Annotated in this window: 122 protein-coding genes and 2 other annotated features (2 of these 124 running past the window's edge); of the genes, 87 read left to right on the top strand and 35 right to left on the bottom strand. The window is 40.6% G+C overall.

The annotated features are described in order from the left end of the window. On the bottom strand, positions 1-383 hold the beginning of the coding sequence (locus ACQKFG_RS01735) for an FtsW/RodA/SpoVE family cell cycle protein (protein ID WP_427555720.1). 811 nt of this gene lie to the left of the window's left edge; the window shows 383 of its 1,194 coding nt (coding positions 1-383); its start codon is at positions 381-383; the stop codon falls past the left edge of the window. Positions 384-1,150: 767 nt separating this feature from the next. On the opposite strand from ACQKFG_RS01735, the gene ACQKFG_RS01730 reads away from it, so the two are divergent. The 4 genes from ACQKFG_RS01730 (at position 1,151) to ACQKFG_RS01715 (ending at position 6,150) form a co-directional block, all read left to right on the top strand. Next, positions 1,151-2,710 carry an aldehyde dehydrogenase family protein gene (locus ACQKFG_RS01730; RefSeq protein ID WP_427555717.1) on the top strand — a complete coding sequence of 520 codons (1,560 nt, stop codon included), beginning with the start codon at positions 1,151-1,153 and terminating at the stop codon, positions 2,708-2,710. Positions 2,711-2,968: 258 nt separating this feature from the next. Further along, a complete protein-coding gene (locus tag ACQKFG_RS01725) occupies positions 2,969-3,751 on the top strand; it encodes a TerC family protein (protein WP_192203824.1) in 783 nt (260 codons plus the stop codon). Positions 3,752-4,105: 354 nt separating this feature from the next. Further along, positions 4,106-4,849 (top strand): RNA polymerase sigma factor SigI, encoded by a 744-nt coding sequence (gene sigI / locus ACQKFG_RS01720; protein WP_192203825.1) that lies wholly within the window; start codon positions 4,106-4,108, stop codon positions 4,847-4,849. Beyond that, entirely contained in the window at positions 4,846-6,150 is a 1,305-nt protein-coding gene (locus ACQKFG_RS01715) for an anti-sigma factor domain-containing protein (RefSeq protein ID WP_427555713.1), read from the top strand. The genes sigI and ACQKFG_RS01715 overlap by 4 nt, the downstream gene beginning before the upstream one ends. 56 nt (positions 6,151-6,206) lie before the next feature. Here the strand turns inward: ACQKFG_RS01715 and ACQKFG_RS01710 are convergent, their stop codons facing one another. Beyond that, positions 6,207-6,398 (bottom strand): alpha/beta-type small acid-soluble spore protein, encoded by a 192-nt coding sequence (locus ACQKFG_RS01710; RefSeq protein WP_034314196.1) that lies wholly within the window; start codon positions 6,396-6,398, stop codon positions 6,207-6,209. Positions 6,399-6,641: 243 nt separating this feature from the next. Between ACQKFG_RS01710 and ACQKFG_RS01705 the strand changes: the two genes are divergently transcribed. The 14 genes from ACQKFG_RS01705 to ACQKFG_RS01640 all read left to right on the top strand — a co-directional run bounded on the left by ACQKFG_RS01705 (position 6,642) and on the right by ACQKFG_RS01640 (position 20,479). Next, positions 6,642-7,994, top strand: a complete 1,353-nt coding sequence (locus ACQKFG_RS01705; RefSeq protein WP_427555710.1) for a TrkH family potassium uptake protein — start codon at positions 6,642-6,644, stop codon at positions 7,992-7,994. A 199-nt stretch (positions 7,995-8,193) separates the two neighbouring features. Then, positions 8,194-9,516 carry an ATP-binding protein gene (locus tag ACQKFG_RS01700; protein ID WP_427555707.1) on the top strand — a complete coding sequence of 441 codons (1,323 nt, stop codon included), beginning with the start codon at positions 8,194-8,196 and terminating at the stop codon, positions 9,514-9,516. Positions 9,517-9,620: 104 nt separating this feature from the next. Next, positions 9,621-10,850: an acyl-CoA dehydrogenase family protein gene (locus ACQKFG_RS01695; RefSeq protein WP_192203829.1), complete on the top strand. Its 1,230-nt coding sequence runs from the start codon at positions 9,621-9,623 to the stop codon at positions 10,848-10,850. Continuing rightward, positions 10,847-11,620, top strand: a complete 774-nt coding sequence (locus ACQKFG_RS01690) for an SDR family oxidoreductase (protein WP_349729577.1) — start codon at positions 10,847-10,849, stop codon at positions 11,618-11,620. The genes ACQKFG_RS01695 and ACQKFG_RS01690 overlap by 4 nt, the downstream gene beginning before the upstream one ends. A 37-nt stretch (positions 11,621-11,657) precedes the next feature. Beyond that, positions 11,658-13,268, top strand: a complete 1,611-nt coding sequence (locus tag ACQKFG_RS01685) for a long-chain-fatty-acid--CoA ligase (RefSeq protein ID WP_427556721.1) — start codon at positions 11,658-11,660, stop codon at positions 13,266-13,268. A gap of 72 nt (positions 13,269-13,340) precedes the next feature. Next, the gene (locus ACQKFG_RS01680; RefSeq protein ID WP_427555702.1) at positions 13,341-13,904 is read left to right on the top strand and encodes a TetR/AcrR family transcriptional regulator; all 564 of its coding nucleotides are present in this window, start codon (positions 13,341-13,343) and stop codon (positions 13,902-13,904) included. A 43-nt stretch (positions 13,905-13,947) separates the two neighbouring features. Beyond that, positions 13,948-14,832: a 3-hydroxyacyl-CoA dehydrogenase family protein gene (locus ACQKFG_RS01675; protein ID WP_427555699.1), complete on the top strand. Its 885-nt coding sequence runs from the start codon at positions 13,948-13,950 to the stop codon at positions 14,830-14,832. Next, the gene (locus ACQKFG_RS01670; RefSeq protein ID WP_192203834.1) at positions 14,832-15,611 is read left to right on the top strand and encodes an enoyl-CoA hydratase; all 780 of its coding nucleotides are present in this window, start codon (positions 14,832-14,834) and stop codon (positions 15,609-15,611) included. The genes ACQKFG_RS01675 and ACQKFG_RS01670 overlap by 1 nt, the downstream gene beginning before the upstream one ends. 15 nt (positions 15,612-15,626) lie before the next feature. Continuing rightward, complete coding sequence (locus ACQKFG_RS01665; protein WP_427555696.1) at positions 15,627-16,028, top strand: acyl-CoA thioesterase; 402 nt, start codon at positions 15,627-15,629, stop codon at positions 16,026-16,028. 30 nt (positions 16,029-16,058) lie between these two features. Further along, positions 16,059-17,120 carry a phosphotransferase family protein gene (locus ACQKFG_RS01660; protein ID WP_427555693.1) on the top strand — a complete coding sequence of 354 codons (1,062 nt, stop codon included), beginning with the start codon at positions 16,059-16,061 and terminating at the stop codon, positions 17,118-17,120. A 4-nt stretch (positions 17,121-17,124) separates the two neighbouring features. After that, positions 17,125-17,883: a 2-phosphosulfolactate phosphatase gene (locus ACQKFG_RS01655; protein WP_349729580.1), complete on the top strand. Its 759-nt coding sequence runs from the start codon at positions 17,125-17,127 to the stop codon at positions 17,881-17,883. 28 nt (positions 17,884-17,911) lie between these two features. Further along, positions 17,912-18,688 (top strand): SDR family NAD(P)-dependent oxidoreductase, encoded by a 777-nt coding sequence (locus ACQKFG_RS01650; protein WP_427555689.1) that lies wholly within the window; start codon positions 17,912-17,914, stop codon positions 18,686-18,688. 17 nt (positions 18,689-18,705) lie between these two features. Beyond that, complete coding sequence (locus tag ACQKFG_RS01645; protein WP_427555686.1) at positions 18,706-19,485, top strand: enoyl-CoA hydratase/isomerase family protein; 780 nt, start codon at positions 18,706-18,708, stop codon at positions 19,483-19,485. A gap of 16 nt (positions 19,486-19,501) precedes the next feature. After that, entirely contained in the window at positions 19,502-20,479 is a 978-nt protein-coding gene (locus tag ACQKFG_RS01640; RefSeq protein WP_427555683.1) for a quinone oxidoreductase family protein, read from the top strand. 75 nt (positions 20,480-20,554) lie between these two features. Here the strand turns inward: ACQKFG_RS01640 and ACQKFG_RS01635 are convergent, their stop codons facing one another. Beyond that, on the bottom strand, positions 20,555-20,890 hold the full coding sequence (locus tag ACQKFG_RS01635; protein ID WP_192203842.1) for a DUF3905 domain-containing protein: 336 nt from the start codon (positions 20,888-20,890) through the stop codon (positions 20,555-20,557). A 121-nt stretch (positions 20,891-21,011) separates the two neighbouring features. Between ACQKFG_RS01635 and ACQKFG_RS01630 the strand changes: the two genes are divergently transcribed. Together ACQKFG_RS01630 and ACQKFG_RS01625 are read left to right on the top strand one after the other, a co-directional pair. Continuing rightward, positions 21,012-21,170, top strand: a complete 159-nt coding sequence (locus ACQKFG_RS01630) for a hypothetical protein (RefSeq protein WP_192208350.1) — start codon at positions 21,012-21,014, stop codon at positions 21,168-21,170. Next, the gene (locus ACQKFG_RS01625; RefSeq protein ID WP_192203844.1) at positions 21,170-21,316 is read left to right on the top strand and encodes a hypothetical protein; all 147 of its coding nucleotides are present in this window, start codon (positions 21,170-21,172) and stop codon (positions 21,314-21,316) included. Before ACQKFG_RS01630 ends, ACQKFG_RS01625 begins: the two co-directional genes overlap by 1 nt. A 37-nt stretch (positions 21,317-21,353) precedes the next feature. Here ACQKFG_RS01625 and ACQKFG_RS01620 read toward each other — a convergent pair whose 3' ends face one another. Beyond that, a complete protein-coding gene (locus ACQKFG_RS01620; RefSeq protein ID WP_349729688.1) occupies positions 21,354-23,114 on the bottom strand; it encodes a B12-binding domain-containing radical SAM protein in 1,761 nt (586 codons plus the stop codon). A 202-nt stretch (positions 23,115-23,316) separates the two neighbouring features. Further along, positions 23,317-24,342 carry an acyltransferase family protein gene (locus tag ACQKFG_RS01615; protein WP_427555678.1) on the bottom strand — a complete coding sequence of 342 codons (1,026 nt, stop codon included), beginning with the start codon at positions 24,340-24,342 and terminating at the stop codon, positions 23,317-23,319. A gap of 276 nt (positions 24,343-24,618) precedes the next feature. Between ACQKFG_RS01615 and ACQKFG_RS01610 the strand changes: the two genes are divergently transcribed. From ACQKFG_RS01610 to ACQKFG_RS01600, 3 genes are all read left to right on the top strand, one after another. Next, positions 24,619-26,778 (top strand): PAS domain S-box protein, encoded by a 2,160-nt coding sequence (locus ACQKFG_RS01610; protein ID WP_427555675.1) that lies wholly within the window; start codon positions 24,619-24,621, stop codon positions 26,776-26,778. Between the two features lie 138 nt (positions 26,779-26,916). Then, complete coding sequence (locus ACQKFG_RS01605) at positions 26,917-27,087, top strand: hypothetical protein (protein WP_427555672.1); 171 nt, start codon at positions 26,917-26,919, stop codon at positions 27,085-27,087. 122 nt (positions 27,088-27,209) lie between these two features. Then, on the top strand, positions 27,210-27,452 hold the full coding sequence (locus tag ACQKFG_RS01600; RefSeq protein WP_192203849.1) for an aspartyl-phosphate phosphatase Spo0E family protein: 243 nt from the start codon (positions 27,210-27,212) through the stop codon (positions 27,450-27,452). Positions 27,453-27,762: 310 nt separating this feature from the next. On the opposite strand, the gene ACQKFG_RS01595 is transcribed toward ACQKFG_RS01600, so the two are convergent. From ACQKFG_RS01595 to ACQKFG_RS01585, 3 genes are all read right to left on the bottom strand, one after another. Continuing rightward, a complete protein-coding gene (locus ACQKFG_RS01595) occupies positions 27,763-28,494 on the bottom strand; it encodes a ZIP family metal transporter (protein ID WP_427555669.1) in 732 nt (243 codons plus the stop codon). A gap of 116 nt (positions 28,495-28,610) precedes the next feature. Beyond that, a complete protein-coding gene (locus ACQKFG_RS01590; protein WP_349729586.1) occupies positions 28,611-29,834 on the bottom strand; it encodes an MFS transporter in 1,224 nt (407 codons plus the stop codon). Between the two features lie 142 nt (positions 29,835-29,976). Beyond that, the gene (locus ACQKFG_RS01585; protein WP_427555666.1) at positions 29,977-31,473 is read right to left on the bottom strand and encodes an ATP-binding protein; all 1,497 of its coding nucleotides are present in this window, start codon (positions 31,471-31,473) and stop codon (positions 29,977-29,979) included. Between the two features lie 155 nt (positions 31,474-31,628). On the opposite strand from ACQKFG_RS01585, the gene ACQKFG_RS01580 reads away from it, so the two are divergent. The 3 genes from ACQKFG_RS01580 to ACQKFG_RS01570 all read left to right on the top strand — a co-directional run bounded on the left by ACQKFG_RS01580 (position 31,629) and on the right by ACQKFG_RS01570 (position 35,256). Next, a complete protein-coding gene (locus ACQKFG_RS01580) occupies positions 31,629-32,066 on the top strand; it encodes a MarR family winged helix-turn-helix transcriptional regulator (protein WP_192203855.1) in 438 nt (145 codons plus the stop codon). A 211-nt stretch (positions 32,067-32,277) separates the two neighbouring features. Further along, positions 32,278-33,972: a M3 family oligoendopeptidase gene (locus ACQKFG_RS01575; protein ID WP_192203856.1), complete on the top strand. Its 1,695-nt coding sequence runs from the start codon at positions 32,278-32,280 to the stop codon at positions 33,970-33,972. Between the two features lie 243 nt (positions 33,973-34,215). After that, a complete protein-coding gene (locus tag ACQKFG_RS01570) occupies positions 34,216-35,256 on the top strand; it encodes a YkvI family membrane protein (protein WP_342615324.1) in 1,041 nt (346 codons plus the stop codon). Between the two features lie 41 nt (positions 35,257-35,297). Here ACQKFG_RS01570 and ACQKFG_RS01565 read toward each other — a convergent pair whose 3' ends face one another. Beyond that, positions 35,298-35,924: a hypothetical protein gene (locus ACQKFG_RS01565; RefSeq protein ID WP_427555661.1), complete on the bottom strand. Its 627-nt coding sequence runs from the start codon at positions 35,922-35,924 to the stop codon at positions 35,298-35,300. A gap of 199 nt (positions 35,925-36,123) precedes the next feature. Then, entirely contained in the window at positions 36,124-36,300 is a 177-nt protein-coding gene (locus tag ACQKFG_RS01560) for a YkvS family protein (protein WP_064505160.1), read from the bottom strand. A 452-nt stretch (positions 36,301-36,752) separates the two neighbouring features. Here ACQKFG_RS01560 and ACQKFG_RS01555 point away from each other — a divergent pair, with 452 nt between their 5' ends. Continuing rightward, the gene (locus ACQKFG_RS01555; RefSeq protein WP_192203862.1) at positions 36,753-36,947 is read left to right on the top strand and encodes a hypothetical protein; all 195 of its coding nucleotides are present in this window, start codon (positions 36,753-36,755) and stop codon (positions 36,945-36,947) included. Between the two features lie 48 nt (positions 36,948-36,995). On the opposite strand, the gene ACQKFG_RS01550 is transcribed toward ACQKFG_RS01555, so the two are convergent. Together ACQKFG_RS01550 and ACQKFG_RS01545 are read right to left on the bottom strand one after the other, a co-directional pair. Continuing rightward, positions 36,996-37,484 (bottom strand): sigma-70 family RNA polymerase sigma factor, encoded by a 489-nt coding sequence (locus tag ACQKFG_RS01550; RefSeq protein WP_427555658.1) that lies wholly within the window; start codon positions 37,482-37,484, stop codon positions 36,996-36,998. A gap of 425 nt (positions 37,485-37,909) precedes the next feature. Next, entirely contained in the window at positions 37,910-38,728 is an 819-nt protein-coding gene (locus tag ACQKFG_RS01545; protein WP_192203866.1) for a thermonuclease family protein, read from the bottom strand. Positions 38,729-38,915: 187 nt separating this feature from the next. Here ACQKFG_RS01545 and ACQKFG_RS01540 point away from each other — a divergent pair, with 187 nt between their 5' ends. The 7 genes from ACQKFG_RS01540 (at position 38,916) to ACQKFG_RS01510 (ending at position 44,959) form a co-directional block, all read left to right on the top strand. Continuing rightward, complete coding sequence (locus ACQKFG_RS01540) at positions 38,916-39,545, top strand: ABC transporter ATP-binding protein (RefSeq protein WP_342615806.1); 630 nt, start codon at positions 38,916-38,918, stop codon at positions 39,543-39,545. Next, positions 39,545-40,330, top strand: coding sequence for an ABC transporter permease (locus ACQKFG_RS01535; RefSeq protein ID WP_192203868.1), 786 nt, complete (start codon positions 39,545-39,547; stop codon positions 40,328-40,330). Before ACQKFG_RS01540 ends, ACQKFG_RS01535 begins: the two co-directional genes overlap by 1 nt. Positions 40,331-40,542: 212 nt before the next feature. Beyond that, positions 40,543-40,809, top strand: a complete 267-nt coding sequence (locus ACQKFG_RS01530) for a phosphocarrier protein HPr (protein WP_076366836.1) — start codon at positions 40,543-40,545, stop codon at positions 40,807-40,809. Then, positions 40,809-42,527 (top strand): phosphoenolpyruvate--protein phosphotransferase, encoded by a 1,719-nt coding sequence (ptsP, locus tag ACQKFG_RS01525; protein ID WP_349729590.1) that lies wholly within the window; start codon positions 40,809-40,811, stop codon positions 42,525-42,527. The genes ACQKFG_RS01530 and ptsP overlap by 1 nt, the downstream gene beginning before the upstream one ends. A 307-nt stretch (positions 42,528-42,834) precedes the next feature. Continuing rightward, entirely contained in the window at positions 42,835-43,620 is a 786-nt protein-coding gene (locus ACQKFG_RS01520; protein WP_349729591.1) for an SDR family oxidoreductase, read from the top strand. 38 nt (positions 43,621-43,658) lie between these two features. After that, positions 43,659-44,528 carry an NAD(P)-dependent oxidoreductase gene (locus ACQKFG_RS01515; protein WP_192203873.1) on the top strand — a complete coding sequence of 290 codons (870 nt, stop codon included), beginning with the start codon at positions 43,659-43,661 and terminating at the stop codon, positions 44,526-44,528. Between the two features lie 65 nt (positions 44,529-44,593). Continuing rightward, a complete protein-coding gene (locus ACQKFG_RS01510) occupies positions 44,594-44,959 on the top strand; it encodes a hypothetical protein (RefSeq protein WP_034314117.1) in 366 nt (121 codons plus the stop codon). A 99-nt stretch (positions 44,960-45,058) separates the two neighbouring features. Here ACQKFG_RS01510 and ACQKFG_RS01505 read toward each other — a convergent pair whose 3' ends face one another. Continuing rightward, positions 45,059-46,207: an aminotransferase A gene (locus ACQKFG_RS01505; RefSeq protein WP_427555652.1), complete on the bottom strand. Its 1,149-nt coding sequence runs from the start codon at positions 46,205-46,207 to the stop codon at positions 45,059-45,061. Between the two features lie 144 nt (positions 46,208-46,351). Between ACQKFG_RS01505 and corA the strand changes: the two genes are divergently transcribed. Both corA and ACQKFG_RS01495 read left to right on the top strand, forming a co-directional pair. Further along, positions 46,352-47,335 carry a magnesium/cobalt transporter CorA gene (corA, locus tag ACQKFG_RS01500; protein WP_192203877.1) on the top strand — a complete coding sequence of 328 codons (984 nt, stop codon included), beginning with the start codon at positions 46,352-46,354 and terminating at the stop codon, positions 47,333-47,335. A gap of 527 nt (positions 47,336-47,862) precedes the next feature. Then, entirely contained in the window at positions 47,863-48,768 is a 906-nt protein-coding gene (locus ACQKFG_RS01495; protein ID WP_192203879.1) for a chemotaxis protein, read from the top strand. A gap of 55 nt (positions 48,769-48,823) precedes the next feature. Here the strand turns inward: ACQKFG_RS01495 and ACQKFG_RS01490 are convergent, their stop codons facing one another. Together ACQKFG_RS01490 and ACQKFG_RS01485 are read right to left on the bottom strand one after the other, a co-directional pair. Beyond that, complete coding sequence (locus tag ACQKFG_RS01490) at positions 48,824-49,330, bottom strand: YkyB family protein (protein WP_192203880.1); 507 nt, start codon at positions 49,328-49,330, stop codon at positions 48,824-48,826. Positions 49,331-49,622: 292 nt separating this feature from the next. After that, on the bottom strand, positions 49,623-49,976 hold the full coding sequence (locus ACQKFG_RS01485; protein WP_192203882.1) for a hypothetical protein: 354 nt from the start codon (positions 49,974-49,976) through the stop codon (positions 49,623-49,625). Between the two features lie 116 nt (positions 49,977-50,092). Between ACQKFG_RS01485 and ACQKFG_RS01480 the strand changes: the two genes are divergently transcribed. Next, positions 50,093-50,473 carry a fluoride efflux transporter FluC gene (locus tag ACQKFG_RS01480; protein ID WP_427555647.1) on the top strand — a complete coding sequence of 127 codons (381 nt, stop codon included), beginning with the start codon at positions 50,093-50,095 and terminating at the stop codon, positions 50,471-50,473. Continuing rightward, positions 50,470-50,832: a fluoride efflux transporter CrcB gene (crcB, locus tag ACQKFG_RS01475; RefSeq protein ID WP_192203886.1), complete on the top strand. Its 363-nt coding sequence runs from the start codon at positions 50,470-50,472 to the stop codon at positions 50,830-50,832. The genes ACQKFG_RS01480 and crcB overlap by 4 nt, the downstream gene beginning before the upstream one ends. Before the next feature lie 164 nt (positions 50,833-50,996). Here the strand turns inward: crcB and ACQKFG_RS01470 are convergent, their stop codons facing one another. After that, positions 50,997-51,860, bottom strand: coding sequence for a metallophosphoesterase (locus ACQKFG_RS01470; protein WP_192203888.1), 864 nt, complete (start codon positions 51,858-51,860; stop codon positions 50,997-50,999). Positions 51,861-52,023: 163 nt separating this feature from the next. Between ACQKFG_RS01470 and ACQKFG_RS01465 the strand changes: the two genes are divergently transcribed. The 4 genes from ACQKFG_RS01465 (at position 52,024) to ACQKFG_RS01450 (ending at position 56,236) form a co-directional block, all read left to right on the top strand. Next, positions 52,024-53,880 (top strand): SLC13 family permease, encoded by a 1,857-nt coding sequence (locus tag ACQKFG_RS01465; RefSeq protein ID WP_228467348.1) that lies wholly within the window; start codon positions 52,024-52,026, stop codon positions 53,878-53,880. 189 nt (positions 53,881-54,069) lie between these two features. Further along, positions 54,070-55,275 carry an EAL domain-containing protein gene (locus ACQKFG_RS01460; RefSeq protein ID WP_192203892.1) on the top strand — a complete coding sequence of 402 codons (1,206 nt, stop codon included), beginning with the start codon at positions 54,070-54,072 and terminating at the stop codon, positions 55,273-55,275. A 74-nt stretch (positions 55,276-55,349) separates the two neighbouring features. Further along, positions 55,350-55,577, top strand: coding sequence for a hypothetical protein (locus ACQKFG_RS01455; protein ID WP_192203894.1), 228 nt, complete (start codon positions 55,350-55,352; stop codon positions 55,575-55,577). Between the two features lie 173 nt (positions 55,578-55,750). Next, positions 55,751-56,236 carry a DUF3993 domain-containing protein gene (locus tag ACQKFG_RS01450; protein WP_192203897.1) on the top strand — a complete coding sequence of 162 codons (486 nt, stop codon included), beginning with the start codon at positions 55,751-55,753 and terminating at the stop codon, positions 56,234-56,236. Between the two features lie 79 nt (positions 56,237-56,315). On the opposite strand, the gene ACQKFG_RS01445 is transcribed toward ACQKFG_RS01450, so the two are convergent. Together ACQKFG_RS01445 and ACQKFG_RS01440 are read right to left on the bottom strand one after the other, a co-directional pair. Further along, positions 56,316-56,549 carry a glutaredoxin family protein gene (locus tag ACQKFG_RS01445; protein ID WP_076366808.1) on the bottom strand — a complete coding sequence of 78 codons (234 nt, stop codon included), beginning with the start codon at positions 56,547-56,549 and terminating at the stop codon, positions 56,316-56,318. Positions 56,550-56,643: 94 nt separating this feature from the next. After that, positions 56,644-57,603: an MBL fold metallo-hydrolase gene (locus tag ACQKFG_RS01440; protein ID WP_427555639.1), complete on the bottom strand. Its 960-nt coding sequence runs from the start codon at positions 57,601-57,603 to the stop codon at positions 56,644-56,646. A 184-nt stretch (positions 57,604-57,787) separates the two neighbouring features. On the opposite strand from ACQKFG_RS01440, the gene ACQKFG_RS01435 reads away from it, so the two are divergent. The 4 genes from ACQKFG_RS01435 to ACQKFG_RS01420 all read left to right on the top strand — a co-directional run bounded on the left by ACQKFG_RS01435 (position 57,788) and on the right by ACQKFG_RS01420 (position 60,464). Continuing rightward, a complete protein-coding gene (locus tag ACQKFG_RS01435) occupies positions 57,788-58,027 on the top strand; it encodes a YkuJ family protein (protein WP_034314086.1) in 240 nt (79 codons plus the stop codon). A 95-nt stretch (positions 58,028-58,122) separates the two neighbouring features. Continuing rightward, complete coding sequence (locus ACQKFG_RS01430; protein ID WP_192203901.1) at positions 58,123-58,269, top strand: hypothetical protein; 147 nt, start codon at positions 58,123-58,125, stop codon at positions 58,267-58,269. Between the two features lie 122 nt (positions 58,270-58,391). Next, positions 58,392-58,832 (top strand): cyclic-di-AMP-binding protein CbpB, encoded by a 441-nt coding sequence (cbpB, locus tag ACQKFG_RS01425; RefSeq protein ID WP_192203903.1) that lies wholly within the window; start codon positions 58,392-58,394, stop codon positions 58,830-58,832. Positions 58,833-58,949: 117 nt separating this feature from the next. Continuing rightward, complete coding sequence (locus tag ACQKFG_RS01420; protein WP_192203905.1) at positions 58,950-60,464, top strand: MDR family MFS transporter; 1,515 nt, start codon at positions 58,950-58,952, stop codon at positions 60,462-60,464. 18 nt (positions 60,465-60,482) lie between these two features. Here ACQKFG_RS01420 and ACQKFG_RS01415 read toward each other — a convergent pair whose 3' ends face one another. Beyond that, positions 60,483-60,815: a TSUP family transporter gene (locus ACQKFG_RS01415; RefSeq protein ID WP_427555634.1), complete on the bottom strand. Its 333-nt coding sequence runs from the start codon at positions 60,813-60,815 to the stop codon at positions 60,483-60,485. 113 nt (positions 60,816-60,928) lie between these two features. On the opposite strand from ACQKFG_RS01415, the gene ACQKFG_RS01410 reads away from it, so the two are divergent. The 4 genes from ACQKFG_RS01410 to ACQKFG_RS01395 all read left to right on the top strand — a co-directional run bounded on the left by ACQKFG_RS01410 (position 60,929) and on the right by ACQKFG_RS01395 (position 64,569). Further along, positions 60,929-61,813, top strand: coding sequence for a LysR family transcriptional regulator (locus ACQKFG_RS01410; RefSeq protein WP_349729599.1), 885 nt, complete (start codon positions 60,929-60,931; stop codon positions 61,811-61,813). A gap of 124 nt (positions 61,814-61,937) precedes the next feature. After that, a complete protein-coding gene (dapD, locus tag ACQKFG_RS01405) occupies positions 61,938-62,648 on the top strand; it encodes a 2,3,4,5-tetrahydropyridine-2,6-dicarboxylate N-acetyltransferase (RefSeq protein WP_369618928.1) in 711 nt (236 codons plus the stop codon). 68 nt (positions 62,649-62,716) lie between these two features. Further along, positions 62,717-63,847 carry an N-acetyldiaminopimelate deacetylase gene (locus ACQKFG_RS01400; protein ID WP_370662525.1) on the top strand — a complete coding sequence of 377 codons (1,131 nt, stop codon included), beginning with the start codon at positions 62,717-62,719 and terminating at the stop codon, positions 63,845-63,847. Positions 63,848-63,909: 62 nt separating this feature from the next. Beyond that, the gene (locus tag ACQKFG_RS01395) at positions 63,910-64,569 is read left to right on the top strand and encodes a potassium channel family protein (protein WP_192203910.1); all 660 of its coding nucleotides are present in this window, start codon (positions 63,910-63,912) and stop codon (positions 64,567-64,569) included. A gap of 79 nt (positions 64,570-64,648) precedes the next feature. On the opposite strand, the gene rnjA is transcribed toward ACQKFG_RS01395, so the two are convergent. Together rnjA and ACQKFG_RS01385 are read right to left on the bottom strand one after the other, a co-directional pair. Beyond that, positions 64,649-66,319: a ribonuclease J1 gene (gene rnjA, locus ACQKFG_RS01390; RefSeq protein ID WP_034314071.1), complete on the bottom strand. Its 1,671-nt coding sequence runs from the start codon at positions 66,317-66,319 to the stop codon at positions 64,649-64,651. A gap of 3 nt (positions 66,320-66,322) precedes the next feature. Further along, positions 66,323-66,532 carry a DNA-dependent RNA polymerase subunit epsilon gene (locus ACQKFG_RS01385; RefSeq protein ID WP_034314070.1) on the bottom strand — a complete coding sequence of 70 codons (210 nt, stop codon included), beginning with the start codon at positions 66,530-66,532 and terminating at the stop codon, positions 66,323-66,325. Positions 66,533-67,414: 882 nt separating this feature from the next. Between ACQKFG_RS01385 and ACQKFG_RS01380 the strand changes: the two genes are divergently transcribed. Beyond that, on the top strand, positions 67,415-68,182 hold the full coding sequence (locus tag ACQKFG_RS01380; RefSeq protein WP_427555628.1) for a Cof-type HAD-IIB family hydrolase: 768 nt from the start codon (positions 67,415-67,417) through the stop codon (positions 68,180-68,182). 48 nt (positions 68,183-68,230) lie between these two features. Here ACQKFG_RS01380 and def read toward each other — a convergent pair whose 3' ends face one another. Next, positions 68,231-68,785 carry a peptide deformylase gene (gene def, locus ACQKFG_RS01375; RefSeq protein ID WP_192203912.1) on the bottom strand — a complete coding sequence of 185 codons (555 nt, stop codon included), beginning with the start codon at positions 68,783-68,785 and terminating at the stop codon, positions 68,231-68,233. 236 nt (positions 68,786-69,021) lie between these two features. Next, positions 69,022-69,192 (bottom strand): YjcZ family sporulation protein, encoded by a 171-nt coding sequence (locus ACQKFG_RS01370; protein ID WP_192203913.1) that lies wholly within the window; start codon positions 69,190-69,192, stop codon positions 69,022-69,024. A 212-nt stretch (positions 69,193-69,404) separates the two neighbouring features. On the opposite strand from ACQKFG_RS01370, the gene ACQKFG_RS01365 reads away from it, so the two are divergent. The 6 genes from ACQKFG_RS01365 (at position 69,405) to ACQKFG_RS01340 (ending at position 77,104) form a co-directional block, all read left to right on the top strand. Next, positions 69,405-70,067 carry a YkyA family protein gene (locus ACQKFG_RS01365; RefSeq protein WP_192203914.1) on the top strand — a complete coding sequence of 221 codons (663 nt, stop codon included), beginning with the start codon at positions 69,405-69,407 and terminating at the stop codon, positions 70,065-70,067. 644 nt (positions 70,068-70,711) lie between these two features. Then, positions 70,712-71,827 carry a pyruvate dehydrogenase (acetyl-transferring) E1 component subunit alpha gene (gene pdhA, locus ACQKFG_RS01360; RefSeq protein WP_192203915.1) on the top strand — a complete coding sequence of 372 codons (1,116 nt, stop codon included), beginning with the start codon at positions 70,712-70,714 and terminating at the stop codon, positions 71,825-71,827. Between the two features lie 3 nt (positions 71,828-71,830). After that, a complete protein-coding gene (locus tag ACQKFG_RS01355; RefSeq protein ID WP_076366780.1) occupies positions 71,831-72,808 on the top strand; it encodes an alpha-ketoacid dehydrogenase subunit beta in 978 nt (325 codons plus the stop codon). Positions 72,809-72,928: 120 nt separating this feature from the next. Further along, on the top strand, positions 72,929-74,287 hold the full coding sequence (locus ACQKFG_RS01350; protein ID WP_192203916.1) for a dihydrolipoamide acetyltransferase family protein: 1,359 nt from the start codon (positions 72,929-72,931) through the stop codon (positions 74,285-74,287). Positions 74,288-74,290: 3 nt separating this feature from the next. Further along, complete coding sequence (gene lpdA / locus ACQKFG_RS01345; protein WP_192203917.1) at positions 74,291-75,703, top strand: dihydrolipoyl dehydrogenase; 1,413 nt, start codon at positions 74,291-74,293, stop codon at positions 75,701-75,703. 573 nt (positions 75,704-76,276) lie between these two features. After that, entirely contained in the window at positions 76,277-77,104 is an 828-nt protein-coding gene (locus ACQKFG_RS01340) for a polysaccharide deacetylase family protein (RefSeq protein ID WP_427555621.1), read from the top strand. Positions 77,105-77,130: 26 nt separating this feature from the next. Here the strand turns inward: ACQKFG_RS01340 and ACQKFG_RS01335 are convergent, their stop codons facing one another. After that, positions 77,131-77,565 (bottom strand): DUF1885 family protein, encoded by a 435-nt coding sequence (locus tag ACQKFG_RS01335; protein ID WP_192203919.1) that lies wholly within the window; start codon positions 77,563-77,565, stop codon positions 77,131-77,133. A 336-nt stretch (positions 77,566-77,901) separates the two neighbouring features. Here ACQKFG_RS01335 and ACQKFG_RS01330 point away from each other — a divergent pair, with 336 nt between their 5' ends. Beyond that, entirely contained in the window at positions 77,902-78,027 is a 126-nt protein-coding gene (locus tag ACQKFG_RS01330; RefSeq protein WP_072272684.1) for a GapA-binding peptide SR1P, read from the top strand. A gap of 177 nt (positions 78,028-78,204) precedes the next feature. On the opposite strand, the gene ACQKFG_RS01325 is transcribed toward ACQKFG_RS01330, so the two are convergent. Beyond that, positions 78,205-79,662 (bottom strand): aminotransferase class I/II-fold pyridoxal phosphate-dependent enzyme, encoded by a 1,458-nt coding sequence (locus ACQKFG_RS01325; RefSeq protein WP_342615332.1) that lies wholly within the window; start codon positions 79,660-79,662, stop codon positions 78,205-78,207. Between the two features lie 413 nt (positions 79,663-80,075). Here ACQKFG_RS01325 and ACQKFG_RS01320 point away from each other — a divergent pair, with 413 nt between their 5' ends. The 9 genes from ACQKFG_RS01320 to trpA all read left to right on the top strand — a co-directional run bounded on the left by ACQKFG_RS01320 (position 80,076) and on the right by trpA (position 88,535). Beyond that, positions 80,076-81,035: an NAD(P)H-dependent flavin oxidoreductase gene (locus tag ACQKFG_RS01320; protein WP_192203921.1), complete on the top strand. Its 960-nt coding sequence runs from the start codon at positions 80,076-80,078 to the stop codon at positions 81,033-81,035. A 57-nt stretch (positions 81,036-81,092) separates the two neighbouring features. Then, the gene (locus tag ACQKFG_RS01315) at positions 81,093-81,368 is read left to right on the top strand and encodes a UPF0223 family protein (protein ID WP_098371129.1); all 276 of its coding nucleotides are present in this window, start codon (positions 81,093-81,095) and stop codon (positions 81,366-81,368) included. A 66-nt stretch (positions 81,369-81,434) separates the two neighbouring features. Then, positions 81,435-81,665, top strand: a binding site (T-box leader). A gap of 35 nt (positions 81,666-81,700) precedes the next feature. Further along, positions 81,701-81,938, top strand: a binding site (T-box leader). A gap of 168 nt (positions 81,939-82,106) precedes the next feature. Further along, positions 82,107-83,501 carry an anthranilate synthase component I gene (gene trpE / locus ACQKFG_RS01310; protein ID WP_427555614.1) on the top strand — a complete coding sequence of 465 codons (1,395 nt, stop codon included), beginning with the start codon at positions 82,107-82,109 and terminating at the stop codon, positions 83,499-83,501. Further along, positions 83,498-84,103 (top strand): anthranilate synthase component II, encoded by a 606-nt coding sequence (locus ACQKFG_RS01305; RefSeq protein ID WP_192203923.1) that lies wholly within the window; start codon positions 83,498-83,500, stop codon positions 84,101-84,103. Before trpE ends, ACQKFG_RS01305 begins: the two co-directional genes overlap by 4 nt. A 26-nt stretch (positions 84,104-84,129) precedes the next feature. Beyond that, complete coding sequence (trpD, locus tag ACQKFG_RS01300; RefSeq protein WP_192203924.1) at positions 84,130-85,152, top strand: anthranilate phosphoribosyltransferase; 1,023 nt, start codon at positions 84,130-84,132, stop codon at positions 85,150-85,152. Beyond that, a complete protein-coding gene (gene trpC, locus ACQKFG_RS01295) occupies positions 85,152-85,928 on the top strand; it encodes an indole-3-glycerol phosphate synthase TrpC (protein ID WP_349729603.1) in 777 nt (258 codons plus the stop codon). Before trpD ends, trpC begins: the two co-directional genes overlap by 1 nt. A 10-nt stretch (positions 85,929-85,938) precedes the next feature. After that, the gene (locus tag ACQKFG_RS01290) at positions 85,939-86,553 is read left to right on the top strand and encodes a phosphoribosylanthranilate isomerase (RefSeq protein ID WP_369618930.1); all 615 of its coding nucleotides are present in this window, start codon (positions 85,939-85,941) and stop codon (positions 86,551-86,553) included. A gap of 4 nt (positions 86,554-86,557) precedes the next feature. After that, positions 86,558-87,763, top strand: coding sequence for a tryptophan synthase subunit beta (gene trpB / locus ACQKFG_RS01285; protein WP_260284163.1), 1,206 nt, complete (start codon positions 86,558-86,560; stop codon positions 87,761-87,763). Next, positions 87,756-88,535 carry a tryptophan synthase subunit alpha gene (gene trpA / locus ACQKFG_RS01280; RefSeq protein ID WP_192203928.1) on the top strand — a complete coding sequence of 260 codons (780 nt, stop codon included), beginning with the start codon at positions 87,756-87,758 and terminating at the stop codon, positions 88,533-88,535. The genes trpB and trpA overlap by 8 nt, the downstream gene beginning before the upstream one ends. A gap of 89 nt (positions 88,536-88,624) precedes the next feature. Here trpA and ACQKFG_RS01275 read toward each other — a convergent pair whose 3' ends face one another. Then, positions 88,625-89,245: a YktB family protein gene (locus ACQKFG_RS01275; RefSeq protein ID WP_342615334.1), complete on the bottom strand. Its 621-nt coding sequence runs from the start codon at positions 89,243-89,245 to the stop codon at positions 88,625-88,627. A gap of 194 nt (positions 89,246-89,439) precedes the next feature. Here ACQKFG_RS01275 and ACQKFG_RS01270 point away from each other — a divergent pair, with 194 nt between their 5' ends. Together ACQKFG_RS01270 and ACQKFG_RS01265 are read left to right on the top strand one after the other, a co-directional pair. Next, complete coding sequence (locus ACQKFG_RS01270; RefSeq protein ID WP_034314018.1) at positions 89,440-89,637, top strand: hypothetical protein; 198 nt, start codon at positions 89,440-89,442, stop codon at positions 89,635-89,637. 410 nt (positions 89,638-90,047) lie between these two features. Beyond that, positions 90,048-90,851: an inositol monophosphatase family protein gene (locus ACQKFG_RS01265; protein ID WP_192203930.1), complete on the top strand. Its 804-nt coding sequence runs from the start codon at positions 90,048-90,050 to the stop codon at positions 90,849-90,851. Positions 90,852-90,961: 110 nt separating this feature from the next. On the opposite strand, the gene ACQKFG_RS01260 is transcribed toward ACQKFG_RS01265, so the two are convergent. Continuing rightward, complete coding sequence (locus ACQKFG_RS01260) at positions 90,962-91,144, bottom strand: YlaF family protein (protein ID WP_034314013.1); 183 nt, start codon at positions 91,142-91,144, stop codon at positions 90,962-90,964. A 124-nt stretch (positions 91,145-91,268) separates the two neighbouring features. Between ACQKFG_RS01260 and typA the strand changes: the two genes are divergently transcribed. From typA to ACQKFG_RS01245, 3 genes are read left to right on the top strand one after another with little or no spacing between them, the layout of a single operon-like run. After that, positions 91,269-93,116 (top strand): translational GTPase TypA, encoded by a 1,848-nt coding sequence (typA, locus tag ACQKFG_RS01255; protein ID WP_192203931.1) that lies wholly within the window; start codon positions 91,269-91,271, stop codon positions 93,114-93,116. Positions 93,117-93,138: 22 nt separating this feature from the next. Continuing rightward, on the top strand, positions 93,139-93,447 hold the full coding sequence (locus ACQKFG_RS01250; protein WP_192203932.1) for a YlaH-like family protein: 309 nt from the start codon (positions 93,139-93,141) through the stop codon (positions 93,445-93,447). Positions 93,448-93,451: 4 nt separating this feature from the next. Then, positions 93,452-93,736: a hypothetical protein gene (locus ACQKFG_RS01245; RefSeq protein ID WP_063231969.1), complete on the top strand. Its 285-nt coding sequence runs from the start codon at positions 93,452-93,454 to the stop codon at positions 93,734-93,736. Between the two features lie 39 nt (positions 93,737-93,775). Here ACQKFG_RS01245 and ACQKFG_RS01240 read toward each other — a convergent pair whose 3' ends face one another. From ACQKFG_RS01240 to ACQKFG_RS01230, 3 genes are all read right to left on the bottom strand, one after another. Continuing rightward, the gene (locus ACQKFG_RS01240; RefSeq protein ID WP_369618932.1) at positions 93,776-94,207 is read right to left on the bottom strand and encodes a hypothetical protein; all 432 of its coding nucleotides are present in this window, start codon (positions 94,205-94,207) and stop codon (positions 93,776-93,778) included. Next, positions 94,191-94,391: a YlaI family protein gene (locus ACQKFG_RS01235; RefSeq protein WP_072272690.1), complete on the bottom strand. Its 201-nt coding sequence runs from the start codon at positions 94,389-94,391 to the stop codon at positions 94,191-94,193. The genes ACQKFG_RS01240 and ACQKFG_RS01235 overlap by 17 nt, the downstream gene beginning before the upstream one ends. Positions 94,392-94,550: 159 nt before the next feature. After that, positions 94,551-95,150 (bottom strand): YhcN/YlaJ family sporulation lipoprotein, encoded by a 600-nt coding sequence (locus ACQKFG_RS01230; RefSeq protein WP_228467351.1) that lies wholly within the window; start codon positions 95,148-95,150, stop codon positions 94,551-94,553. Positions 95,151-95,417: 267 nt separating this feature from the next. On the opposite strand from ACQKFG_RS01230, the gene ACQKFG_RS01225 reads away from it, so the two are divergent. Then, positions 95,418-96,749, top strand: coding sequence for a PhoH family protein (locus ACQKFG_RS01225; protein ID WP_192203934.1), 1,332 nt, complete (start codon positions 95,418-95,420; stop codon positions 96,747-96,749). A gap of 64 nt (positions 96,750-96,813) precedes the next feature. On the opposite strand, the gene ACQKFG_RS01220 is transcribed toward ACQKFG_RS01225, so the two are convergent. Continuing rightward, positions 96,814-97,317 (bottom strand): peptidyl-prolyl cis-trans isomerase, encoded by a 504-nt coding sequence (locus ACQKFG_RS01220; protein ID WP_427555602.1) that lies wholly within the window; start codon positions 97,315-97,317, stop codon positions 96,814-96,816. A gap of 221 nt (positions 97,318-97,538) precedes the next feature. Between ACQKFG_RS01220 and ACQKFG_RS01215 the strand changes: the two genes are divergently transcribed. Both ACQKFG_RS01215 and pyc read left to right on the top strand, forming a co-directional pair. Beyond that, positions 97,539-97,820, top strand: a complete 282-nt coding sequence (locus ACQKFG_RS01215; protein WP_098371113.1) for a YlaN family protein — start codon at positions 97,539-97,541, stop codon at positions 97,818-97,820. 634 nt (positions 97,821-98,454) lie between these two features. Further along, a complete protein-coding gene (gene pyc / locus ACQKFG_RS01210) occupies positions 98,455-101,892 on the top strand; it encodes a pyruvate carboxylase (protein ID WP_427555599.1) in 3,438 nt (1,145 codons plus the stop codon). 190 nt (positions 101,893-102,082) lie between these two features. On the opposite strand, the gene ACQKFG_RS01205 is transcribed toward pyc, so the two are convergent. After that, positions 102,083-103,069, bottom strand: a complete 987-nt coding sequence (locus ACQKFG_RS01205; protein ID WP_192203936.1) for a COX15/CtaA family protein — start codon at positions 103,067-103,069, stop codon at positions 102,083-102,085. A 600-nt stretch (positions 103,070-103,669) separates the two neighbouring features. Here ACQKFG_RS01205 and cyoE point away from each other — a divergent pair. The 7 genes from cyoE to ACQKFG_RS01170 all read left to right on the top strand — a co-directional run bounded on the left by cyoE (position 103,670) and on the right by ACQKFG_RS01170 (position 110,534). Next, positions 103,670-104,608: a heme o synthase gene (gene cyoE / locus ACQKFG_RS01200; protein WP_034313989.1), complete on the top strand. Its 939-nt coding sequence runs from the start codon at positions 103,670-103,672 to the stop codon at positions 104,606-104,608. 254 nt (positions 104,609-104,862) lie between these two features. Then, complete coding sequence (coxB, locus tag ACQKFG_RS01195) at positions 104,863-105,945, top strand: cytochrome c oxidase subunit II (protein WP_427555595.1); 1,083 nt, start codon at positions 104,863-104,865, stop codon at positions 105,943-105,945. A 24-nt stretch (positions 105,946-105,969) separates the two neighbouring features. Further along, positions 105,970-107,841 (top strand): cytochrome c oxidase subunit I, encoded by a 1,872-nt coding sequence (ctaD, locus tag ACQKFG_RS01190; protein WP_427555592.1) that lies wholly within the window; start codon positions 105,970-105,972, stop codon positions 107,839-107,841. Further along, on the top strand, positions 107,841-108,470 hold the full coding sequence (locus ACQKFG_RS01185; RefSeq protein WP_098371107.1) for a cytochrome (ubi)quinol oxidase subunit III: 630 nt from the start codon (positions 107,841-107,843) through the stop codon (positions 108,468-108,470). Before ctaD ends, ACQKFG_RS01185 begins: the two co-directional genes overlap by 1 nt. Before the next feature lie 3 nt (positions 108,471-108,473). Continuing rightward, the gene (gene ctaF, locus ACQKFG_RS01180) at positions 108,474-108,809 is read left to right on the top strand and encodes a cytochrome c oxidase subunit IVB (RefSeq protein ID WP_048684534.1); all 336 of its coding nucleotides are present in this window, start codon (positions 108,474-108,476) and stop codon (positions 108,807-108,809) included. Between the two features lie 151 nt (positions 108,810-108,960). Beyond that, positions 108,961-109,863, top strand: a complete 903-nt coding sequence (ctaG, locus tag ACQKFG_RS01175; protein WP_192203941.1) for a cytochrome c oxidase assembly factor CtaG — start codon at positions 108,961-108,963, stop codon at positions 109,861-109,863. A gap of 209 nt (positions 109,864-110,072) precedes the next feature. Continuing rightward, positions 110,073-110,534 carry a DUF420 domain-containing protein gene (locus ACQKFG_RS01170; RefSeq protein WP_179891037.1) on the top strand — a complete coding sequence of 154 codons (462 nt, stop codon included), beginning with the start codon at positions 110,073-110,075 and terminating at the stop codon, positions 110,532-110,534. 112 nt (positions 110,535-110,646) lie between these two features. On the opposite strand, the gene ACQKFG_RS01165 is transcribed toward ACQKFG_RS01170, so the two are convergent. Then, positions 110,647-111,009, bottom strand: a complete 363-nt coding sequence (locus tag ACQKFG_RS01165) for a YugN family protein (RefSeq protein WP_076366720.1) — start codon at positions 111,007-111,009, stop codon at positions 110,647-110,649. Between the two features lie 345 nt (positions 111,010-111,354). On the opposite strand from ACQKFG_RS01165, the gene ACQKFG_RS01160 reads away from it, so the two are divergent. After that, the gene (locus ACQKFG_RS01160; protein WP_427555587.1) at positions 111,355-112,389 is read left to right on the top strand and encodes a CAP domain-containing protein; all 1,035 of its coding nucleotides are present in this window, start codon (positions 111,355-111,357) and stop codon (positions 112,387-112,389) included. A 119-nt stretch (positions 112,390-112,508) separates the two neighbouring features. On the opposite strand, the gene ACQKFG_RS01155 is transcribed toward ACQKFG_RS01160, so the two are convergent. Further along, positions 112,509-112,646 carry a hypothetical protein gene (locus tag ACQKFG_RS01155; RefSeq protein WP_427555584.1) on the bottom strand — a complete coding sequence of 46 codons (138 nt, stop codon included), beginning with the start codon at positions 112,644-112,646 and terminating at the stop codon, positions 112,509-112,511. A gap of 59 nt (positions 112,647-112,705) precedes the next feature. Here ACQKFG_RS01155 and ACQKFG_RS01150 point away from each other — a divergent pair, with 59 nt between their 5' ends. From ACQKFG_RS01150 to ACQKFG_RS01135, 4 genes are read left to right on the top strand one after another with little or no spacing between them, the layout of a single operon-like run. Then, entirely contained in the window at positions 112,706-113,137 is a 432-nt protein-coding gene (locus ACQKFG_RS01150) for a YlbD family protein (protein WP_228467353.1), read from the top strand. Positions 113,138-113,149: 12 nt separating this feature from the next. Next, positions 113,150-113,392 carry a YlbE-like family protein gene (locus ACQKFG_RS01145; RefSeq protein WP_192203944.1) on the top strand — a complete coding sequence of 81 codons (243 nt, stop codon included), beginning with the start codon at positions 113,150-113,152 and terminating at the stop codon, positions 113,390-113,392. 60 nt (positions 113,393-113,452) lie between these two features. Next, positions 113,453-113,878, top strand: a complete 426-nt coding sequence (locus tag ACQKFG_RS01140) for a hypothetical protein (protein WP_427555579.1) — start codon at positions 113,453-113,455, stop codon at positions 113,876-113,878. A 60-nt stretch (positions 113,879-113,938) separates the two neighbouring features. After that, entirely contained in the window at positions 113,939-114,388 is a 450-nt protein-coding gene (locus ACQKFG_RS01135; RefSeq protein ID WP_192208196.1) for a YlbF family regulator, read from the top strand. 141 nt (positions 114,389-114,529) lie between these two features. Here ACQKFG_RS01135 and ACQKFG_RS01130 read toward each other — a convergent pair whose 3' ends face one another. Beyond that, positions 114,530-114,610 carry the end of a hypothetical protein gene (locus tag ACQKFG_RS01130; protein WP_192203946.1) on the bottom strand. Its footprint extends 240 nt past the window's final position, so only the last 81 of its 321 coding nucleotides appear in the window; its start codon lies off the right edge, out of view — the gene reads right to left on this strand; its stop codon occupies positions 114,530-114,532.

The following is a 114,610-nucleotide window of genomic DNA, read 5'->3' as shown; positions in this document are numbered from 1 at the left end:
GCCAGATAAATGATCATCGCCAATTTGGAAAATTCCGCGGGTTGAATCGATTTTGTCCCTAACTTGAACCAGCTTGTGGCATTTCCAGCTGTATGGCCGAAGAAAAATAGCATCAAAAGGATACCGGCCATTCCAAACATCATAGACATCAAGAACATTTTGTTTTTGTACATCTTATAAGGAAGAATCATCGTGACGATCATTGCCAGGAATGAAATGAGAAAGGCCGTTTTTTGTTTCTCAAAAAAGAAATCCATGGGCTGACCGTATCGAGCAACAGCAGTAATCATGCTCGAACTGTAAATCATGACTAAACCAAACAAACAGAGTAATACGACAGCGATGAAAATAGGGAAGTCGTATGCTTTAATTATTCTTTTCACTTGTGCGCTCACCTCAAATATGTATGCGCGAAAAAATCGCCTTCTTATATAGTAACGGAAAATCGGTTATATAGATAATAATTTATATTAGATAATATGAATTTATCCTCCATTACCCAATATTAAACACTAAAACCGATAAACTAGTCTCCCGGATTTCCTTTTTGCTTAAGGCCGAATTTGGATTCCTATATATTACCTTCGATGGCAAACGTGAATACTCCTTTTAAAATCAGAAAATTTTTACTATATATTCCATTTCACCGGTGCTATAGAGATTCCTATTCAAGGTTATTGATGACTGGGATGCAGTTCATGGGTTTCACCAAATGAGTTGTAAAACGTGATGTGATGTCGCGGATACTGTAAACGAATTTGTTAAAGGAATTACTCATCTTAAGAGGTATACTTATATTAGCCCCGATTATATTGCAGGGAACAAACAGTGGTTTTATGGAGAGAGGGTTACGGTTGTTAACTTGGTTCCAATCGATTATATTATACAGGCTGCTGCGTCTCTGGCATTATATTAAGAGGGTTCAAGAAAAACCTCGTATGTTCAGTGAAGTTTATGAACTATTTAAGAAAAGTAGTCAGGTGCTCTTATCAAACCATCCTGGGAAATCAAGGCGTGGAATTGAAGCAGCACTTCAGCCGAGAAGTTTTGCTGCATTTCATTGAAGGTATTACTCCTGGGTAGATTTTTATTCAAGGATAAAAATGATATGGAGTACCAATATAAATAAAGTAAAGCAAGGGGAGTAGTTATGGAAGAAATACATGACAAGTTGGAAGTGTTTTCTCCGGCAACAGGTGAGAAGATTTCGGAAATCGTCCCAACGCCATTGAAGTCGATTCCTCATATATATAAGAAATCAAGACATGCGTTCCAATCATGGTCGAACCTTCCCATCAAGGAACGGCTGCACTATTTAAAACGGCTTCGTTTATTGATGGTTGAAAAAATGGATGAAATAGCTGAAGTCGTTTCAAAAGATACGGGAAAAGTGAAAATTGAAGCGCTGGTTGCCGACATCATGCCAACGATTGATGCAATCAAGCATATCGAGAAACATGCCGTGAAGACCCTTTCCGGACAGAAGGTCACCACTCCACTCATGTTAATTGGTAAAAAATCTTATATTCATTATATGCCCCGTGGAACGATTCTCGTCATTTCACCATGGAATTATCCGCTGCAGCTTTCCATGGTACCCATTCTTAATGCTTTAGCAGCGGGAAATACAGTCATCGCCAAGCCATCAGAGGTAACTCCTTTAGTTGGAGTGTGCATCGAAAATCTGTTTCTTGAAGCTGGTTTCCCAGAAGGGACTATACAGTTTGCCCATGGAGGGAAAGAATTGGGTTCGGCATTAACTGAGCAAAAACCAGATTATATATTTTTTACTGGATCTGTAAGGACTGGAAAAATGATTGGTGAGGTCGCAGCAAGACACCTGATCCCTACGACTCTGGAGCTTGGCGGTAAAGATCCGATGATCGTTCTGCGTGATGCTAACTTGGAGCGGGCTGTGAACGGGGCTCTATGGGGAGCTTTCACAAATAGTGGGCAGGTGTGCATGAGTGTTGAAAGGGTTTATGTGGAACGTCCTGTTTATAAGGAGTTCCTCATGCTTCTTAAAGAAAAAACGAAGTCCATGAGGCAGGGAGTGCAATTGAACGATGATATCGGTTCAATGACTTTCCCGGCACAAGTTGATATTGTGGCTGGACACCTGGAGGATGCACTGAATAAGGGGGCCGTTCTTGAAACCGGTACACCTCCGAAAGAGTGGGAAATGGGACAGACCCATTTCATTCCGCCGACAATTCTGTCCAATGTCGATCATTCCATGAAAATCATGAAAGAAGAAACGTTCGGTCCTGTGTTGCCTGTTATACCTTTCGATACGGAGGAAGAAGCGATCTCCCTGGCAAATGAAAGTGAATATGGACTAAATTCCAGCGTTTGGACGATGGATAGGGAAAAAGCAAGCAGGATTGCGACACGGTTAGTAACCGGGGCGGTGACGATCAATGATGTGCTGATAACGGTTGCTAATCATCATTTACCATTTGGCGGTGCCAAACAAAGTGGGGTTGGCCGCTATCATGGCGAGCATGGATTGAAGATTTTCTGCCATGAAAAAGCGATCATGATCGATAAAGGTAAAAACAATACAGAAATACAATGGTATCCATATGAAGGGAAATACACGAGTTTTTTATCGCTGTTTCAGAACTACTTTTCTGCCAAACCTAACTGGATTCGTTTCGGCAAAGAATATTTGCGATTGATTAAATTATCAAAAGGGAATCGAAAATGAAATCCATTTATAAAAAAGATTGTTATTTTCATAACTCGCGCGTATACTATTAATATACTTAATAACTGATTTTCCTTTCAAAGGGGAGTAGCGTTAGGGTTCGCCCTAAAACAAAGTCGTCATTACGTGGATGTTGAACATTCATCGGCTTTGTTGACATGTTTTCATGTTCAGCAAGACCTTTGCCTATATGGCAGAGGTCTTTTTATTTTGCCAATGCCAATAGGAAGGAAATACTAACTATTGGAGGTTGAATGGATGGAAGCATCAATATTATTGGAATATGGCTGGGTCCTTCTTATCTTGGTTGGATTGGAAGGGATACTTGCTGCGGATAATGCAGTCGTCATGGCTGTCATGGTTAAGCATTTGCCAAAAGAACAACAGCGAAAAGCCTTGTTTTATGGTCTGATGGGAGCTTTTGTTTTCCGCTTTGCAAGTTTATTCCTTATTTCCTTTCTTGTCGATGTGTGGCAGGTTCAAGCAATCGGTGCGATTTATTTACTTTTCATTGCTTTTCAGAACATTTATAAAAAATACGCTGGTAAAGGTGAGAAGGAAATCACGAAACCCAAAAAGCAATCGGGCTTCTGGATGACCGTGGTAAAGGTTGAAGCGGCAGATATAGCTTTCGCAATCGATTCCATGTTGGCTGCCGTCGCACTGGCTGTTACACTTCCTGCAACAGGCTGGATGAAAGTCGGCGGTATTGACGGAGGGCAATTCGCTGTCATGTTCCTCGGAGGTTTGATCGGATTGGTCATTATGCGATTTGCAGCAACTGCATTCGTGAAGTTGCTTCATCAGCGTCCTTCACTTGAAATGGCGGCATTTTTGATTGTGGGTTGGGTTGGAGTGAAATTGGCGGTACACACACTCGCACACCCTTCACTGGCTGTCATCGATCATCATTTCCCTGAATCAACTCTTTGGAAATCGATTTTCTGGACTGTATTGATTGGAATTGCAGCAGGTGCATGGATCATCTCAAGCAAAAAAGAAAAAAAAGAAAAAGAAGAGGAAAAAATACAGGGAGCTTAAAAAAACAGGCGTGTTGGGCACGCCTATTTTTTTTGCTTTTTAATGTATTTATGGAGATGACCCTCAAAAGCACAGGTATGTTTACGTATGATATGTTAAAAGATGTGAATATTAAATTCCGGTTATAAAAATGACAATTGTCCCATTGTATTGGACGAAAATCTGGAAAAAGTTAATTTACTGTAATTGCACTGTAATAAACGAGAAAAAACTAAGTATTTTATCATGTTGATATATTATGTGATTTCATTTAAATCGCAAAAATAGTTCTTTTGGTACTGTCTTTTAGACTCCCTCCGCTTAAGATAAGTATGTTGATGCGTATTTTATGTTCAACAGGAGCGAGGTGAGCAAATGCTTGGATTGTTGTTTACAGCATTCAAAAAAAAGCGTTCTTTAGAAGAAACCGTATTGAAAATTCAACAAGGCGATATTAGCCTTCGAAATGATACTATAGAGTCATTCAAACCTTTTATTGCGAAAACCGTCTCGTCGGTTTGCAAACGTTACATATACGAATCGGATGATGAATTCAGTATTGGTATGATTGCTTTTAACGAGGCAATCGATAAATATTCCCCGGAAAAAGGCCGTTCTTTATTGGCATTTGCCGAAACCCTCGTTAAACGAAGGGTTATAGATTATTTAAGAAGCCAATCCAAACAAAAAGAAGTACTATTGGATTTATCACTGAATGATGATAATGATCGAAGCCATATATATATCGATAATGAAAATTCGATCAATGAGTACGAGAAGCAGAAGGAATCGGAAAGAAGAAAAGAAGAAATTCAGCTTTATATTAGCCATCTACAGGATTTTGGTCTGTCATTTGAGGATTTAGTTGAAAACTCTCCCAAACATGCAGATGCAAGGAAGGGAGCTATCATGATCGCTAAATTGTTAATGGAAGATGACGAACTGAAAGAAACACTGTTTGCAAAAAAGCGGCTGCCCGTAAAACAGCTTGAGGGAAAAGTGGAAGTAAGCAGAAAAACGATTGAACGGAACAGAAAATACATCATTGCTGTGGCAATCATAATAAACGGAGATTTTTTGTATTTGAATGATTATATAAAAGGGGCTATCGATGGATGAAAAAAGGAGTTATTCTTTCAGTTAATAAGCGATATGTAACCCTATTGACCCCCGAGGGTGAATTTCTGAAAACCAAAAGGCAGGAACGGGTATATGAAGTGGGCGAGGAAATCACTTTTTCACCTGCTAACCAAAGGTTCACTTTAGCTTTTTCAAATTTTCATTCATCTTTCAAAAAAACGGCCCTGCTAAGCATTGCCTCTACCTTCTTGATACTCTTTTCTATTCTTCCTTCTTATTTTTCCGGTCACGTGTCGGCATATATGACGATAGATGTGAATCCAAGCATTGAATTGGAGCTTGACGATGATTTAGAAGTTCTCAAACTTACCGGTTTAAATGAAGACGGCAAGCTTGTGATTGATCATCTGAAGGACTGGAAAGGCAAGAATATAAAGACTGTTACAAATCGGATCGTTGAAACGACGAAGCAACTTGGATATATGAAAGGAAATAAACAAATAGTCGTTTCCACAACGTTATTGGAAAAAAATAAAGAACTGGATAAGCATTTAAAAAAAGAAATAAAAGAAATATCTGAGCAGGATAATGTTTCTGATACAAGAATGAAAGTGATCCAGGCAACAAAAAGCGATCGGAAGCAAGCAAGGGAACAAGGCATATCCACGGGTAGATATCTCGAAAAGAAGTTGAATGAAGATAAAGGAAAGGTAAAAGTCAATAAGAGGGAGTCTGCTCCAGCACCGGATAAAAAAATAGAGGAAAAAGTTGTTATTCCGAAAGAGAAGGGCGTAACGCTGGGTACGGAAAACAAATCGGATGGGGAAAAGAAAAAAGAGAATGATGCAATTGAAATAAAGAAAAAGCCAGCCAATGAAGCCAAACCGACTGAAAGAAAAGAACCGGGAACGCAATTTACCAAAATTAAGGAACAAACCGAACAGGTAGATACAATTGGAAAACGGAATGCCATAAATGTATACAAGGAAAAAAGCAACAAGTCAAAAGGAAAATCGGATAGCGATCACAGCAACCAATCAAAGAACAAGCAGAAAAATGATAAGAGTAATAAAAAGTTCGATGTGAAAAAAGTTCCATCAGCCAAAGAAAAGAATAATAACGATCAAAAAAAGCACGACAGGCATGATAATCAGGACAAGCAGATTAACCAGGACAAGCAGAAAAACCAGGGCAAGCAGAATAACCAGGTTAGGCAGGATACACATGGTAAGCAATATAACCACCATGATAAGCAGCAAAATAAACAAGATAAGAATGATTGGGACAAGTCGAAATGGGGTAAAGGCAATAATGGAAACGGAAATGGACATAATGAATAAAAAGAGTCCAGCATACAGCTGGACTCTTAGCCATGGATATTTAATTGTAATAAGAATTATTGACCTTTAAGTTGAGATTGTGCTTGTTGTACAAGACGTTTCGTGATTTCTCCGCCAACTGAACCATTGGCACGTGCTGAAGTATCGGAACCTAATTGTACACCGAATTCAGATGCAATTTCATATTTGATTTGTTCTAATGCTTGTTCGATTCCAGGAACAAGAAGGTTGTTACTGCTGTTAGCCATTTGAATCTCCCCTTTACTTTTTCAACGGCATTTGCCGCTGTAATGATAGTATAAGTAGAATGTGGAGTTTTACTTATATGAGCTGCATCAAACTTATTGGTAAACCTACCTATTTGTTGTAAGTAAGTCAGTTTTAAAAGAGAATGGAAAAAAGAATGAAAAAAGGATGAAAAAAGGGTAAACTAGATTTTTAATGGTTATGTGATTCGCATAACTATAAAGGAGTAAGAAAGGAAACTCTTTATGTTTGCTATCAAAAAAATATTATCAAAGTTAACACCCGCTCAGCTTATCGTCGGTTATTACTTTTTGGCCGTAAGTATCTCGACCATACTGTTGAGTCTGCCTGTTGCTCTTAAGCCAGGCGTGGAATTTAAATTCATGGATGCATTATTCACAGCCGTAAGTGCAGTTAGTGTGACAGGTCTAACAGTTGTTAGTTTACCTGAAGTGTATAATGAGGTAGGCTTTTTCATTCTAATGTTTGTTCTCCAATTTGGCGGTATTGGCATTATGACACTTGGAACGTTTTTCTGGTTGATTGTGGGTAAGAAAATCGGTTTGAAGGAAAGACAATTGATCATGACAGATCAAAACCAATCGAATCTTTCGGGGCTTGTTAAATTATTGATTCAAATCATTCAGATATTTGTCGTAATTGAAATGATTGGCGCTCTAGTTTTAGGCATTTACTTTCTGAATTATTTTCCAAGCTGGCAAGAGGCCTTTTTAAATGGCTTGTTCTTAGCCATAAGTGCCACCACGAATGCAGGTTTTGATATCACCGGTATTTCAATGATTCCATTTAAAGACGATTATTTTGTACAGTTCATCACGATCATTCTGCTTACCCTTGGAGCTATCGGGTTTCCTGTCTTGATTGAGTTGAAAGAGTTTTTATCCAATAAAGCCCGTACTTATAAGTTTCATTTTTCTTTGTTCACGAAGCTGACATCAGTCACTTTCTTTTCCCTTATCATTGGGGGAACGATCCTGATTTACTTGCTGGAAATGAACGGGTTTTTTAAAGGTAAGAACTGGCATGAATCTTTTTTTTATTCTCTTTTTATGTCATCGAATACGAGAAGTGGTGGCCTTGCAACGATGAATGTGGGCGATTTCTCGGAACCGACCCTTTTATTGCTGAGCATTTTGATGTTCATTGGAGCATCCCCAAGTTCAGTCGGGGGAGGGATACGGACAACGACTCTGGCCATCATGATTCTATTTTTATGGAATTTCATGAGGGGAAGGCGTTCCATTAAAGTGTTCAAGCGGGAGATTCATCCCGATGATATTCGAAAGGCGACAGCAGTTATGATCATGGGATCGCTCCTTTGCATAATCGCGGTCTTCATTTTATCGATTACTGAGAATTTTACTTTGATGCAAATCATTTTTGAAGTATGTTCGGCTTTCGGTTCAGTCGGTCTTTCGATGGGAATTACACCTGAACTCAGCAATACCGGTAAAATTGTCATTATGATCATTATGTTCATTGGCCGTGTCGGGATAACGTCCCTCCTGTATATCATTGGCCATAAAGAAGTTACGGAAAATTTCCATTACCCTAAAGAACGCGTCATCATTGGGTAAATGATTAAAGTAGAACAGTGACCTTTCCATCGAGGAAAGGTTTTTTGTTTTGTTTGCAGGAATCATGGACAAAATGTTGAAATTTACCTATAAGTGAGAGTTTTCAACCATTTAAACATACAAAATATGCTTAATTTGCCCCCTTACTTTGAGTTCATTCGGATGAAGTATAAATCATTTTGGTGAGGAGGTGGAAGAATTGAAGAAATATACTGGAAGGTTCTTTGTCCCTGCCCTTTTCTTCATATTGATATTACCCTATATAGGGTGGCTTGGGCATGAAGAACGAGGGTTTTCCGCCTTTTCAGGAATATATGTAATCGTAATTTTAACCATTGCCTGGTGTTTGGGTGCCATCTTCGATCATAACCGGAAAACGATTGCTTTGTTGCAGGATAGCGAAGGGCGTTATCGCATTATCTCCAATTATTCTAAAGAATTGATCAATAGCTTCAATGAAGTCGTTTTCCTAACGGATGAGAAAGGGAAATGGTTGTATTTAAACCCGGCCTGGAAATCGATGAGTGGTGCAACCGTGAATGAATCCCTGGGGCTTCACTTTTCCAAACATATGGGTAACGCTTCTTATCAAGACCTATTAAAGACCTTTGAGGACTCCTTTCATCGAGGGGACAAATATTTTCGTGCGGACATAAAACTGAATACGAAAAAGGGAACAAGTTGGGTTGAAGCTTTCGTTAAACTAATTTACGATGACGATGGGAAATTCATCGGGACGGCGGGCATATTATCGGAGATCAATGAACGTAAACATGCTGAGGAAAAGCTTGTGAGCCTAAACGAACACCTGGCAATCACATCAAGCAAATTATCAACGGCAGCCCAACTTGCGGCAGGGATTGCACATGAGGTCAGGAATCCGATGACAGCGATAATGGGATTCGTGAAGTTGATTAAAGATGGCGGTTCCGAAAAGCAGGAATACTATGATATTATTTTTTCGGAAATAAATCGAATCGAGCAAGTGCTGAACGAACTCTTGCTGCTATCGAAACCTGCTGAGGCGGTTTTTCTTGAGAAGGATTTAAAGGAAAGCTGCAACCATGTCGTAACGCTGTTGCAGACAAATGCCGTACTGAACAATATTCAAATTCATAAAAATTATGATTCAGAACCTATTTTTATGTACTTTGATGAAAACCAAATCAAGCAAGTATTAATAAACATGATAAAAAATTCCATAGAATCGATGCCGAATGGCGGCAATATTTTTGTAGGCATAAATGAAAAAAATGGGGAAGTTTTTTTGAGCATTTTGGATGAAGGGGAGGGTATCCCGGAAAACTCCCTTCAAAAAGTAGTAGAACCATTTTTCACTACAAAAACATCAGGAACGGGATTGGGTCTTTCCGTTTGTTTTAGAATCATCGAAAAGCACGGCGGAAAGGTTTTCATCACAAGTGAACTGAAAAAAGGTACGAAAATAGTTTGTATCTTTCCAACCGTCCAACAAAGGGAAAATAGTAAGAACGAAAAGGTCTGGATGCATGGCCGCGAATGACAAGAAAATAATGATTTAATCGTTGAAAAAATCAGAATATTATGTATATAATTTAAGAGTAATAACATACTAACCGGTTAGTTAGTTTAAAAGGAGGAATTCATTTGAACTTTGAACATACTCAAAAGGTGAAAGATCTGGAAAAGAAGTTAACGGAATTCATGGAAAAGCACGTCTATCCAAATGAATCAATATACAAGAAGCAGCTCGCAGCACAGGAAAGCCGCTGGAGTGAAATACCCCCGATATTATCTGAATTGACGACAAAAGCAAAAGAAGCAGGATTATGGAATTTATTTTTACCTGATAGCGGTTATGGCGCGGGTTTAACAAATCTAGAATATGCCCCTCTTTGTGAAATCATGGGTAGGTCGACGATAGGGCCTGAAATCTTCAACTGTAATGCGCCGGACACTGGTAATATGGAAGTGTTGGTGAGATACGGTTCAGATGAACATAAAGAACGCTGGCTGAAGCCCTTGCTTGCTGGGGAAATCCGCTCATGCTTCTCGATGACAGAACCGGAAGTGGCGTCCTCCGATGCGACCAATATCGAATGCAGGATAGAAAAGACGGGTAATGAGTATGTCATAAACGGCCGAAAATGGTGGTCATCAGGAGCAGGCGATCCCCGATGCAAGATTGCCATCGTCATGGGTAAGACGGATCCTGAGGCGTCCAAGCATGAACAACAGTCAATGATTCTTGTACCGCTGGATACACCGGGCGTCAAAATCGAGAGAATGCTCCCTGTGTTCGGTTATGATCATGCCCCGCATGGCCATGCCGAAATCACTTTTGAAAATGTGAGGGTCCCGGCAACGAATATTCTATGGGGTGAAGGCAAAGGATTTGCGATTGCCCAAGGAAGGCTCGGACCTGGAAGGATACATCATTGCATGAGGCTGATCGGCGCTGCTGAAAGAGCTCTTGAAGAATTATGTAAGCGCATTCAAAAACGTGTCGCTTTTGGTAAAACATTGGCGAGACAAGGTGTAATCATGGAGTGGGTTGCTGATTCACGCATTGAAATCGAACAAGCAAGACTTCTGACCTTAAAAGCTGCTTATATGATGGATACTGTCGGGAACAAGGAAGCGAAGGCGGAGATTGCCATGATAAAAGTGGTGGCACCGAATATGGCCTTGAATGTGCTTGACAGGGCCATCCAAGGCTTTGGAGCTGCTGGGATTTCCGATGATTTCCCTTTTGCTGCACATTGGGCGAATGCACGGACTTTAAGGCTTGCTGATGGTCCAGATGAAGTTCACCGCTCACAAGTTGCCAAGATAGAACTTCGAAAATACCAACAAAAGCATGAGGTGAAAATATGAAAGTTACCGACTTATTCGATTTAACTGGAAAGACGGCGATCATAACCGGTGGAGGAAGAGGATTGGGAGCACAAATAGCGACCGGCTTTGCCGAAGCTGGGGCAAATGTCGTTCTTTGTTCGCGGAAGAAGGAGGCATGCGACGAAGTTGCTTCACAAATCGAAAAGCTTGGAGTCAAGACGCTTTCCCTGAAGTGTGATATCACCAATCCGTCAGATGTACAGGAAGTTGTTAACGAAACGTACCGTGAATTTGGCGCCATCGACATTTTAGTAAACAATAGCGGGGCATCCTGGGGGGCACCAGCCATCGACATGCCCCTTGAAGCATGGCAGAAGGTGATGAATGTCAATGTAACCGGAACCTTTATCATGAGCCAGACAACAGGCAGGGTCATGATTGAACAGGGACATGGGAAAATCATAAATATCGCTTCCGTTGCCGGATTAGGGGGAACCGACCCGAGGGTGCTCGATACGGTCGGATATAATACGAGTAAAGGGGCCGTCATTACTTTAACGAAGGATTTAGCTGTTAAATGGGGTCAGCATAATATCAATGTTAATGCAATCGCACCCGGTTTCTTTCCTACAAAAATGACGAAAGGTGTTCTTGAGCAAGGAAAGAATCCTATCTTGGATTCCACGCCGCTAAAAAGATTAGGGAGTGATGATGATTTGAAAGGGGCAGCGGTTTTCCTGGCCTCAAAGGCATCCGATTTTGTGACTGGAAATATCTTGATTGTCGATGGGGGTTCACATGCAAAGTAATGAAAGATAAGTAAATATGGCTGGAGGGTATGAAATGATGAATGAAAAAAAATGGCTTTCCGTTTATCCTGATTCAATTTCAAAGGAAATAAAAGTCCCTGAGTTTCCGATGCAAAGGATTCTTCAAAATGCATGTCAGTCCTATCCAAACAATACAGCTATTACTTTTTATGACCGAAAGATATCCTATCAGGAGCTTTTTCATGCATCGCAAGCCTTTGCTTCAGCCCTGCAAAAAAAAGGTGTTCAAAAAGGTGATCGTGTCGCCATCATGCTGCCTAACTGTCCGCAATACGTTATAGCTTACTATGGATCGTTAGCAACAGGAGCCATTATCACCCAAATCAACCCAATGCTGGTTGAAAGGGAGCTGCAGCATATTTTACAGGACTCCGGTGCAGAAACGATCGTTGTATTGGATGGATTATACCCGAAGGTGAAAAGTGTGCAGCAACACGCAAATCTGAAAAATATCATCGCCGTAAGCCTTCAGTCTTCGGATGCAGATTTCCAGCCTGATGCTTCCTTTGACCAATTCATGAAGACAGGGGACGGGAATATCAATCACGTATCAATCGATCCGGAAAATGATATAGCCGTTCTTCAGTATACAGGAGGAACGACCGGCCGTTCAAAAGGGGCGATGCTGACTCACAGGAATATTCTGGCCAATGTCATTCAATCGTATGAATTCTTCAAGCATGAATTAAAAATGGGCTCTGAAAGAACGCTGTCGGTCATCCCGCTTTTTCATGTTTTTGGAATGACGTCCGCAATGAATTTATCCGTGTATATCGCGGGTGATTCCATCATGCTGCCACGATTTGAAATAGAAGAAGTGCTGGAAACGATTAAGCGTGAACAGCCGACCACTTTTCCTGGTGTACCGACCATGTATGTAGCGTTGACGAATCATCCAAAGGCAGAAGAATATGGAATGGGCTCAATTCGGGTCTGTAACAGCGGAAGTGCACCGATGCCTGTGGAACTGCTGCGTGAGTTCGAACGAAAATCAGGTGCGAAAATATTGGAAGGCTACGGTCTTACGGAAGCTTCGCCAACAACTCATTGTAACCCGGCATTTGCAAAAAGGAAGCCTGGGAGCGTCGGGATTGGTTTCCCATCGACTGAATATAAAGTGATGGACCTGGGGGACGGGACAAAAGAAATGGCCCCTGGCGAATTGGGGGAATTGGTCGTCAAAGGACCTCAAGTGATGAAAGGTTACTGGAATATGCCGGAGGAAACGGCGGTGACCCTTCGGGATGGTTGGCTTTATACGGGTGATATCGCCAAAGTTGATGAAGACGGTTATCTCTATATTGTCGACAGGAAAAAAGATTTGATCATCGCAAGTGGCTATAATATTTATCCGCGAGATGTGGAGGAAATTCTCTATGAACATCCTGCTGTCCAGGAAGCGGTTGTCATCGGAGTTCCTGATGCTTACCGAGGGGAGTCGGTAAAAGCTGTGCTTGTACTTAAACATAATAAAACGGCAAATGAACGGGAAATCATCGATTACTGCCGAGCAAGCCTATCGGCTTATAAAGTTCCGAATTTCGTTGAATTTCGTTATGAGTTACCGAAGACAAATGTCGGAAAGATTTTAAGGCGGGCTTTAAGAGAAGAACTTTCCAGGAAATAAGAGGGCTTTGATAGTACGAACGCGTATGATATCAATTCAGCTGAAATTTTAACAGATTGCGAGGGTGCAAACATGAAAGAAAAAATGACAGAACATAGCATACGCTTATTTGAAAAGAAGGGCTTTAGTGAAACGTCGATTTCCGATATCGTCGAATCGGTCGGGGTTACGAAGGGAACGTTTTATTATTACTTTACGAGCAAAGAGCAGTTGCTTATGGATATTCATCTAGCTTATATAGACGAGTTGCTTAGTGAGCAGGAAATAATCATGTCGGAGCCTGGTAAAAGCTGTAAGGACCAGCTTTTCGAAATGGTATTGATGTTATTAAAAAGCATCAAAACCAAAAAATCCAGCGCAACGGTCTTTTTCCGTGAAATGAAAAATCTAAGTGACGAAAAACTTGCACAAATCCTCCCTAAGCGGGATGAGTTCCGTAATAAAATCGAGCAAGTGCTGATTAGCGGCATCGAGAGCGGAGAACTACGTTCCAATCTCGATGCATCCATCATCTCTTTTGCTATTTTGGGTGTGGCCAATTGGAGCTATCATTGGTTCGACCCAGAAGGTGAAAAAACCGAACAGGAAGTTGCAGCCATTTTTATGGGGATGATTCTGCAGGGAATTGAAGCGTGACCGGGTTACATACTAACCAGTTAGCAGAAGGGAGATAGAAAGCATGACCAACAAGCAAATTCAATCAATAACCGTAATTGGGGCTGGGCAGATGGGGCATCAAATTGCGATGCTTGCTGCACTTGGAGGTTACGAAACGATTCTTCAGGATGTTCAGGGAGACGCTTTGAATACAGCCCAAGAAAAATTGGATGTCATTTTGTCTAAATGGGTTCAAAAAGGAAAATTGTCCGAAGATCGTAAGTTGGCTGCTTTTAACCGTCTTCAATATACCACCGATCTTGAGAAAGCGGCCAGTGGAGCTGATTTGATCATTGAAGCGGTTGTTGAAAAAATTGATGTGAAACGGGAAGTCTTTGCTAGACTTGAAGAATTGGCCCCAGCAGAAACCATTTTTGCCACGAATAGTTCAACGATTGTCAATAGCCTTATTGCGAGTGTGACGAATCGTCCGGATAAGTTCATTAATATGCATTTCTTTTTCCCGCCTCTAATAATGGATTGTGTTGAAGTTGTCATGAGTGATCAAACATCGGAGGAAACAGCGAGGCTTGCGATGGAAGTCACAGAAAAAATGAATAGGACAGGAGTTTTGTTGAGGAAAGAGATATCGGGTTTCGTAGCCAACCGAATTTTGGGAGCTTTGCAGCGTGAGGCCTTATATTTGTATGAAGAAGGGATTGTGGACTATAAGGATATCGATTTAATTTGCAGAAAAGCTTTAGGCCACCCCATCGGCCCTTTTGAACTGATGGATCTATCAGGTATTGATGTAGGATATTTTGTCATGCAGCAGCGATACAATGAAACTGGAAATCCAGAAGACAAGCCAAATGCTTGTATTGAAGAAAAGGTGAATAAAGGACACTTAGGAAGGAAAACAGGAAAAGGCTGGTATGATTATCCAAACCAAGGAGTGAAGAATTGATGACAAAATTAATTAGAGTGGTTAAGGAAAATAGGCTTGCGGTCATCACCATCGATAATCCTCCATTAAACGTAATCAGTAAACAAGTATTCAGAGAATTGGGAGAAACATTCGATGAACTTTCAAAAGATACTGAAACTGTTGCGGTACTCATAACCGGTGCAGGCAATATCGCATTTGCGGCTGGTGCCGATATAAAAGAATTCCCTAACATGATGGGGAACCCGAACATGAAAGAAATGGTAAAGGAAAGTCATGCCGTCCTAACCAAAATCGACCAGTTACCTAAACCTACTATAGCTGTATTAAATGGCCTGACTTTGGGAGGCGGATGCGAACTGGCTCTGGCCTGTGATTTGCGAGTGGCAGAAACACAGGTTCAAATTGGTCTGCCTGAAGTGAAATTGGGCTTATTTCCTGGAGCTGGCGGTACACAGCGTTTGTCCAGACTTGTAGGAAACGCAAAAGCAAAAGAGATTATATTTACCGGTGATCCGCTTGGTGCCACGGAAGCGGAAAAGATCGGGCTTGTCAATAAAGTTGTTGAGCAAGGCTGCGGCTTATCGGAAGCGAAAATCTTGGCCTCACGATTAACAAGGCACTCACTTCAGGCACTTTCGAGAATCAAGAAAGCGATTGATGAAGGAAGTGAGGCAACGCTTGAGCAAGGTCTAGAGATTGAAACGAATCTTTTTGAAGAAATCTTCCAAACTGAAGATGTTAAAGAAGGGGTTTCCGCTTTCTTGGATAAACGTAAACCAGCTTTCGTACATCGTTAATCAAGGAGGGGTCTTATGCATGAATTTGAAGTCAACGTCCGTTTTTCCGAAACGGATGCTTTGGGCCACATCAATAACACTAGCTATTTCATATACCTCGAAGAAGCACGAATGAAATTTTTTGAAGCTTTAGGCCTAGCGGCAAATGTCGAATCTTGGAATTTTTTGTTAGCCTCCACTAAATGCGACTTTATTGCTCAGGTATATTTCAATCAACTATTGACCATCCGTACATCTTTGAAAAAAGTAGGAACGAAAAGTTGTGAAATGGCCCATGATATCCTCTGTTCACAAACTGGGGAAGTGATCGCCAGGGGAAGTGCAGTTTTAGTCTGTTTTGATTTTTTGAATCAAAAAAGTGAACCTATTCCTGAATTTATTAAAGAAAAGCTCATTTCACATCTTGTTCATAAATAGAATGTCAAAAGTCTAAAGGAGTGGAAGATCATGGTTGACGATACGATTCCTGTTCGGCCCGGCGAGGAACTGAATATTGATGCATTAGAAGGTTTCCTAAGAAAAAATGTATTGGACCTTCCAAATGAACCGTTAGAATTGCAACAATTTTCCACGGGCTATTCCAATTTGACTTATCAACTGAAAATTGGTGAGTGGGAGGCTGTCCTCAGAAGGCCACCTCTTGGTCCTGTTGCTCCAAAGGCACATGATATGAAGCGTGAACATCATATCCTATCTTCAATCAACCCATATTTTCAGGCAGCTCCCGAGCCTATTCTGTTCTCGGATGATGAATTGATTGCGGGGGCCCCTTTTTTCCTAATGGAAAGGAAACATGGAATTGTAATAGATACTGAATTTCCCAAGGGCATCGAGCCTACTGTTGAAAAGTGCAGACAGCTTTCATATGTGATGGTCAACCGGCTTGCTGATCTTCACTCGATTCCCTATGAGAAAACAGGGTTGGTTGAAATTTCCAAACCTGAAGGGTTCATTGAAAGACAAGTGCGCGGATGGATTTCCCGCTATGAGAGAGCAAAGACAGATGAAATCAAGGAAATTCGTCCGCTTATCGATTATTTTAAAGAGAATATCCCGAAATATAGCCAGACTTCAATTATCCATTATGACTATAAGATCAATAATGCCATGTTTAACAAGGACCTTACAGAGATGGTTGGTTTATTTGATTGGGAAATGTCCACCGTTGGTGATCCGCTAGCCGATTTAGGAGTGGCTTTAAGCTACTGGACGGAAAGCGGTGATCCGGAACTTATCAAATTCGGTGTGGGTCAAGCATCAATCACGACTTTAACCGGTTTCCTGACACGGCGGGAATTTATCGAGACGTATGCAGCAAGAAGCGGCAGGGATGTTTCCAACGTCGATTTTTACTTAACCTTTGGTTACTTTAAGTTAGCTGTCATCCTTCAGCAAATCTATTATCGATATAAAAAAGGCCAGACTAATGATCCCCGTTTTTCCAATCTCGGAAAAACGGTGAAAAGCTTACTCACTCATGCTGCAAATGTAGCTGCGAAGGAAGTTTAAATAAATGGAATATATACAAAACATTCATTTGCTACTAAAAAAAGAAGAAATAGATAGGGAAAAACTCCAAGAGGGGGATAAAGTTGCGGTCATCCTGGATGTGTTATTAGCGACCACAACGATTATTTCAGCACTTCAGGATGGGGCACGCCAGGTGATACCTGTCATGGATCCAGTGGATGCCTTGGTGAAAAGCCAGGAATTGGACCATGGGGATTCCATAGTGGCAGGGGAACTAAAAGCAAAACCGGTTGATGATTTAATGTATCCAAGTCCTACGCTATTGAGTAAGTTGGTACCTGGAAAAACTTTAATATTGTCAACGACTAATGGAACGGTAGCACTGAGGAATTCAGCCGCTGCAAAAAAGGTCTATATCGCATCTTTGTTAAATAATCCGTCTGTTGCTGAAAAAATAAAAAAACATCATAAAACAGAAACGATCATCATCGTATGTTCGGGAAACTCAGGTGAATTCAGTCTGGAAGACTTTTACGGTGCAGGTCATTTGATAGATTGCCTGATTACTGGATCACAAGGTACGTTCATACTCAACGATGCAGCAAAGGCAGCAAAAACGCTTTATCGAACGAATGTCGAAAATGCCTTTGATATCCTGAAATCATCATATGTCGGACAGTTGTTCGACAAACACAGCTTGATCGCAGATTTGGAATTGGCGGCGCAAAAAGGGTCGGTGGGTCTTGTCCCAGAGTTGGTGGATGGAAAGATCGAAGCCGAATTGAAAAGGCAGGAAACGTAGTTCAAAACCTGGATAAGGAGTGAAGGGGATGAGGTTTTCACAGTCAATGGCGGTGGTGACAGGTGCAGGTTCCGGTATTGGGAAGGCTACCGCGATGCGCCTGTCGGACGAAGGGGCAAAAGTGTTGTTGGTAGGGAGGACGAAAGGGAAGCTGGAGGAAGCAGCTGCAGAAATCAATGCAAGGCATAAGATTCCCATGGCTGACATTTTCGCTGCTGATGTTACCGTCGAGGAAGATGTAAAGAATTTGGCCATGTATGTAAAGGAACAATATCGTGACCTTCACATTTTAATCAATAATGCAGGTGGATCAAAGTCCTCGAAGCTTTTGGATACCTCTGCAGCTGATTGGGATATGATTCAACATGTCAATTTGAAAAGTGTCTTTCTAGTTTCCAAGTACTTGGGAAAAGTGATGGAAGAAGGAGCGGGCAGTGGAAATAAAGCCATCAATCGGGCAATCGTGAATGTGGCTTCACTGTCAGGGCATCAGGCAGGGGCATTCATCCCGCATTACAGCTCTGCTAAAGCAGGGGTCATCAGTTTAACGAAATCATTGGCATTGGAACTCGCTGCAGTTGGCATTCGGGTCAATTCCGTATCACCGGGATTCATTGAAACGCCTTTAACGGAGGATGGACTGCAAAATGAAAAATTCGTAAAGTCGATTCAACGGAATACGGCACTGGAAAGAGTGGGGAAAGCAGAGGAAATAAGTAATGTCATTGCCTTTGCTGCTTCGCCGGAGGCTTCCTATATGACTGGGACGGATTTATTGGTGGATGGCGGCTGGTTGATCAAATAAAAAAAGGGGATGGGTAAATGTTAAAAGAACACTTATTGACAGAGGTAACCGATAATGTAATGATCCTGACTTTGAATCGTCCTGAAAGCTTGAATGCATTTAGCCCGGATATGATTGCAAGCTTAACGAAAGCGATAAAGGATGTAAAAAAAACACCACATATAAGGGCAGTCATCATCAAAGGGGCGGGAAGATCATTCACTGCGGGAGGTGACGTTAAGTCGATGGGCAAGGCTTCTGCAAGTCAATTGTATGATCATGTTGGCAGAATGAATGAATGCATATGGGCAATGGATGTTTCTGAGGTTCCCATAATCGCTGCCGTCCATGGATTTGCGGCAGGGGCCGGATTTAATTTGGCACTCGCCTGTGATTTGATCGTGGCTTCCGATGATAGTCAATTTGCCATGAGTTTTTCACAGGTAGGCCTGATCTCTGATGGAGGTGGATCGTATTTTTTACCTAAATTAGTAGGGCCACACCTTGCAAAGCAGCTCTTCTTTACTGCCGAGCCAATTTCTGCGGAACGCTTATACCAGTTAGGTGTCATTAATTATATATATCCATTCAATCAACTTGAAGAGGAAACATTGAAACTTGCGGAAAAGCTGGCAAATGGACCGACAAAAGCTTATGGGATGATGAAAAAGCTCGTTAGCCATTCATTTACGGCTACACTTGATGAAATGCTCGAACAGGAACGAATCACGCAAACCTTGATGGCCTCCACAGAAGATCATCTTGAGGGAGTCGCAGCATTCAAAGAAAAAAGAAAACCGGAATTTACAGGGAATTAATAAGGGAGGGATAAAGATGAGAGCCATTCATTTTGAAGAATACGGCGGACCGGAAGTACTGAAATTGACTGAAATGGAAAGGCCCGTGCCAACTGGGCATGAAGTTCTGATTGAAATCGATTGTGTCGGCGTCAATTATGCAGATACAGCCAGAAGGGAAGGGCAATATGTAGTACCTACGCCGCTGCCGTTCATTCCAGGTGCGGAAGTGGCTGGCGTTGTGGTGGAAGTTGGTGGAAAAGTGACCAAAATCAAACCTGGTACAAGGGTCGTGAGTTTAATCGAATCTGGTGGATATTCAGAATATGCTCTTTCGGATGAATTCTCGGCCATTCCGCTTCCTGATTCCATTCCGTTCCATGAAGCTGTTTCCCTGCCCCTCCAAGGTCTGAGTGCCTATCATATTCTAAAGACAATGGGACGCATGAAAAAGGGGGAAACGGTATTGGTCCATGCTGCTGCAGGTGGAGTGGGAACGATTGCCGTACAATTAGCCAAAATCTTCGGGGCTGGAAAAGTGATTGCCACCGCCAGCACAGTGGAAAAGTTGGAACTGGCTAAATCGATGGGGGCAGATGAACTTATCGATTACACGAAAGAAGGATGGGAAATGAAAGTCCGTGAGGTCACGTCCGGCAAGGGAGTAGACGTGGCGCTGGAAATGGCAGGAGGTGATGTTTTCAATAAAACATTGAAATGTTTGGCTCCATTTGGACGTCTTGTTGTTTTTGGTAATGCCAGTCGTAAGCCTTATACGATGAATCCGCAGCAATTGATGAGGCGCAATCAATCCGTCGTAGGTTTTTTCCTGCCACAGATCATGAAACATCCAGATTTGCTGTTGCCTAGCATTCAAGAGCTTTTTTCTTACGTCACGTCCGGGGAACTTAAGCTAACTATCGGCGGCATCTACCCAATTGAAAAGGCAGCAGCCGTTCATGAGGAAATGAACGCCCGTCAAACGAAAGGGAAGTTGATTTTGCAGGTGAAATGAGAAGAAGGGGTGTATATGATGCACCCCTTCTATTTTAATTGGATTTCATTAGTTCCTTAAACCCTCAAGAAGGATTCAATCCGTATCAGTGCTCACGTCCTTATCGGGATGCATGAAAGGTGGCTGCGGCGCTTTTTTAGCCTCTAATAGTTCACGGTTTTCAGTTGAATTCCAGCCTATATCATTGGTGGGGTGTATCCATTCGTCTCCAGCCATGATTTCCGGGTCAGTATTTTCGCTCCAATTTTCGAGTGGAGAGTTTTCAGATGCATATTTACTGTCGCCGATGACGACTCCATAATCATTGACGAATGGAGCCTGTGGTATTATGCCGGTTCCCTTAAAGCTTGGTGCGTTAATTTGGTGTGGTTGTGTATCGTCGACAACCGGTGACTCCAATTTCTTTTTCATGTAGTGTCTCCCTTTCCGTTTTACGGTTATTTTTCTCGTCTGTCCCTATATTATCCCTGAATAATTTCAGGCATTTTTACCCCATTCTAAAATGTAAACTATATGAAAAGGATGGATGAAAATGAAACGGAAAGCCAATGTGGATGGTGCTGTCAAAGCAAGTAAAACGCCAAAAAGAAACCAAGCTGAAAATGAATTTTCCAATGAGTTCGCATTGGAGGAAAACACAATGAAAGGTGCCAACCGTAATTCGAAGCAAGGCAGAAAAGGAAGAAGTTAATGGATAAAGAAAAACAAAACAGCCAGGAAAAGCTGGGACAACATGTACGAACTGAATTTGGAATCGAATTCAGCGGCGATATGAACGCAACCAAAATTTATGAAATTTTGGCAAAAGAAAATAAAAAACGTGATAGTGATAAATAAATAAGGACGGACCCAATTCTTGGGTCCGTCCTTATTCTTATAAAATGATGCTGCCAGATTTTGAGAGAGGGAATATCGTTGATCCCTTACCACTCGGATCAAAATAGGCAAGCATGAACGAAGGTTTCTCGACAATCATTCCCTCAGATAAATACGTTTCCAAATCAAAGGGAAGTGCCTCGAGCAATGTGTGTTTGTGTATTTCTTTTTCATTAAGCGATAAAGCTGCGAAAGAGGAACCAAGCTGTTCAGGATTATTCAGAATCTCTTCATATATCTCTTTCCGACCACTTTTATCTAATGAAGCTTCCCACCAAGGTTTACGTGGTTTGTATTTCTGATTCATGAAATAATCCAATTTCATGAGTCCGATAATGTTTTTCAGTTCAGCAGATTCCCGGGAAGCCAAAAACTGCTGTAAACGTCTGAACAAGTCTTCGAGCTGATGGCCGATTCGTGACCAGCCTTGTTCATCCCAATAGGTACCGAAATCTTGAAAGAAGTCGAATGGTGATTGAAATACCGTTTCGACCAGATATTCTGTGGTATGATCCATTCTATGGTCGTTCCAGTATTTTTCAAGGACATCTTCAACCTGTTTAATTCGGACAATGTCATCAAAGGATAAGACATTATTTCCTAGGATTTCATAGGGAGCATGTTCGCTGTATATATATTGGTGTTCAGCGGCGCGTATCCGTAAGCCAGTTCCACGAAGCATCTTTAAGAAACCGAGCTGCATCTCTTCGGGTCGGAGCTCGAAAACATCATTGAAAGTCTTTCTGAAAGAGTGATAATCTTCTTCTGGTAAACCGGCAATAAGGTCTAAATGTTGATCAATTTTTTGCCCTTCTTTAACCATGGTTACGGTCCTTGTCAGTTTTTCGAAGTTCTGCCTTCTCATTACTAGATCATTCGTATGATCATTCGTCGATTGTACCCCTATTTCAAAGCGGAACAGTCCTGCAGGGGCATTATCGTTCAAGAACTGGATAACTTCCGGACGCATGATGTCCGCCGTGATCTCGAACTGGAAAACTACACCGGGAAGATGTTCATCGATTAAGAATTGAAACATCTCCATGGCATAGCTTCGGCTAATATTGAAGGTTCGGTCAACGAACTTAATGGTCTTTGCACCATTAGCCATAAGGTATCTGATATCTTCTTTAATCTTCTCACGATCAAAATACCTGACACCCACTTCAATCGATGAAAGGCAAAATTGGCAGCTGAACGGGCACCCTCGGCTAGTTTCGATATAGGTGACACGTTTAGATAGGTCTCCGCGGTCTTCCTCCAAACGATATGGAGAAGGGAGGGATTTCAAATCAACCTTGCCGTTCTGAGGCTGGATGATTTTTTTTCCATCCTGTCGATACGCAATGCCGCCTACCTTCTTATAGTCATTCGAACCTTCAATTTCAGATAAAAGAGCCTTGAAAGTGACTTCACCTTCGCCAATTACGATGAAATCAGCCCCGGGAATCTGATCAAGCCATTCCCCGACATCATAGGTGACTTCAGGTCCGCCGAGAATGATAACCAATTCTGGATTGATCTTCTTCAGCATGGCTACGACTTTCATTGTTTCTTCGATGTTCCAAATATAGCAGCTGAACCCTATGACATCGGGTTTTTTGGAATGAAGATCACCAACTATGTTCATAATTGGATCTTTTATCGTATATTCTGCCAGCTGTACATCGTAATCGGGCTGGGCATAAGCTTTTAAATATCGGATGGATAGCGATGTATGGATATATTTTGCGTTAAGAGTACTGATTATTATATTCATGTTAAAGGGCGTAAAAGAAACGCCTGGCTCCTTTCGTGTACATGTCTTTTTAAGCCAACAAGCACTAACGAGTAATTTTACCATAGCGTGCTCCATTTGAAAAATGGGTTATGGTATTGACGGGGAATCTTTTCAGCTTGAAAGCGAAATAAAATGGAATTTGAAAAAACGGATGAAGCAGAAAATGCTTCATCCGTTTTATTTAAAAAGCTTGTTTAATATACTCTTTCGTTTTAGTCATGAAACGTTTTGTTTTGGTCGCTTTCAATTCGATGATCGGCTGCGCCATGGTAGCGATCATTTCGCTAGATAATAACATGGTAATCAAGAAAGAGAGGCCGGCGAGCATGATAAAGCTCTCTGTATTGCTGAAGTATTCCTGGATGGTGCTTTCACGGAAAAACCGAATGAAGAAACCATGCAGCAGATAGACATAAAGGGTTTGTTTACCCCAGTTCGTAAAGAAATATTGTCCGCGTGGAATGAACGAAAGGAAGCTGAACACTGAAATTATGCTCAATCCATAAAATCCTAGGCGTTTAAACATGGACACTATTGTCGCATCTTCAAGTTCGGCATATGGTTTCGAACCGAGCAGCCATTTATAATTGATATCGCCATTTAAATAAAAACCGATAAAAATCACTAACATAACACTAAGTGAAGCCAAACGGACTTTGGGTGTGAATAGTTTTTTTAAATGTTCCTTGCTTAAATGGTACCCGATCAAAAACATCGGGAAAAAAACGAATGTCCTGGAGAGACTAAGGTAATTGGAGATATTGTCAATATATCCAATCAATAAAGCGATTAAAAAAGATAGACCTATGCCTACTGATGGCTTTAGCTTTGAGAAACCAAGGAGCATGATGTTCCAACAGAATAAACTGATCAGGAACCATAGCGACCATTGGGGGTCAAGCAGGTCTACAGTGATGGCAGAACGTTCATATAAGAAATAGTAGTAAACGGTATAGATCAATTGGAAAATGATATAGGGCAATATCAGTTTTTTCGTAATTTTACCTAAATACCCTTTTTGATAAAAACCTTTCGCAAAGAACCCTGAAACAAGGATAAAGGCAGGCATGTGAAAGGAATAAATGGTTTTATATAAAGCGTATATCGTTTCACTGTCATGTATATACGTATTCAGCAAATGTCCAAAGACGACAAAAGCCATGAGAATGAACTTGGCGTTATCGAAGAAAAAATCACGTTGTTTCATCGTTGCCTCCATTTAATAAATTTTTAAGGTAGCTAGAAAGCGTTGTTATTCCTTATACCCTAAATACCTTGTACTAAATCAATATTTATTAAACTTATTATAAATACCTTAAATTAAGCTTAACGCTAAGTTTTAGAGTGTTCAATATACTATAATTTGATATAGATGATAATTTTGGAATGATGTGATTGCGCCGATTTTCGAAAAATACCGAGGAAAATCAAGATGGATGTCGAATAAAGTTGGTAAGTATCGGTTTTGATGAGGGGGGTTAATATGAAAGTCGGTTATGAGAATGAATCGGAATATAAACAGGAAATTTTAAAATTGAATAAACAGATCGAAGGGTTTTTGAACATTTTCAATTCGATGTCAGAGCCTTATATTAGGGTTGATGAGGAACTGCGTCTCACTTATGCCAATGATGCCGCTTGCGCCCTGCTGGAAACCGCGAAAGAGCAGCTGGAGTCCATGAAGATAACTGATTTTCTCGATGTCATCCCTTTAAATAACCAGGTAGTGTCAAGTTCCCTAAAAACCTCGAATGAAAGTGAAAGGCAAATTATCCAACTACATACCGGAGCCCTTAAGCAAATAGAGTTTATGCGTATAGGCTCACTTTTCGAAGGACAGCAGTTCTACCGTTTGGGGGATGTGACATTGGATGTTTCTTCATCAAGGGAAACAAGGATGTCAAGGCAGATGTTTTTGGACATTTTCGATACAGCCATAGAAAGCATCGTTCTATTCGACAGTTCAGGAATAATAATGGAAGTGAACCATGCCTTTATCCATGTCTTGGGCATCCCGAAAAAAGAGATTGTCGGCAAGAATATGAGGGGCCTCATATCCCCAAATTATAGGGAATATTGGGATGAGAGCATACAAAGGGCCTTTGATGAGTCGAACTTCAAAGGAGAGGTAGAGATAAAGGTTGGGGATGAACTGCATCATTTCACTTTCTCGATAAGTTCAACGGTAGGAAATGAATTATATATGTGGGTGCTTCGAAAAATTACAGAATCAAATATAATAGAAAAAAAGTTAGAGACGAGCGAAAGGATTTTTGCCGAATTATTCGACCAGTCCATGGACGCAATCATATTCTGGAATGATGACGGGATCATTTTTCGGGTCAATCATTCAGCATGTAAAATATTCGAATCCAGCAGAGAGGATTTGATTGGCAGTCATATCTGGAAATACGTGTACAGCAATAAAAACCACTTTAGCCAGATGATGGAAACATTTGAAAGAGACACCCAGGTGCGGGGTGAGCTGATTTATAAAATGCCTAATAACCAAATTAAATTGCTTGAATTGACTGCCAAAAAACATGAAGGTGACGGATATAACGTAACGATCTTTCGAAATGTCAGTGAGCGTTGGCTGATTGAGAAGGAATTAAGGGATAGTGAAAAGAAGTTCAGGAAGATTTTTGAGGGAACATTAGATGGCTTGATATTATGGAATCATGAAGGGTTCACCGATATTAATGAAGCTGGGCAGAAAATATTGGAGATTTCAAAGCGCAAACTGCTATCTATATCTATACAGGGCTTCATCGAAAAAATTCCTGAAAATGCTCCTGTCTTGAACGCTCACATTGAAAATGTTTATAAGCATGAGGTCTACTCTTCCATCATTCCGATAACATTCGAAGATGGAAAGGTTAAGCATATTGAATTTTTGACGAGGAAAAATCTATATTCGAACCTGAATTTAAGCATTTTCCGTGATGTGAGTAAAAATCTCGAAATGCAGGAACAAATCCGAAAATCGGATACTTTGAATGTCGTTGGTGAATTGGCGGCCGGAATTGCTCACGAAATCAGGAATCCAATGACAGCCTTAAAAGGTTTTATCCAGTTGCTTGAGGATGGTGTGAAAGGGGAGTTTTCCACATATTTTCATGTGATTACTTCCGAAATTAAGCGAATCGAAACCATTATAACGGAATTCTTGGTACTGGCAAAACCGCAGGCGCTAAAAATTTTCAAACAGGATGTTCATACCATATTGAGGGAGACACTGGAATTACTGGCCGCTCAGGCACTATTGGAAAATATTCAATTCGAGACAGACTTTGAAGAAGATGAATTTAACGTTTTGTGTGAAGCGAACCAGTTAAAGCAAGTGTTCATTAACATCATCAAAAATGCATTGGAAGTCATGCCGGATGGGGGATCTGTTTCCATTAAAACAAACCGGTTTTCAGAGAAATACGTTTGCATTTCTATTACAGACAAAGGAATGGGGATTTCAACGGAAATGCTAAAAAAATTGGGTGAACCTTTTTATACGACGAAAGATAGGGGAACCGGGCTCGGGCTCATGGTCAGCTATAAAATCATTGAAGAGCACAATGGCTATATAGAAGTGGAAAGCGAAGTGGGAAAAGGGACGAGCTTTCATATTTATTTGCCATTCGAGTAATGCAGAAGGGGGTGTTCCAAACTTTTTTAGTTAATGGAAATTATATGGAATTTTCATCGATTAATGGGAATCCTTTGTTGGATTCCTTTTTTTATATTATATTATATTATCTTAGAATCACAATTGAGGGTTGTAACAATGAACTCCATTATAGAAAAGCTGCTGAAGTTTAAGTTGGAAAATAAGAATGACATCCAACTTGCAGAACTTTCGAATCGATTTTCGGAGCGGGCTTCATATGAACTTGTCCTAATCTATAAGAGGTCCATGATTAGAAATTTCCGTCATATCCTGTCTGCTGGTGATTAAAGCACTATCGCAATTTAAGAAGTTTTGTCTTTTTTTGCGAATCTATTTACATATAAGGCATATTTTGTAATACTTCTTTATTATAATGTAACTTTAAAAAGGCAGGAGTAGTGAATGTTGTTATGAATTCTAGGTGTGCAACGGAAATTTGTTCTGAGATTCGAATGAAGCGTTGGGAAATGATGGAGTTGGCCAAAATGTATGGGCTAAATCATGAGAATACCCTTCGCCAAAGTGAGCAGCTTGACAAACTTATAAATGAGTATTTGATCCTTCAACATCATTCATCAGTGGAAGTGAGAAATAAGCGGGAAGAAATGGTCGTTATTGTGCAGCAGCCCTTTAATGACGACATTACCTTTTAGTGGGGATTTGAATGCATGCATGACTTTTTAAAGTAGCAGGCAAGGAGACAAGCAACTTTGTGTGATTTCTGGTGAAATGAACCTTTGCAAACATATCCGAAAACAATTAATGAAAGACTTATATAAACAAGACAATATATCTTTTGAATTTCCTATGGATTTGGGGTATATATCGAGGGGAGGCCACCAGAAGGTGTCCTTCATGTATCGGGATTGGTTTAGAAGTCTTAATTTTTCTGAATGGATTACACTGATAAATAAAAAGTAAGAGCTGACTCACTTGATGGAGCCAGCCATGGAAGTTCGGGAATTACAAAACTTCCAATAATATGACCATGAATAAAAGGCCGACAATGAAGGAATAGGTAGATGTGCGTTCATTGCCATCCCCATGGCTTTCAGGAATCAATTCCTTATAAACGATGAAAAGCATGGCCCCGGCGGCGAAAGCTAGGCCGTATGGGACCAGGAACCCAATGTAAGAGGTTAAATAAAAACCTAGTAAGCCAGTAATTATTTCGATGGTACCGGTTAAAGTTGCTATCAGGAACGCTGTGAGTTTACCGATTTTTTGATTAATTAAAAACAAGGCCACTAGTAAGCCTTCCGGAGCATTTTGCAGGCCGATGGCAAAAGCGATCAAATTACCTGTATCAGCACTATCAGAGGCGTAACTGACCCCAACAGAAAGACCCTCAGGAATATTATGGAGTGTAATGGCAGTGATGATGAGCAAAGCCTTTTCATCGAACTGAATGCCACTTTTCGTATGGCTGAGATCGATATGAGGAATGTTTTTTTCCATGATCGTTAATGTTATTACTCCGAGAAAAACCCCAATGACTAGCGGCACATACCCTCCGGTGGCCAGAGACTCAGGAATCAGGCTCAATAACGAAGCAGCCATCATAATTCCAGCCGTAAATGCCAGAAGCGTGTCTCTGAATCGATGCGTGATTGAACCTTGAATGAACAAGATTGGTAACGCACCAAACCCTGTAGACATTGCAGAAAGGATGCTGCCTAATAAAACTCCACTCATAAATTTCTCCTTTTTGTATGGAACGTATCGTTACTCATTAGTGAATTTTTGGGTGGAACAATAATTTATTGTATTTAGACATAAAGAAAATGTTCCAGTAAAAAACCATTTTGCAGTCATTCTTCTGCATACCATTTTTTCAATGTCAGATCAGTCGGCAGCAGTATGCTGATGATTCCCAGTAGTGGCAGGAATCCGACTAGCTTAATCATGGATCCGATTCCGATTATATCTGCAATGGCTCCCAATGAAACGGATCCAATGGCACCCATTCCAAAGGCTAACCCCACTGTCAAGCCTGCCATCGTTCCGACTTTTCCAGGGACCAATTCCTGCGCGTATATTACAGTGACGGAAAAACTGCTCATTATAATGAATCCCGCCATCAATAATAAAATAAAAGCGGCTGTTGGAGGTACGAATGGTAAAAGTGCGGTTATTGGCATACTGGCAGAGAAAGAAAAGAATATGATATTTTTACGCCCGAATCTATCAGCAAGCGGACCTCCGAAAAATGTACCTACAGCACCGGCAGCCAAAAAGGCAAATAGGAAAAATTGTGCGGATTTTATCGTGAACGAATACTGCTCGATCAAATAAAAACTGTAAAAGTTCGTCATGCACGATACATACCAGGAACGGGCAAAGATTATGAATAAAATCAATACCAGGGCTTTGGCCACTTTATGGGTCCGCTCTTTATTGATTATTTTTGCAGCAAGCTTTTTAGGCTGGAAGTGAACTAATTTTTGGGAATACCACTTGGCGATATACAGCAATAGGATAACGGCCAATAAGGCAACCAAGGCAAACCAGAGTGCACCTTTTTGACCAAAAGGAACAAGCACGATGGCAGTGATGAGTGGGGCAAGTGCCTGCCCGCTATTCCCGCCGACTTGATAAATTGATTGTGCCAGGCCTCTTTTTGGTCCGCCTGCCATATAGGCAACTCTGGAGCCTTCGGGATGGAATATGGCCGACCCTAAGCCCATCAAGATGACTGCACCAAGGATAATGCTATAGTTAGGGGCAATTGCGAGTATGATGACCCCGATTAAAGTACTGGTCAACCCAATGGGCAATGCATATGGAAATGGCTTTTTATCCGTATAGAACCCGACTGCCGGCTGCAGGAGCGATGAGACGATATTCAGGCAGAATGCAATCATTCCCAGCTGTGTATATGTTAGCGACATTGATTTTTCGAGTATTGGGAACATGGCTGGTACGACGGCCTGAAGAGAATCATTCATTAAATGGCAAATGCCAATGACAATCATGATTTTCAGAGTCATATCTTGTTTTTGCGGTTTTGTTTTAATGGCAGCGATACTTCCCATCCGTATATTTCCTTCTTCCTGATTAAGTTTTTTACCTATTCCATAAATAGATTCAAGAAGCATGCACCGTATGCATGACACCTTTAAATAAATCGGAATCGTTACTGGTCTTCATAAAAAAATGAAACTCTTCAAAGTATTGCTAATGGTGGTCTTTTATCAACGGTAAGCTGATTGTTACGGTTGTACCGTTCAGAGGTTTACTTGAAAACTCGATGGTACCGTTAAAAGATTCAATTATTCGTTTACACACAAATAGCCCTAATCCCGTTCCTTCCTTTTTCGTTGTATAGAAGGGATCGAACACTTTGCCTATTTCTTTTTCACTCAGTCCTTGCCCGGTGTCGATGATCATGATTTTAGCCCATTCATTTTCATGGTGAATTCGAATCCTTAACTTTTTCCCAACTTCCATGGCCTCGAAACCGTTTTTGGCAATGTTGAGAATGACTTGTTTAAGTTGGTCCTTTGTACCATGAACCAGGATCGGCTCCTTCATGATTTTCCATTCCACTTCAATATTGAAGTGGCGTGCTTCTGATTCTATTATTGGTCTCAATTCAGCAATGATACTGCGAATATCATATATGGATAAAGTCTGGGCCATCGGCTTCCCTAAAATCAAAAATTCGCTGACGATACTATTGATCCGTTCAATTTCCTTCATGATGACAGAATAATAGAACTGATCTTGTTCTTCGGGGTGTTTTTCAACCAATAACTGCACTAGCCCCTTTATGCCGGTAAGTGGGTTTTTTATTTCATGTGCAGTACTGGCAGCCAATGTACCGACAAATTCTATTTTTTGCCTTTCATTTAGTAACTTTTGGTTTTTGGCATTCCTGCGAATGATCAGTTCCTCCACGATGGTATAAATCATGTGAGCAAAAAAGAAGGTGAAAAAGACAAGCATTAAAAAAACATTCATGTTATTTGTGCTAATCTTGTCGGGCAATTTGACGGATAGTTTCCAATCGACTTCGGTTAAAGGAACATCCACCCATTTAGAATGTTCAGTGAATCCTTCGGCATTTCTATCCAAAATTCGGGTTTTGTCCTTTGTTTCCAATATAAAGGTTTGACCAGGGCTGAGAATCTTTAATATATTTTCCATATGATCCAGCTTGATATGTGCCAATAAAAACCCTTGCACTTTTTTATCATGATCCAGAATGGGAGCAAAAATGGAAAAATAATTGTAATCAGGGTTATATAGCTCCTTTGTTCCTGCAACAACGGCTTTTTGGGTTTTTACTGCAAGTTCTAAATCATTCTGTTCAATTAGATAGTAATGATTGAAATTCTTATTCGACCCTGAAATGTAGACACCGTTTCGATTTAGCCAATATATTCCGGCATACCTGGAATCTGTATCTTTGATCCATTTCATAAGAAGTTCGGTTTTTTTGTTATCCATATAAAGCACGGAACTGCTAAGGCTAAGCAGTTCAAGGTTTGCCTTCGTTTCTCTGATAAATTGATCTATGTATTCTTGATAAACCGTTACCGTCCATTCAGCTTGTTCCTGTCTTTCTTTTTGAATAGAACGTTCTAAATGCACCCAATAAATGATTGAGAGAATAATTAATGGTAAAATAACAATAAGTAGATATGTGGTGAATTTATGCCTTGTTTTCATGATTGTCACTACTTTAGCTTTTTTTTCAAGTATATCAAAATGAATGATTAAACAATAGTGCATACTAATAGAGGAGATTGACAAAAAAGTCTTTATGCCATATAATAACTTTTAATTCAAGATATTTTAATTAAAAATTTTAAGGTTGTGAAGTTATGGAGAATAATAACATCCAACAGTCTTTGAAACTGTTCATTGTGATGTCTAGAGCCCATCGTTCAATAAATGATGTGGTAAATAAACATATAGCAGAAGAGGGTTTGAATCCAACTGAGTTCGCAGTACTGGAATTACTTTATCATAAAGGGGATCAGCCCCTGCAGCAAATAGGCGGAAAAATCCTGCTAGCTAGCGGCAGCATTACCTATGTCGTGGATAAACTTGAACAGAAGGAATATCTACAGCGAATAGCATGTAAAGAGGATCGCCGTGTAACCTTTGCAAAAATAACGGATAAAGGAAAGGCCTTTATTGAAGGAGTATTTCCTGAGCATGAAAAAAGAATCGATGATATCATGAGTGTACTTACACACGATGAAAAGGACACTGTTATCGAATTGCTTAAAAAGATTGGGTATTCCGCTCAAAATTAGCTAAAGAACCAGCACCCGGATTTGACTGCAGGTGCTGGTTTTTTATTTCTGATAAAATCTGAATTTGTTTTGAGGACATAAAGGTTTTTAACAACGCTGTGGCGAATTAAATTATATTACGATAACCGCGATAATGGTGAATGTGTCTTGAAAACGAATTCGATAAATCACGTTACTTAGGTTGAATTATATCGTGAAAAGGAGCGTACATATGAAATTTAATGAGTATGAATATAAACGTCCTGAAATGGATGAAATTAAATCCCGATTCATGAAAGCTTTGGAAAAGTTTACTGACGCCGCTAATGCTGATGCGCAAATAAAAGCCATGGAAGAAATAAATGAAATCCGAAATTATGTGGGTACGATGTTCAATTTGGTCTATATACGGCATTCCATTGATACGAATGATGATTTTTATAAAGCTGAGAATGATTATTTAGATGACTTCTCCCCTGAAATGGAAGAGTTAACCTCAAAATTTTACAATGAACTCGTTCGCTCGAAATTTCGTAAGGAGCTTGAGAAGAAATGGGGAACTCAACTATTTGACCTGGCAGAGGCCCAACTCAAAACTTTTTCGCCCGAAATCATCCCACAGCTGCAAAAAGAAAATAAATTATCAAGTGAATATTCGCAATTGATTGCCTCTGCAAAAATTCGCTTTGATGGAAAAGAATTAACACTTGCGCAGCTTCAGCCTTTTATGGAGTCCTCGGACCGTGAGTTAAGGAAAAATGCAAGTGAGGCATATTACGGTTTCTTTGAAGAAAAACAGGAGGAATTGGATCGTATATTCGATGACCTAGTCAAGGTGAGGCATGGAATTTCGACAGCGCTAGGTTATGGGAATTTCGTGGAACTTGGGTATTATCGAATGACTCGGACTGATTATGATGCTGAAATGGTTGCTGCATTCCGCAAGCAGGTGAAAGAGGAAGTGGTACCGCTTGTCACCCGGCTGAAGGGACGTCAGCGCAAACGTCTTGGATTGGAGAAACTGAACTATTATGATGAGAATTTTCATTTCAGAACGGGTAATGCCATTCCAAAAGGCGATGCTGAGTGGATCATCGAAAATGGGAAAAGGATGTACCAGGAGCTTTCGCCTGAAACTAATCGGTTTTTCAACTATATGATTGATAATGACCTGATGGACCTTGTGGCGAAGAAAGGAAAAGAAAGCGGTGGCTATTGTACTTTTATAGAAGACTATAAAGCTCCGTTCATCTTTTCTAATTTCAACGGTACTTCCGGGGATATAGATGTTTTGACGCATGAGGCAGGCCATGCATTCCAAGTGTATCGCAGCCGTGAACTTGACATTCCTGAGTATTATTGGCCAACATATGAAGCATGTGAAATCCATTCGATGAGCATGGAATTTTTAACTTGGCCATGGATGGAGCTGTTTTTCAAGGAAGATACGGAAAAGTATAAGTTTTCCCATTTAAGCGGTGCGCTCATATTCCTCCCGTATGGGGTAGCTGTTGATGAATTTCAGCATTTTGTCTATGAAAATCCTGATGCCTCCCCCGTTGAAAGAAAGCAGGCTTGGCGTAAGATCGAGATGGAATATTTGCCACATCGGGATTATGAAGGAAATGAATTCCTGGAGAATGGCGGGTATTGGCAGCGGCAAAGCCACATTTATCAATCACCTTTCTATTATATCGATTATACATTGGCCCAAATTTGTGCTTTCCAATTCTGGAAAAGGTCGACTGAAAAAGATGAAACGGCTTGGGGTGATTATTTGAATCTGTGCCAACTTGGAGGCAGCAAGTCGTTCCTTGATCTCGTTGAATCTGCGAATCTGAATTCCCCATTTGATGATGGTACTGTACAGTCCGTGGTGAAGGTGATAGACGAATGGCTCTCCAATGTAGATGATAAGGCATTATGAAATATTAGTCTGTATGATACGAACGCTTGGAGATTATTCCAAGCGTTTTTTTATCTTTCATACGTTCGGAATGTTGGGCATGAAAAGTGGTGATTTTCGCTCCACAGAGAAATGCATAGCGAGTTTCATACTTCATAATGAGAGAATGTTAGCCCAAGACAAAAACAGCCGACGAAAGGAATATTGCTCGGCTTGTCTTAAATGTCTCTTCCTTACATATAAATGTAGGGAGGAGGGGAGAGTATGCTGTCAAGGTGGTCAGGGAGTTTTCAGATTGCAGCAGTTTATGTAGGCACAGTCGTCGGTGCAGGATTTGCAACTGGAAAAGAGATTGTCGAGTTTTTTACCCGTTATGGCTTTTATGGCTTTATCGGGATTTTAATAGCAGGTTATATTTTCATTTTCACGGGGACGAAAATCATGCTCATTTCCGCAAGGATAAGAGCATCTTCCTATGAGGAGTTCAATCAATTTCTTTTTGGGAGGAAAATAGCGGGAATCATCAACTTCTTTTTCCTTATCATGCTGTTGGGAGTGACGGCTGTCATGATTTCGGGTTCAGGAGCCGTTTTCGAAGAACAACTTGGCGTGCCTAAAAGTATAGGAAGTTGGTCTACGATCATACTGGCATCCTTGGTCCTGATGATGGGCATGCGCGGTGTTTTCACTGTGAATTCTTTTGTTGTACCAATCATGATCTGCTTTAGCTTGATCCTTTTTTTCTCGACTTTGGATAATGGGGATTTCTTTAAGACACTTACAAAAGTTCCTGATGAAGGGATCACCGTGAAAATGATTTTGTCACCATTTGCCTATACAGCCTTTAACCTTGCTTTGGCACAGGCTGTACTGGTTCCGGTTGCGTATGAAGTTCGAGATGAGAAGGTCATTAAACATGGTGCAATTCTTGGAGGGATATTCCTGACGATCATTTTATTGACGGGGCATTTTTCACTTATGACACTTCCTGACGTGAATAGATATGAAATTCCTTCAGCTGTTATTATGAGAACGGCAGCCAGTCAGTTATATTGGATGTTCATTTTAGTGATTTACGGGGAGATATTCACTTCGGTCATCGGAAACATTTATGGATTACAGAGGCAAATCAGCAATTATATTAAATTGCCAAGCATGATGATCATAGCGGTGATTTTTTTAATAGCTTTGATCATCAGTGAATTCGGATATGGAAGATTACTAGGATATATTTATCCGGTTTTTGGATACATAAGTCTTCTTTTTTTAATATTGGTCTGGAAAAGCAAGGCGGGGAAGGAGTAATGAAGAATGGAGGGCCTGTCATTAGCCCTCCTTATCTATGTTCACCTTTTCATCAGCGTCTTAGCCATCACTAGAAATGCATCCCGGTAATCTCTATCTTTTTTCGTGAATATAGTTAAGCGGACAGGTGATTTTTCATCCTTGAGCAATATGGAAGTGATCACATCATCGCCGCTTTCCACTTCAAAGCCCGTTCCGCTCTCGACATCAAGTGAAGGATCGTTAATTGTTTCTGAAATGCTTTTCAGCTGGGCTTGTACATTTTTTTCCACCTCATCCCAATTGACATCCGTCTTCAACAATTCGATTCTCATATAAATGGAGTCATCTTCAGTCAGGAACACAATATCCTTTCCTGGTTCTTCGGCACTTAACCTGAATTGTTGCAAAACATAGAGGCTGAACGGTTGGTTATCACTTCTTTTTAGGAAAGCTGTTTTTTCTTTTGCTTCCCCGTTAATTGTATACTGCAGATTTTGCTCCATCAGTCTTACTTTGTTATCACTTCGGTTATCGTGATTATCTCCTTGAGAGATGTTGCCTTCATTCCCCTCTTTTACTGTGTCTTCCCGTGTCTCATCTGTATTTTCATCTGTGGCTGTACCGCAGCCAGTCAGAAGAAAAACGGCGAATGTGACACAGCCAATATAACGTGTCCAACTAGACATGTGTTTCCCTCATCTTTCTGATTGAAATTCCAATCTGAATTTGGAGAACCTGCATCAAATACAGGTATTTTACCCTTTAATTAATTAGACGGAATGAAATGGAAATGGTTACAAAAAGCGGGAGAGCCAAGTTGCAGGATTGCGATAAAGTGAAAAACGAGATGGTCATCTAGTAACCATCCCGTTTGAGTACATTCAATCATCCTATGATTTTATAATTTTTATGGTTGACGACGGTTTTCTGTTCAAGTTCCAGATCACGATAATTTTCCATATACGTGACGTCTACGATTACTGAGTTCTCGTTCACTTTCTCGACGATTCCTTTTAAGCCTTCTCTAAATTCAATGATATTTCCAACTTCCGCTTTCTTCATGGCAATCATCCTTTCCCATTTTGTTTCCAATGATTAAAAAGTAACTATGGAGTAATTGGATTATTCGAACATCTTGCGGTTTAGATTTTGACGTGGGAGGTGCTAGTAAGAGAAAAAGTTATCTCTTATGTCGGTACAGTAAGCTAAACTTTTAAAAGAAGGTACGATTTCTTGTAATGGAGCAGATGTAATGATATGGCATAATTTGGTATATCTTATGTACGCAGTTATACGTACCAGTATGTAATTCTATGTACAAAAAATGCCAATCATTTTACATTATGATATTTTACTATACAGTTTGCACTATTTTAAAGCATTCGTAAAGAATTATGTAGCAGTGGGCCTTAAAAAGTTCTGAATTATATTAAGTGGCAAGCTTATGTTAAAATAAAAACGGAATTTCTCCTGTAGAAATGATAGAACGTTTGATAATTAAGGAGGATAATCTTATGAATGCAGAAGAAGCAAAAGCTGTACTCGATAAACTGGCAAATCGGGAAATGGATGAATTCAGGATAACAAAAGAAGAATTTTTACCTTTTCGTGAGGTTCTTGTTAAAAGGGAAGACTTTAAACATTTTCGGGGGAATGCTCAACATAACGGTGTGATAATTTATACGTATTTAGAAGAAGCGAGAAGTTAATGGATATAATTTGGGGTGGCTCATGATTGAGCCACCCCAAATTATTCATTATGGAAAAATCAATTGTTTCCTTAATTTATTTAAAGCGGACCTTCTCCATGATTTGACGGCTGCGGTAGTAACTTTATATATCTCAGCAATTTCAGTCACCGTTTTATTCTCCAAGTACGTCTGTAAAAGCCAGCGTTGCTGATTCAGTGTCAATCCATCCGTGTAGGTTAAGAGATTATCGATGGCAAAGGCCTCATCGTGTATTGAAAATGGATCTTTAATCTCTAGTAGGAAGGAATCAAATGGTTCGGTGTTGGCTTCATATTTATGGTGGTGCTTTAATTCATTCAGAATTTTGCCTTTGATAACCGTAAAGGCATAGTTGGAGAACTGACCCAATTCTTCATCGAATTTCCCATATGACTCCCATAAAGCGATCAATCCTACTTGAAAATATTCTTCCTTATTTTTATAGATGGAAAGTGAGCGGATTATATGATGGATCATCGGCGTGAATTCGGACGTTAGTACTGAGAAATCTTCCATTAAGCAAGCCACCTTTAGAAAGTGCACTTTCCTGTATTCCCGGGTGCTTTTACCATAAATAAATCTTTCGGCTAAAGCCAAATGGCATAACGGGTAAATGGAAGGAATAAAAAGTGAGTTTTAAAGGGATTAACGAGGATCTTATTAATAGGAAAATGTTGATTCGATTGAACTTTAATGAGGGGATGGCCAAATGAAAAACACATCCATAGATTGGATGTGCCAACATTCAATATTTCTATATTTATTGTAAAGCCATATATCATGGGGAGGTGTTCAGTTTCGACAAAAGGGAGCGTGTTTCTGAAATCAAGCTGGACTTTTTTTAATAAAAAAACTGCAGGAAAACTGATCCTCTTTTAAGCCCCCTTATACGTTCTTAATGGTGATTTCAGAAAGCGGGCAAACTATTAACCATTGTATTGTTAACTTTGTGATTTTCGGAATCCAGCATCCTGTGCGTCTTGTTCTGTACAAAACATTTCTTCCGGTTTGGTTATTTCGTAATATTGGCCCGAAGGAATGTGATATATTTTGTTGCCTTTAGAGTTTATATTCCCTTTAATTTGCGGGTTACTGCAAGATGCAGTTGGCTTTTCCACTGAAGCCTCCACGGACTTCGAATCATCAAAGCCCTTTGAAGTTGCATAGTTTTCAATTGACCAAATACCGATTTCGTCTTTTTGGGCTTGTTTCTGAATATTTTCCAATTCATCTAGATATTTCGTGTTCGGTGCATAAACATAGGCCACCCTTGCGAGTCCTTTTTCAAGCAGGAGTTTATTCACCATTTTACCGTCAACATAAAAATAGGCCAGCAGCCGACCATATTTATCTCTTTCACCTATGCCGGTTTCTACTTCCACTTCAGAACCCGCTGGCATTAGTTCCTTGGTGAATTTGCTTGCTTCAGGTCCAAAGGGCTGAACGGGCTTGGATGGGTGGACGGTTTCTGGAGTATCTACCAAAAGGAGCCTGACCGTTTCTTCGTTTCCATTAGCCATTTTGATTTTTACTGTATCTCCGTCAACAACTTTAATGATCTCGGCTGTGAATGTCTTGCCTTTTTCTTCATTTGAAGAATCCGCACTGGATCGGATGTCTTCATTGGAAATTGAATCTTCCTGTTTGGATTGATTAATTAGGTTATCTGATGCAGCCTGGCAGCCAGACAACGTGATCAGGCAAAGTGCAGTCAGGAGAAAGGCATTCAGATAAGAATGTAAAAAGGAATTTCCGTTCATGATAAGTCCCTCCATTTATTTAGGTTTTTCCACGTCCGTCATGGATATATTCAGCAGGAATAATACTAACCTATAAAAAAGGGAAAGAAAATGAAAATCATTGAAATTTTTTCATGCATCGCTACCTCATATCATGATAGTTTCTTATAATGATAGGGTGGAGTAAGGGAGGCAGGCGTGTAAAATGATATTTAGACTTGAAAATATTAGGTATAAGGGGATTTTGAAAATTGATGATTTGAGAATATCCGCTTGTATGGTTACTTGCTTGACCGGGGAAAGCGGTGCAGGGAAAACCTCACTGCTCCGATTATTGAACAGGATGGATGACCCGGATAGCGGTTCGATCTATTATCAGGATCAGTTGCTGGATGAATTCAACCCGATAGAGCTCCGGCGTAAAGTCACAATGCTTTCTCAGTCACCGTTCACTTTACCGGGTACGATTGAAGAAAACCTGCAGATTGGCCTGGAATTGACAGAACGTGAAAAAAAGGATAAAGCCGAATTGGTTAAAGCACTTGAAACCGTCCAGTTGAAGAAGCCTTTAGACGAAGGGGCGGAGAATCTTTCTGGCGGGGAGAAACAGAGGCTGGCACTGGCGAGGTTACTTTTATTGAAACCCGAGGTGTATTTACTGGATGAGCCGACTTCAGCTCTTGATGAAGAAGCCGAGCTGACGGTCATGAGCCGATTTTTAGAAGAAGTAAAGCGGGGAAAAGGAACGGTCATCATGATAACCCATTCAAAACAGCTTGCGGAAATATGTGCTGAAAAGAAAATCGTTCTGAAAAAGGCGAAGGAGGGTGATTATTAATGGAGGCGAATGGGATAATAGATATTGAGTTCTGGCGTCTCTGTGCAGCCTATGTCTTTGTAGTAATTCTGCTCATAATCGTGAAATGGCGGGGGATTTCACGGGAAAAGCAAATCATGCTCGCTACGGTAAGGATGACGGTGCAACTCATTCTCGCCGGATATGTTTTGACATATATCTTTGAAAATCCCCACCCTTTACTTTCTTTAGGATTTTTATGTGCGATGGCACTGTTTTCCATCCATAATATTTTTAAGCAAGTGCCTTATACAATTAATAAGAAAATCAAAAGGATGGTTATCCTAAGTATGTTGTCAGGACCCATGGTGGCCTTATTTTATTTTAATGTGGTTGTCATCCATTTCACGCCGTGGTATGAGCCGAGGTATTTCATTCCAATTGCAGGGATGATCGTTGGGAATGCCATGACTGGAGTGACATTGGCGCTTAAAAACCTTCATGATGGGATTAGCAGTAATCGTGAAAAGGTGGAAGCGATGTTGATGCTTGGAGCGACTCCAGCGAGGGCTGTGAAGAAATATGTGGATGCTGCATTCGACTCCGCAGTGCTCCCGACTTTGAACAATATGCTCGGGATGGGGATTATCTTCCTTCCAGGAATGATGACAGGGCAAATCCTGTCGGGGATAAGCCCGCTCATCGCTATTGAATACCAGATTGCGATAATAATCGGGATTCTCGGAAGTGTTTCTTTAACGGTGGTCCTCTTCATTATGCTGAGTTTCAGGGCTTTTTTTACCAAAAATGCACAGTTATCCATTTAATCATTGAAGAATCTGAAAAGTAATAGTTGCAGTTCCATCTATATTTTTGTACTATTTTGTAGGTACCAATAGTTTTGGTTTGTTTGTTGGGAATGATAATGCTATCCTGATAAGGAAAAGGGCATTTCTTTTTTCATTTCTTTCATGAGTGGATGGAGAACCCCCTTACATAACCTATTTATGTTAATTTATCTTAAAGGAGATTGATTTATATGGTAGAAAAAACATTTACAGTAACTGCAGAAACAGGAATTCACGCTCGTCCGGCTACATTGCTTGTACAAGCTGCAGGAAAATTTGATTCAGAAATAAACCTTTCTTATAAAGAGAAAAAAGTGAATCTTAAGTCCATTATGGGTGTAATGTCACTGGGTATTGGCCAAGGTGCGGAAATTACGATTTCTGCAGAAGGAAGCGATGAAAATGATGCACTAAATACACTTGCTGAAACGTTGAACAGAGAAGGATTAGCAGAATAATGTCCACTTTGATTAGTGGAATAGCAGCTTCAAACGGAATAGCCATCGCTAAAGCCTATCGACTTACAGAGCCAGATTTATCGATTGAAAAAAGAAGCATAGAAGATGTCGGGGCGGAAATATCCCGTTTTAAGGAAGCTATTCAAAAGTCAACAAATGAATTGGAGATAATAAGGGATAAAGCCGAAAAGGATTTAGGGGCCGATAAAGCCGCTATCTTTGACGCACACCTGCTTGTTTTGGCTGATCCGGAACTTATAACTCCGATTCAGGATAAAATCCAATCAGAAAGCGTCAACGCTGAGTTTTCCTTAAATGAAACCGCAAGCATGTTCATTACGATGTTTGAACAAATGGATAATGAATACATGAAGGAACGTGCTGCGGATATCCGTGACGTCACGAAACGGGTACTGTCGCATCTTTTAGGCGTTCATATTCCAAATCCAAGCATGATTGCTGAAGAAGTGATCATCATTGCGGAGGATTTGACTCCATCCGATACAGCACAGTTGAATCCGGCATATGTTAAAGGATTTACGACCGATATCGGTGGACGTACATCCCATTCAGCCATAATGGCACGTTCATTGGAAATTCCAGCAGTCGTTGGAGCGAAGTCAGTGACCTCTTCCATTGAAAATGGTGACTTGGTCATAATTGACGGATTAAAGGGTGAAGTTCACATCAATCCTACTCCTGAACTCGTGAAACGCTACGAAGAGGAGCAGGAAGCCTATGGTAGGCAAAAGGCTGAGTGGGCGAAGCTGGTTAATGAAAAAACCGTTACACATGATGGCCATCATGTGGAATTGGCAGCCAATATTGGTACGCCTAAAGATCTGGAGGGCGTACATCAAAATGGCGGTGAAGGTATCGGATTATATCGTACGGAATTTCTTTATATGGGGAGAAATGACTTTCCAAGTGAAGAAGAACAGTTCGAGGCATACAAAGCGGTGCTGGAAGGAATGTCAGGCAAGCCTGTAGTCGTCAGAACGCTTGACATAGGCGGGGACAAGGAGTTGCCTTACTTAGAGCTTCCTAAGGAAATGAATCCTTTCCTTGGGTACCGCGCGATTCGCCTTTGCTTAAATGAACAGGAGATTTTCCGGACTCAGCTCCGTGCCCTGCTTCGTGCAAGCATTTACGGAGATTTGAAAATCATGTTCCCGATGATTGCCACGCTAGCTGAATTCCGTGAAGCTAAAGCCGTCTTGGCTGAAGTTAGGCAGGAATTGCTTGACAATGGTATTCAAGTTGCTGAAAAAATTGAAGTCGGAATTATGGTTGAAATCCCTTCAACTGCAGTGATGGCGGATATATTTGCTAAGGAAGTCGATTTCTTCAGCATAGGCACTAATGACTTGATTCAGTATACGATGGCCGCTGACCGAATGAATGAGAGAGTATCCTATTTATATCAACCATATAACCCAGCGATTCTACGCCTGGTTAAAATGGTCATAGATGCAGCTCATAAAGAAGGGAAATGGGCCGGGATGTGCGGGGAAATGGCTGGAGATGAAATTGCCATACCGATTTTGATCGGATTGGGTCTTGATGAATTCTCAATGAGTGCCACTTCGATTTTAAAAGCACGTTCTTTAATTAGCCAACTTTCGCTTGAAGAGATGAAAAACCTATCTCAGGAAGTTTTAGGGTTGGATACGAATGATAATGTGAAAGAAGCGGTAATTAACGCTTTGAAGAAATAAAAAAAATGAGGAAAAACGGCACCCCATCCACAGAATTTTCGGATGGGGTGATTTCCTGTGATTTTTTCTTGAACATTTAAGAAAAATGTTTATTGCACTAAAATGGGGGTAAATAAAAAGCAAGCACAGTTGTTTAGCTCTATTAGGGCAGCTGACATTCTCATTTCCCCCTTTGACGCCGGTTGGGTTATCCAACCGGCTATTTTTTTGCAAATAAAATCAAAATAATGATTATTCAGATTTTTCACTTTGCGGTTATGACGATATAATGGAATTATGATTTAATAAAATGGAGGTTAAATATAATATGGAATTACATTTGGAAAAGAAAAATGCGTTGATTTTAGCTTCAAGTCAAGGGTTGGGGAAGGCCATGGCAGCTGAATTGGTTAAAGAAGGAGCAAATGTCATGCTGGCAAGCCGTGATGGAGAAAAGCTTGCCGCAGTACAAAGGGAATTATCCGAGCTTGGGACGGGTAAAGTTTCTTATATGGTAACGGATATAACAAAAGCTGAAGATATTAAAAGCCTGGTTGGGAAAACTGCTGAAGAATTCGGCGGTATTGACATCCTTATTAATAACGCCGGAGGTCCTCCAGGGGGTTCATTTACAGATTTCAATGATGAAGAATGGCAACAATCCTTCGAACTTAATTTACTGAGTTTCATAAGGACGATCCGTGAAAGCTTGCCACATCTAAAAAAACAGGGCGGGAAAATTGTTAATATTGCTTCTTCATCTATTAAGGAACCAATTCCAGGATTGGTATTATCGAATACATTCCGGACGGCAATCGTTGGATTGTCAAAGACGTTAGCTTCAGAATTAGCACCGGACCGGATTTTGGTCAATACAGTCGGCCCAGGAAGAATCGCAACAGACCGCGTTCAGCACCTTGATGAAATGAATGCGGAGAAACTAGGCGTCACTCCTGAGAAGGTGACTGAACAATCGATTAACAGAATCCCTCTTGGCCGTTATGGGGAACCCGAGGAATTTGCAAAGTTCGTTACTTTCCTTGTTTCAGGCGCCAATACATATTTAACGGGCCAGTCGTATTTAGTTGACGGAGGAATGATAAAGTCCATTTAAGGATTTTTGAAACAAAATGATTGGGAGGAATCTGCAAGATGCAATCGAACAAAGTGATCGGCTTCATAGGTTTAGGAGTGATGGGAAAAAGCATGGCCGCAAATCTTCTTAAGGCGGGATTTGAGGTGTTTGTTTATACAAGGACGAAAGATAAGGCAAATGAACTGCTTTCACAGGGCGCGAAGTGGGCATCTGCACCAAAGGAAATTGCGCAGAAAGCAAATGTGATCATTTCCATGGTAGGATACCCTAGTGATGTGGAAGAAATCTATCTTGGGGAAAATGGGCTTATCGAGAACGGGAAACAAGGAACCCATTTAATCGATATGACGACCTCCACACCGTCTTTGGCAGTGAAAATAGCGGAGGAGGCTAAGAAAAGAGGCATGGAATCATTGGATGCACCGGTTTCCGGAGGGGATATCGGTGCCCGTGATGCAAAGCTTACGATCATGGTCGGCGGGTCTAGTGAGGCATTTGAAACGGTCCTGCCCATTTTTGATATAATTGGCAGCAATGTTGTCCATCAAGGCCCGGCTGGTTCAGGACAGCATACGAAAATGTGCAATCAAATCGCCATTGCATCTAATATGATCGGAGTGACTGAAGCGATTTCCTATGCCCAAAAAGCGGGGTTGGACCCGGAACGGGTATTAAGAAGCATATCATCGGGCTCTGCCGGTAGCTGGTCACTTTCCAATCTTGTGCCGCGGATGGTTGAAGGGGATTTTGAACCTGGTTTTTATATCAAGCATTTTATCAAGGATATGAAGATTGCACTTGATGAAGCGGAAAGAATGGGAATGGACGCTCCTGGATTAAGTCTAAGCAAATCCCTGTATGAGGGGCTGGCAGAAGCTGGCGAGGAAAATAGCGGTACACAGGCGTTATATAAACATTATAATTAAGTGCTAGCATTTCTTTACCATGAATAAGCTGATAGCGACAGCCTTTACAAAAAGGAGTGAAAGCTATGGGCGAATTCGATGATATCAATATGAAATTCCAGGAATTAGAAGATGGTCGATATATTGTTAGGATTGAAGGCTTTAAACGAGAAAAAACCATTCATCAAACAAAGCCCATTCGTTGGGATCTGAAATTAATGAATGAAAGTCCGCTAATCTTACCGGTGAAATTCAGTCATATCGAAACGAATGCCGGTTTTCAGATCCTGATGCGCGAATTGAAGAGCTTAGGTTTTTCAAAGCCGCGCTCCGCAAAGGAATTTGAAGAAGTGATGGCTGATTTACTTGGATCCATCGTTGAAGTGAGCCTTACCACGACAAATAAGGAAGAAGGATATCGGGAAATTCGTTTTTTACGGAGATTGTATTAGTTGATTGGCTTGGTGAAAAACCTCAGGTAGCCTGACATCTTTGAAAAATAGGAAAATGGCCTTCAATTGTTCATTCAATTGAAGGCCACTTTTTTTCGGTTACTTTTTAGCTAAAAAAGCTTCAATACGGTCCAAAGCCTTTTCAAGGGTTTCCATGGAATAGGCATAAGATATCCTGAAGTACCCTTCGCCAAGGGGAGAGAAGGCATCTCCAGGGACCACTGCCACTTTTTCCTGTTGAACAAGCTTTAGGCAAAAATCAAGGGAAGAGGCATAGCCTTCAGGCAGCTTTATAAAGAAGTAAAAGGCACCATTTGGTTTGACTATTTCCAGTTCCATCGCTTGTAAGCGACTGTATACGTATTCCCGTCTCCGGGCATACTCGGTCTTCATGGGAATGGCATCATCTCTGCCTGCCGTCAATGCTGCCAAGGCAGCTCTCTGCGATATGGAGGCGGCACAAGTTACATTGTATTGGTGAACCTTCAGGATATGCTGAGAGATGGCTACAGGCGCAAACAGAAGGCCAATCCTCCACCCGGTCATGGAATGGGACTTTGACAATCCGTTCAGGACGATGGTTTGTTCTTTTAAGAAAGTGGCAATCGAAACATGCTCCTGATCGAATACCAGTTCACTGTATATCTCATCAGCCAATATGAATATGTCCTTGCCCCTTATAAGTTCGGCAATGTCCAATAATTCTTCGGCAGATAATGTTACCCCGGTCGGATTCGATGGATAGGGCAGAACGATGCACCGTGTATGATCAGTTATGTACTTTTCAATGATATCTGCAGTCAAACGAAATCCATTTTTTGTTGTATTGGCATAAACGGGTGTTGCACCGCACATCTTAATGATGGGTTCATATCCCGGGTATACAGGACCCGGCAATATGACTTCGTTCCCTGGGATGAGAATCGTCCGAAAGGTAATGTCTATGCCTTCGCTGGCACCAGAAGTCACAAGGACTTCATTCGCCGGATCATAGCTAAGCTTGTATTTATCCTTTACATATTTTGAAGCGGCTTCCCTTAATTCCAGATAGCCGGCATTGTGAGTATAAACGGTATAGTCATTATCGATGGCTTGTTTTGCCGCTTCTTTAATATGCATTGGAGTTGGAAAGTCAGGCTGTCCTATCGTTAAGGAAATGGTGCCTTCGATATCAGCGACCATATTGTAGAATTTACGGATTCCTGATATTTGAACTTCTTTTACTAGAGGGTTTATTAAATGTTCCATCTATGAATATCCTCCCTTATCTAACTACATGAATTATGTACCATGTTTGACTCATTCTATTTTATCATTTAGTTTGGATGGGGGAGAAAACTTTTTGAGATTAATGAATTAAAGGTATAATGTATGATAAGAAAATTTTGAGGGTTGATACATTTGATACGGACTTGCGCAATTACATCTAATCAAGAAATCAGTTTTGATATACCGCTAACGGAAATGAATAATCCGGATATCGAGTGGTTCTGGGTGGATTTTTCCAACCCCACAAACAAGGAAATCGAACTTTTATCCAGTCATTTTCACTTTCACCCGCTGGCAATTGAAGATTGCCTGGATGATTTTAATCAACGTCCCAAAATGGATTTTTATGAGGGTTACCAATTTCTTGTGATTCATGCTCTAAGGGAGAAGGTATTTAAAGCAGTGGAATTGGATATGTTCGTTGGCGAAAAATGGATAGTCAGTTTTCATAAAGAAGATATGCTTGAACTGGAAAAGGTACGGGAAGAAATTGCTGGTAATAAAATGTTGAAGCAAAGTCCCTTTTTCTTGATGCATAGGATAATTGACAGGATCGTTGATGAATTCTTCCCTCCTGTTTATAAAATTGAAAGCGAATTGGGTAGCATTGAGGAAAATACTGAAAATGACACGATTAACGAATTGATGGATCAGCTTTTCGATTTACGTACAGATATGTCCAGGCTCCGTCGGACCATATTGCCGATGCGTGATTTATTGTACAGAATGATTTCGTCGGAGCGACTGAATTACTTGAAAGATCAGCACCTTTATTTTAATGATGTGTACGATCATCTTCTTAAATTGACTGAAATGCTTGAATCCTATCGAGATTTTTCGTCCGATATACGTGATAGTTATTTGTCTGTGAACTCTAATAATATGAATTCAACAATGATGACATTGACTGTCATCACCACCATTTTCATGCCGCTGACCTTCATAGTGGGCGTATATGGGATGAATTTTGAATATATGCCGGAATTGAATTGGCATTATGGCTATTTCCTCATTCTTGGAATGATGGGCGGAATTGCCTTGATGATGTTTTTATTCTTTGTTAAAAAAGGTTGGCTCAATCCAAAGAATAGGTCGCGAAAAAGATGAAATGACCTAACTGGCCTGCTATTCTAGGTTTAATTGAGATGAGTATTTTTTTGAATGGAGTGACGATTTGAAATTGTGGGCAAACGAATGGTTTATTCGTTTTAATCGGGGGGACCATCATCAATTTACTTTTCCACATGCATATAAGCTTTATTCTTTGTTGCTTTCCGCTTAATGCTAATAGGGTTTGGAAGGGCGGCAGGACGTTTTGCGGCCAGCCCATCAGGTCTGCTTCATAACCCATGTTCGGATATATCATGGAGGGGTTTGTCGAAGAGACAGGCCCCTTTAAGATCGATATGATGGGCTGGATGGCAGTGGTGAAAAATGAACATTGAAAAGGGGGACTCTGATGGGTCCCTTTTTTAGTTGGGCTTCAATAGATAATCACTTCTTGATCTTTTTTTATCTGTGTTCTAAACAAAAGAAATATTTAACCGAATTATTAGGTAGGAGTTCATTGATAAAACCATCAAATTTTTGTGGAATTATGAAATGAAAAAGTACGAGAAGGGCGAGATGACACAATGGAAGCAAATAAAGGAATATTACTGGAAAGTGGCACGAATGAGCTTGAGATAGTGGAATTCGGTCTCGGAAAGAATAAATTCGGCATTAACGTAATCAAGGTGAAGGAAATCATTAATCCTGTCCCCATCACGCTTGTCCCTCATTCCCATCCAAATGTGGAAGGGATCATTGAGCTTCGTGGAGAAGTCCTGCCAGTTGTGAATGTGGCGGATGCTTTAGGATTTCCTCCATCTGAGACTCCTGAGCAGGATAAATTCATAGTGGCTGAATTCAATCAGCAAAAAGTTGTTTTCCATGTCCATACCGTAACACAGATCCACCGTATTTCCTGGTCCCAAATCGAAAAGCCTTCGGATATGTATCAAGGCCTTGAAAGTCAGATTATCGGAGTAATAAAATTACATAGTGAAATGTTACTGTTACTTGACTTTGAAAAAATAGTGGTCGAAATCAATCCGGAATCAGGAATAAACATCCAACAGGTTAAAAAGCTTGGTGCCCGGCAAAATTCAGACAAGAGAATCCTGATTGCAGAAGATTCTCCATTACTGAGAAAGCTGCTTTTTGATACATTGTCAGAAGCTGGATTCAAGTACTTGGAGTTTTATGAAAATGGACTTGATGCATTTAATTATCTGGAGAATTTAATTGAATCAGGAAAAGTGGTTGAAGATGAAGTGAATCTTGTGATCACCGATATTGAGATGCCTCAAATGGATGGACATCATTTGACTAGAAGAATAAAGGAAAGCGGGGAACTTGCTGGGTTGCCGGTGATTATTTTCTCTTCTTTGATTACTGACAGCCTTCGTCATAAAGGTCAGGTCGTAGGGGCTGACGCACAAATCAGCAAGCCAGAAATTGCAGAGCTTATAAAGTTGATAGACAGATTGGTATTATGAATGTGAAAACGGGCCGATGAGGCGTTACCTCACGGCCCGTTTGGTTTATCAATGATTAATACTTGGAACCTTTTCCTAAAAAGGAGGATGGGAATGGATTGTGAAATGGTTGCTTGACCGACCCACGACCGTGAGCCCTTTTCTCGGTGTTGGCATTGTTCGGTAGTTTTTCACCTGCTTGTCCAACGTAAGTTTGCAGGATCTGTTTTGCCTTGGATAATGACAACGCGGCTTTAGGGTTCCGTATGGAAGCTGCCCGGCTGCCGAGGTGGGGTAGTTTTTTCAAATCTTCCTTTGTGGGAGGTAAATGAAAAACATATGATCCGCATTCGACAATGACGTCGGATTGTTGTGCTGCAAAGCGAGGGTTATCAGAAAAATGAAGTCCAATCTTCTTCGCTTTTCCTTCTTGCATAAGCTTGCTTAATGCTAGCCGTTTTAAATTATATAAATTCTTGGGCTCCAATGCAGTCTTTGCGTGTTTATTGACAATAAATACGGCTTGGGCAAGGGAGTTTATCGAAAACTCATCCCTTTCAGAATGTCCTTTCGTTTGGTTCATTGTGGAAACTCCTTTTCTTAATGAGGTTAGAAGGACGTTATAAACAGATTTCCTTCAGTTAAAACCCGTTTTTTATATATTGGTTGAAATAGAGACGTGTGTGCAACCAGATAGAAAAAAGTGAATAAATACTGCATGTACATCTCTAGGGTATGACCATCATTTCCCAACACTTTACCATCTATTCATTTTCATATTATACCACTTCAAAATATATAGTGAAGTAAAATTCAATCCGAAGCCTTTTGGTCCAAGAAAAAAGAAGGCGCTTATGTCGCCTTCTGTCCAACCCTTATTGTGTGTATATATTGATATTTTCAGATACCGCAGCCTGTGCGCCGAATTGTTGCTGGGGACCCTGAAAGCCTTGATAAGCAGGGTACGCTGGATAAGCGGGGTAAGGAGGGTAAGCGGGCGGGTATGGAGGAGGATATGGAGCATAGACAGGTGGACGGTTATTGAATAGCAACGGTCCAATTGCCAATCCTGCAACAAAAGCTACAGGCGCCAATAGAGGGAAGAAAGGAAAGAAGCGCTCGTCATTCCAATATTCAGGTCCATATTCATTCCCATATGCATTTCTGTAATCGTTCTGTAGCATAATGGTCTGCGGATAGTGGTAGTAAGGAAAATACTGTGTTTGCATAATTTGCCTCCTTTCTCAAATTCTTTACATAGTATGGAATTTTTTAAGAAAAGAGCCTGTTTCATCTTAATCTGTTATAATGAATCTACTTATGAGTAAAATTTGGGGGGACCTTGATGGATCGGTTTAAAAGCTTTCTTGCAGTCGGTTTTGGAGGAGCGGCTGGAGCGATATTGCGATATTGCGTAATCTTGACTGCTGGTCATTCCTTCTTCCCGTTTGGAACCCTCTTAATAAATATAGTAGGCAGCTTTTTACTTGGAATGATCAATGGCTATTTCGCCTCGAAAAAGAAATCGCTTGTTTTTTTAGCGCTGGGCAGCGGGTTTTGCGGCGGTTTCACCACGATGTCCACATTTTCCCAAGAAGTGGTGAATCTACTGCAGACTTCACTGGCATTGGCGGGACTGTATATTGGTGCCACGCTTTTATTTGGTTTGGTTGCTGGTTTCTTGGGACTGGGCCTTTTTAATAGACGGAGAGGTGAGTCCCTTTGATCGAGGTTCTTTCAGTTTTTATAGGAGGCTTTTTTGGAGCGGCCTCAAGATATGTCTTGCAGATTATTTTTAATAGGCTATTGCCAGCCATCTCGATACCCATTAGCATTTTACTGATTAACCTTATAGGTTCCTTTGGGCTCGGACTGGCGTTGCCACAGAAAGAAAGCTGGTCTTTATCTTTGCAGGTTTTTCTGACAATAGGTTTCCTGGGTGCTTTTACGACCTTTTCAACATTCAGCATGGAAACACTTGAACTTATTAGGAAACACCGTTATATAGATAGCCTTATCTATATAACGGTATCTGTTTTAGGGTGTATCGGAACTTTCCTGTGCGGCTATTTAAGTATGGTATAACCTTCATGGCAACTACCATTTGGTGCTGGTAAAAAAAACCTGGTTTTCTCAGATATACTTCTAATGCTATAATTCAGAGGAGTCCATTACACATGATTCAAGTCGTTTTATTCGCACAGGCTTTGTTAAAAAGTCTGGCGGTTTTCCCCTGTATTCTTTTCCTATCAGCTTTCGGATTGGAATTCGTAAACTGTCAACTCCGGACGTGAAAGGAAACGATATGGGAGACGGGTAGTGCCAAGCCCTCTATTAACATGTAACGTTAATGAATCGATTTCATACGTGCCTTCCCGGTACTTTTCAGCGTATGGGGGAGTTACAAGGGCACCGGCAAAGGGGATTTGTACTTGTCCTCCGTGACTGTGACCGCTTATTTGATATTGGATGTCATAAGTCCTTGATGTGTCGGCAAGGTCAGGGGCATGCGAAAGCATAATGGTGAACACTTCATCAGGGATGCCCGATAGTGCTTTTTCAAAATCAGGTTTTCCTAGCATGGCATCATCAATCCCGGCAATGACTATTTCTTCAGCCGTTAATAAGGTAATCCTAGTTGAGGTATTTTGCAACATGGTAAAATGGGATTTTTCCATGATATCGCTGTAAATTTCTGAGCCATATCCCCCATGATCATGGTTACCGTAGATGCTGAATTTTCCAAGTGGCGCTTTGAGCTGATTTAAAACTAGAGGGATTTTCTGGTGATCCTTGTATTTATTAGGATGGTCCATCAAATCTCCGGTAAATAAAATAACATCAGGGTCCAGTTGGTTTATCTTATTGACAATTGCTTGTAAATCTTTAAGCTGAAATTGAAAGCCTAAATGCGTATCACTGAATTGGATCATTTTCATGCCATGAAAACCTTTTGGGATAAGAGGGTGGCTGATGATTTTATGCTTGATTTCTAACCATTTCGGTTCCAAATTATGGGCATAATAGTTTCCGCCAATACCCAAACCGGTTAAGGTAGCCAATGTACCAAGACTTTTCTTTAAGAATGTTCTTCTGGATATGGGTTTATTCAAATTAATCAACCTATCTAATATAAAAATGTTACTTCCTCATACTAACAAACAATATACATAAAATGAAGAAAATATCTTCTATGAGCATTTGAAAAACATGTAAACTGGGGTTTGATGAAACCGTATCCGGTTTGAAATTGAACATCTATACGGAGGTAACATGATGACCGAACCAATGTTTATTACACTGATTATACTTCTATGCGCGATTGCGCTTTTTATACAAGGGAAATTTCGAGCTGATTTAATTGCACTAAGTGCACTATCCATTCTGGGTTTACTGGGGATTCTTACATTGGATGAACTAGTGGCCGGGTTTGCGAATCAAGTGGTCATCATGCTGGCTGGGCTATTTATAGTCGGTGCCGGCTTGTTAAATACAGGAATCGTGGAAAAGGCAGGAAATAAGTTGTTGGGTTTATGTGGGGGCAGTGAATGGAAATCGCTGCTTATCGTCATGCTTACAGCAGGAATATTAAGTGCCTTTTTAAGCGGAACAGGAATTGTTTCCATACTGCTTCCGCTCGTTATGAGCATGGCCTTAAAACAAAAAACAAGTCCGACAAGGTATTTATTGCCACTTGCCTATGCAAGCAGTATAGGCGGGCTATTAACACTGACAGGTTCTCCCTCCAATATGATCGTTGCTGATGTATTACGGCAAAATGGAATAGGGACATTAGAGTTTTTTGACTTTACACCCGTGGGCTTGATCGCCTTTGCAGCAGGGGTATTCTTCATGTTGACACTCGGACGCCTGTTGCTTCCAGAGAAGACGATAGCCGCGAACAATAGTGTCAAAGGGCTGTCTGCAGGGGAGCTTGCAGGCATGTACAAAGTATATGACAGATTGCATTACCTGCATATACCCGCTACTTCCGATATTGTTGGAGAAAGGCTGTCTGACCTCCAGCTTCCTATTCAGTATGAATTGACTTTGATTGAAATCCAGCGGAAGCCAAAGGATAAGCAATTACCGCTGTTGCAAAGACAGCTGACGATTTCTGCAAGGGCGGATGAGGTTCTTCATCCTGAAGATATCATTTTGGTGTTTGGAGAAGAAGAAGCAGTTGAGAGATTGGCACTCAACTATGAACTGGAGTTTAAACATTTCAATCCCGAACAAATTAAGAAACATTTTCTTAGCAGTAGATTTGGATTGACAGAAATATTGATCGTCCCGAACTCGGATTATGAAAATCAAACCTTGATAGATGTGCATTTTCGTGAGAAATACCAATGTAATGTGCTTGCAATCAATCGGAATGGCGAATATATTCAAGCGGATGTCGGAACGGAACGCCTTAAACCGGGGGATGCAATCCTGATACATGGGGAATGGGAGAACATTGAGAGGATTTCCTCGGATTTACAGGATGTCATCGTCATTGGAAGTACCTCGGAAGATGGCTCTCCAGTCAACTCCAAGGGCAAAGCATGGATTGCCTTGGGAATCACTGCATTGATGGTCATTTTATTATCGATGGAGGCTGTCCCTGCCGTACTATCGGTATTGACGGCCGCATTGTTGATGGTGATCAGTGGCTGTGTCCGTTCGATGGAGGATGCTTATCAAAAGATTAACTGGGAACCTGTTCTTTTGATTGCCGCCATGTTCGGAATAACGGCTGCATTGGATAATACGGGCGGAGTGAGGATGATAAGTGATTGGCTGGCCGTTTTATTCAGTAATATCGGGGCACACGGCATATTAGCGGTCTTTTACTTGCTGACACTGATCCTGAGCCAATTCATCCCGTATGGAGCCGCGACGGTAATCATGACGCCCATCGCACTGACATCTGCGGTGAATCAAGGCATCGATCCCCTTCCTGTGTTTATATGCCTTGCCGTTGCTGGCAGTTTGGCTTTATCGACTCCAAGGGTTGCCACTACCAACGCGCTTGTCATGACGGCGGGTGATTACAAGCATAAAGATTTCATCATGATCGGGATATCCATACAGATCTTCATCGGCGTTATCATGGTGATCACAATACCGTGGTTCTTCCCTTTTTGATAAGACATAAGGCATTGTTCATTTATGGACAATGCTTTTTCAATGTGTTTCTTTTCAAATGGATTGGATGAATGTGGTTCTGAAAAAAGAGTTATGCAGTAGGAATTTAAATTATTTATTATCAATGCAAGAAACTAATGGTATAATTTTGGCATATTGGTGTTTTCGTAATTAGGGGGAAGATGCATCATGGATACAGAAAAGATATTAAAGAATTTAGACAGGGTGACACCATTTTTTCAACCGATTTTCAGTGCAGATCAACATCAGGTAATCGGGTATGAAATTCTAGGGCGCTATGAGGAACAATCGGAATATAAAAGCCTTGGACCTTTTTTTCACGATTCTGCAGTGCCGGAAGAGTATAGGGTGGAAGTGGATAATTACGTACTTGAAATTGCTTTGGAGAGAATAAAAGACTATGGTGAAGATTTTCTTATCTTTATCAACAGAGATCCTAATTTGCTAATGCTGGATCATGGCGAAGAATTCATGGAGATTTTACATCGTCATTTTCAACCGGAGGAAATGCACCGGATCGTGCTGGAACTATCAGACACGATCAGTCCGGAAAACTTAGATCCTTTGCAGCATGTGCTTGCTTACTTTAAAACATATGGGATTAAGATAGCTTTAGATCATTTAGGACAAGATACGCAATTGGACCGAATCGCACAAATTTCTCCGAATATTTTAAAAGTTAACCTGGACCAGCTTCGCATTTCGGGTGGAGATGCCTATCAGGTCATCCTGTTTTCTCTAAGCATGCTTGCACGAAAAATCGGCGCTAATTTACTATTTGAGAACATTGAATCCGAATACCAGCTCCGTTTTGCATGGAAGAATGGGGGACGATATTATCAAGGGTATTTTTTGGCGAAACCGGAAGGCGAATTCATTAATAAAGATTTACTTCGTGATAAATTCCATCAAGAATGTCAGTCATTCATTTCTTTAGAGACCAAGAAGCTTGAAGCGGTTTATCAAAAAACCTTGCAATTCAACGAGAATATGCAAAATTTCTTAAAACAGCAAAAGCGGAACGGCTCCCATGAAGAGTTTCTCAATATTTTGGCGAAAAAGTTGGATTCCGTATGTTTTCGGCTTTATATTTGTGATGAAGAGGGGTATCAAAAATCCCCCAATATCCTACATAAGGACGGGCAATGGCTAGTCCAACCTAGTTATATGAATAAAAATTGGAGCTGGAGACCTTATTTTCTCGAAAATATCGTAAAGATGCGCAATGAGAAAAAAGGAAGACTATCCGATTTATACAGTGATATCGAAACAGGGGAAACCATACGGACCTTTTCATACCCCCTGAATAATAAGGAATACATTTTCTGTGATCTTTCTTATAGTTATTTATATGAAAATGAAGCACTATTATAAAAAACGATTCATGAATATAATCGCTTTAAATGTGTAACGATAAGCAGAAATGATGCGCTTGGAGGAGACATATTTTGAGCACGTACATCTGGATTCTAATCATAATCGTTACAATCATGGCATTATATCTGCTCTTTTATACTTATTCTGTAGCAAGGGCACAGAAAGTGAAGGCCAGATATGATTCGACTATCGATGATTCTGTTAAAGAACATCCTTATTTAAAGAACCCGGTATTGGTTTCCCTTTTCGTCGGGACGATTTTGGTTGCCGGTTTTATCTTTTACTATGCTTTTCGATAATTGTGAGAAGGAGATTTCAATATCATGAAATCTCCTTTTTTATTGTGAAGAATGGGCAATGGTATCCCGGAGAATTTGATTTTGTAGTTTGGCTTTGATTATGACGGGTATTGAAAGGCATAGGCAAAAATCAGAACCATTGGGAGAAATTCTATAACAAGGAGATGATTGTAATGAGGAAATATCTAGTTGCATGTCTTGCCAGTATCCTTTTATTTTTCAGTGGAGGGTTCACAACTTCAGCGGAAGGCTTACATAGAGAGGAAGTACTATCTTTAGTACAAGATGCCATGGAGAACCAAGGTTCGATCAGTGAGGAAGTACGTACTAAGGAAGCGATTGAAGGGAAGTTGGATAAACACTTCACAGGTGATTTCATCAAGAAGTTTGTCGAAGCGAATGTAGTGGAAGTCGATGGCGGTTATATGGCATTTGGATCAGATTTCGCTCCGTATTATATCCCTTTTTTCAGTTACGACAAGAATACGGAAATTGTATATGGGAAAAACGGTGATGTCATTTATGTTCAGGAGGAATTCCAGGACATTGGGGACGGACCTGTATCGATGAAAAAACATGTTGAATCAGTTACCTTGAAAAAGGAAAATGATGTTTGGAAGGTAATGGATGTAAATTATGAAAGTGATAAAATGAAATAAAGCAAGTTTTTCTAAGTTGAAAAATATGGAGCCGAAATGAAGAAATCTAGAGGAGGTCACTGCCTACTCTAGACTTTTTTTATATATTCAGTTCTTTTTTTATTTCGTCCAATTCAAAACCAACAATGGCTTTCCCGTCGATGACGACCGTTGGTGTGGAATAGGCGCCGTATTTATTCGTTAATTCTTTTCGGGCTTGTCCATCTGCTTTAATATCCTTTTCTTTGTAAACGACATTATTATCATCAAAGAACATTTTCATGATTTTGCAGGGAGGGCAATCAGGTTGGGTGTATAGCGTAACGTCTTTCATTTCAATCCTCCATCTATGATTTAGGTAAGGTTTATTTTTTCATTATAGAGGATGCCGATACATTTGAATAGGAAAACACCCCCTAGCACCCGTTCTACTTCCCTTTTTCCTGTTTTACCAGATAGTCTATCAATCCCATGGAACAAACGTCCAGGTCCATGGCGATGATTTCAAAAACAGGATGATCTGTGGTGATTCCTTTTTCGCCTAAATGAAAGGCGACTTCCGTGAAAATATTTTTACTGGTCGCTGCCACTCGTTCCTCAAAGCTCGCATATTCCCTGTAAGCCGATTTGGCAGTCGCAACAAATTTAGGCAGCCAGTAATGAAGTTGTTTATATACTTCCTTAGGGTTTTCAGAAACCCCATAATGGCCAAAATATATACGTTCGACGCCGATGCTTTCATACAATTCCGCTGCTGCAAGCATTGCTTCGGGGTTGAATTGGTTTGGCGATGTGGAAGGTAAGTAAAATTCCAGACCTTCTTCATCGAGTTCACGATAATAGATGCCTACGGTGTCACCTGAAAACATCCCTTTTGAAACCGAATCGAATATGCTTAAATGATGGTTTGCGTGCCCCGGAGTATCATAAAAGGTCAACTTTGAATTTTCACTTGTTTGCAGGGATTCCCGATCCTGTTTAATCAGCATTTTTTCAAACGGAATAGGTAAAATCGGATCGAAAAGCTTGTTGAATTCATCACCATATACTGCTTTAGCCCCAGCAATCAAACGTGTTGGATCTTCTAGATGACGTGCACCTTTTGGATGGACGATCACTTTTGCGTTCGGGCAATGCTGTAAAAAAAGTCCAGCTCCACCTGCATGGTCCAAATGAATATGGGTAAGAATGATATATGTAATATCTTCAAGGGCGATTCCCAAATGTTCGAGCCCCTTCATTAAGTGGGGGATGGAAGGGCTGGCGGAAGTTTCGACTAATGTGATGTCTTCATCGGCAATTACATATGTACCTGTACGATTTCTTCTATCCAAATCAAAACCATCAATCAATGAAATGCGATAACCAAGTTCACTAATGTTTTGCAACAGAATCTACCCCCTAAAAAATTTTTCATGTACAAAATCCATTCCTTATTTTATTCTGTTAATAGTGCCATGTAAAGAATGAAGTTTTAAATTATTCTGAATTTATTTCGGCGTGGTTACTGGATAGAAAAGTATGGTATAGTGAAACCTATCGAAAAGGTTTTATTCAGAAAGGAGAGGGAGTATGTCTCAATTACAGGGCATCCTTACCAGATTGAAAAGTCTTCAAGAGCAAGCGAAGGAATCTGAATCTGCTCAACGTTTTTTTGAAATAGATGGTGTGAAAAAGTGCCAGGTTACATATTTCAGCAAAACAGAAATGTTCGAGCTTGAAGTATACAGTGATAAAGGGAAATCATCCAAATATCAATTTGATAATATTGATATGATTACCATTGAAATCTTTGATCTTCTTCAATCTTAAAAAAATCACGAAAAGCCGCCCTCCTTTGGAAGCGGCTTTTTTATTGTGAATGAAGCAGTGAAAATTACACATCTTATTAATTGGAGGGATGTAAAATGAAAAATCCAATGGTAATATGCCCAGCATGCGGTGAGGAAAGAGAAATGGATGATGTATTAACGGCACAATCCAACCAAAATGTAATTTATCAATGCCCGGAATGCGGTTTTAAACAGGTTAATATCAAAACTAGTAAAGGCTAAAAATCTCTTGCGGACATCCCGCCGATTGGGATTTTATTGGTCTAGGAATGAGCCTTTTCTGCTTACATATGTTAAACTATAGAAAGAGCTGTATATAAAAACATATGGTAAGGGGTTTTAACATGATCGGTACTCATGATGGGGATTTATTGGAATCCAGCGTTAAAGACTTAATGATTTCTTCTGAACGCGTGGCCCACGTGCAGGTAACCAATAATTTAGAACATGCACTATTGGTATTAACAAAGAGCGGTTATACGGCCATTCCTGTGTTAGATCCGATGTATAAACTGCATGGTTTAATTAGCACACCAGTCATTCTTGATTCAATCTTGGGACTGGAACGAATTGAATTTGATAATCTTGAGAATAAAAAAGTTTCCGAAATAATGAATATAGAAATACCTCGCCTGCATATTGATGATACATTGACAAAGGGTGTGGAATTGTTGATTGATCATCCTTTTGTCTGTGTGGAGAATGACGAACATGTATTTGAAGGTATCTTAACGAGAAGAGCAATCCTGAAAAAGGTATTTAAACAAAATACACCCGATAAATAAGTAAGGCTTAAAAAGATGGTTAACCTCAAGACTCGCCAGTTGGCGAGTTTTCTTGTTTTTACATATTTGATCCAGCTAGTGGTAAAGTCTATAAACAGTTAGGGTCTTGGGGGAGGAATGCTGAAATTGGGCCAAGAAGTAAATAGTGCTAAGGTGCAGAATAAAAAATTGAAACGTCCCTTCATATTAGCTGCGATCATGTTGGCTATGTTTATGAATGCTATTGAAGGAACGATTGTCTCAACGGCAATGCCAGCCATTGTAAGTGATTTAGGCGGTTTTTCACTTTACAGCTGGGTGTTTTCAGGTTATTTGCTCATGAACGCGGTAACAGTCTTGATATATGGAAAGCTATCGGATATTCTCGGGAGAAAACCTGTTTTATTATTTGGAATCATTGTCTTCCTCATTGGCTCCCTTCTCTGCGGCTTTGCAGATTCTATGACGGAACTCATCATATATCGCTTTATACAAGGTTTTGGGGCTGGGGCTGTCGCTCCTGTGGCTTCGACAATTGTTGGCGATATTTATAAAAATGAAGAGAGGGCACGCGTACAAGGGTATCTATCGAGCGTGTGGGGCATTTCGGCTGTCATGGGGCCAGCTTTGGGCGGCTTGCTCGTTGAATCCCTGACTTGGAAGCTTGTCTTCTGGGTAAATATCCCTTTGGGCTTATTATCTTTCATTGGTATCTGGTTTTTCCTTCATGAAAATATCGAAAAGAAAAAACGTGATATCGATTACCTAGGTGCAACGCTATTGACGTTATCCATATCCACTCTTATGGTGATTCTCGTAGAAGGAGGAGTGAAATGGTCATGGGCTTCAGCTCCGGTCATATCCTTGGCATTAGTGGCCATCATCACCTTCATCTTCTTCATTCTTCAGGAAAAGAAAGCGGCCGAACCGATGATGCCATTTGAAATTTGGCAGGAGCGTTCCATTCTGATTGCCAATCTTGTATCCCTGACGACAGGGGTGATGATGATCGGATTATCAAGTTTCCTCCCGACCTTCGTTCAGGGCGTGATGGAACGCTCGCCTACGGTAGCTGGTTTTACATTGACAGCCATGTCAATTGGCTGGCCGATCGCATCAATGGTCTCTGGCAGGTTATTGATGAAAATAGGATTCAAATCAACCTCCCTCCTTGGAGGGTGTTCATTGATCCTTGGGAGCTTGATCCTAGTGTGGATGAAGCCGGAAGCTGGGCCCCTTATTGCTGCCATGGGATCCTTCTTTGTCGGAGTGGGCATGGGCTTGACTTCAACCTCATTCATTGTCGTCATTCAAAAAACCGTCAGCTGGGAACGAAGGGGCATTGCTACAGCTTCCAATATGTTCATGCGTAATTTAGGGAATACTGTAGGTGCTGCATTACTTGGAGGAATCATGAATATGAGGCTTCAGGCCTACTTGAACGAGCATGCGCCAGCCGGCTCGGGAGTGACGATAGATACGGCGAATAAACTGTTGAACAGTGAAGAACGCATGTCGCTTCCGGAAAACGTTGTAAATGTTTTACAGGAAGGACTTACATTGTCTTTACAGACGATTTATCTTATTGTCCTGGTCTTCTCTATAATCAGCTTCCTATTACTTACGAGACTAAGAAAGAATAAGAAGGAATAGGGAAAAAAGGCAGATTCTTTAAATGGAGTTTGCAGTCAAGAGACAGATGGCTAACAAATTCATTGCCTTCTCAGAGATTGAATTAACAAGCAGGCCACCGCAAAAGCCACCGAAAAGGGCAAATGGGATTAAATGGAGGGCATCCTTCAATTTTAGATGTTTTTTCTTGAATAAAGTATAAAAGCTAGAAAAAGAAGAAAACATATTGGGAAATTTGACTGAACCAATAACCTGGTGTATGGGTAAACCTATCAAAAGAAGGGATGTCATTCCGATAAGGCCGCCGCCCCCAGCCAATGTACCGACGAAGGATGCTGCAGAACTGATGACAAGCAGTAAAATGATCGTCAAAGGATATTCACCCCGTTTCTTTTCTCTTGTATTATAGGCCGACTTTGTTGATAATAAAATTTAAATAAATTAAATCATCATGATAAGATTTAATTATCAAGAGGTTGGTGTGTATGTCATTTTCAGAATTTCATTTATTATCCGTGCTTGCTCAGGAAATGAATATGAGAAAAGCAGCTGAGCGGTTGTTCGTTTCCCAGCCGGCTTTATCACAGCGTTTACAATCCATAGAAAAGGATTGGGGCTCGAAACTGTTTCTGCGTTCACAAAAAGGGCTGTCACTGACGCCAGCAGGTGAAGCGGTAATTCGTTTGGCCAATGAGGTTATCGAAAAAGAAGAAAAGGTCAGGGAAAGCATTCAAGCTATGGACCATGAAGTATATGGGACTTTGAAAATAGCCTGTGCTTCGATTGTCGGTCAAAATTGGCTGCCGCAAGTATTGAAAAAGTTCGTTCAAAAATATCCGTATGCCAAAATTTCCTTAATCACTGGCTGGAGCAGTGAGATTTTAAAGTCTTTGTATGAAGGACAGGTGCATATTGGCATCATAAGGGGAGCCCCGGATTGGAAAGGTGTAAAACAGCATTTATTTACGGATATGCTATATCTGGTCGATACTGAAATGAAGGAACTGAATCAAGTGTTCGAAACGGACCGGCCATTCATTCAGTTTAAAAGCGATTCGAATTATTATCAGGAAATCCAGGACTGGTGGCATCGGCAATTTAAAACGACACCAAAAAACACTATTGTCGTGGATCAAATCGAAACATGCAAACAAATGGTGTTCAATGGTATAGGATATGCAATCCTGCCAGCCATCACTCTGCATGATAAAGATACGAATGTTTTTAAAATCCCTCTACTGGATGGGCATAACCACTCAATCGAACGGGATACATGGCTTTGCGGCTATGAATCTGCCTTCCAGTTAAAGCAAGTGCAAGCATTCACGGAAGTGGTGAAAGAGCATATTCGCGAGCAAGGAATGTTATAGGTCCGCTGACGAAAATGTCAATAGGGGAGAATAATATATAAGAGTGACATTCAACTTGTCTTGCCGGCAGTTGTCTGGTAAATTTAAAACGAGTAAAGATACATATTTAGGAGGTTTACCCGGAATGAACAAAATGGATGCAAACGAAATTATTTCTTTTATCTCAAATAGTAAAAAATCTACACCTGTAAAGGTATATGTCAAAGGCGATTTAGAAGGCATGGATTTTGGACCAGCTTCTAAAACTTTCATAACAGGAAATACAGGTGTTGTATTCGGTGAGTGGTCTGAAGTCGAAGAAGCAATCAAGGCAGCAGGAACAAAAATCGAGGATTATGTAGTTGAAAGTGATCGCCGTAACTCTGCCATTCCTTTATTGGATCTAAAAGGCATCAAAGCCCGTATCGAGCCTGGCGCAGTAATTCGTGACCAAGTATCCATTGGAGACAACGCAGTCATCATGATGGGTGCATCAATCAATATTGGTTCTGTCATCGGTGAAGGCACAATGATCGACATGAACGCAATACTGGGCGGTCGTGCAACAGTGGGTAAAAACTGTCACGTAGGCGCAGGTGCCGTTTTAGCAGGTGTCATCGAGCCGCCTTCCGCACAACCGGTCATTTTGGAAGATGATGTTTTAATCGGAGCCAATGCGGTCGTACTGGAAGGTGTGAAAATCGGTCAAGGTTCAGTTGTGGCGGCTGGTGCAGTTGTAACGAAAGACATTCCTCCTTACTCCGTTGCTGCCGGTATCCCGGCGAGGGTCATTAAACAAATTGACGAAAAAACAAAATCAAAAACAGAAATCATGCAAGAACTTCGTCAACTTTAATTTCTTTAGTGAATATTGCCTGAAGCGTGGATAAATATATCCACGCTTTCTGTATAGGAGGAAATAATGTGAAAATAAGTCCTTTTGCCGAGATCCGGCGTGATTTGCATCAAATACCGGAGATAGGGTTCCAAGAATTCAAGACGCAGGAATACCTACTTAACTACATAACGAAACTGGCCCAGGAGCGAATGGAGATAGAAACTTGGAGGACTGGGATATTCGTGAAAGTGAAGGGAATGAATCCGCGAAAAACGATTGGCTACCGGGCTGATATTGACGGTCTGCCGATAAAAGAGGAAACCGGATTGCCGTTTGCATCCACACACGAGGAATATATGCATGCCTGCGGTCATGATTTTCATATGAGCATAGGTTTGGGATTATTGACATATTTCACCGAAAATCCGATCGATGATGACTTGCTATTCATCTTCCAGCCTGCAGAAGAAGGTCCTGGCGGAGCTGAACCGATGCTTAAATCGGAAACGATGAAAAAATGGAAGCCTGATATGATTCTTGCTTTACATATTGCCCCAGAGTACCCAGTTGGGACGATTGCCGTTAAAGAAGGGCTTCTATTTGCCAATACATCTGAATTATTCATCGATTTGAGGGGGAAAGGAGGGCATGCAGCCTATCCGCATGAAACAAATGATATGGTCATTGCGGCCTGTTCGCTTGTAGGGCAGCTGCAAACAATCATTTCCAGGAATGTCAATCCACTTGATTCAGCTGTCATTACAGTTGGGAAGATTACTGGAGGCACCGTTCAAAATATTATTGCGGAGACAGCGCGGTTAGAAGGTACAATACGCACCCTTACCCCAGAATCGATGGTAAAGGTCAAGTCAAGAATAAAGGCGCTTGTGGATGGCATACAAGTGGGATATGAGTGCTTGGCTGAAATCGACTATGGTGCGATGTATCATCAGGTGTATAATGAAGAACGGCTGACCCGGGAATTCATGGAATTTACAGAGAAGTCAACCGCTATTCATTTGCATCGCTGCACTGAAGCGATGACTGGTGAAGATTTTGGTTATATGTTAAAGGAGATTCCAGGATTCATGTTCTGGCTGGGGGTTTCATCGGATTACGGATTGCACCACGCTAAGTTAAGTCCGGATGAAACTGCGATTGAACTCGCGATCAATCACTTAACGGACTATATAACGTTTAAAGGAAGCGAAGCGTAAAAAATGCTTTTCAGTACAGAACATGCTCTAAAGGGAGAACGAATGACGTTGGAGGGCTTATTGTGAAAAAAGAATTTGCGGTGATTGGACTTGGCCGTTTTGGCGGCAGCATAGTCAAGACATTAGCTGAAGAAGGATTAGGGGTTCTGGCTATCGATGCTGACGAAGATCGAGTGAATGAATTTGCCAGAATAGCTTCACATGCAGTAGTAGGGGATACGACAGATGAAAATGTACTGAGAAACATAGGGATTCGGAATTTTGATCACGTCATTGTAGCGATTGGCGAGAATATTCAAGCTAGCATATTGACGACGCTCATGCTTAAGGAATTGGGTGTCGGAAATGTTACGGTTAAAGCGCAAAATGATTATCATGAGAAGGTTCTTCGTAAAATCGGGGCCGACTATGTCGTGCACCCCGAACGAGATATGGGGAGAAGGATCGCCCATAATATCGTCTCCAATAATATTCTCGATTATTTGGAGCTTTCTGATGAACACTCCATCGTCGAAATTGTTGCAAGCCAAAAGATGAATGGAAACTCGATCTTTGACCTTGATATCCGTGCTCATTATGGGCTGAATATAGTCGCAATCAAAAGGGGGAACGATATAAATGTTTCCCCACAGGCGAGCGATTTAATTCATAAAGGTGATATATTGATCGTCATCGGCGCGGATTCGGACATCAATCGCTTTGAAAAAAAAATTGTGGAATAAGCAAGCTTTGCTCAATTTCGGGCAGCGCGCACTTTTTATCCACAAAAAAGCCCAGCCATCAATGGCTGGGCTTCTATTATTATTGGACTTCCATGATGATCGGGAGGATCATTGGACGCCGTTTAGTTTTTTCATATAGGAATGGAGATAAAGTGTCTGTAATTTCATTTTTAATTTCAGACCATTGTGTAGTTTTACGATCCATCACCTTATTTAAATGCTTAGTTATCAAGGATTGAGCATCGCTTATAAGGTCTCCTGATTCTCTCATGTAAACAAATCCGCGTGAGATGATGTCAGGTCCGGATGCAATTTTGAATTCCTTCATATTGATGCTGACAACGACAACGACAAGGCCTTCCTCGGAAAGAATCCGACGATCACGGAGAACGATATTACCAATATCCCCGATGCCGCTTCCATCGATATAAACCGAACCTGAAGGGATTTTACCAGCAATTTGTGCTGTGTTTTCACTTAAGGATAGAACTTCACCATTATCCATGATAAAGCAATTTTCTTCCGGAACCCCGCAATCGACTGCATGGCGGGCATGTAGTTTTTGCATACGGTATTCACCATGGATTGGCATGAAGAATTTTGGTTTAATCAAACGAAGCATCAGCTTTTGTTCCTGCTGTCCGCCATGTCCTGATGTATGAATGTCATTCAAAGGACCTGAAATGACGTCTGCTCCTGCACGATACAATTGATTGATTGTTCTCGAAACACTGATTGTGTTACCTGGGATAGGTGAAGATGAAAATACTACAGTATCTCCAGGAATGATTTGAATCTGACGGTGAGTGCCATTCGCTATGCGAGACAATGCTGCCATTGGTTCACCTTGACTGCCTGTACAAAGGATGGTTACTTTATTCGCAGGCATACGATTCAATTGCTGTACATCAATAAATGTATCTTTAGGCGCTACGATATAACCAAGATCTTGTCCAATTGATATGGCTGAATCCATGCTTCGGCCAAAAACGGCTATTTTACGGCCGTTAGCCACGGCTGCTTCGACAACTTGCTGAAGGCGATGGATGTTCGATGCAAACGTTGCAAAAATAATCCGGCCGTCAACCTTACGGAAAATGTCTTGAATGGTATCGCCGACACGGCTTTCGGACATAGTAAAATTCTGCACTTCACTATTTGTGCTATCCGAGAGTAGGCACAATACACCTTCTTTACCGATCTCAGCCATCTTGGTCAGGTTTGCAGGCTCGCCCACTGGTGTGAAGTCGAATTTAAAATCACCAGTATGGACAATTTGTCCAGGTGGTGTTTTTACAACGATTCCATAAGAGTCAGGGATACTGTGTGTTGTGCGGAAGAATGAGACGGACGTTTTCCGGAACTTGATCACTTCATCTTCACTGATCTCAATCATGGTTGTCTGGCGCAAAAGGCCGTGTTCTTCCAATTTATTACGAAGCAGTCCAAGTGCTAGTTTCCCGCCGTATACAGGGACATTCACTTTTCTAAGCAAATAAGGAATCCCGCCAATATGGTCTTCATGGCCATGGGTAATGAAGACACCTTTAATTTTATCTACATTTTTTTCTAAATAGCTGTAATCAGGAATCACATAGTCAATACCGAGAAGCTCATCTTCAGGAAATTTAATTCCAGCATCAATGATGATGATTTCATCTTGAAACTGAACAGCATATGTGTTCTTACCGATTTCGCCTAAACCGCCCAGGGCGAATACAGCTGTTTGATCGTTTTTTACAAATTTCATAAATTATAGCTCCAATACTTTGTAATCTTCATTTTGTTTTTCATATTCTAAATATGCTCCGGTTACGGGTAATACGATTTCTACGTTATAAGGTTCCTTTTTTAATTTTAAACGAACGTCACGAACGGATTCACCTTCGACAAACATTGTTTTAGTATTCTCCCTGATGGGAACCTCTGATATGGTTACTTGATAGTATACCTTAAAAACCATTTTAATCTCTCCTCACTTGTTTGCATTGCTTTTTTCATTATATATAAAAACAACAATTTTTTCATGTTTTTCAACATCATGTAAAAATAAACCCAGCTCCGCCATAAAAACGGAAGGGGTTTGATGAATTAAATATACCAATGTCTAAAGTATATAAAAAAATAGATGGCCGATTCTGGTATCAATCCAATTGTGTCTTCCTCTATCTTATATCCTATCCGTTTTTGCCATGTGTAAAACTTAAATCATGGGATCTTTTTTTCGTAAACGATTTCTTTCTAATTAAAACAGTGCGACTGTGTCAGCGTTTCATGAAAACACAACGACTCATATCTTTATTTGAAATATGTATTCACCTGACCATATAAAAGCCAAGATAGAAAGAATGCTTAACAAGAACTTTACAACAAGGAAGAAGCCCTTCGCAAGTTTTTGAAGAGCTGTCCAAAAAAAATTCGCATATGGATGACGGCCAAGGCAGGAATGAGTGGCAAATCATGCGATAGATTTTTTTCTTAAAAGATCATTCCACTGTTTAGCAAGCTTTTTACGAAGCTTTTTTAACATGGCGATCACGCTCCCTTACTATTATTGTATAGGATTATTCAATAATGTAAATACGTCTTTACAGGTACTTGGCCCATTTTTGAAAAAAAAGGCTCATTCATACAAGCGGCTGGGATTTTGGAGTAAAGAAGGATGGGAGAGAAGTAATCTAAGAAAACCTGAGTTGTTTCTATTAAGAATAGTATATGCCCATTCATGAATAAAAAACGTAAATTGAGTGGAATCCGGTTATGTTACTTGACTTATCTTGATGACAATTATTAAATGGGTACATATTAAAAAAGGAAAAATGAATGAATTGGAAGTGAATTGTTAGTGAAAATCGTATTCTTTGATATTGACGGAACATTACTCGATCATGAAAAAAAGTTACCTGCTTCAACAAAAAATGCTATTAAGCAACTGCAGGATAGCGGGGTTTTTGTAGCAATTGCCACAGGAAGGGCTCCGTTCATGTTCGAATCTTTAAGGGAAGAGCTTGGCATCGATACATTTGTAAGCTTCAATGGACAATACGTTGTTTTTGAAGGGAAAGTCGTTTATAAAAACCCTTTGAGCATACCTGAGATAAAACGGCTCCACGAACATGCTGAAAAAAATGAAATACCGATCGTTTTCATGAATGAGGAGACAATGAAATCGAGTGTTCCACATCATATCAGAATTGAAGAAGCATTAAGCAGCCTGAAGTTTCCCCACCCTGAACATGTGGCAGATTTTTATGAGGACCATGATATATATCAAGCCTTATTATTCTGTTCGGAAGATGAAGAAGGGAACTTTGTTGGGAAATATGACGACTTTCATTTCATTAGATGGCATGAATATTCAACGGATGTACTTCCATTCGGGGGTTCAAAAGCTGAAGGCATAAAAATATTAATGGAAAAAGTCGGGTTTGCTTTGGAGGATGTTTACGCCTTTGGAGATGGCTTAAATGATATAGAGATGTTAAAAGTAGCGGGATATGGCGTGGCAATGGGGAATGCCGGTCAACTTGTGAAGCAAGAGGCCGACTTTGTAACGAAGGATGTCGATGATGATGGCATACTTTTTGGTTTGAAGGAACTTGAACTGATATAAAAAAACAAAACCCCCGTCAACCAACAGGCAGGGGTTTTGCTTATTGCGTTACCTTTCCAACGCAATTGAATTTTCCGGAATGGCATAGGGGTCTTCCGGATTGATATGATCATAAAACATGATTCCATTAAGGTGGTCGATTTCATGCTGAAAGCAAATGGCTGCGATGCCTTTCAGGCGGAGTTGAACCGATTTTCCTTCCAGGTCCGTACCCACAACCGTTATTCGAGCATAACGGGGAACATAGCCGGAAACGGGACGATTTACGGAAAGGCAGCCTTCACCGGATGTCAAATATGCTTTTTCCACTGAATGGCTGATGAGTTTAGGGTTGAAAAGTGCATAGCTATACAGTTGACCATCTTTTTCTTTCAAATGAACCGCGATCATCCTTTTTGAAACATTCACCTGTGGTGCAGCCAAGCCAATTCCTGCCCTTAGCCCGTATAGTGCAGAAATATCGGGCTTCTGGCTGTTTTGGACATATTCCATCAAGCTGTCTAAAAGTTGCTTATCTTCATTTGATGCCGGAAGCGGAACCTCTACCGCGACTTGCCTTAAGATTGGATCGTCTTCATTAACAAAATCATCCATGGTAAGCATTATCTTTCACCCCGCAAAAATTCTAATAATATGTATAGGGTTATTTTAACAAAAAAAACACTGAAAGTTAATGGATGTCTAATGAAAGAAAATGGAAGGGATGGAATAAGTCATTAATTCCTATCCCAGCCATTATATTAATTGCGTGTTAAGGTCTATTTAAAAAAATAAATCATTTTTTGTTATTTAGGGTAAATAGTTAACATTTTCGGGTAAAGGTAATAGTAATTACCTGGTTAGCATAAGCACGCGCCGACAATGATTAACAGAATGAACAGGACAATGATTAGAGCGAAGCCGCTTCCAAAGCCGCAGCCTCCACCACCATAGCCATAACCATCACCATAACCATAGCTGGGTGCACTGGAAACCGGATAACAGCAATCCTGGTTGTAACCTCCATACATAATTTCATACCTCCGTTTTTTGTATTATTAAAATACTGACCACTCTGATTTGAAACGGTCACTACAGCCTATGCAGGATGGCTTAAAGGGTGTAGGCTAGCGCCCAGTAATGAAAAAAACCTGTTCGGAATATGATTGTAACAAGTGTTTGCTGCTAATAAGGGAATTTAGAGAAAAATGAATCTTCGAAGTACTATTAGAAGGAGCTGTCTATGTTGAAGCGTTTTGGTCCATATGTTATTTTACTTCTTTCTTTAGTGATCTTGGCTGGTTGTTTTAATGGTTCACCAGAAGAAAGAATCCACAAAATCCTAGAGAAAACTGCAGAAAAGGAAAGTGATTTCACCGAACATCAAGAGCCTCTTAATGATTTGGAGAAAAAAGAAAAAGAAAAATATGAGAAAATCATTAAACTTGGATTGGATGATTATGAACAGATTGTCGAGCTTTCAGATGAAGCCACCAAGAATATCGACCAAAGGGAAAAAATAATTGAAAAGGAACAAAGCAGTATGCAATCCTCAAAAGAACAATTCAATCAGATAGATGAACAAATCGGGAAAATAGAGGATGAAAAAATAAAAAAAGAAGCGACCGAAATGAAAAAGGTCATGAGTGAGCGCTATAGCACCTACGATAATTTATATGATGCTTATCAACAAAGTCTGGCTTATGATCGTGAATTATATGAACTTTTTAAAAAAGAGGATTTGAAAATGGATGAATTACAAGTGCAAATCAAGAAAATAAATACCTCTTATTCAAAAGTTCTGAAAGCGAATGAGGAATTTAATGCATTAACGGAAAAATCAAATCAAAAAAAAGAAAGTTTTTATGATAGTTCCGGCATAGAAATGGCTGATTCAACAAAATAATATAAATAATGATGGGCTGTGATTCTCACTCACAGCCCATATTTTGTTCAATCCAGTTCATGTAGGGACAGAAAAATTCTAGAATGGACTTTTTTTGTGCAACCATCTTGATGTGGGATTTTCATACCTGTACTAAAAAAAAACGATAATCAAAATTCAAACAGCAGACTTATATGAAAGCGTTTGAATATTCTTTTGGAATATTATTCCGAAGGCTCAAATGCCTATAGTTAAAGCGGTTTTGGAATCGATCCGGTATGCTGGGGGTTTTAAATGTTATCCTTCGCAATCCTTAAATTGAAAAATAGGGGAAATTTAATGGTACAGTTATAAAGTGAAAACTAATACAGAGAAGAAGTATGAGTATTGGAAATTCTATTAAATCAAAATTATAAGGAACTCCAAGTGATTGACTTGATGTTAATTCATCTTGTAAACTTAATCTATAAAAATTCTTGTATCATTTTCCTTGATTTTTTTTATGGTACAGAATAAGATTGAGACATATTAAGCATATCCACGTTTGAGGATTGGTCTTAAGGGAAAAATAAAAGAATGAATTGTTGAAGAAACTAAAAAGCAAACTATTTTTGCTTTATAGAATAATAATAGCAAACCTTTTTAATGAAAGGATGAGGTGCCAAATGGCTCAAAAAACTAAACAAGCTAAAATTAATGTTCAGGATCAGCTTAAGAAAGTAGAAGAACAATTTGAAACTTTTCAAATTTTAAATGAAGAGGGAGAAGTCGTTAATGAAGCGGCAATGCCTGATTTAAGTGATGAACAATTGCAAGAATTAATGCGTCGTATGGTATATACACGCATCTTGGATCAACGTTCTATATCACTGAACCGCCAAGGCAGATTAGGTTTCTATGCACCGACTGCCGGTCAAGAAGCATCTCAAATCGCTTCCCAGTATGCTTTGGAAAAAGAAGATTTCATTCTGCCTGGCTACCGTGATGTTCCGCAAATCGTTTGGCATGGCCTTCCGCTTTGGCAAGCATTCTTGTTCTCACGGGGACATTTTAAAGGAAATCAAATTCCTGAAGACGTCAATGTAATTTCCCCTCAAATCATTATCGGCGCTCAATATATTCAAGCTGCAGGTGTTGCACTTGGGTTGAAGAAACGCGGAAAAAAAGCTGTAGCCATCACATATACGGGTGACGGCGGAACCTCACAAGGTGACTTCTATGAGGGAATTAACTTTGCAGGTGCATTTAAAGCGCCGGCTATCTTCATCGTGCAAAATAACCGTTTCGCAATCTCGACTCCGGTTGATTTGCAATCAGCAGCAAAAACATTAGCCCAGAAGGGTGTGGCTGCAGGTATCCCTGGCATCCAAGTTGATGGTATGGATGCGTTGGCCGTTTATACAGCTGTTAAAGAAGCGCGTGAACGTGCAATTAATGGTGAAGGCCCTACATTGATTGAAACATTAACTTACCGTTATGGTCCGCATACGATGGCTGGGGATGACCCGACACGTTACCGTACTTCCGAAATGGATAACGAGTGGGAACTGAAAGATCCATTGGTTCGTTTCCGCAAGTTCTTGGAAAACAAAAAACTTTGGAATGAAGAATTAGAGAACGAAACAATAGAAAAAGCAAAAGACGATATTAAAGAAGCGATCAAATTGGCAGATGCAGAACCTAAGCAAAAGGTTACAGACCTTATTGAAAACATGTATGAAGAAATGCCTTATAACTTAAAAGAACAATATGAAATTTATAAAGAGAAGGAGTCGAAGTAAGCCATGGCTCAATTGACGATGATTCAAGCAATTACAGAAGCATTACGTACAGAACTTAAGAATGATGAGAATGTACTCGTTTTTGGGGAAGATGTTGGGGTTAATGGAGGAGTTTTCCGTGCAACGGAAAATCTTCAAAAAGAATTCGGTGAAGATCGTGTATTCGATACACCTCTTGCTGAATCTGGAATCGGTGGATTAGCGGTCGGTCTTTCTTTACAAGGTTTCCGTCCTGTTCCTGAAATTCAATTCTTCGGGTTTGTATATGAAGTAATGGATTCCGTAAGCGGTCAGCTTGCTCGTATGCGTTACCGTTCAGGCGGACGTTACAGTGCACCGGTTACAATTCGCTCACCTTTTGGAGGCGGAGTGCATACTCCGGAAATGCACGCTGATAGCTTGGAAGGTTTAATGGCTCAGCAACCAGGGTTAAAGGTAGTTATCCCTTCCACTCCTTACGATGCAAAAGGCTTATTGATTTCAGCTATTCGTGATAATGACCCTGTCATTTTCCTTGAGCACATGAAATTGTACCGCTCTTTCCGTCAGGAAGTGCCTGAAGAAGAGTATACAATTCCGTTGGGAAAAGCCGATGTGAAAAGAGAAGGAACGGATCTATCCATTATTACGTATGGTGCAATGGTACAGGAATCCATCAAGGCAGCTGAGGAATTGGCTAAGGAAGGCCATTCCGTCGAAGTGGTCGACTTACGGACTGTTTCTCCATTGGATATCGATACAATCATTGCTTCTGTAGAAAAAACTGGACGCGCTATCGTTGTTCAAGAAGCACAAAAGCAAGCTGGTATTGCAGCGAATGTCGTAGCGGAAATTAACGAACGTGCCATTTTGAGCTTGGATGCTCCAGTACTGCGAGTGGCGGCTGCTGATACGGTATTCCCGTTTTCACAAGCTGAAACAGTATGGCTCCCTAATTATAAAGACATTATTGAAACGGCGACTAAAGTCTTGAAGTTTTAACAATCTTGAGTAATGGAATGAATGTCCTGCTTGGGAAAGTAATATCGCATTAACGGTAATGCAAGATAAAGGACTTTATTCAAAGCACTAAGTATGATTTAATATAGGAGGTTGAACTCAGTGGCATTCCAATTTAGACTCCCTGATATCGGAGAAGGTATACACGAAGGTGAAATAGTGAAATGGTTTGTAAAACCAGGAGATAAGATTCAAGAAGATGACGTGCTTTGCGAGGTTCAGAACGATAAGGCCGTTGTTGAAATCCCATCACCGGTGGAAGGTACCGTGGAAGAAATCCTTGTTCAAGAAGGAACGGTTGCCGTTGTTGGCGATGTACTTGTAACATTCGATGCTCCAGGTTATGAAAATCTTCAGTTTAAAGGGGACCATGGAGAAGAAGCAAAGGCAGAAGGTGAGAAGAATACGGAGGCCCAGGTTCAAGCGACTGCTGAAGCTGGACAGGAAGTCAAGAAAGAGGCTGCTCCGGTTCAAGAAAATAATGGTGTAACGGGCGCGGGAGCACAACCACAAGTTGAGGCAGATCCTTCACGACGTATCATCGCCATGCCTTCTGTTAGGAAATATGCGCGCGAACAAGGGGTAAATATTCGTGAGATTTCTGGTTCTGGAGATAATGGCCGCATCATGAAAGATGACATAGATGCTTTCAAAAACGGCAAAACTGCTCCACAGCAACCGGCAGCTCAAAGTGAAGCTTCACAACAAAATGATACGGAAACAACCGAAAAACAAAAAGTTACAATTCCAGAAGGGCAATATCCTGAAACTCGCGAAAAAATGAGCGGCATGAGAAAAGCGATCGCCAAAGCTATGGTGAAATCCAAGCAGACAGCTCCACATGTTACATTAATGGATGAAGTCGATGTGACGCTATTGGTTGCTCACCGTAAGAAATTCAAGGAAATTGCTGCACAAAAAGGAATCAAGCTTACATTCCTACCTTATGTTGTTAAAGCGTTAACAAGTGCATTGCGTGAATTCCCTATGCTTAACACATCATTTGATGATGAGGCTAGTGAGATTATCCATAAACACTATTACAATATTGGAATTGCAGCAGACACAGACAAAGGACTGCTCGTTCCGGTTGTAAAAGATGCAGATCGTAAATCAACTTTTGCTATTTCACAAGAAATTAATGAATTAGCGACGAAAGCCCGTGACGGCAAATTGGCTCCTAACGAAATGAAAGGTGCTTCTTGCTCCATTACGAATATCGGTTCCGCAGGCGGTCAATGGTTCACACCTGTAATCAATCATCCAGAAGTTGCCATTCTAGGGATTGGACGCATTGCCGAAAAAGCAATTGTACGCGACGGGGAAATTATCGCCGCTCCAGTTCTGGCATTATCACTGAGCTTTGATCACCGCATGATTGATGGAGCAACAGCTCAACATGCATTGAATCATATCAAAAAGTTATTGAACGACCCAGAATTATTGTTAATGGAGGCGTAAACAATGGTAGTAGGAGATTTTCCAATCGAAACAGATACTTTAGTGATCGGTTCAGGCCCAGGGGGATATGTTGCCGCAATTCGCGCAGCACAGCTTGGGCAGAAAGTAACGGTCGTTGAAAAAGGAACAATCGGCGGAGTTTGTTTGAATGTAGGCTGTATCCCATCAAAAGCTTTAATTTCGGCTGGACACCGTTTCCATGAAGCTCAGCATTCAGAAGATATGGGTATCTTTGCAGAAAAAGTTTCTGTTGATTTTTCTAAAGTACAAGCTTGGAAAGGTTCTGTTGTTAAAAAATTAACAGGCGGTGTAAGCAGCCTATTAAAAGGTAATAACGTTGATGTTGTAACCGGTGAAGCTTATTTCGTCGATGAAAACAGCATCCGTGTTATGAATGAAGACTCAGCCCAAACATATACATTTAAAAACGCAATCATCGCCACTGGTTCATCGCCAATCGAGATTCCGTCATTTAAATATACGAAACGTGTACTTAATTCCACTGGTGCTCTTGCTTTGGAAGAAGTTCCAGGTTCGATCGTGGTAATCGGCGGAGGTTACATTGGTACTGAGCTTGGCGGAGCATTCGCAAGCTTCGGCACTAAAGTGACCATCCTTGAAGGTACTGAAGAAATCCTTTCTGCAGGCTTTGAAAAACAAATGGCAGCACTTGTTAAGCGTAACCTTAAAAACAAGGGTGCTGAAATTGTCACTAAAGCAAATGCTAAAGGTGTGGAAGAAACTGAAACAGGTGTAACCGTTACTTATGAAGTAAAAGGCGAAGAGAAAAAGGTTGAAGCCGATTACGTATTAGTGACAGTTGGACGTCGTCCAAATACGGCAGAGATCGGCCTGGAGCAAGTCGGAATCAAAATGACTGACCGTGGTTTGGTCGAAACGGATAAACAATGCCGTACAAGCGTGAAAAACATTTACGCAATCGGTGATATCGTTTCTGGACCTCAGTTGGCTCATAAAGCTTCTTATGAAGGTAAAATTGCTGCTGAAGCCATTGCAGGACATTCATCTGAAATCGACTATCTTGCTATTCCGGCTGTTGTATTCTCTGAACCGGAACTTGCTTCTGTCGGTTATAATGAAAAAGAAGCGAAGGAAGCTGGAATCGAAGCGCTTGCTTCTAAATTCCCATTCGCTGCAAATGGACGTGCTCTTTCTTTAAATAATACGGACGGATTTGTGAAGCTTATCACTCGCAAAGAAGACGGATTGGTTATAGGAGCACAAATTGCAGGACCAAACGCTTCTGATATGATTGCAGAACTTGGTCTGGCTATCGAAGCGGGAATGACTGCCGAAGATATCGCAATGACAATCCATGCACATCCAACTTTAGGGGAAATCACAATGGAAGCTGCTGAAGTTGCCCTTGGAACTCCTATTCACATCATCAAGTAATTGATTTTTATAAAAAAGCGTACTGCCTCATGCAGTACGCTTTTTTTGTTTGGCAGATATACGAATATGAAGGATGACTCCCCAGTCATCATTTTCTTCACGCTAGTTAAATGAAAAGGGCTAAAAGGGCATAAGCTATAAAAAGGACTTCTTACTTTTTTTCCTTGTAAGGTTTTGAGAAAGGTAATAAAGGATAAAAAATAAGATGAGCGATGTTAATTGAATATTTTTTGCCAATAAAGAGATCATGGCTGAATATTCATATTAAAATGGGGTGGATCATTTGAAAAATTATCTGGTAATCCTCTTTCAACTAATCGTTTGGAGTGGGTATACCTTAGTTGAATGGCTGTCTGTTAACGATCGATTCGTTTTCAAAGTATTCATGTTTTTGGTCTTTTCCTATCTAGCCATTTACATTGGTAAAATGATTTTAAAATCCAATAGGCGAACAATGCTTGTTACCGTGATAAGTCTATTATGCTACGGTATTTTGCAAATCCTTTTGGAAACGCTAGTACCCCTTTATTAAACTTTTCAAGTCGCTATGACACAAGAAACCACGGAGGAATCATGATTAACAAAGGAGTAGCATTATTTACATTAGTATCATTTTTATTGATGGCATGTAATGGACCGAGTTCCGGTCCAACAGAAAATGAAAATCAAAAAAGTGTGGAAACGGCAACATCGGTCCAAGATGAAAGCCAGAAAGAGAAAGACTTGGAAAACGAAACGTCAAAAACGATTGACGATGGGAATGTAAAGGCAGAATATCAGGTGGACGAAAAGAATTGGTCATTTAAACCAATCGGGGAGGCAAATCCGAAAGTTGTGTTGTTAACATTTGATGATGCACCTGATAAATATTCTCTGAAAATCGCCCAGACCCTGAAGCGCCTTGAAGTACCTGCTATTTTTTTCGTGAACGGTCACTTTCTTGAAAATGATGAAAATAAAGCGATGCTAAAAGAAATTCATGAAATGGGTTTTTCTATCGGTAATCATACTTATTCCCATGTAAATTTAAAACAGTTGACCGAGAAAGAACAAGAACGGGAAATCGTAAAATTGAACAATATGGTAGAAGGCATTACAGGGGTAAGCCCTAAGTACTTCAGGGCGCCATTTGGATCGAATACCGAGCATTCAAAAAAAGTCGCTGAGAAAGAAAAAATGTTGGTCATGAATTGGTCATATGGATATGACTGGGAAAAAGAGTATCAAGATAAAACAGCGTTAACAGAAATCATGTTGAACAGCCCTTATTTAGGAAATGGTGCGAACTTACTGATGCATGACCGGAAATGGACGAGTGAAGCCATTGAGGATATCGTGAAAGGTTTTCAAAAGGAAGGTTATGAGATCCTTGATCCAAAGTTGATTGAAACGCCTGCTTGAGCCAATTCCGGCTTCAGCAGGTATTTTTATTTCCTTGGATAATAATACATCACCCGTTTATTGAAGAGATGTAGCTGCGCCCGTAATTTCTTTGCAAGGAACTTGCACAGTTCATTAGCTTTTCCCTTATCACCGAAAGTTGCTGTTTCAGGGAGGGTGAATTGGATATAGGATTGAATCCGCTCTGATCCATCTTCATCCTTAACGACTTCTTGGTCAACGCCTATCAATATCATGTGATATCGATCTTCTTTGGATTGGAGGTATATGGCCTTATCTTTCATCTTTTCTGGTTCTTTCATTTCATAAGGAAATGCTTTCTTATCATAATTCCAATCCAGTTGCTTTCCGGTTTTCGCTGTGATCATTTGATAATAGTTCAGCAATTCTTTCACGTCTTCGATGGTTACAGTCCCTTTCACGGACTCAGGAACGAGTTTGATATAGGCATTTTCAGTCATGTGGATCCCCCTTAGATTGATTGGATGTAAGAATATATTAACATTTTATGGATGTATTATATACATATCTATATGTAAATTAAAAGGCGAAATTCCTTTTTCACCTTGCTATGCAAAAGTAAGGGCTGTGATGAAATGAACTCCAGGGTCCAAAAAGGAATCATTCTAACGAACGATTGGAGTAAAGTTATTCCAACATGAGTGTTCATTAAATGGGGAAAATACATATATGTTATACTTTTTAACTTGAAATAATAAATGTGTTATATTATAATTCATATAAAGCGGTTACATTACGTTATTAATGCATACAATATAGAGGAAGGGGTTGTAAAAATGGGAACTATCGTATGTCAAACTTGCAATAGCACGATTGAACATTTTGAAGATGAAAAAGTAAGTGTACTATATACACACAATCACAACTGCCAAAGCTGTGATACAGCTGCCTCTGAAAAATAAATCGAAAAAAGGATAATAAGATTAATAGAATTTAAGGGTGTTTCAGGGTTGTAATCTGGAGCACCCTTTTTGTAGATGTTAATGAAGTGAAAATCTTCAGTTGATCGGGAGCTACTTGCTCAATAATAAGGGGCAAAAAAACCAGAGCAGCACTTTGCTCTGGTTTTATGGGATCAATCAATTTTTAATGATGCGTAAATATTTTATTTCTGGGTCCTCAGGGCCTTGAACAGGAAGGCCGGCCTCGATGTTTTTCCGGATGTAATTGATATTATCTTCAGTAATCAATTCACCTGGTATGAAGATCGGAATTCCAGGCGGGTAAACCATGATGAACTCAGCGCTAATTTTGCCGACAGATTCCTCAATGGGAACCACTTCGGTGTCTGCATAAAATGCCTCCCTTGGTGATAAAGCCAGTGGTGGTGTATCAGGAAGCAGGACTTCGATTTTTTCATGTTCAGCCGCCATTTCCTTAAACTCATCCGCCAAGTCTCTAAGGGCAGCAATCAGAAGATCCGCTTCTGTTTTTGAGTCTCCAGGCGTTATCAGGCAAAGGATATTGTACAAGTCAGAAAGTTCCACTTCGATATTATGCTTTTCACGAAGCCATTTCTCAACGTCGTATCCGGTAATATTCAATTCCTTGATGGATATGATTAATTTAGTCGGGTCATAACTAAAGGCTGCCTCACTCTCGAGAATTTCGCTGCCGACACAGTAAAGATAAGGAATCTCATTAACTGCCTCACGGATATACCCTGCGAGATTGATCGCTTCATCAATCATTTCCCTTCCTACCGTCGCAAGTTGTCTTCTGGCCGTATCCAGGGAAGCCAGAAGGATATAGGAGGTTGAGGTGGTTGTGAGCATGCTCAATATGGCTTGAACACGATTTGCGGAAACCAAACCGTTCTTAACATTTAATATGGAACTTCCCGTTAGTGAACCGCCCAGTTTATGAACACTCGTTGCAGCCATATCTGCTCCAGCTTGCATGGCTGACATCGGCAAGTCTTCATGGAAGTGTATATGGACACCATGTGCTTCATCCACCAGTACTGGGATTTGGTGGGAATGAGCAACTTCCACTATTTTTTGCAAATCGGCCGAAATGCCGAAATAGGTTGGGTTGATGACAAGCAATCCTTTTGCATCGCTATGTTCCTTTAAAGCTTTCTCGACGGCATCGACGGTGATTCCGTGTGAGATGCCCAAATCTTTGTCTATTTCAGGATTGATGAAAATAGGAACAGCTCCGGAAAATACAATGGCAGACATTACGGATTTATGTACATTCCTTGGGACGATGATTTTGTCCCCAGGTCCGCAGACTGTCATGACCATTGTCATGATCGCTCCACTTGTTCCTTGAACGGAAAAGAATGTGTGATCCGCCCCAAAAGCTTCAGCGGCAAGATCCTGAGCTTGTTTAATGATCCCCTTTGGCTGATGGAGATCATCGAGTGGAGCGATATTGATTAAATCTATGGATAATGCATTTTCTCCAATGAAATTACGGAAATCAGCGTCCATTCCTTTCCCTTTTTTATGACCTGGAATATGAAATTGAACGGGATTTTTTTTTGCATGCTGCAATAAGGCAGTGTATAAGGGTGTTTCATTCTGTGACAATTCTTTGTGGCCCCTTTTCATTAAAATAGGTACATAATATTTGGGAGTATATACTCCCTTTCTATTAATGATCGTATGTTTCTCCGATTCCATCGTATGGTTAGTAAACATGTGGATAGACATAAAACATATGAATTATAGCACGTCTTATAATAAATGCCTAGAGTGACTTTAATGTCCTGACTTAAACCATTTATATATGTCTTTGTTGTTAAGGGGCCCAATAAAATTACAGCAGATTATAAATGTCCATTTTCCTAGTATTTACTGGATTTACTCAAGAATTCTTCTTTTATTAATATTGTAGGTGAGTTTAAAAATTGAACGGTTAAACAATATTTGCCATAATGAAGCTAATGGTTTTTGAGTTCAACTAAATAAACAACATAAATTAAAAAAGGGAGCTGAGGAGTTTGAAGTGGAAAACGCGTGTGACCGATTTGTTAGGCATTCAATATCCAATCGTACAAGGGGGATTGGCCCATTTAGCATATGCAGACCTGGCGGCGGCAGTTTCGAATGCAGGAGGGCTGGGGCAGGTAACGGCCATGTCCTTGGACAACCCGGAGCAACTGACAGATGAAATTAGAAAAACCAAATCATTGACGGATAAACCGTTTGGTGTGAACTTTGCAATCGGTCAGCATGGAAGACCTTATGAAAATATGCTGGAAGCAGCCTTGAAAGAGGATATCGCAGCTGTTTCCGTAACCGGGGGCAACCCTGCACCATTTCTTGATTACGTCAAAGGCACCCAGGTGAAAAAACTCGTGCTTGTTGCTGCAAAAAGGCAGGCAATGAAAGCTGAGCAGCTTGGGGCAGATGCGGTGATGGTAGTTGGTCAGGAGGGAGGAGGGCATTTAGGCCGTGATGATATTGGAACTTCCGTGTTAATTCCTCAAGTTGTGGACTCCGTTAATATTCCAGTCATCGCCTCGGGTGGTTTTGGCGATGGACGCGGTTTGATGGCAGCATTGGCACTTGGTGCCGAAGGAATCGAGATGGGAACACGATTCATAGCGGTCAAGGAATGTGTTCATGCACATGAATTATATAAAAATGCCTTGGTTTCCGGCACAGAAAATGATACCGTTGTCATCAAGCGTTCCATTGGTGCACCAGCAAGGGTAATTGCAAACAGCTGGACCGATAAGATTCTTGAAATAGAAAAAGAAAATGGCGGATATGAACAATTGAAGGATTACATAAGCGGAAAAGCGAATCAGCGTTATATCCATGACGGTGTCGAAGGTGAAGGCTTTGCTTGGGCCGGACAAGTGATGGGGCTGATTCATGATGTACCATCGACTGCTGAACTATTCAGTCGGATTATCGACCAGGCGGAAGCAATTCGTTCAAAATGGGCAGACTGATGATGCATGGACTGCCGGACAGCATGAAAAACTATCTAGAAGGAGCGTGTTTAGGGTATGGATTATCAATATCCAATGGATCTTGATTGGTCTACTGAAGAAATCGTAGATGTGATCAAATTCTTTGAAGCTGTAGAAAAGGCTTATGAAAATAAAATACAAAAGGAAGAATTTATGAAGGCTTACCGAAGATTCAAGGAAATAGTCCCCGGTAAGGCGGATGAAAAAAAGTATACGGATGAGTTTGAGTCAGTCAGCACTTATTCAGCCTATCTTGTTATTAAGAAGGCAAAAGGAATCGATGACGGGGAATGGATAAAAATGAAAAATTAAAAATATTTTTAGAAAACTCCATTGACTTACTGAAAAGATTGTTTTAACATAATAAGCAAGAAAATGATAAAGGCAGTGACGAAGAAGAGTACCTTAATGATGTTCTGCAGAGAGCCAGTGGTTGCTGAAAACTGGTGAACGAATTTAAGCGAATGGACTTCCGAGCCCCAAACCGAAACGGATGAACGGAGTAGGCTTTGGCGATTATCTCATCGTTAGTGGAGATAGGCATGTTAATGCCGTAAAGTGAGCTAATTTAGCTAATTAAGGTGGTACCACGGGTTCCTCGTCCTTTGGATGAGGGGCCTTTTTGCGTTTTTATGGAAATGATAATTAAATCTATGAATGAGAGTAGTAATCTTTTTAGATGCGTAACAGAGAGCCGGGATAGGTGGAAACCGGTACGATATAAGAAGATGAATGGACTTATGAGTGGTTTCTTGAAATAAGTAGGGAAACTCGGCTGCCACCGTTAAAGGGTAATCGCAAGAATTTTTCATTTCTTGCTTGAGAGGGAAAAATGATACGTTTTTCCAACTTGAGGTGGCACCGCGGTTTACCGTCCTCTGCAGACACATATTTGTGTTTGCAGGGGACTTTTTTATTGGGATTTCAATATATATACCTTTTAGAAAAAATCAAAAAACCAGAGGAAATGAAAACTCCGGCACTTGGCCATAAGGGTTTTCCCTTCCAGGGGTTTATAAGAGAGCATAAGAATCGGGAGGGAATTGAAGGATGAATAATTTGGATGAAAAAAAAATACTCCGTTTCAAGATGGACACGATTGAAGGGGATATCCACACACCCATTGCCATATTTCAGAAATTAGATGGTGACCAGAAGTTTTTATTGGAAAGCTCGAATTCGCATCACGACAACGGCCGCTACTCTTATCTAGGTTCAAAACCTTATCTGGAGGTGACATCACTTGCTGGCCAAGTAAATGTGAAAGATACTGAAACAGGTGATCAAATTGTAAAGAACATCAATATCATCGAGTTTCTCAAAAACGAATTATTAGTGGAGATAGGAGAGGTTCCCATACATCTTCCGCCATTTAACGGTGGTGCAATCGGATATATGGGCTATGATATCATTCGTCTGTATGAAAATATAGGTCCGGTGCCTCCTGATTCTCTGCAAATGCCTGATGCTCATTTTCTCTTTTATAAAGAACTGTATATATTCGATCATGTTCTGCAGAAAATCCATCTTTTGACTGCGGAAGAGGATAGTGAAAAAAGTTTATTGGGGATGAAGGAAAAAATCAATCAGGCAAGCAAACCGTCAAAGGAAATATCGTCGGAATATTTGGAATTCAAATCGAATTTCAGTCAGGATGAATTCGAGAAAATGGTCCTTGAAGTTAAATCAGCGATAATAGCTGGTGAAGTGTTCCAAGTTGTTTTATCACAAAGGTTCAAAGCGGACTTCGATGGGGAGCCTTTCGATGCCTACCGTCGTTTGCGTTTAGCCAACCCTTCTCCTTATATGTTTTATATAGAATTTGGTGATTATACAATTATTGGGTCGTCTCCTGAAAGTTTGATCAGCGTTTCATCAGGAATGGTTCATGTTAATCCCATTGCCGGTACAAGGCCGAGAGGGAAAACGGATGAAGAAGATAAAGGCTTCGAAAAAAGCCTGCTGATGGATGAAAAGGAACTTGCCGAGCATAAGATGCTTGTTGATTTGGGCAGGAATGATCTTGGCAGAGTTTGCGAAATCGGTTCAATCCACCTTACCGAGGAAATGGAAATTCAAAGATATCAGCATGTCATGCATATTGCTTCGAAGGTTAGCGGAAAGCTTAAGGAAGGGTTCACGAGTTTAGATGCGCTGACGGTCTGCCTCCCTGCCGGAACAGTCTCCGGTGCTCCAAAAATCAGGGCAATGGAGCTGATCAATGAACTGGAAAATTGTAAACGGGGGATGTATTCGGGCTCGATAGGGTTCATAGGTTTTGGAGGGGATCTTGATATGGCTTTAGCGATTAGGACGATGATCATTAAAGATGGCAAAGCCTATGTACAGGCAGGGGCTGGAATTGTATATGATTCAGACCCAAAAACGGAATTTGAAGAAACACAAAATAAAGCACGCGCTTTAATGGAGGTTCACACAAAATGATTTTATTAATTGATAACTATGACTCGTTCACTTATAACCTTTATCAATATTTAGGAGAAGTGGAAAAAGAAATCATAGTAAAAAGGAATGACGAAATCACCATTGCGGAAATTGAGGAACTGAATCCAATGGCAATTGTCATTTCCCCGGGACCCGGCAGGCCGGAAGATGCTGGTATCAGTATGGAAATCATCCGTAATTTTTATGAGAAGGTTCCGCTATTGGGCATTTGTTTGGGGCATCAGGCCATTGGGGCAGTTTTTGGTGCGAATGTGGTTGGAGCGAAACAAATCATGCATGGGAAAACATCGGTTATCGAACATGATGGAACAGGTGTATTTGCCAAACAAGACTTACAATTCCCGGTAATGCGTTACCATTCCCTTGTAGTTGAAAGGGCGAGTTTGCCAGATGAACTGACTGTGACGGCAGTAGCGATGGATGATGGGGAGATCATGGCTCTGAAACATCAAGAATTCCCGCTTTACGGTTTACAGTTCCACCCTGAATCAATAGGGACGAAAATCGGCAAGGAATTATTACATCAATTTTATGAGATTGCGGGAACCTTCCAATCTGAAAAGGAACAATCCATCCTATAAAACAAAAACGACTGGGGGAGTTAGCGGTGAAGGAGTATTTAGCGAAGTTAGCAGAGCGTCAAACATTGACGGAAGAAGAGATGAGCAGAGCAGCCCAAGCGTTATTTTCCAAAGATATCACCGAAAGCGAGATGGCAGCTTTCATCATTGCCCTAAAATCCAAAGGGGAAACGGCAGGTGAAATAGCAAGCCTTGTCAGAGTCATGAGAAAAGAAGCAAGAAGTGTACGAACAAGCTCTCTTAATGTGATGGATAATTGCGGAACGGGAGGAGATGGGTCACAAAGCTTCAATATAAGTACAGCATCAGCCTTCGTACTTGCCGGGGCCGGTGTCAAGGTTGCCAAACATGGAAACCGCAGCATTTCAAGCAGAACGGGGAGTGCGGATGTATTGGAAGAATTAGGTGTCAATTTGTACTTGGAGCCTGACATGTTAAAAGAACTGTTGGAGGAAAATGGAATCACATTCTTGTTTGCCCCATCGGTCCACCCTAATATTGCACGGATTATGAAAGTGAGAAAAGAACTGAAAATCCCGACGATATTTAATCTAATAGGTCCTCTGACAAATCCAGTGCAACTCGACACGCAATTAATGGGAATCAATCGACGTGATATGCTCGAGCTTTTTGCGGAAGTCCTACATAAATTAGGCAGGAAACGCGCGGTCGTGATTAATGGCGCCGGGTTTATGGATGAAGCGAGCCTACAGGGTGAAAATTCACTCGTGCTTTTGGAGCAAGGGGATATCATTCCCTTTACGCTGCACCCTGAAGAAGTGGATCTGCCGGTTTACGGAAATGATGCCATTCGCGGCGGTGACGCCAAACAAAATGCCGATATCATGCTTAGGCTTCTCAAAGGGGAAAAAGGGGCCTATCGTGATACCGTTTTATTGAATGCTGGATTGGGATTATACGCACATGGTACGGCAACAACGATCAAAAAAGGGATCTCCATGGCTAAAGAAAGCCTTGATAGCGGATCGGCACTTGCGAAGTTAGAAAATCTGATTGCTTTTGGCAATAGAAATAAGGTGGTCATGTAATGGAAAATATCTTAACGAAAATCATCGAACAGAAAAAGGCGGAAGTCGCAAAATTAAAAGAAAGGGGCTTAGACGATTCGGTAATGATCAACATAGTCAGACCATCTTTGGTGGAGAATTTGAAAACGGCTAAATCGATGGCGGTTATCGCGGAAATAAAACGGGCTTCCCCTTCAAAAGGGGATATTAAAATCAATGTAAATCCGATCGAGCAGGCCCTTTCATATGAAAGCGGCGGAGCGGCAGCGATATCCGTATTGACGGATGAGGTTTTCTTTAAAGGATCGATTGCAGATTTGAGAAGCGTAAGCGAGGCCATACAGATTCCCAGATTGTGCAAAGATTTCATCATCGATGAAGTACAAATCGATCGCGCCCATCAAGCTGGTGCCACTATCATTCTATTGATTGTCGCAGCACTTTCTAAAGAGCGCCTTCATGAATTATATCAATATGCAAAAAGAAAAGGGCTTGAAGTATTGACGGAAATCCATGATGAAGCCGAACTGGAACGGGCTCTAGAGCTGAATGCAGAGCTAATAGGGATTAACAATCGGAATTTAAAGACTTTCAAAGTGGATTTGGCTGTAACGGAACGATTGGCGAAGTTACTTGATCCAAAACACCATATCATTATCAGTGAAAGTGGAATCAAAACAAAAGAAGACGTGATGCGTGTGAAGGAAGCTGGTGCAAAAGCTATTTTAGTCGGGGAGACACTGATGACTGCGTCAAATCTTCCGCAAACGATGGCCGAACTGCAAATGAGTATATAAGGAGATTAATATGTTAGTGAAAATCTGTGGGATAAAGACATTGGCAGACGCCCAGACTGCTGTTGAATCAGGGGCAGACTTCATTGGTTTCATTTTTGCCGAGAGTAGCAGGAAGGTTGAGCCAGAGATAGTAGGAGAATTCGCGGCGAATCTAGCTGGACAGGTTAAAAAAGTCGGAGTGTTTGCCAATCAAACTGAACAAGAAGTGATAAAAAGTGCCGAAATCGCAGGGTTGGATTATATTCAGCTTCATGGTAACGAGTCTGCCAGCTTTGCCCGCAGGATGCCCCTACCGGTGATAAAGGCCTTTGCCGTCAATTCAGTGAAAGACCTTGAAAACCTTCATGAATACCCAGCGGATTATCTATTAGTAGATCTTCCTAAGATTTCATCTGGAAAGGGATTGACTTTGGATTGGAATATGATCCGAAAAGCGGATCTGCCACCCGGGAAGGTAATTCTAGCGGGTGGGCTGACTCCGGAAAATGTCGGAAAAGCGATTAATGCCGTTTCACCATTCGCAGTTGACGTAGCCAGCGGCGTTGAAACAAACGGATTAAAAGATGCCGTAAAAATAAAGGCATTTATTAATGAGGCAAAATATACAGCCGGAAAAGAGGAATGAATAGATGAACACTTATACACAGCCTGATAAAACTGGACATTTTGGAGCATATGGAGGCCGTTTCGTTCCGGAAACTTTAATGGCGGCGATTACGGAGCTTGAAGAAGTATATGAACAATCTAAAAATGATCCTGAATTCCAAAGGCAGCTAAATTATTACCTGAAACAATATATCGGACGGGAAACACCACTTTATTTTGCGGAGAACTTGACAAGGCTTGCTGGAGGTGCAGATATTTATCTGAAGCGAGAAGACTTGAATCATACCGGAGCCCACAAAATAAACAATACGATCGGTCAGGCTTTGCTGACTCAGAAAATGGGCAAGAAAAAGGTGATTGCCGAAACGGGTGCAGGACAGCATGGGGTTGCAACGGCGACTGTGTGTGCTTTGCTGAAGCTTGAATGCATCATCTTTATGGGAGAAGAAGATATCAGGAGACAGAAATTGAATGTATTCAGGATGGAGCTTTTGGGAGCCAAGGTCATATCTGTATCACAAGGTAGCGGGACACTGAAGGATGCAGTGAATGAGGCGTTACGATATTGGGTGGCGAATGTGGATGACACCCACTATATAATGGGATCGGTTCTTGGTCCGCATCCATTCCCCGTTATTGTACGTGATTTTCAAAGCGTGATAGGAAATGAAACAAAGCGTCAATATTCGGAAGCGGTTCATTCCCTACCGGATGCAGTAGTCGCTTGCATAGGCGGAGGAAGTAATGCAATGGGAATGTTCTATCCCTTCATTGAGGATGAAACGGTAAAATTATACGGAGTGGAAGCGGCAGGGCATGGACTTGAAACACCATTACACGCTTCAAGTTTGACTAAGGGGAAACCTGGGGTGCTCCACGGGGCATTCATGTATGTACTGCAGAACGAGGACGGTCAGATCCAGGAGGCACATTCGATTTCAGCAGGTTTGGATTATCCAGGGGTTGGGCCTGAACATAGTTACTTAAAAGATACAAATCGGGTTGAATATACATCAGTAACCGATGATGAAGCCTTGGAAGCTTTAGCGATGCTTTCCAGGGAGGAAGGGATCATCCCCGCTTTAGAAAGTTCACATGCCATTTCCTACGGTTTAAAGCTTGCTAAAGAAATGGAAAAAGGAACAGGACTGGTGATTTGCCTGTCCGGCCGTGGTGATAAGGATGTTGAAACGGTCCAATCATTGATGGGGGGTAGTGAACATGAATAAATTAACAAATGCGCTTGAAGAATGTCAAACAAAGAAGGAAAAAGCATTCATCCCTTATATAATGGCAGGGGATGGAGGTCTTGAACGGTTAAAGAGCCAGCTTCTTTTCCTTGAAAACAGCGGTGCGACTGCCGTCGAACTAGGTATACCATTCTCTGACCCTGTCGCTGACGGACCGGTTATCCAACAAGCCGGCATCAGATCTTTGGAAAATGGAACAACTTTAAAAGATGTCCTGAAAAAAGTAATGGAAATCAAAAGTGAAGTGACCATCCCAATTATTTTAATGGGATATACGAATTCTATCCTGGCATATGGACTTAAAGAGTTTACGAATGACTGTCTCCATGCAGGGATTTCCGGGTGCATCATCCCCGATTTACCGATTGAAGAGGAAGCCATCTTTTCATCAATCAAAACTGCAGGGATCGTTCTTATCCGACTTGTGACACTCACGTCTTCGAAAGAACGTATCACTGAGATTACTGCAGGGGCGGAGGGATTCATCTACGCGGTTACTGTCAAAGGCATTACGGGTGCCCGTGACGCCTTTGGGGAAGAACTTGGAGGCTATTTGAAGAAGGTAAAAGAGATAAGTCCGGTTCCCGTTCTTGCTGGGTTCGGCATATCGACGCCAGATCATGTCCGTGATGCAGTACAATACTGCGATGGTGTCATTGTCGGCAGCAAGATCATCGAATGCTTGGAAACTGGTAAGGAAGATCAAATTGGTGATTTGATACAAGCAAGCAAAGGAGTAGCGCAGAAATAAGGAAAGGAGAGCCGCCAAGGCTCTCCTTTTTTCTTAACCAGTTTAATTTAAGGCGTCCGATATTCAATTCGAATACGAAGCAACTGTGTTTAATTTAATTGATATAAGGGTAAAAGATGTTCAAACGCATCTTGAATGGTTTGAATGAATTCATCATCTTTTAACTTAATGGCGTCATCACGTGAAATTTTTATACCGCAAAGGATTTCGGCTTTTTTTACAGTTTGTAAACGAGTGAACATTGAATTCAAATCATCTACTCCAAGACCACCATGAGTGATGACATCAGGTTTTGTATGGTCCATTGACCAAACATAATGGGAGGGAATGCTATTCACCAATTGGCCTGCCTGCTGCTCCAGTCGCTTTCCGATTTCAGTTTTATTAGGGGCTTCATAAATCACGGCATACCAGATGAACATATGCGTTTCCCATAACCCGATTTGGAAATGCGGCATCATTTTATAACCTCTGCTATTGGCAGCGAAAGCAACCCAAGTATCTTTAGGAGGATTCACTGACCGTCTGGCATGCTTTGCAACATGAGGGTGCATTTCATCGCCGGTCATAACTGACAGTTTTTGAGAAAAGTGCTCTCCAAGTGCATGTAATTTGGGCTGGATCCGTTCTTTTAAAGCGTCCATGCGCGGTTCCAAACCATCAATTTTAAAAACATCAAAATCATTTGCTGTAAAACTTGCTATATTCATTTTCATCTCTCCTACCGTAATATCTGCACATATTGTAGCATAAGTAAAAGTAAAATTTAAAAAATACGATTTGGGTTGGCAATGTAAATTTCCTTATAGGTTATAACACAAATTAGTTGCTATTTGAGGTAGGAAGTCATATGATAAGATAAATTCAGAAAATTACGTTAATTGATGAAGGGAGAATGTTAATTATGAAACAAGTCATGAACCAAGCATTAAAAGCTAAAGAAGTTGAAAGACATAGAGCTGCAGTGTTAAGGATGGAAATGGACTATGAATTAGCAACCCTTTTTGAAGCTATCGGTGAAGAAAATGACCAAAAGAGGTCACAATGCAAGCAAAGGCTAGAACGCATCCGCTTGGAATTGTTGAAATTGAAAGCCTTGTAAATGATTGGCTGCAGAGATCTTGAAGGAGAATGAATAAAGGAAATGAATCAATTTCAATACAAGGAATTTTATTATAGATGAACGGACACTTTATTTTATTAAAAATAATGTGTCCGTTTTTCATTAAATGTCCAATATATAATAAGATAGTATTTTATTTTGTCCGGCTCCCTTTAATAAGGAAGGGAAACGTTAATTCAAATTGATTTGAAAAGTATTTGTGCTCGCTAGCTCATAATTGCAAAACCGATTAAAGGATGGGTGGTCACAAGGAGCCGTCTTTCCTTATATATTTAAAAAAATGGAAAATTTAAGATGTTAAAAACTTGAAGGCAAGCTATATTTGCTTTAATCTTTAGAAAAGGATCATTTTAATGTAGTTTCTGATCACAAAGGACGGGGATATTATAATGGCATCTGTCAAGGAAATGGATACATATGCGAAGTTATGGATGAAAGAGGCGGGTACTAGGCTAAGGGCGTCCTTTAAAACCAAGTTGAATATTGAAATGAAAACGAATCCGAATGATTTGGTTACTAATATGGATAAGGGGATAGAAAAGTTTTTTTGTGAAAAAATCAACGAAGTGTTCCCTGAACACCGCATATTCGGGGAAGAGGGAATGGGCAATGATATTAAAGACCTAAAAGGTACTGTGTGGATCATCGATCCAATTGATGGAACATTGAATTTCATTCATCAACAGAGGAATTTTGCAATTTCCCTTGGGGTTTATGTGGATGGCATCGGAAAGATCGGCATGGTTTATGATGTCTTTAGTGATGAATTATATCATGCGATTAAGGGGCAAGGAGCATTTCTGAATGATCAAAGGCTGCCATCCCTAGAAGAGGCATCAGTAAGCAAAGCGATAATTTCCATTAATGCAAGCTGGGTAACGGAAAACCGAAGAATCGATCCGAATCTTTTGGCACCGCTAGTTCGGGATGCACGGGGGACACGTTCTTATGGCTCCGCAGCATTGGAGCTTGCTTTCGTCGCAGCTGGAAGGATAGATGCATACATAACCATGAGACTCATGCCCTGGGACTTTGCCGGAGGAGTTTTATTGGTTGAGGAAGTGGGCGGGGAAGTTAGTAATATTAAAGGTGACAAATTGGACTTTATAAAAGGTGGTTCACTTTTCGTATCTAAACCAGGGCTCCATAAAGAAGTATTCGATAAATACTTATCAGGAAATTCCAGTCATTAGAATCAAGGTCTAATTGAAAGCAGTACCACAGTTTGGCACGGATGGATTAAAATGTTCATTATGAAATAATTAACAAAAAAAACTCGCTGTCTGTCAGCGAGTTTTTCATATTATAACTTCCCGGCTTCGCGCAATTTCTTCTTCTGAGTGAAACCGAACCCCATGATTCCGCAAAGAATAACAATTGCAGCTAATATTCCAATCAAGCTCTTCTCAGCAATGAAGATGCCAATGGAGCCGATGCTTGATGTTGCCAATACCGCTAATATTAAGAAATTCCATTTAATGTTCATTAATATCACCCCTAATATATCTATTGTACATAATTTCTGTATTTGTTTCTAGTATGTTTGTGATATAATATGTAAGCTAATACTAGTGATACGTTATACACAAACTTTTTTAGGAGTGAATTTTTTGAAATTAAGAGAAAATATTCGTAATATAGCCATCATTGCCCACGTTGACCATGGTAAAACGACGTTAGTGGATCAGTTGCTTAAACAATCTGGTACTTTCCGTGAAAATGAACATGTGGAAGAACGTGCGATGGATTCTAATGCGATTGAAAAAGAACGCGGAATCACGATTCTTGCGAAAAATACAGCAGTTCAATACCAAGATACAAGAATCAATATTTTGGATACACCTGGTCATGCCGACTTTGGTGGTGAAGTGGAACGGATCATGAAAATGGTTGATGGCGTTCTACTTGTTGTTGATGCATATGAAGGCTGTATGCCACAAACTCGCTTCGTGTTGAAAAAAGCATTGGAACAAAAGATTACACCAATCGTTGTCGTGAACAAAATCGATAAAGATTCTGCACGTCCAAATGAAGTGGTAGATGAAGTAATTGATTTATTCATCGAACTAGGAGCTGAAGAAGAACAGTTAGAGTTCCCAGTTGTCTTCACTTCAGGTATTGCTGGTACTGCAAGCTTGGATTCAGATCCTGCTAAACAAGAAAAAGACATGACCCCACTTTTCGAAACAATCGTCGAAACGATCCCAGCACCAATTGATAACTCAGATGAACCACTTCAATTCCAAGTGGCTTTACTTGACTATAATGATTATGTAGGACGTATCGGGGTTGGCCGTGTATTCCGCGGTAAAATGCATGTAGGTCAACAAGTTTCATTAATGAAACTTGATGGGAAGGTTAAACAATTCCGAGTAACGAAAATCTTTGGTTATATTGGCTTGAAGAAAGTTGAAATCCAAGAAGCCGTTGCCGGTGATTTAATTGCCGTTTCTGGTATGGAGGATATTAACGTAGGGGAAACGGTTTGTCCGACTGAACATCCTGAAGCCCTGCCTATCCTGCGTATTGACGAGCCAACATTACAAATGACTTTCCTTGTAAATAACAGCCCATTCGCAGGCCGTGAAGGTAAATTCGTTACAGCTCGTAAAATCGAAGAGCGTTTAAGAAACCAATTACAGACGGATGTCAGCTTAAGAGTCGAAAATACTGATTCTCCGGATGTCTGGATTGTTTCAGGCCGTGGGGAGCTTCACCTTTCCATCCTGATCGAAAATATGAGACGTGAAGGTTATGAACTTCAAGTTTCTAAACCGGAAGTTATCGTTCGTTTGATTGATGGTGTCCGTTGTGAGCCAGTTGAACGTGTACAAATCGACGTACCTGAGGAGCACACTGGTTCAATCATGGAATCAATGGGAGCCCGTAAAGGTGAATTGTTGGATATGATCAATAGCGGAAGCGGCCAAGTTCGTTTACTGTTCACGATTCCAGCTCGCGGACTTATTGGATATTCAACTGAGTTCTTAACGATTACACGTGGATATGGTATCATGAACCACTCATTTGACAGCTACCAACCAATGGCACAAGGTCAAGTCGGCGGAAGACGTCAAGGTGTACTTGTTTCCATGGAATCAGGAAAAACTACACAATATGGTATTATGCAAGTAGAAGACCGTGGGGTTATTTTCGTTGAGCCAGGTACGGATATTTATGAAGGCATGATTGTCGGGGAACATAACCGTGATAGCGATTTGACTGTCAATATCGTTAAAGCGAAACAAATGACAAATATGCGTTCAGCAAATAAAGACCAAACTTCTTCCATGAAAAAACCAAGAATCATGTCACTTGAAGAAGCTCTAGAATATTTGAATGATGACGAGTACTGTGAAGTAACTCCGGATTCAATCCGTCTTCGTAAAAAAATTCTTGATAAAAACGAACGTGAAAGAGCAGCTAAAAGAAAAAAAGTTGCTGTTGAAGAAAAATAAATAGCAAGAGGAGGAGAAAAGATTGGATATCCAAGAGCGATTATCATTTTTTGCAGCATTGTACAGAGTGGATGAAAATCCTGAAGCGGGAATGTGGTATTTATATTTGACGGTCTTTGGATTATGCATCCTTGTCTATCAGTTAGGTTTTGCCAAAAAGTTACCTTTGCTAAAAAATGTGGTCATTTATGTGGTAATGGCACTTGGATGTACCCTTCTTTCTTTCTTTGCGGTGTTTCTTCCTATGGGAGAAGCATTAGTCATCGCTTCGCTTGTTCTGGGGATTTATCGATTCCGTCTTCATAATTCGAGAAAAGAAGAACAGGCTTAAGATGATGAAATCATTACAAGATGCTTTATACAATTGGTTGACGATCAAAGTTGTCTGTGATGCAAGGCCTGATGATACAGCAGCACGTGATACAGAAATGTTTTTCATGCAGATGCTGAAAGATGATCATCAGGTGATAATCGATTCGGTTTCAAAAACAGAACCTTTTTATTTCGTCGAGTATCTTTTGGGGGACGAAATGAAAAAGCAACGCTATCCGATTGAATTAATTGATATCATGTTAGACCAAATACAGTTGGAGCCAGAAAAGTATAAAAATATCGAGTAATGATAAAAAAGGACCGTGCGAAATGCGCACGGTCCTTTTTTATATTGCTTTGGGGAGGGAAAGTCCGTAAAAAAGATGTAAGATTGTCCACAAAAAGAAAGCTGTCAAATCAGAAGGAAGGACAGCTTCTGTTTTCGACAGCGCCGATAATGGGAAGTAAAGGATGATTGCCGGAATGATCGTGAAAAAGGCAAGTGTGTATTTGTTCCAATTCCTGAAAATCTTCAAAGGACGAAGAATATAAATGTAACTGAACGTAATTGCCAGTGAGAAAAGGAGATGGAAAAAGAACAATGTTGCCTCACTCCAGGAGACAGCCCCGATTACAGGAAGGAAATCCACATTCAATAGGAGCTTATACACTTGTTTACCGGAAAACATTTCGACCCACTTCATTATCAATCCAAGCAGAATTCCATTGATGAGACCAATCAGGGAAACTTTATAATGTATTCTACCATTCATCTTCATTTTTGATTGTCCGGTAAAGACGGAAGTTCCCGGTTGCAATCCGTTCGTTCGTACGCTCTTCTATGCGTTGGTTGCATGTATTGCACATATAGGTATGTATAGGGCGGTTGCGAAGTTTCTTAGCTTCTGGGCTATCATCAGGTATAGATTCAATTTGATCGCATATTACACATTTAACCTTCATATTAGTTGAACCTCACTTCAATTTGAATATGCTTTTAAGTATACCAATATTTTTATGGTAAAACGAGGATAAAGTGAAACTAACATATGAACGATAACGATACTTGGTTCATGGTGGATAAAGACAAAAACCCGAAGATTGACTTCGGGTTAGGAATATTCATTCTTTAAAGTGATTCGATTGATCATTTTGCTCTTTATCGAGTTCTTTTCTTTCCGTTTCATCGTCAAGTTTATTTTTTTCCTTTTCAATGCTCTTGGACGGAGTCGGGGTTAAAATATCACCAGGAACCTCAGGAATGACCCGACTTGTGATGTCAGCCAGTTCATTTAGTATCCCTGTTACCGGTTTACCGTCTTTAATGTCTCTGGCCACCTCCCTGATCCGCTCATTAATATCCGGGTCAGCGACGATGAGGGCATTTGCGCCATAAGGATCATGTTTTAAAGTTTCTCCAACTGAGTACTTTATCGTTCCGACCTGTGAACGCTCAATATCTTGGTCGATATCTATTCCGACGATGGCATATTTGCCAAGTACGACTGCGGTGGCATCGTTCACCTCAGGAATGGATTTAGCTAAACCGGTGAGTCTTTCCGCTGTTTGCTGACCTGTATTTCTGTCTGCTTCCTCAATGGTCGAGTTATTGACTTTCGTTAAATTGTTTTTCGCATTATTTTCGGACACTTCATTTTTATTATCCATTGAGCAACCTGTCATCAATAGAACAGCAGCGAGCGACAACATGAATTTTTGCAATGTGCAGCCTCCTTAATGTTTTTTGTAGGTTCCAGCCTTTCCACCAATGACCAGGTCTGATTCAGGTAAGTATTAAATGCAGCTAAACATATTGTCATCAATGTAGGGGATAGCATTTTTTGCTGGAAGTTTTCTTTATAGTCTGTAAATGTTCTTCTATCTTTATGCAAAGGAACATATATTTTATCAACAGTCTCGTCCGCTACATAACTTCTGAGTGTAGTAAATGGTAAGGCATATCCTAAAGAGCAGGCAGGAGGCGTCATATTGGGGAAAAAAATCTATGTTTTAGATACGAATGTCCTGTTGCAGGATCCGTACTCGATTTATTCATTCGAAGATAATGAAGTTGTCATTCCGGCAGTCGTATTAGAAGAATTGGATTCGAAAAAACGGTATATGGATGAAATCGGAAGAAACGCCAGGCAAGTATCGAAATTGATCGATGGCTTTCGTGAAAAAGGGAAGCTTCATCAGAGCATTCCGCTTCATAATGGAGGCAGCATAAGGATTGAACTCAACCACCGTTCATTTCATAAGCTCCAGGAAATTTTTGTGGAGAAAACGAATGATAACAGGATATTGGCAGTCGCGAAAAACTTATCTTTGGAAGAAGAGACGAAGGAAGATGGAAAAACGGTCATTTTGGTAAGTAAAGATACTCTCGTCAGGGTTAAAGCTGATGCCATCGGACTTGAGGCAGAGGACTTTTTAAATGATCGTGTCGTAGAACTGGACCATATATACGCTGGACACAAAGAAGTGTTTGTATCGATTGATAATCTGAATAAGTTTTATGAAAAAAGTTTTCTGGGACTGGAGGAACTGACAAAGGATTCATATTATCCAAATCAATTCCTGTTGATGAAGGACACGCTGGGGAGTTCAGCTTCTGCGATTGGGATAGTGGATGAGAACTGCAGGCTAGTCAAGAAATTGATGTATGAAGGGGAACATATTTGGGGAATTAAACCGAGAAATGTCCAGCAGACGATGGCCCTTGATTTATTGCTTCGTTCGAATACCAAGCTTGTGACGCTCATCGGTAAGGCGGGGACAGGCAAGACTTTATTGGCATTGGCTACTGGATTGATGCAAACTGAAGATTTGTCACAATATAAGAAACTTCTGGTTGCCAGGCCGATTGTTCCTGTCGGTAAAGATATTGGTTATCTGCCAGGGGAAAAAGAAGAAAAATTAAGACCTTGGATGCAGCCTATTTTCGATAATCTCCAATTTTTGTTCAATACGAAAAAACCTGGGGAATTGGATGCCATTCTAGCTGGCATGAGTTCGATTGAAGTGGAAGCCCTGACCTATATCAGGGGAAGGAGCATCCCGGATCAGTTCATCATTATCGATGAAGCGCAGAACTTAACAAAACATGAGGTCAAGACCATCTTGACGAGAGTCGGGGAGCGGAGCAAAATTGTATTAATGGGGGATCCGGAGCAAATAGATCACCCTTATTTAGATGAATATAATAATGGTTTGACCTATGTGGTGGAAAAATTCAAGACGGAACGCATTGCCGGGCATGTTAAATTGATAAAAGGGGAAAGATCTGGATTGGCCCAACTCGCAGCTACGCTTTTATAATCCATCGGCAAGGGATGTCCCTTGCCGATGGCTCTGAAGTTTTCGGTGAAGAATGGACTAAGTCTTATTTAACAGTGAAAGACCGCACATTTTTTATCGGATCATTGATATTGGAAGCGTCCCCGAAATAAATTTCCATAGGGCCGCCCTCAGATATTTTAAGTGGCTTTCCATCCTTGGAAAAGCCCAGGAAAAATTCAATTGCCGTTTCCAACGGGAATGTAAGCTCCTCATCATCGGTTGTAACGATGACTTCAGTTACCCCATTTTCTGGTTCGGCATTTTTTAAAAAAGGTTCAAAAGGGATGCCGAAAGTCCCTTCAAGCAATCTTTGCTTCTCGAACTTTCGTTCCGTTTTTATTGTGGGCGGCATTATTGCGCCTTCCTGTATTTCTTTTTGCCAATGTTTGGAGGCGGCAATCGTATATTCTTCTAATTCATTGACTTGGACTCTTTCAGCGTGGAAATATGTATCAATTTCAACTTTACGGTCGTCAAAAATCCATACTCCAGGATCTAGGGTAATTGGATATTTCACTTTTCCGTTTATAAATACGATAGGTTCCAAATATCTCATTCCTTTCTGTTGCTCTTTAATGATTATAATCAATTATAATTGAAATGTCACATCTACACGATGGTGAACAATTTCCATGGCTTGATATATTCATTTGAGGGGTGGGAGTGATATCCCGATGGCAAATTGTTTGTCAATGTCCTTGCTTTTTCACAAAACTAAAGGTAGAATTTAGAGATAAGATTTAATCGCTCTGAGCGGGGGGATTTAACATGGCATCTGATATGCTTGTCAATCATCGAGAAAAAGCTTATGCTTTATTAAAAGCAGATGCTGACAAGATTCTAAAACTGATAAAAGTTCAAATGGAAAATCTCACTATGCCTCAATGTCCTTTATATGAAGAGGTACTTGATACACAAATGTTCGGCCTATCAAGAGAAATTGATTTTGCCGTACGCTTAGGTTTGGTAGAGGAAACCGAGGGTAAATCCCTTTTGGAGGCCCTTGAACAAGAATTGTCAGTTTTGCATGAAGCATCATTAAAAAAATAATAGATAAAACATACTAACTCAAACAAATCTCGATGATTGTTTGAGTTTTTTATTTATGTACATAATTAATTGATAGTGTTATACTATATTCAATAGTGACATACTAATTAATCCGTAGAAGCTCAATTGTGTTTTTTTTATTTTTGTTTTTTTATTTTTTGAATTTTCAATGTAATGTTTAATGGTTATATTCAGATTTCAAATTTCTCTATCAATCATTAAATATGTGGGATTTTTTTAATCGAATGCCGTTGATTAACAATGGGACGTTAGTCGGAAAGGCGGAGCTAATTCCTTGTTTTTATATACGAATATATGTAATTTTTTATTTTTTTATTGTATTCAGTTAATTTTAGTATTATGGTTATATTAATTGAATGTTAAGTCAAATCGATAATATATTATTATAGCTAAATTTTCATTTGCTAATGGTGTAAGGCTCTTTTTAGTCTTTATCGGATGTAAAAAACGAATATATAAAATATATCGAAATAATTACATCCGCGATAAAATGAGCTTGATCAGGATGGTCTCCTTGGTTGGGATATAAATTCTTGAATAAAAAGTGGTGAAAGTCTTTCACGCTTTTTTTCTATATATTCAATAAAAATACATATTGATTAGGGTGGTAGCAATGGGGAAACGTATAGAAAAAGTACTTGCGGCAAATCGTGGAGAAATAGCGATACGGATTTTTCGGGCATGTACGGAATTAGACATTCACACAGTTGCAATCTATTCAAAGGAAGATTATGGTTCTTATCACCGATATAAAGCGGATGAGGCATATTTGGTTGGGGAAGGCAAAAAGCCGATTGATGCATACCTGGATATTGAAGGCATAATTGCGATCGCCAAAATGAGCGGAGTCGATGCGATTCATCCCGGTTATGGTTTTCTTTCAGAAAATATTGAATTTGCGAAACGCTGTGAGGAAGAAGGCATAATCTTCATCGGACCAGAATCAAGACACCTAGATATGTTTGGTGACAAAGTAAAAGCCAGAACACAAGCTGAACTGGCTGATATTCCGGTTATCCCTGGTAGCGAGGGACCGGTGACCAGTGTTGAAGAAGTAAAGGAATTTGGTGAACAATACGGCTTTCCAATTATCATAAAAGCCTCTTTAGGCGGCGGCGGGCGCGGAATGCGGATTGTCGAAAAAATCGAAGAAGTTGAAGAGGCTTATGATCGCGCAAAATCAGAAGCTAAAGCAGCTTTTGGTAATGATGAAGTCTATGTAGAGAGATTCATTCAAAACCCGAAGCATATAGAAGTTCAGATTTTGGCTGATACACATGGAAATATCGTCCATTTATATGAACGTGACTGTTCCGTTCAGAGACGGCATCAAAAAGTTGTGGAAGTGGCACCTTCCGTTTCCCTTTCCGAGGATTTAAGGGAAAGGATTTGTGAGGCAGCCGTCAAGTTGGCAAAAAATATTGATTATGTAAACGCCGGTACGGTCGAATTCCTTGTCGCAAATGGCGAATTTTACTTTATTGAAGTCAATCCACGGGTCCAGGTTGAGCATACCATTACTGAAATGATTACGGGCATTGATATCGTTCAATCCCAAATCATGGTAGCGGAAGGGCATGAACTCCATGGCAAAAAGATCGGGATTCCCGAACAGTCAGGAATCAAAACACATGGATATGCGATTCAATCACGGGTGACGACTGAGGATCCATTGAATAATTTCATGCCTGATACCGGGAAAATGATGGTTTACCGTTCCGGTGGAGGGTTCGGTGTTCGTCTGGACGCTGGTAATGGGTTCCAAGGTGCGGTCATCACACCATATTATGATTCACTTCTCGTTAAACTTTCAACACATGCGCTTTCATTTGAACAGGCTGCATCAAAAATGGTGCGTAACCTAAAGGAATTCAGGATTCGTGGAATCAAAACGAATATTCCATTCCTTGAAAATGTTGTAAAACATGAGAATTTCATTAATGGTGAATACGATACTTCCTTTATTGATTCAACACCGGAACTATTTACGTTCCCGGTCCGAAAAGACCGTGGGACAAAAATGCTTTCATATATCGGAAATGTGACCGTGAATGGATTCCCGGGAGTCGAGAAAAAGAAAAAACCTGTTTTTGATCCAGCTCCAATTCCGAATGTTGGTGGCCTGCCGCTTATCTCGGGTACAAAAAATATACTTGAAGAGCAAGGTGCAGAGGGACTGGTCAATTGGATCAAAGAACAGAAAGAGGTATTGATCACCGATACGACTTTCCGCGATGCACATCAATCTTTACTTGCGACGAGAATCAGGTCGAAAGATATCCTTGATATCGCTGAGCCTACAGCAAAACTACTTCCTGATTTATTTTCAATGGAAATGTGGGGCGGGGCAACTTTTGATGTCGCATATCGATTCTTGAAAGAAGATCCATGGGACAGGCTGATCAGTTTCAGGAAAAAAGCACCTAATGTCCTATTACAAATGCTTTTAAGGGCTTCAAATGCAGTTGGTTATAAAAATTACCCTGATAATGTCATTCGTGAATTCGTAGAGAAATCAGCGGGTGCAGGCATTGATGTTTTCCGTATCTTCGACAGTTTAAATTGGGTTAAAGGGATGGAATTGGCCATTGATGCAGTTCGTCAATCCGGCAAAATTGCGGAAGCGGCCATTTGTTATACAGGGGATTTGAATGATCCATCACGCAGCAAGTATAATATCGACTACTATAAAAATATGGCCGTGGAATTAGAACATGCCGGTGCCCATATTTTAGCGATCAAGGATATGGCAGGCCTCTTGAAACCTGATGCTGCTTACCGCCTTGTATCGGAACTGAAAGAAACGACATCACTTCCGATCCATCTGCATACTCATGATACAAGCGGAAATGGAATTTACATGTATTCGAAAGCGATCGAAGCTGGTGTGGATATCGTTGATACGGCGATTGGTTCTTTAGCTGGACTGACTTCGCAGCCAAGTGTACAAACACTTCATTATGCTCTGGAGGGGTCAAGCAGACAGCCTAAATTGAAAGTCGATTCACTAGAGCGTTTAGGAGAATACTGGGGAGAGGTCAGGAAATTCTATCATGACTTCGAAAGCGGCATGAATGCTCCTCATACTGAAGTATACAAACACGAAATGCCGGGCGGTCAATATAGTAATTTACAGCAGCAAGCCAAAGCAGTGGGGTTAGGGGACCGCTGGCATGAAGTTAAAGAAATGTACCAGCGTGTCAATGTAATGTTCGGAGATATCGTTAAAGTAACTCCTTCATCCAAAGTTGTTGGGGACATGGCTTTATTCATGGTACAAAATAACCTGTCTGAAGAAGATGTTCTGACAAAAGGCAAATCCATCGATTTCCCTGATTCAGTCATAGAGTTATTCGAAGGCTATCTAGGTCAGCCAGTTGGAGGATTCCCTAAAGAGCTTCAGGAAGTTATCCTGAAAGGGAAGAAACCTATAACAGTAAGACCGGGTGAATTATTGGAAGAAGTGGATTTTGCAGCTCTTAAAGAAGAATTATTCAAGGAATTGGGACGGGCAGTCACTGATTTCGATGTGCTTGCATATGCCCTATATCCAAAAGTATTCTTGGACTACAATAAAACGATTGAGCTATTTGGTGATGTTTCCAACCTCGATACCGCAACTTTCTTATATGGCTTGAGACTGGGGGAAGAGATCGAAGTTGAAATTGAAAAGGGTAAAACGCTCATCGTAAAATTGGTTTCAATCGGTCAGCCATTGGCTGATGGAACACGGGTTGTGTATTTTGAGTTGAATGGTCAATCACGTGAAGTGATCATCAAGGATGAAAACATTAAATCTTCCGTTGTATCAAAAATAAAAGCTGACCCTAAAAATAAAGAACAACTCGGTGCGACAATGCCAGGTACGGTTATTCGTGTAGTGGTCGAGAAAGGCGATCAGGTCAAGCAGGGGGATCACCTGATCATTACGGAAGCGATGAAAATGGAAACTACCGTTCAAGCACCATTCTCCGGGACCATCAAGGATATTTATGTAAAAGATGGAGAAGCGATCAGTACTGGAGACTTATTGATTGAAATAACCAAGTAATATCGCTGCCTGTGACCTTGTGAAAGATTTGGGGTATATGGGGTAGGCTTGAGGTTTTAAGCTGCCCTATACCCTCATTTTAGGCAGTGTACGGTCATTGATCTTCACTATAAGATAAAACAAAACCACCATTCCCGGGAATGGTGGTTTTGTTTTATCTTAATTATATTATTGATTGAACAATCAGACATTAACGGGCGGGTACCGTTGGCGTTATATCCTGTTCCTCCTGACCTTTGACAGAGTGCGCGGAGTTCCTTTTTTGCTTGGCCAGGGCATTTTTTTTGCTTCTCGATGTCAATAGCATCAAATAGCTCATTACACCAAAAAAGCAGGCAATGAATAATGCGTGTGTAAGTGCGATATATAAGTTTTGCCTTGAGAAAATGATAAAGGCTCCAGCGGTAACTTGTAAAAATACGAGAATGAATGCAGCAATCCAACCGCCATATAACACTTTTTGATTTTTGTAATGTTTTTTTGCGATATAAGCCACATATGATACCCAAATGAAAATAGCGCCTGCCATTGCACGGTGCCCCATCTGAATCCATTCATAAAGGTTGGAGGGGAGTGCAAGACTGTCATTTACGCATAAAGGCCAATCCTTACAGATAAGACTTGATTCTGTATGCCTTACAAGGGCACCTGTATATACGACCACCAGACAAAAAATCAATACGCCAATAATATGGAATTTCATTCGTTTGTCAACGATAAGTCTTTCTGCTTCGAACTTCTTGTCCACTTCAAAAATCAACAGTGTCAGTAAAAAGACGGCAGCAAAAGAAATGAGCGATATGCCAAAATGAAGGGCAAGGACGAAATCGGATTGTGACCAAATGACGGCAGCGGCTCCGATCAATCCTTGGAGTAACAGAAAACCAAAAGAAAGGACGGATAAGAAACGTGCTTCACGGATATGGCCGATTTTTTTCCAAGACATATACGATAATATTAAAACAAGGAAACCTCCAGCACCTGAAACGAGTCGATGGGAAAGCTCAATGACCAATTCAATCGTGATTTTGTCAGGGATCAATTGGCCATTGCACAATGGCCAGGACCTGCCGCATCCCATGCCGGAATCCGTCTTCGTGACTAAAGCTCCACCAAGTAAGATGAAAAGCATTACAACCGTTGTTAAAACAGCAAACCATTTAAGAGACGATTTCACTAGTAGCCCCACCTTTTTCTATGTAGCAATTTAGGGTTATTCCATAAAATTAATAATAGCATAAGGTTTTTCATAATATTTGTCGAACTTCCTCGATATTACACAAAATAGAATGATTTTACAAGTTCAGTTAATATTATAACTATTAATTAAAATGCCTGAAATAGTTGAAAGTTACATAAGACTTTGATAGAAATAAAGGGAGTGTAAACCTTCAAGCAGGAGCAAAATAGGGAATAAGCCTAGGGGATGATGATAATAGCATAATATTCATGTTCTTGATGAACATCATACAAGAGAAGTAAATTATTGAGACACAAATTGGTCAAAAAATAACCGAAATATTTTCACAAAAGCTTCCAAAAATGTGTTTTAATATATTGAAGAAATGATTTTACTAAATTTTACTGTTAATAAGCATGATATTAAGAATGATAGCTCTCGATGGATTCCATTGACAACGGTCATTGGTAAATAATTTACTTTTTGTTTACGCTTCCTTGGTTACAAATATCAAAAAGTATGAAATAATGTTCTATAGCATATGTAACGTTTTTTTGCATTTGCGTCTGTTTTGAATGATTTAAAGGAGGAAAACAAATGTCAGAAACAAGGGGTTTGTCAGAAGCTGTCATGGAGGACAGTAAAGCCGCCCTTCAATCGGATATACCTGAAACAACAGCTTGGAAGGATTTTCTCGCACTTATAAAAGTGGGGATTGTCAATTCAAATATAATTACAGCTTTTACCGGCGTGTGGTTAGCTCTTCATTTTTCGGGGCTTAGCTTCTTAAGCAATCTAGATGTAGTGTTTTATACACTTGCAGGTTCGGCGCTCATAATGGCGGGATCTTGCAGTTTCAATAATTATTATGACCGTGATATCGATCATTTAATGGAAAGAACGAAAAACCGTCCAACGGTAACTGGGAAAGTACAGCCTTCAAAGGTATTGGCATTAAGTTTCGGTTTAATTGCTGCAGGGCTGATTTTACTTGCTTTGACTAATATGACAACTGCCATACTAGGAGCATTCGGCGTCTTCGCCTATGTTGTTTTATATACTATGGTTTTCAAACGTAGATTTGTCTCGAATACGATTATAGGCAGTATATCCGGAGCGGTGCCTCCACTTATCGGGTGGGCTGCAGTCGACCCGGGCCTTGATAAGATCGCCTGGGTCCTGTTCGCGATCATGTTCTTGTGGCAGCCTCCTCATTTTTATGCACTTGCAATGAGGCGTGTCGAAGAATATCGTGCAGCTGGAGTACCCATGCTTCCGGTAGTAAAAGGGTTCAAGGCGGCAAAAAGATCGATTATGCTATGGATCATCTGTTTAATGTTCATTCCTTTCTTTTTAACTCCATTAGGAACCCCGCTAGTTATTCTTGCTGCATTATTGAGCACGGGTTGGCTTATTTTGGGGATTAAGGGGTATAAAAAGAAAGATGATGTTAAATGGGCAACATCCATGTTTGTATATTCTTTAAATTATATGACCATTTTATTTGTAGCGATGGTTATTGTCACTCTCATCTAGTTTTGGTTTAAATAAGCTGGCGGCCTGTTCCTTTACAGGCTCCAGCTTACTGATAAATAATGCACTGACCGCCATTCATACATATTAACGGAACCAACGGGGTCATACATAAGAGCGGTTACATGAATCATCGTAATAATTCCTTAAATTAGGGATTCTTTCTTTTTTAGAAATTTACATAGAGAGAATATTCGCAATTGCGCCCATTTTTATTTTTGTGAGAAAATTTTGACGAAAGAGGGGTTTCTGAAGCTATGAAAAAAAGGCTGCACAAATGGCGCCTGATTGCTCTGCTGGGTATTGTAGGACTTGTACTTTCGGGCTGCGGCGAACCATTTCTATCCGCGCTGAAGCCAGCAGGCAATGTTGCGCAATCTCAGTTTGACTTACTGATATTGAGTACACTAATCATGGTTCTGGTAATTATTGTTGTGATTATTTTGTTCGTTGTAGTTTTACTGCGCTTCCGTCGGAAGAAAGGCGACGAAACAATACCGAAACAAATTGAAGGAAGTCATAAACTTGAAATTATCTGGACTGTTATTCCTATCCTTCTTTTAATTGTTCTGGCTGTTCCGACCGTCGTCACTACATTCGACTTAGCTGACACAAAGGCAATGGATAAGAAAGATAAGGATGGAAAAACGAAGGATGCTCTTGTTGTGAATGTTAGGGCAAATCTTTATTGGTGGGAGTTTGAATATCCTGACCTTGGCGTTGTCACAAGTCAGGATTTGGTTGTGCCTACCGATCAAAAAGTATACTTCAATCTAACTGCTTCTGATGTTAAGCATTCATTCTGGATACCGGCTGCCGGAGGAAAGATGGATACAAATACAGATGGAGTCAATCAGTTTTTCTTAGAATTCGATAGTGAAAAGGCAGAAGATTCGAACAACTTATTTTACGGGAAATGTGCTGAACTTTGCGGTCCTTCCCATGCTTTGATGGATTTTAAGGTCGTACCGAAGTCTAAAAGCGATTTTGAAGCGTGGACTAAAGATATGAAAGCCGCGAAGGAGCCTGTCGTTTCAGGTGATCTAGCCAAACAGGGTGAAGATGTCTTTAATCAAAGCTGTATAGGCTGCCATGCGGTGACACCAAATGACAGCAGGCCTGAAGCAGCTCGGCAGGCTCCGAATCTGGCTACATTCGGTGAGCGTCAAAAAGTAGCTGGCGTATTGGATCATACGGAAGAGAATGTAAAAAAATGGATCAAGGATCCTGAGAAGTATAAACCGGGCAACACGATGACCGGTACTTACGGCGAACTTTCAGATTCAGATATTAATGCACTGGCAGCTTATCTATTGGAGCTTAAGGTGGAAGACAAATAGAACATTGATTAAGGAGGTTAAATCGTGAGTACGTACGCTAATAAAAAAGGATTTGGCGCTACTATTTGGGATTATCTGACGACCGTAGACCATAAGAAAATCGCCATTTTATATCTTATCTCTGGCGGGTTATTCTTTGTAATCGGCGGTTTGGAAGCGATGTTTATCCGTATCCAGCTGGCAATCCCAAACAATGATTTCGTAAGTGCCGGATTTTATAATGAAATTTTGACCATGCACGGTACGACAATGATATTTCTGGCGGCCATGCCATTAGTGTTTGCTGTAATGAATGCGGTTGTACCATTACAGATAGGGGCACGTGATGTTGCGTTCCCATTTTTGAACTCGTTAGGTTTTTGGTTGTTTTTCTTTGGGGGAATCTTTCTGAATCTTTCATGGTTTTTAGGAGGGGCTCCAGATGCAGGCTGGACATCGTATGCATCGCTTTCCTTGCATTCCGAAGGTCATGGCATTGATTTTTACGTCCTCGGATTACAAATATCAGGTTTTGGAACACTAATTGCAGGGATCAATTTCCTTGTAACCATTATTAATATGCGTACGCCTGGTATGACATATATGCGTATGCCGCTGTTTACCTGGTCAACTTTCGTCGTTTCTGCATTGATTTTATTCGCTTTTCCTCCGCTTACCGTGGGATTGGTGTTAATGATGTTCGATCGGATGTTTGGCGCGAATTTCTTTGATGTAGCGGCTGGGGGAAATACGATTATTTGGGAGCATTTATTCTGGATATTCGGTCACCCGGAAGTTTATATCCTGATTCTTCCGGCGTTCGGTATTTTTTCCGAAATTTTCGCTACATTCTCCAGAAAAAGATTGTTTGGTTATTCATCGATGGTCTTTGCAACCGTTTTAATCGGTTTCTTAGGTTTCATGGTTTGGGCGCATCATATGTTTACCACTGGTCTAGGTCCGATCGCAAATGCAATCTTTGCGGTGGCGACAATGGCTATCGCTGTACCGACAGGTATTAAGATATTCAACTGGATTTTTACGATGTGGGGAGGAAGCGTCAAGTTCACGGTTCCGATGCTTTATGCAGTTGCCTTTATCCCTACATTTACAATGGGTGGCGTGACAGGTATCATGCTCGCTTCTGCACCTGCTGATTATCAATACCATGATAGTTATTTCGTTGTTGCTCATTTCCACTATGTAATCGTCGGTGGGGTTGTATTAGGCTTACTGGCTGGAATCAATTTCTATTGGCCGAAGATGTTTGGGACGATGTTAAGCGAAAAATTGGGGCAAATCACATTTTGGACGTTCTTGATTGGTTTCCATTTAACGTTCTTCATTCAACATTTCTTAGGTTTGATGGGGATGCCGCGCCGGGTATTCACGTTCTTGGACAATCAAGGACTCAATACAGGTAATATGATTAGTACTGTTGGAGCCTTTTTGATGGCATTTGGTGTCTTGGTTATGGTCATCAATATCATCATTACATCTGTGAAGAATGAAAAAGTCGGCAATGATCCTTGGGGAGATGGCCGTACGCTGGAATGGGCCATTCCATCACCACCGCCTTTTTATAATTTTAAACAACTGCCGCTAGTCCGCGGATTAGATCCTTACTGGGTTGAAAAAATGGAAGGGAAAAAGGAAATGACTCCTGCAGAACCACTTGGGAATATCCATATGCCCAATTCATCCATTCTTCCTTTAACGATTGCTTCCGGTTTATTTATCGCCGCATTCGGTGCTTTATACCATATGGATGATAAGTCATGGACCCTGCCTATAATGATAGTAGGACTTTTGGTAACATTTGGTTCAATGTTTATCCGTTCCGTTAAAGACGATCATGGGTACCATATTCATAAAGAAGACCTTATGGACGATAAAGACAAGGGAGGTAAGGCATAATGCAGACAGATGAAAGATTCACGGATGCTACCTGGCCTGCTTCTCCCGAGAAAGCGACTTTAGAAGGTAAAAATAAATATTTGGGATTCTGGTTGTTTCTTGGTGGAGAGACGGTGTTATTCGCCTCTTTATTTGCAACTTACCTAGCATTGAAGGATAAAGTTCCAAATGGTGATGCAGCCCTAGCTAAAGATTTATTCGAATTACCACTTACGTTTGTCGCAACCATGCTGTTATTGACCAGTTCATTGACTAGTGTGTATGCGATGTACCATATGAAAAATAACCACTTCAAACAAATGCAGGCTTGGCTTGTCATTACGGTTGCACTTGGTTTAGGTTTTCTTGGACTCGAGATTTATGAATTTAATCACTATGTTCATGAATTCCATCATACATTTACGAGCAGTGCCTTCGGCTCCGCGTTTTATACGTTAGTTGGTTTTCACGGAGGACACGTTGCATTCGGTTTGGCTTGGATCATATGTCTTATGGTACGTAATGCAGGAAGGGGCTTGAATTTGTATAACGCTCCTAAATTTTTTGTTGCGAGTCTTTATTGGCATTTCATTGACGTAGTCTGGGTGTTTATCTTTACTGTCGTATACTTAATGGGAATGGTGGGATAACTGATGGCGAATGAACAATCAAATTCAGCGAACCCGAATGTCGATTTAAAATATCGCCGTAAGAAAAATGCTGAAGAGATGAAACACCAAGTGATATCATTTACACTTATGATTTTCTTTACATTACTTGCTTTTGCTGCAGTAGGAATTGAGGGCTTTTCACATTGGTTCATTAAACCAGTCATTTTACTGCTGGCAGTTGTACAAGTGATTTTCCAATTGTATTATTTCATGCACATGAAGCATAAAGGGCATGGCACTATTGCATTGTTCTTATTTTCCGGCCTTGCAGTCGGCCTGATAACTGTCCTTGTGTTCACAACGATTGTTTGGTTATAAACCATAAAGAAAATCGGCTATTGAATGATAGCCGGTTTTTCTTTATGGGGTGATTTTCCAGAAAAACAATCCAAGTTTATCTATATTTGTTACAATGTTTCATTTTAGGTATAATAAAAGTAAGAAAAAGTTTATGAACGAGGTGATTTTTTTGTCTATTGATATTTTCGGATTTCGCGCTTTGTGGAGTCCTTATTATTTTGCCGCCCTCGTACTTATAACCGTAGGCTATTTTTGGCTGGTGACAAAAAAAGGGGGGAAGTTTCCGGGCAGTTCATCGCTTTCCGTCAAACAGGCAACTTATTTTTTGACAGCCATGTTCCTTCTTTATGTGGTAAAGGGTTCGCCACTGGATCTATTAAGCCACATTATGTTCAGTGCGCACATGTTTCAAATGGCATTGCTCTATCTTGTGATTCCGCCTTTATTTATCATTGCGATTCCGGATTGGCTTTTGAGAACTTTCATAAATTCAAGGGGAGTGAAGGCATTATTTCAATTTTTTACGAGACCTCTTGTCGCCCTTTTACTATTTAATGTTCTTTTTTCGTTGTACCATATCCCGTTAGTGTTCGACTATATCAAAACGGGGATGTGGATACATGCCGGATACACGGTGCTTTTATTTACTACTGCAGTTTTGATGTGGTTCCCGCTTGTCAATCAATTGCCGGAACACGAAAGTCTAACGGGTGTAAAAAAAGTAGCTTATATTTTCGGCAGTGGCATTTTAATGACTCCAGCTTGCGCTTTAATCATTTTTGCTAATGATCCGATGTATGATACGTTTACCAATGCGGAATCTTGGGCAAGTGCCATGGAACTTTGCGTTCCCGCCTCAGCACTGTCAAGTTTGACACTCAGTGGTCCAGAAATGTTCAATGGACTGCCATTGCTTGAGGATCAACAGCTTGGTGGGGTTTTGATGAAGGTGATCCAAGAAATCGTTTTAGGCTATGTTTTGGGTGTCATTTTCTTTGCTTGGTTCAAAAAGGAGAATGGCGGCCAAAATGATATCGATCCGATACCTTCGGATCTTCAGACTGTAAAATAATTGTACGTTAAAAAAGACTTGTCTTGGGGCGGACAAGTCTTTTATCTGCCTTTGCCTGCTTTTCGATATAAACCAAATAGCCAGAGAATTGACTTGCCTATTCTATAAAAGTGAGCATTCTGTTAATAATCCTTGATTTTATTGAATTTTATGATTGCCTCTTATAAAATGGTAGTTGATTAATAAATATAGAGAGGACTACAATTCATATGTCTTTACCAATCCTTCCAACGATAAGTACAGCCTTCATTGTATTAAGTGCCATCACTGTTGCAATAGGCTGGTATCAAATTAAACAACGCAAAATCGAGACCCATAAAAAAACCATGATGGCAGCTGCGGTTTTTGCGGTAATCTTTTTCACTATATATCTTTCCCGGACGGTATTCATTGGTAGTACGTCATTTGGCGGACCCGCTGACATTAAAATTTATTATACGATTTTTTTGATTTTCCATATAACGCTTGCTACAACTGGAGCTGTTTTGGGGATCATCATGCTTACCACTGGGTTTAAAGGTAAATTCGCCATCCATAAAAAAATCGGGCCTGCGACAAGCATCATTTGGTTTTTCACCGGGATTACTGGAGTAGCTGTTTACATCCTGCTTTATGTCATTTATCATGGCGGAGAAACAACATCTTTAATAAAGGCGATCCTAGGATTTTAAAATAACGAAAAAGCCTGGTGCAATAAAAGCATCAGGCTTTTGTAATGCCTATAAAAAAAGAGAGCATCACGTATGATCCTCTCACTTTGTACCTGCTTTTCACTAACGGCTTTTACAGGCCGTTGAATTGTGTAAGCTCTTCTTTGATTTGAGCGAGGATTTTTTCACTTTGTTTAACTAGTGATGCAGGGAAATCCTCTCCTTCACCATATTCAACTCCGTGTGGATAATAGTGTTTTCCTAATAGAGGAACCATTAGTTTGATGACGGCCCTGTGAGCGCCTACATCGCCCTCTGTAGCATAGCCAAGTATTCTCAGGTAAAACGTGCCTTCTTTTAAGTCGAACTTACGATCGTAACTGACTCTTTCGTAATCCCATTGTTCTGCACGTATTAAACCATATTGCGGCATTAGGTCATCTAATCGGTTTAAGTCGGCTGTGATGTTTTCGATTCCAAAGCTTTCAAATTTCACGAGTAGTACCTCCTATGTTTACTATTAAGAATTAAAATGACATACCGGGAAAATATTATGTACATGAATATATTAAAAATCTCCAAGTATGTTTATAATATACCATTTTATCCTATATTTTATAATAGTACGAAATGGTGGAAGTTGCAATGAACTCAACCATGGTAATTTAATCATTCGCAAAAGTTCCACTTTTTAAATAAATTTAATGAAGGGACAGTCTATCGTAAATTAGAAAATTATGATTGAACAGTGATATAATCAGGAAAGAAAGGTTTTTGCATTGGATACATAAATTAGATAGAGAGAGGGAGTGTTCCTCTGCGCGGTTTAGGTAAGGTGTTGGTGTTAATTATTATTTTTTTCGTAATCGGTATTTATCTTAATATCGGCGATGAAGATGAAGGAAACCCTCTTATTGATGGTAACAAAGGTGTTAACCCCAATGGACATATAAATGAAAAAATCCCTTCCTCTGAAAAGGAAGGGATTACTGAAGTGACAGAAGGTCTGGCGGTAACGATCGGGGAAAATGCAAAAGAGATAGAAAAGGAATATGGTAAACCAGATCGGATAGATATGTCCGCCTATGGATATGAATGGTGGGTTTATAAAAAGGACTATAATAATTATTTCCAATTAGCCGTTGAAAATGAAAAAGTGGTATCTGCTTATGGAATCGGTGATGAGGTCAATGTCGCTCCGTTTAAAATTGGACAATCGATTGATGCTATCTATTCCAGCTTATATGTGGAACCCACTGTTGATATTGAAGTTGGTCACAGTTCATATCGTTTTGAATTGTCGGAGGAAGATATGAACATGAGGCCGTTGATTGATTTAGGGAATATAAATGTTCAGCTGTATTTGGATAAATTCACCGGGACTGTTTCAAGCATCCGATTTTTGAGTGATTCCGCCTTATTGAAGCAACAACCGTATGAGTTGACCTATCATGGTGAACTTGTGACAGTTAAGGACCTTTCTGATGAGGAAATGGCGAAAGTGGAAGATGGCAATGAGCAGCAAATATTCGATATTACGAATATAATGCGCAGCAGGTTTGATTTGAAGCCTTTAGAATGGGATGCGCCAACTGCGGAGGTTGCTTACCTTCATAGCCGGGAAATGACGGACGCGCCTGAAGGAACCCATGTTTCTGAAACAAAGGGGGATTTGGAAAAGCGTCTCGATGCGGGCCATGTAAAATACAGGGCAGCAGGTGAAAATATAGCGGCTAATTATGTTGATGCAGCTGCAGTCATGGAAGGTTGGCTAAATAGCAAAGGGCATCGGGATGCGTTGCTGAACGAGGAATTTACCGGTCTGGGCGTCGGGGTATATAAAAAGTACTACACCCAGAATTTCATAAAGAGATAAAAAAACGGATCCGATCTGGGTCCGTTTTTTTGTACTGGATATTTTTTGGAAATAAAAAAGGTCCCTGTCGATATCATCACCGGTGGACCATTCCTCGATGATGATCGTATGCCTATGTATTAATTTGCACCGAATCGATCGCCAATGGAGAATTTTACATTATGAACTTGGATATCCGCAGTAACGGCAGCATACGCTTTTGGAACTATAAGGGTACTCATCTCATCCAATTGCATTTTAAAATAAATGTTATGCACTTTTTATTTACCTTTAGCATATGGTGCAATAGGCGATGTCTAAGTGTGAGGTGAGAGTAATGGCAAAAAGAAAGCGGCCCTCCGTGGATGGATTTCGGGTGTTTGTAAAGGAACATCCTCATTTAGTGAATGAAGTGAGAAGCAAACAAGCAACATGGCAGGAACTTTTTGAAGAGTGGTATTTACTCGGAGAAGATCATCCACGCTGGCAGGCTGACGGCAGTGTGGGCGAGTCCAAAGTGAATTCAGGATCTCCATCTCCGCCGGTTGAAAAGGGAGAACAAAGCACTGAGTTGATCGGTTCGTTAATGAGTGCAGTTAAAAATATGGATATGGGGCAGATTCAACAATATATTACGAATGCCAATCAGGCCATCGGTGCAATCCAAGGAGTGCTATCTGCTTTCCAAGGGAATAAATCAGGTGATACCAGTCCTCCCCCAAAAGAAAAAGAGCAGAAAGCTAACCCTTTTTTATTCACCAAAGATTAAGGAGGGTTTTTCATGCGTCAGAATATATATGAATTCATTCAAACGAACGAAGATATGCGTAATTACTTGAGGATTCAGCCTGCTTGGTACAAAAGGTTAATGCGTAATCCCCATGAGGTGGATGTGTTTGAAACCGAAGCGAAATATCATTTTGAGAAGTCGATTCCACATCGGGTCTCTAAATTTTCGGAAAGCGTTCAGGTTGCCTCAATGATGCTTCATATGTTTCAAGCGATGAATGCTTCGGGTGAATGAAGAAAATAAGAGTAAATTACTCCTTTTGGCGAACAATAAAGGCAAAAGGGGGACGATCGAATGAGAAAATTGATTTTGGCTCTCACAGTGTTGGTGGCAGCGGCTGGTTGTGGAAAGAAAATACCAGAACCTGAAAATTCAGGCGTAGCCATGCAAGATGTTTCTACTGTTACAGCTGCCACCACTGTATCGGGCATCCGAAACTCAGATGAGGACTTTCGGGTAAAAACTTTTGTAAAAGGTAGCTCTGTCTATGTCGAGTGCTACTTGAAAAACTATGGTTTTTCTGTATCAAATCCTGAACAATTGGCAACTGTGTCCGTATCTATTGATAATCAAAAGAAAGTCAATATGAAAACGGCAGCATTTATTTTAAAGGATGTCCCGAATGGCATGCATAAAATTAAGCTGGAAGTCTTGAATGGTTCAGGTGAAAAAACAGGGTTGCAAAAAGAGATTGAGGTACATATCACTTCCTCGATTTAATCAAACCATTAGCATCTAAAAGGGAGAAATGGTAAAATGGATGTGGAGGTGAGCTTGTTAATGCTTGCTACTATGGAAATCGTCGACATTTTACAACAGGCTGATGGATTAGCTGAAATGATCCTTCATTCTGAAATAGGGGAAGAATATCTCCTTAGTTTATATAAATTACAAAGCGACAAAGAGGCACAGCGGAAAATTTCCAAGTTTACTTCGCTAAAGGATCTATTTGAAGATGTTCAAAGGTTCGGTAAATATCATCCGGATTATAAACGCATCAATTTAGAAACCAGACAAGCTAAACGAGACATGGATATGCATCCTGCCGTGGCAAGGTTTAAGGGGGCGGAGACCGAATTACAATCCGTTCTTGATGAAATAAGCGGAAAAATTGGCCGAGCCGTTTCTGAACAGGTCAAAACCCCAGCGGGGAATCCATTTTTTGTTTCATCAGGTGGATGTTCAACGGGAAGCTGCGGAACCGGCGGAAGTTGTGGATGCTCTGCATAAGCTAATGGCAAGAATCGTAAACATTCAGGCCGGTATATAGAACATGCAGCCATTTGAAATTCGACATTGCTACGGAGTTCGTTGGCTGTGTCATGTAAGGAAGCTTCGTCGAGAGGGTCAACCGGATACGTTATACAGCGATTAACTGCGATATAAGATACAATCCGGACAAAGGTTGCCGCAGCAAAACATCTTTTGCTGCGGTACAAAAAAACGATGCCG

The sequence above is a fragment of the Peribacillus sp. NPDC076916 genome (genome assembly GCF_050269675.1).
GTDB lineage: Bacteria > Bacillota > Bacilli > Bacillales > DSM-1321 > Peribacillus > Peribacillus aracenensis.
This window is presented reverse-complemented; position numbering and strand designations above follow the sequence as displayed.

Excerpts from the sequence above, each read along its gene's own strand:
- ACQKFG_RS01730 (WP_427555717.1), top strand. The coding sequence starts at position 1,151 with ATGGAAGAAATACATGACAAGTTGGAAGTGTTTTCTCCGGCAACAGGT.
- ACQKFG_RS01725 (WP_192203824.1), top strand. The coding sequence starts at position 2,969 with ATGGAAGCATCAATATTATTGGAATATGGCTGGGTCCTTCTTATCTTG.
- sigI (WP_192203825.1), top strand. The coding sequence starts at position 4,106 with ATGCTTGGATTGTTGTTTACAGCATTCAAAAAAAAGCGTTCTTTAGAA.
- ACQKFG_RS01715 (WP_427555713.1), top strand. The coding sequence starts at position 4,846 with ATGAAAAAAGGAGTTATTCTTTCAGTTAATAAGCGATATGTAACCCTA.
- ACQKFG_RS01710 (WP_034314196.1), bottom strand. The coding sequence starts at position 6,398 with ATGGCTAACAGCAGTAACAACCTTCTTGTTCCTGGAATCGAACAAGCA.
- ACQKFG_RS01705 (WP_427555710.1), top strand. The coding sequence starts at position 6,642 with ATGTTTGCTATCAAAAAAATATTATCAAAGTTAACACCCGCTCAGCTT.
- ACQKFG_RS01690 (WP_349729577.1), top strand. The coding sequence starts at position 10,847 with ATGAAAGTTACCGACTTATTCGATTTAACTGGAAAGACGGCGATCATA.
- ACQKFG_RS01685 (WP_427556721.1), top strand. The coding sequence starts at position 11,658 with ATGAATGAAAAAAAATGGCTTTCCGTTTATCCTGATTCAATTTCAAAG.
- ACQKFG_RS01680 (WP_427555702.1), top strand. The coding sequence starts at position 13,341 with ATGAAAGAAAAAATGACAGAACATAGCATACGCTTATTTGAAAAGAAG.
- ACQKFG_RS01675 (WP_427555699.1), top strand. The coding sequence starts at position 13,948 with ATGACCAACAAGCAAATTCAATCAATAACCGTAATTGGGGCTGGGCAG.
- ACQKFG_RS01670 (WP_192203834.1), top strand. The coding sequence starts at position 14,832 with ATGACAAAATTAATTAGAGTGGTTAAGGAAAATAGGCTTGCGGTCATC.
- ACQKFG_RS01665 (WP_427555696.1), top strand. The coding sequence starts at position 15,627 with ATGCATGAATTTGAAGTCAACGTCCGTTTTTCCGAAACGGATGCTTTG.
- ACQKFG_RS01660 (WP_427555693.1), top strand. The coding sequence starts at position 16,059 with ATGGTTGACGATACGATTCCTGTTCGGCCCGGCGAGGAACTGAATATT.
- ACQKFG_RS01655 (WP_349729580.1), top strand. The coding sequence starts at position 17,125 with ATGGAATATATACAAAACATTCATTTGCTACTAAAAAAAGAAGAAATA.
- ACQKFG_RS01650 (WP_427555689.1), top strand. The coding sequence starts at position 17,912 with ATGAGGTTTTCACAGTCAATGGCGGTGGTGACAGGTGCAGGTTCCGGT.
- ACQKFG_RS01645 (WP_427555686.1), top strand. The coding sequence starts at position 18,706 with ATGTTAAAAGAACACTTATTGACAGAGGTAACCGATAATGTAATGATC.
- ACQKFG_RS01640 (WP_427555683.1), top strand. The coding sequence starts at position 19,502 with ATGAGAGCCATTCATTTTGAAGAATACGGCGGACCGGAAGTACTGAAA.
- ACQKFG_RS01635 (WP_192203842.1), bottom strand. The coding sequence starts at position 20,890 with ATGAAAAAGAAATTGGAGTCACCGGTTGTCGACGATACACAACCACAC.
- ACQKFG_RS01630 (WP_192208350.1), top strand. The coding sequence starts at position 21,012 with ATGAAACGGAAAGCCAATGTGGATGGTGCTGTCAAAGCAAGTAAAACG.
- ACQKFG_RS01625 (WP_192203844.1), top strand. The coding sequence starts at position 21,170 with ATGGATAAAGAAAAACAAAACAGCCAGGAAAAGCTGGGACAACATGTA.
- ACQKFG_RS01620 (WP_349729688.1), bottom strand. The coding sequence starts at position 23,114 with ATGAATATAATAATCAGTACTCTTAACGCAAAATATATCCATACATCG.
- ACQKFG_RS01615 (WP_427555678.1), bottom strand. The coding sequence starts at position 24,342 with ATGAAACAACGTGATTTTTTCTTCGATAACGCCAAGTTCATTCTCATG.
- ACQKFG_RS01610 (WP_427555675.1), top strand. The coding sequence starts at position 24,619 with ATGAAAGTCGGTTATGAGAATGAATCGGAATATAAACAGGAAATTTTA.
- ACQKFG_RS01605 (WP_427555672.1), top strand. The coding sequence starts at position 26,917 with ATGAACTCCATTATAGAAAAGCTGCTGAAGTTTAAGTTGGAAAATAAG.
- ACQKFG_RS01600 (WP_192203849.1), top strand. The coding sequence starts at position 27,210 with ATGAATTCTAGGTGTGCAACGGAAATTTGTTCTGAGATTCGAATGAAG.
- ACQKFG_RS01595 (WP_427555669.1), bottom strand. The coding sequence starts at position 28,494 with ATGAGTGGAGTTTTATTAGGCAGCATCCTTTCTGCAATGTCTACAGGG.
- ACQKFG_RS01590 (WP_349729586.1), bottom strand. The coding sequence starts at position 29,834 with ATGGGAAGTATCGCTGCCATTAAAACAAAACCGCAAAAACAAGATATG.
- ACQKFG_RS01585 (WP_427555666.1), bottom strand. The coding sequence starts at position 31,473 with ATGAAAACAAGGCATAAATTCACCACATATCTACTTATTGTTATTTTA.
- ACQKFG_RS01580 (WP_192203855.1), top strand. The coding sequence starts at position 31,629 with ATGGAGAATAATAACATCCAACAGTCTTTGAAACTGTTCATTGTGATG.
- ACQKFG_RS01575 (WP_192203856.1), top strand. The coding sequence starts at position 32,278 with ATGAAATTTAATGAGTATGAATATAAACGTCCTGAAATGGATGAAATT.
- ACQKFG_RS01570 (WP_342615324.1), top strand. The coding sequence starts at position 34,216 with ATGCTGTCAAGGTGGTCAGGGAGTTTTCAGATTGCAGCAGTTTATGTA.
- ACQKFG_RS01565 (WP_427555661.1), bottom strand. The coding sequence starts at position 35,924 with ATGTCTAGTTGGACACGTTATATTGGCTGTGTCACATTCGCCGTTTTT.
- ACQKFG_RS01560 (WP_064505160.1), bottom strand. The coding sequence starts at position 36,300 with ATGAAGAAAGCGGAAGTTGGAAATATCATTGAATTTAGAGAAGGCTTA.
- ACQKFG_RS01555 (WP_192203862.1), top strand. The coding sequence starts at position 36,753 with ATGAATGCAGAAGAAGCAAAAGCTGTACTCGATAAACTGGCAAATCGG.
- ACQKFG_RS01550 (WP_427555658.1), bottom strand. The coding sequence starts at position 37,484 with ATGGAAGATTTCTCAGTACTAACGTCCGAATTCACGCCGATGATCCAT.
- ACQKFG_RS01545 (WP_192203866.1), bottom strand. The coding sequence starts at position 38,728 with ATGAACGGAAATTCCTTTTTACATTCTTATCTGAATGCCTTTCTCCTG.
- ACQKFG_RS01535 (WP_192203868.1), top strand. The coding sequence starts at position 39,545 with ATGGAGGCGAATGGGATAATAGATATTGAGTTCTGGCGTCTCTGTGCA.
- ACQKFG_RS01530 (WP_076366836.1), top strand. The coding sequence starts at position 40,543 with ATGGTAGAAAAAACATTTACAGTAACTGCAGAAACAGGAATTCACGCT.
- ptsP (WP_349729590.1), top strand. The coding sequence starts at position 40,809 with ATGTCCACTTTGATTAGTGGAATAGCAGCTTCAAACGGAATAGCCATC.
- ACQKFG_RS01520 (WP_349729591.1), top strand. The coding sequence starts at position 42,835 with ATGGAATTACATTTGGAAAAGAAAAATGCGTTGATTTTAGCTTCAAGT.
- ACQKFG_RS01515 (WP_192203873.1), top strand. The coding sequence starts at position 43,659 with ATGCAATCGAACAAAGTGATCGGCTTCATAGGTTTAGGAGTGATGGGA.
- ACQKFG_RS01510 (WP_034314117.1), top strand. The coding sequence starts at position 44,594 with ATGGGCGAATTCGATGATATCAATATGAAATTCCAGGAATTAGAAGAT.
- ACQKFG_RS01505 (WP_427555652.1), bottom strand. The coding sequence starts at position 46,207 with ATGGAACATTTAATAAACCCTCTAGTAAAAGAAGTTCAAATATCAGGA.
- ACQKFG_RS01495 (WP_192203879.1), top strand. The coding sequence starts at position 47,863 with ATGGAAGCAAATAAAGGAATATTACTGGAAAGTGGCACGAATGAGCTT.
- ACQKFG_RS01490 (WP_192203880.1), bottom strand. The coding sequence starts at position 49,330 with ATGAACCAAACGAAAGGACATTCTGAAAGGGATGAGTTTTCGATAAAC.
- ACQKFG_RS01485 (WP_192203882.1), bottom strand. The coding sequence starts at position 49,976 with ATGCAAACACAGTATTTTCCTTACTACCACTATCCGCAGACCATTATG.
- ACQKFG_RS01480 (WP_427555647.1), top strand. The coding sequence starts at position 50,093 with ATGGATCGGTTTAAAAGCTTTCTTGCAGTCGGTTTTGGAGGAGCGGCT.
- ACQKFG_RS01465 (WP_228467348.1), top strand. The coding sequence starts at position 52,024 with ATGACCGAACCAATGTTTATTACACTGATTATACTTCTATGCGCGATT.
- ACQKFG_RS01460 (WP_192203892.1), top strand. The coding sequence starts at position 54,070 with ATGGATACAGAAAAGATATTAAAGAATTTAGACAGGGTGACACCATTT.
- ACQKFG_RS01450 (WP_192203897.1), top strand. The coding sequence starts at position 55,751 with ATGAGGAAATATCTAGTTGCATGTCTTGCCAGTATCCTTTTATTTTTC.
- ACQKFG_RS01445 (WP_076366808.1), bottom strand. The coding sequence starts at position 56,549 with ATGAAAGACGTTACGCTATACACCCAACCTGATTGCCCTCCCTGCAAA.
- ACQKFG_RS01435 (WP_034314086.1), top strand. The coding sequence starts at position 57,788 with ATGTCTCAATTACAGGGCATCCTTACCAGATTGAAAAGTCTTCAAGAG.
- ACQKFG_RS01430 (WP_192203901.1), top strand. The coding sequence starts at position 58,123 with ATGAAAAATCCAATGGTAATATGCCCAGCATGCGGTGAGGAAAGAGAA.
- cbpB (WP_192203903.1), top strand. The coding sequence starts at position 58,392 with ATGATCGGTACTCATGATGGGGATTTATTGGAATCCAGCGTTAAAGAC.
- ACQKFG_RS01420 (WP_192203905.1), top strand. The coding sequence starts at position 58,950 with ATGCTGAAATTGGGCCAAGAAGTAAATAGTGCTAAGGTGCAGAATAAA.
- ACQKFG_RS01410 (WP_349729599.1), top strand. The coding sequence starts at position 60,929 with ATGTCATTTTCAGAATTTCATTTATTATCCGTGCTTGCTCAGGAAATG.
- dapD (WP_369618928.1), top strand. The coding sequence starts at position 61,938 with ATGAACAAAATGGATGCAAACGAAATTATTTCTTTTATCTCAAATAGT.
- rnjA (WP_034314071.1), bottom strand. The coding sequence starts at position 66,319 with ATGAAATTTGTAAAAAACGATCAAACAGCTGTATTCGCCCTGGGCGGT.
- ACQKFG_RS01385 (WP_034314070.1), bottom strand. The coding sequence starts at position 66,532 with ATGGTTTTTAAGGTATACTATCAAGTAACCATATCAGAGGTTCCCATC.
- def (WP_192203912.1), bottom strand. The coding sequence starts at position 68,785 with ATGCTTACCATGGATGATTTTGTTAATGAAGACGATCCAATCTTAAGG.
- ACQKFG_RS01370 (WP_192203913.1), bottom strand. The coding sequence starts at position 69,192 with ATGTATGGAGGTTACAACCAGGATTGCTGTTATCCGGTTTCCAGTGCA.
- ACQKFG_RS01365 (WP_192203914.1), top strand. The coding sequence starts at position 69,405 with ATGTTGAAGCGTTTTGGTCCATATGTTATTTTACTTCTTTCTTTAGTG.
- pdhA (WP_192203915.1), top strand. The coding sequence starts at position 70,712 with ATGGCTCAAAAAACTAAACAAGCTAAAATTAATGTTCAGGATCAGCTT.
- ACQKFG_RS01355 (WP_076366780.1), top strand. The coding sequence starts at position 71,831 with ATGGCTCAATTGACGATGATTCAAGCAATTACAGAAGCATTACGTACA.
- lpdA (WP_192203917.1), top strand. The coding sequence starts at position 74,291 with ATGGTAGTAGGAGATTTTCCAATCGAAACAGATACTTTAGTGATCGGT.
- ACQKFG_RS01340 (WP_427555621.1), top strand. The coding sequence starts at position 76,277 with ATGATTAACAAAGGAGTAGCATTATTTACATTAGTATCATTTTTATTG.
- ACQKFG_RS01335 (WP_192203919.1), bottom strand. The coding sequence starts at position 77,565 with ATGACTGAAAATGCCTATATCAAACTCGTTCCTGAGTCCGTGAAAGGG.
- ACQKFG_RS01330 (WP_072272684.1), top strand. The coding sequence starts at position 77,902 with ATGGGAACTATCGTATGTCAAACTTGCAATAGCACGATTGAACATTTT.
- ACQKFG_RS01315 (WP_098371129.1), top strand. The coding sequence starts at position 81,093 with ATGGATTATCAATATCCAATGGATCTTGATTGGTCTACTGAAGAAATC.
- trpE (WP_427555614.1), top strand. The coding sequence starts at position 82,107 with ATGAATAATTTGGATGAAAAAAAAATACTCCGTTTCAAGATGGACACG.
- ACQKFG_RS01305 (WP_192203923.1), top strand. The coding sequence starts at position 83,498 with ATGATTTTATTAATTGATAACTATGACTCGTTCACTTATAACCTTTAT.
- trpC (WP_349729603.1), top strand. The coding sequence starts at position 85,152 with ATGGAAAATATCTTAACGAAAATCATCGAACAGAAAAAGGCGGAAGTC.
- ACQKFG_RS01290 (WP_369618930.1), top strand. The coding sequence starts at position 85,939 with ATGTTAGTGAAAATCTGTGGGATAAAGACATTGGCAGACGCCCAGACT.
- trpB (WP_260284163.1), top strand. The coding sequence starts at position 86,558 with ATGAACACTTATACACAGCCTGATAAAACTGGACATTTTGGAGCATAT.
- trpA (WP_192203928.1), top strand. The coding sequence starts at position 87,756 with ATGAATAAATTAACAAATGCGCTTGAAGAATGTCAAACAAAGAAGGAA.
- ACQKFG_RS01275 (WP_342615334.1), bottom strand. The coding sequence starts at position 89,245 with ATGAATATAGCAAGTTTTACAGCAAATGATTTTGATGTTTTTAAAATT.
- ACQKFG_RS01270 (WP_034314018.1), top strand. The coding sequence starts at position 89,440 with ATGAAACAAGTCATGAACCAAGCATTAAAAGCTAAAGAAGTTGAAAGA.
- ACQKFG_RS01265 (WP_192203930.1), top strand. The coding sequence starts at position 90,048 with ATGGCATCTGTCAAGGAAATGGATACATATGCGAAGTTATGGATGAAA.
- ACQKFG_RS01260 (WP_034314013.1), bottom strand. The coding sequence starts at position 91,144 with ATGAACATTAAATGGAATTTCTTAATATTAGCGGTATTGGCAACATCA.
- ACQKFG_RS01245 (WP_063231969.1), top strand. The coding sequence starts at position 93,452 with ATGAAATCATTACAAGATGCTTTATACAATTGGTTGACGATCAAAGTT.
- ACQKFG_RS01240 (WP_369618932.1), bottom strand. The coding sequence starts at position 94,207 with ATGAAGATGAATGGTAGAATACATTATAAAGTTTCCCTGATTGGTCTC.
- ACQKFG_RS01235 (WP_072272690.1), bottom strand. The coding sequence starts at position 94,391 with ATGAAGGTTAAATGTGTAATATGCGATCAAATTGAATCTATACCTGAT.
- ACQKFG_RS01215 (WP_098371113.1), top strand. The coding sequence starts at position 97,539 with ATGGCATCTGATATGCTTGTCAATCATCGAGAAAAAGCTTATGCTTTA.
- pyc (WP_427555599.1), top strand. The coding sequence starts at position 98,455 with ATGGGGAAACGTATAGAAAAAGTACTTGCGGCAAATCGTGGAGAAATA.
- cyoE (WP_034313989.1), top strand. The coding sequence starts at position 103,670 with ATGTCAGAAACAAGGGGTTTGTCAGAAGCTGTCATGGAGGACAGTAAA.
- coxB (WP_427555595.1), top strand. The coding sequence starts at position 104,863 with ATGAAAAAAAGGCTGCACAAATGGCGCCTGATTGCTCTGCTGGGTATT.
- ACQKFG_RS01185 (WP_098371107.1), top strand. The coding sequence starts at position 107,841 with ATGCAGACAGATGAAAGATTCACGGATGCTACCTGGCCTGCTTCTCCC.
- ctaF (WP_048684534.1), top strand. The coding sequence starts at position 108,474 with ATGGCGAATGAACAATCAAATTCAGCGAACCCGAATGTCGATTTAAAA.
- ACQKFG_RS01170 (WP_179891037.1), top strand. The coding sequence starts at position 110,073 with ATGTCTTTACCAATCCTTCCAACGATAAGTACAGCCTTCATTGTATTA.
- ACQKFG_RS01150 (WP_228467353.1), top strand. The coding sequence starts at position 112,706 with ATGGCAAAAAGAAAGCGGCCCTCCGTGGATGGATTTCGGGTGTTTGTA.
- ACQKFG_RS01145 (WP_192203944.1), top strand. The coding sequence starts at position 113,150 with ATGCGTCAGAATATATATGAATTCATTCAAACGAACGAAGATATGCGT.
- ACQKFG_RS01140 (WP_427555579.1), top strand. The coding sequence starts at position 113,453 with ATGAGAAAATTGATTTTGGCTCTCACAGTGTTGGTGGCAGCGGCTGGT.
- ACQKFG_RS01135 (WP_192208196.1), top strand. The coding sequence starts at position 113,939 with ATGCTTGCTACTATGGAAATCGTCGACATTTTACAACAGGCTGATGGA.